Here is a 115,343-nt window from a genome sequence, read left to right on the forward strand (position 1 = left end):
CCCCCGCGCACCATCACCACCATGGCCGAAGGTCGTATCAAGCCTTTAAAACCCACAAACCAACCGCACCCAGCCACCCAACCTGCTCCCACCGCTCACAGCACATGCGCGCCCGCCGCCGGGCCCAGCGCCCGCCGCACCGCCCGCACCGAAGGGGCGGCCGCCAGGGCTTCCGCGACTGCGGCGGCGCCGGCCGCGTCGGCGGCGAGGAAGGCGCACGTGGGGCCGGAGCCCGACAGCAGGGTGCCCAGCGCGCCCGCTTCCCGTCCGGCCTGGAGGGTGGCCCGAAGGTCGGGGCGGAGCGAGGTGGCCGGGCGGGTGAGGTCGTTGCGCAGAGCCGCGCCGAGCAGCCGGGAGTCGCCGGCCCGCAGTGCGCGCAGCAGTTCCTCGTCCACACCGGGGGACGGCGCCTGCTCCCCGGCCGCCTCGCGCAGCCGGTCCAACTCCCGGAAGACCGCGGGGGTGGACAGGCCCTCATGGGCGAAGGCGAAGACCCAGTGGAACTCGCCGCGGGCCAGGACCGGTGCGATCTGCTCGCCGCGGCCGGTGCCCATGGCGGTGCCGCCGTAGAGCGCGAAGGGGACGTCGCTGCCCAGGCGCGCGGCCAGGGCGTGCAGGTCGTCGCGGGACAGGCCGGTGCCCCACAGGGCGTCGCAGGCCACGAGCGCACCGGCGGCGTCGGCGGAACCGCCCGCCATCCCCCCGGCGACCGGGATGCCCTTGGTGAGGTGCAGGCGCACCGCGGGCGTGCGGCCCACGGTCTCGGCGAGGAGGACGGCGGCGCGCCAGGCGAGGTTGGCCGCGTCCAGCGGCACGTCTGCCGCGCCCTCCCCCTCGCAGGTCAGCGTGAGCGTGTCCGACTCGGCGGCGGTGACCTCGTCGAAGAGGCCGACGGCGTGGAAGACGGTCGCCAGGTCGTGGTACCCGTCCGGGCGGAGTGGGCCGACCGAGAGGGCGAGGTTCACCTTGGCCGGGACGCGGACCGTGACCGCTTCGGCGGCCCGCGGGCGGGGCTCGTCGCCCGGGGTGAGGGCGGCGGCGGTCATGCGGACTCCGCCTTCGGCCGCTTCTCGGCCAGCCGCGCGAACTCCTCGACGGTCAGCGTCTCCCCGCGCGCGCTGGGATCGATCCCCGCGGCCACCAGCGCCTGTTCGGCGGCGGCCGGCGACCCGGCCCAGCCGCTCAGCGCCGACCGCAGGGTCTTGCGGCGCTGGGCGAAGGCCGCGTCCACGGCGGCGAACACGGCGCGGCGGTCGACGAGCGTGGTCGGCGGGGCGTCCCGGCGGTCCAGGCGCACCAGGCCCGAGTCGACGTTCGGGGCGGGCCAGAACACGTTGCGGCCGATGGCCCCGGCGCGCTTCACGTCCGCGAACCAGCGCGCCTTGACCGACGGCACGCCGTACACCCGCGACCCGGGCTCGGCGGCCAGCCGGTCGGCGACCTCGGCCTGCACCATGATCAGGGTGCGCTCGATGCTGGGGAAGCGCTCCAGCATGTGCAGCAGGACCGGGACGGCGACGTTGTAGGGCAGGTTCGCCACGAGGGCGGTCGGCGGCGGGCCGGGCAGGTCCGTCACCCGCAGCGCGTCGGAGTGCACGAGCTCGAACTCCACCTGGCCGGCGGCGATCCCGGGCGCGTGCTCGGCCAGGGTCCGCGGCAGGGCGGCGGCCAGCGTCGGGTCGATCTCGACCGCGACCACCCGGCGGGCCACGTCCAGGAGCCCCAGGGTCAGCGAGCCGAGTCCGGGGCCGACCTCGACCACCACGTCGTCCGCGGTGACGTCGCCCGCGCGCACGATGCGGCGGATGGTGTTGGGGTCGATGACGAAGTTCTGGCCGAGCTTCTTCGTCGGCGACACGCCGAGCCGCTCGGCGAGCTTGCGCACTTCGGCCGGGCCCAGGAGCCGGGCCGGGAGGCGTTCGGGCTGCTCGGCGGCCGAAGCGGGTTCGGAGGGCAGCGGTGCGGGAGGCGGCGTGTCGGACATCGCGAGCCATCGTATGCCGCGCGGCTCAGTACCGCGGTACCGCGCCGCGCGGCGGGCGGGCCCGCGTCACGGTGCCGGCGTCGTGCCGGCCCGCTCACGAGCCCATCCCGGCGACGGTCAGGTGAACAGGTTCCGCCCGCACACCGGCCACTGCCCGGCGCCGGAGCGCACGTACAGGAGCTTGGCGCGGTAGGTCTGCTCCTCCGGCGTGGCGTTCGACGGGAGGCCGGAGCCGCCCATCGCGGCCCAGGTCGAGGGCGAGAACTGGTAGAGGCCGAAGTACAGGCCGCCGCCGCCCACGGACTTGGGGTTGCCGCCGGACTCGCACTTGGCCAGGCCCGCCCAGTTCAGGTTGTCGGCACCGGCCACGGTGTTCGGGACCGGCTTGGTGCCGACCTTCACCACGGCGTTGACCGGCTGCTTGGTGACGTTCTTGCTGACCACCTTCGGCGGCTGCTTCACGCCGTTGACGGTCTGGTACGCGTACACGACCTCCTGCACGCCCGGCACGCCCTGCGTGACGGTCTTGCGCGATCCGACGTAGGCGGTCGGGTCCTGCTGCTCGGTCGTGCTGAAGGCGATGGCCTCCTGCTTGGTCTCCTGCGTCCCGGTGATGCGCTCGACGGTGATGTTCTGGCCGTCGCCCGGGAAGGAGGCGGGGTCCGGGTTCGCGGTGTCCTGCCCGGCCAGCGTCACGCCCGCCTCGGACAGGGCCTGGGCGACGGTGGGGGCGGTGGTGTCCATCGGGATCGACTTGCCGTCGACGAGTATGTTCACGTGGCGGCGGGTGCGGATCTCGAAGGCCAGTCCCTGGCGCCCGATCGGCTGGTCGCGGTTCACCGAGACGTACGGGTTCGCACCGTGCAGTCCCAGGCCGTCCATCGCCTCGGCCACGGTGTTGCCCGTGGTCCAGATCTTCGAGTCCTTGCCGTCGACGGTGACGTCCAGCTGGCGGCCGTAGTTGACGGCGATGTGCTCGCCGTCGACCAGGTGCTCACTCGGCGCCGGGGCCACGGAGTCGTGCTCCCCGGGGGTGATGCCCTGGGCCTTCAGGACGTCGGACACCTTGCTGTCGAAGGTGTGGATGGTGCGTTCCTGGCCGTCCACCGTGATGTGGACCGTCTTCTCGAAGCCGACGTAGGCGCCGACGCCTCCGACGAGCCCCAGCAGGACCGTGCCCTGGACGGCGCGGACCTTCGCCTTGGAACCCTCACTGTGCCGACTAGCGGAACGTCTACTGCTCACGCTGATCCAGACCTCGTGGTGTCCGGTTACGACGCTGGGTCCTGGCGGGCCCGAGCGGGTGCGTCGATCCGGCTGCCGAGCAGACAGTAGCGGGCAACCCGCGGCCGCCGCTAGCGCGTGTCCGCTGGATGTCCTGCGACGTCCCTTTGACTCCAGGTCGGCTGTCGGTCGACTGATATGACCAAGTTATGCCTGAACCTGGAAGGCATTCCGCAGATTGGCGTCGAGAGCGTGACAGAGTTCGGCCAGGCCGTCCTCGCTGTCCATGCCGCGCAGCGCGGCCATTGCGCGGACCGTGTACGGCACCAGGTAGGGGGCGTTCGGGCGTCCTCTATAAGGGAGCGGAGTGAGGAACGGAGCATCCGTCTCCACAAGGATCCGGTCCAGCGGGGCCACCTGGAGCGCTTCCTGCAATGCCTGGTTCGCCTTGTAGGTGACGTTCCCTGCGAAGGACATGTAGTAGCCCCGCTCAGCGCACACTTCGGCCATCGCGGCGTCACCCGAATAGCAGTGGAAGACCACTGTTTCGGGCGAACCCTCCTCAAGAAGGATGCGGAGGACGTCGTCGTGCGCGTCGCGGTCGTGGATCACCAGGGCCTTGCCATGGCGCTTGGCGATGGCGATGTGCGCTCGGAAGCTCTGCTGCTGCGCCGCCACGCCGTCCGGGCCGGTGCGGAAGTAGTCGAGGCCGGTCTCGCCGATGCCCCGGACGTGCTCCTCGGCCGCGAGCTCGTCGATCTCGGCGAGGGCGGCTTCCAGCGCCTCGGTGCCACCGGGGCCGCGGCGCTGGCCGGACCAGCCGTCGGGGTCGCCGAGGACCAGGCGCGGGGCCTCGTTGGGGTGCAGGGCGACGGCGGCGTGCACGCGCTCGTACTCGGCGGCCAGGGCGGCCGCGGTGTGCGAGGAGGGGACGTCGATGCCGACCTGGACCAGGGTGCGGACGTTCACCCGGTCGGCGGCCGCGATGATGTCCGCGGCCGCCGGCTCCTGGAGGTCCATATGGGTGTGGCTGTCGCCGACCGGCGCCGGAAGGGGCTCCGGCGCCGGGGGCGGGGTCTCGTCGCGGTCCTTGGACTTCTTGCGCTTGCGCTTGGCCTCGCCGTCGGAGTCGCCTGGGCGGCCCGGGCCGCCGGAGCTGTTCGCCACGCGCCTACGCCGCCTCGCCGCCGAGCCGGGCCAGCTCCTCGTCGACGATGGACGGGTCCAGCTTCTTGAAGATCGGCGTCGGCGGGTCGAGCTTGCGGCCGACCGCGATCGGCGTGGACTCCCAGCGGGCCAGCGCGGCGTCGTAGTCGCCGGTCAGGACCGGGTAGGCGGGGCCGCCGTCCAGGTCCTCGACCTCGCGCAGCTCCGGCATCGCCGACCAGGTGCCCTCGCCGCCGAGCAGGTGGAAGACCTTCTCGGAGGAGAACGGCAGGAAGGGCGTGAGCAGGGTCTTGGCGTCGTCGACGACCTGCAGGGTGACGTGCAGGACGGTGGCCATGCGCGCCGGGTCGGTCTTCGCCAGCTTCCACGGCTCGTGGTCGGAGACGTACTTGTTGGCCTCGGCCACCACGCGCATCGCCTCGGCCAGCGCGGCCTTGAAGCGGCAGCGGTCCAGCAGGTCGCCGACGGTCTGGAAGGCGCCGCGGGAGGCGGCCAGCAGGGCCTCGTCCTCGGCGGTGAGGTCGCCCGGAGCCGGGATCTCCCCGAGGTTCTTGGCGGCCATCGAGATGGCGCGGTTCACCAGGTTGCCCCACCCGGCGACCAGCTCGTCGTTGTTGCGGCGCAGGAACTCCGCCCAGGTGAAGTCGGTGTCCTGGGTCTCCGGCCCGGCGGCGGTGATGTAGTAGCGCAGCGCGTCGGCGTCGTACCGGGACAGGAAGTCGCGGACGTAGATGACGACGGCCCGCGAGGACGAGAACTTGCGGCCCTCCATGGTCAGGAACTCGGAGCTGACCACCTCGTGCGGGAGCGAGAGCTCGCCGAGGGATCCCGGGTCGCCGCCCTTGTCGCCCTTGCCGTCGTAGCCGAGCAGCATCGCCGGCCAGATCTCGGCGTGGAAGACGATGTTGTCCTTGCCCATGAAGTAGTAGGCGTCGGGTGCCTCACCGTTCGGGCCGACCTGCCAGAAGGTCCGCCACGCGTCCGGGTCCCCGGTGCGGCGCGCCCACTCGACGCTCGCCGACAGGTAGCCCACGACCGCGTCGAACCAGACGTACAGCTTCTTGTCGGGCCGGTCGATCCACCCCTCCAGCGGAACCGGGACACCCCAGTCCAGGTCGCGGGAGATGGCGCGGGGCTGGAGGTCGTCGAGCAGGTTCAGCGAGAACTTCAGGACGTTGGGACGCCAGGTCTTCTGCTCCTGCAGCCAGCTGCCGAGCACCCCGGCGAAGGCGGGCAGGTCCAGGAAGAACTGCTCCGTCTCGATGAACTTCGGCGTCTCGCCGTTGATCCGCGACCGCGGGTTGATCAGCCGGTCCGGGTCCAGCTGGTTGCCGCAGTTGTCGCACTGGTCGCCGCGCGCGCCGTCGTACCCGCAGATGGGACAGGTGCCCTCGATGTAGCGGTCGGGCAGCGTGCGGCCGGTGGACGGCGAGATCGCGCCCTGGGTGGTCTTGGCGAAGATGTAGCCGTTGTCGTACAGACCCTTGAACATCTCCTGCACGACCGCGTAGTGGTTCCGCGTCGTGGTCCGGGTGAACAGGTCGTAGGCGAGCCCCAGCGACCGCAGGTCCTCGGCGATGACGCGGTTGTAGCGGTCGGCGAGCTCCCGCGCGCTGACCCCCTCCTTGTCGGCCTGCACCAGGATCGGCGTCCCGTGCTCGTCCGTCCCGCTGACCATCAGCACCCGGTTCCCCGCCATCCGCTGGTAGCGGCTGAAGACGTCGGACGGGACCCCGAAGCCGGAGACGTGCCCGATGTGGCGGGGGCCGTTGGCGTACGGCCAGGCCACGGCGGTGAGAATGGTGCGCTGGGTGGACGGCATGCCGTCTAGGGTATCCGGCGCGGGGGCAGGTTCAGGTGCGCTTCCGACGGGGTCCAGATAGTGGACGATCGGATGGGACGGTCCGGAGCACGGCCATCACTCGAACGAGTTCTCCTTCGCCGCCACGACCGCGTCGAAAACCTCCCGCTTCGGCAGCCCGACCTCGGCGGCGACCTCCGCGATCGCCTCCTTCCGCCGCAGCCCGCCGGCCTCCTCCCGGGCGAACACCAGCTCGGCCAGCTCCGCCGCGCTCAGGTCCTTCCCCGCGCCGGGCACCGCACCGCCGACCACCACGGTGATCTCGCCACGCACCTCGCCCTCCCCGGCCCAGGCGGCCAGGTCGCCGAGGCCGCCACGCTTGATCTCCTCGTACGTCTTCGTCAGCTCGCGACACACCGCCGCCGGCCGCTCGGCCCCGAACGCCGTCGCCATGTCGGCCAGCGACGCGGCCAGCCGATGCGGCGCCTCGAAGAACACCATCGTGCGCGGCTCGGCGGCGAGCTCCGCCAGCCGCGACGACCGTCCGCCGCCCTTGCGCGGCAGGAACCCCTCGAAGCAGAACCGGTCCACGGGCAGCCCGGAGACGGCCAGCGCGGTCAGCACGGCCGACGGCCCGGGCACCGCCGTCACCCGGACACCGGCCCCGACCGCGGCGGCGACCAGCCGATAGCCAGGATCGGAGACCGACGGCATACCGGCGTCCGTGACCACGACGACCCGCGCCCCGGCCACCAGCTCACGCAGCAGCTCAGGCGTCCGCGCGCTCTCGTTGGCCTCGAAGTACGACACGATCCGGCCGCCCGGCGTGACGCTCAGCGCCCCCAGCAGCCGCTTGAGCCGCCGTGTGTCCTCCGTGGCGATGACGTCGGCCGACGCCAGCTCGGCGGCCAGGCGCGGGGAGGCGTCCCCGTCCTGGCCGATCGGAGTGCCGGCCAGGACGAGCAGGCCGGTGGGGGCGGGGGTGGCGGGTTCGGTCACGTGACCATCCTGGCCCAAAAACACTGATCCCCTGTCCGAACGACCGACACGCTCCCTACGATGTCGGGGTGACCAGCCTTGCCACCACCCGATCCACGCTGCCGGATGACGACAGCGAGGAGGATTACGGCGGCCGCCGGCGCCGCGGCGGCTCGCACCGTGAGCGCGGACGCGTCTGGTGGCGTCCCAACCTGCGGCCGCGGGACGACGAGCAGGGCGAGCTCACGTTGCGGGAGCGGCTGGTGCCGCCGTTCGGGGCCGAGCCGTGGTGGGTGGGCTGGGGCTTCCCGGTGCTCATCACGCTGATCGGCGGGGTCATGCGGTTCTGGCACCTGGGGCTGCCCAAGTGGGTCATCTTCGATGAGACCTACTACGCCAAGGACGCCTGGGCCACCATCCACTTCGGGCACGAGATCGGCTGGCACGACGACGGGCCGAACGTCGGCATGGCCAACGACGACCACGCGATCATCGCCAACCCGCACATCTGGCGGACGCTGATCCAGGACCATCACGGCAACGCCGTGCACCCGCCGGTCGGGAAGTGGATGATCGGCGCCGGTGAGTGGCTGTTCGGTTTCACGCCCTACGGCTGGCGGTTCGTCCCCGCGCTGTGCGGGACGCTGGCGATTCTGATGACCGCGCGCATCGCCCGCCGGCTGTTCCGTTCCACGCTGGTCGGGTCGCTGGCCGGGCTGCTGCTGGCCGTGGACGGCATGGAATTCGTCATGAGCCGCACCGCGCTGCTCGACATCTTCGTCATGTTCTGGACGCTGGCCGCGTTCGGCTGTCTGCTCGTCGACCGCGACAAGATGCGCTCCCGGCTCGTCGACTGGCGGGAGACGTTCCCACCGGGCCCGCTGCCGGACGACGTGACGCCGCCCAAGTTGGGCTGGCGCCCGTGGCGCATCGCCGCGGCGATCTGCCTGGGCCTGACCATGGGCACCAAGTGGAGCGGGATCGCGATGATCTTCGTCTTCATCCCGATGTCGATGCTCTGGGACCACGCGGCGCTGCGGGCCGTGGGCATCCGGCGGCACTGGGTCGCCTTCATCCGGCGCGACCTCTGGCAGAACGTCTGCATGGGCTTGCTGGCGCTGGCCACCTACACCGCGTCCTGGACCGGCTGGTTCATCACCAAGGACGGCAACTACCGGCAGTGGGCCACCGAGCACAACGCGATCCACGTCCAGGGCCTGTCGGCGCTGCGCAGCTGGTGGGAGTACCACTGGCAGACCATGATCTTCCACACCAACCTGGACTCGCCGCACGCGTACATGTCGAACCCGTGGAGCTGGCTGGTGATGGGCCGCCCCACCGACTACTACTACTGCTCCAAGGGCAACGAGGGCTGTCCCCCGCTGAACGACAACCAGCACCAGCAGGTGCTGGCCCTGGGCACCCCGCCGCTGTGGTGGTTCGCGACCCTGGCCCTGATCTGGTGCCTGTGGCGGTGGCTGGCGCGGCGGGACTGGCGGGCCGGGGCGATCCTGGGCGGGATGCTCGCCGCGTGGGCGTTCTGGCTCCAGTACCAGCACCGCACGATCTTCACCTTCTACGCGGTCGCCTTCGTGCCCTTCATGGTCATGGCCGCGGCTTATCTCCTGGGCGTGATCGTCGGGAGATCCGACGCGCTCCAGTACCGAAGGGTCTGGGGCGCGGTCGTGGCCGGGGCCATCACCGTCTACATCGTGGGGATGTTCATCTACTTCTTCCCGATCTACACCGCGCAGACGATCACATGGAACCAGTGGATAGACCGCATGTGGTGGCCGAGCTGGATCTAGGGAGAGATGCGGGTGATCCGGGCGATCCGCCCGTGTCACACCTTCCGTCCCGCGCCACGAAGGGCTACCGTCCAGTAACGTGGAACTCTCCTTCGCGCGCCGGGGCTCGGGCGAGCCGCTCCTGCTGATCCACGGCATCGGCCACCGCTGGCAGGCCTGGGAGCCGGTCCTGGACCGGCTCGCCGCGCACCACGACGTCATCGCGATCGACATCCCCGGCTTCGGCAAGTCCGCGCCCCTCAAGCTCGACCCGGGCCAGCGGCCCACCATCGAGCTGGCGATGGAACGGATCGCCGGCGCGTTCCCCGGCTTCGGGATCGAGCGCCCGCACGTGGCGGGCAACTCGCTCGGCGGCGCCCTGGCGCTGGAACTGGCCAAACACGGGCACGCGGCGTCGGCGACCGCCTTCTCCCCCGCCGGGTTCTGGACCACGTGGCGGGAGAAGGCGTGGGCGGTCGGGAGCCTGAGCGCGCTGCGCGCCACCACCTTCGCGCCCAAACCGATCCTCCGGTACGTCGCGAACCATCCGACGGCGCGGGTCGTGGCCTTCGGCATGATCGACGGACAGCCGCGCCGCCTGGACCCGGAGCTCGCCTACGGCGACACCCTCGGGCTGCGCGAGTGCAAGGCGTTCCGGACGGTCGCCAAGGGGGCCAGGCACTACCACTTCTCAGGCGACACCAACGTGCCGACCACCGTGGCCTGGGGCGCGAAGGACCGGATCCTGCTGCGCCGGCAGTTCGAGCAGGCGAAGCGGGTCCTGCCCGGAGCGCGGTTCGAGGATCTGCCGGGGTGCGGGCACGTGCCGATGAACGACGACCCGGAGACGGTGACCCGCTTGATCTTGGAGACCACGGGGGCGGTGTCCGGTAAAGCCGAGAGGTAGTCGTCAGGATGGATATGTAGACTCCCACAGGGTCCCTACGCATACCTCGGTCAGCACCTTCGCAGGAGCGTGGCCGGGGGACGGGGACGTAGCCACCAGGGGGAGGACCGCAGCTCATGACGGAGAACTGGCAGGCCGAACCCTCGCCTTGGCTGATGGGCGGAGGAGAGCCGGAAGCCGGATCGGGACCGCAGGCAGCCGATCCGACGGCGCCGCAGGGGTTGTCCCCGATGCGGTTGCACGTGAACGGCGACGTGGTGTCGGTCGGGCCGCCGATGGTGGATCCGCCACGGCTGAGCCCGGCGACGAGTCCGTCGGGGATCAGCGTGCCGCAGATCGCCACCCCTCTCGATGACCCGCAGTTCTCGGCTTCGCAGTTCTCGGCTTCGCAGTTCTCGCCTCCGCAGTTCAGTGCTCCGATCTCTCCGCCGATCGACCTGCCGGCGCCGCCTCCGCCGCCTCCCTTCTTGGAGGCTTCGTACGGAGCGACCGCCTATGCACAGTCGCCGTACTCCGACGCTTCTCCCTACGCGGACAAGCCGCTCGACAACGAGCCGCACGTCGAGACGCCCGCGCCGCCGCCCTACTCGCCGCCGGTGTACGCAGAGCCGGCGCGGCCGGAGCCTGTGTACACACCCGAGTACGTGCCCGAGCAGGTTTATACGCCGGAGCCCGTCTATAAGCCCGAACCCGCGTACGCACCCGAACCGATACGGCCGGAGCCGATACGGCCGGACTCGCTACGCCCGGAACCGGTCCGTCCCCAACCGGAACCGGTCCGTCCCCAACCGGAACCGGTCCGTCCCCGACCAGAACCGGTCCGTCCCCAACCAGAACCGATCCGACCCCAATCGGTCGAGGTTCGCTACGTCGCGCCCACCCACATCGACTCCCCCACCGCGCCGCTCCCGGTCGCGTACGCCGAGCCGGCGCAGTACAGCCCGGGCTCCCAGCTGACTCCGGTACCGCATCCCTCGTACCAGCAGCACCCCGCCGCCTCGCCGCAGTCGCATGCCCAGGCCCAGCCCCAGGCCCAGGTGCAACCCCCGACCGCCACGCCGGTCGTCGGAGGCGACGACAACATGTCGACGATGATGGTCGCGGTCGGCACCGTCCAGCAGCGCGCGCCGGAGCCCGTGGCCACGGTCGAGGACGCCGAGCGCGTTCTCGGCGCCGCCGTCGACTCGCTCGACGCCGATCCGGACCTGTACTCCATCGGCACGGTCACCGACGGCGCCGTGTGTCTGGTCCCCGACTCCGGGCGGTGGGCGGTGTTCCTCGCCGACGCCGGGCAACGGCGCTTCGCGGGGTCCTTCGACGATCCGATGATGGCGGCCGTGCACTTCGCCGGCGTGCTGCTGCTGGCCGCCGCCGAGCGAGGCGCGATCCCGAAGCCGGCGCCGGCGTCCGAGCAGGCCGCGCTGCCCGGGCCGGACGCCGATCCGCTGGCGCGGTTCCTCGCCGGGCCGCCCATCGCGCCGCTGGCCGGGGACCCGCCGACGACGCTCTACACCGACCACCGGCTGACGGTGCTGACGCCGGGCACCGAGGTCGACCGGTTCGGCGACCAGCTCGGCAACACCGTGTACGCCGCGCGTACGCGCTACCCGCACCGCTCGCTGCCGCCGGACTACGTCGAGCGGGAGTACCGCGTGTACCGCGTACGGGAACCGCTGCGGGCGCTGGCCGGGACGGCGATCCCGTGGTTCGGGCAGCCGGGTGGCGGCACCGCCTATCTGCTGCCGCGGTCGATCGCGGATCTGCTGCGGGAGGGTGTGCTGGTGGAGATCCCTGAGGCCACTGTGGCGCCGTCGTAGCCGTTCGGGCGTTCTCCCGGGTGGCGTTTCGGCGCCACCCGTCGGCACCGGGCACCGGTACGTCACCTGGCCTGGTTACCCTGGAGCCGCATCGGGTCAAAGGCGACCGCGGGGAGGACGACGTGAGAGATCCGTTGAACGATGTGAGGATTCCGGCGCGCGAGGCGTCGGGCGCGGTGCTGGTGGGTGTCGGGTCGTATCGGAGTCTGCCGCAGTTTCCGTGCGCGCTGAACGGGATCTCCGACCTGGCCGCGGCGGTCGGTGGTCCGGGCGGACTGTTCGCCCCGGAGTCCGTGCACACCGTGGCGGACCCGGAATCGGCCACCGAGGTCCTGGACCGCGTGGCGTCGGCCGTGGATCAGTACACGGATACGTTGCTGTTCTACTTCGCCGGGCACGGCATGCGGGACGGTGACGGGCAGCTGTGTCTGGCGCTGCCCTGGAGCCTGGACAAGAAGTCCGAGGCCGAGCGCACCGCGCTGCCGGTCGAGCGGGTCATGGCCCTGATGAGACGCGCCAAGGCCGAGAACCGGATCGTGATCCTGGACTGCCGGTACTCGGGCCGCGCCATGCGGGCGCCGTCGGCCTTCAACGTGCACCTGTTGACCGCGACCGGCCAGAACGAGAAGGTGCGGACGCCCGCCGAGCAGCGGAACACACCGTTCACCGGGGCGCTGGTGGACTTGCTCAGAAACGGTGTGCCGGGCGCGGGGCGATGGCTGACGCTGGGCGACCTGTATCGCTGGATCGGCGGTGCGGCGGACGATCCGACGCCGCATCAGCGGGCGGTCGACGGGAGCGCGGAGATCGCGCTGGGACCGAACCGGGCCGACCGGCTGGACTTCGCACGGCGTGCCGAACTGGCGATGCGGGTCGGCTGGAAGGATCCGGGGCGGGCGGCGCGGCTGTTCGCCGAGCTGGTCGTCGACGCCGCGACCCGGGCCGAGGTCCAGGAGGAGCTGCTGTACCGGATGTCGGCGGCGTCGTGGCTCGGTGCCGCCGGGGACCCGCGCGGCGCCCTGGCACGGTGGGAGGCGCTGCGGCACGACCCGGACGCCGACGCCGTCGAAGTCGAGGCCAACATCGCCTACTGGCGCGAGCGCGTAGGAGTGTGAACCCCACTGGGGTATTCGGCGTAATCCTGTAATCGTTTCTCGACAGCCCGTCGGGAACGCGCAAGACTGGTTTGGCGTTCCCATTTAAGAGAAGCATCGAGGTGACGCCGTGTCCTCTTCACTTTCCGACCGTCGGGCGGACGCCCGTTTCCGGAGTGATCGCAATCTGAGCGCTCGCATGCTGTCGGTCATGGGGCTGCTGGCCGCCGTGTACGCCGGAGCCATGGTGGCGCTGGTCCTGATGCTGGGCCGTGCCTGGCCGATCGGGGTGGCGGTGGTCGTCGCGTTCGCGGCCTTCCAGTTCCTCACGTCCGGCAAGGTCGTGCTGCGGACCATGGGGGCGCAGGTCGTGACGGCCGACCAGGAGCCGGAGCTGCACGCGCTGGTGGACCGGCTCTGCGCGATGGCGGGGATGGACAAGCCCGCGATCGCCGTGTCCGAGTCGAGGGTGCCCAACGCCTGTGCGGTAGGCCGTTCGAAGGACTCCACGACGCTGTGCGTCACCCGGGGGCTGCTGGACACGCTGGAGCCGAGTGAGCTGGAAGGCGTGGTCGCCCACGAGCTGTCGCACGTGGCGCACGGCGACGCTGCGGTGATGACCGTCGCGGCGTTCGTCGGCGTGCTGGCCGGCCTCGTGGCGCGGGTCGGGCTGCGGCTCGTGTACATCGGCGGGCGGGCCCGCGGTCTGTGGCACATCATCGTCGTCGCCCTCGGCTTCATCGCCCTGAGCGCCGCCACGTGGTTCATCTCGCTGGTGCTGACGCGCTCGCTCTCCCGCTACCGCGAGTTCGCGGCGGACCGGTCGGCCGCGCAGCTGACGGGCAACCCGTCGGCGCTGGCGTCGGCGCTCACCAAGGTGTCCGCGAAGGTCAGCGGGGGCGGCGGGATTCCTCAAGTCGACTTGCGGAAGGCGGGCGCTCTGAACGCCTTCTACTTCGCGCCCGTGTCCGCCGCCAAGACGACCGCCCATCACCTGCTGTCCACTCATCCGACGACTCAGGCGCGCCTTGACAGGCTCCTGAGGATGTCGTCGCAGTTGTAGATCTCACAAAGGCGATCATCGAGGCCCGATATGGGCTGTCAGGGTACGACGCTGATCAGCTACGTATGTTCGAGCCTTTTGATGGATGCCTGCTATGCTTCGCGGGTTTTCCGAGCCGCACCGATCCCTGAGCAATGCCCCGCATCGGAAGGACCCGCAAGCATGAGCGAGACCCAGATCCAGTCCCAGTGGGAGCGCGTCGGCGGGGAGGCGGCCGTCAAGGCCGTGCTCGACCGCTTCTACGAGGGCGTCCTCGACGAGCCGCAGCTGGCCGGCTTCTTCGAGAACGTCGCCGTCGACGACATCAAGCCGCACCTGGCCGAGGTGCTGAAAGTCGTGCTCGGCGGCCCCGGCGCGCGGACCGACATAGACCTGGCCGGCTACCTCACCAACGCGCACTCCGGGCTCGGCGTCTCCGAGTCCGACTACGCGCTGACCGGCAAGGTGCTGGTCGACACCCTGAACGAGTTCGAGGTGCCCGCCGACATCATCGAGACCATCGAGGGCGCCCTGGCCACTGTGCAGCCGTTCGTGGTGGCCGCGTAGTCGTGGTGGATCCGCACCTCCTGCGCACCTCCTGGGCCCGTGTCGCCCAGTACGGGGAGCAGGTGCCGCTGTACTTCTACAGCCACCTGTTCCTGAGCCATCCCGAGGTGCGCCCGATGTTCCCGCCGTCGATGGCGGCGCAGCGGGACCGGCTGGTCGCCGCCCTCGGGGCGGTCGTGGCCAACGTCGACGACCTCGGCGCGGCCGTGCCCTTCCTGCAGGGCCTGGGCCGGGACCACCGCAAGTTCGCGGTGGAGCCCGGCCACTACCCGGCCGTGGGCGCCAGTCTGCTGGCGACTCTGGAGCACTTCCTGGGCCCGGACTGGACGCCGCCGGTGGCCGAGTCGTGGACCGAGGCGTACGGCATCGTCTCCCAGGTGATGATCGACGCCGCGGACGAGGCCCGGCTCACGACGCCCCCGTGGTGGGACGCCGAGATCGTGGCGCACGAGGTGGTCGGCGGACGGCGGGACATCGCCCGCGTCACCATCGCCACCCGGCAGCAGTACCCGTACACGGCCGGGCAGTCCTTCACCCTGGAGACGGCCATGGCGCCGGCGCGCTGGCGGTTCTACACGCCAGCCCACCCGCCGCGCAACGACGGGCTGATCGAGCTGCACGTCAAGCTGGTCGGCGCCGTGTCCTGGCAGCTGGTGAACGTCATGGGCGTGGGCGACCGGCTGCGGCTCGGACCGCCGGTCGGCCACCAGCTCACCCTGGCCTCCACCGCACCCGGCTCGGACCTGCTGCTCATCGGCGGCAGCACCGGCGTCGCCCCGCTGCGCGCGATCGTCGAGGAGCTGGCGGTCACGCCCGACCACGGACGCCGCGTCACGCTCTACTACGGCGCCCGCATCGCCGGCGACCTCTACGACCTGCCCCGGCTGCGCGACCTGGCCGAGCGGAACCAGGGGTGGCTCAACGTCGTCCCGGTGGTGTCCGACGACTACGCCTGGGAGGGCGAGCGCGGCAACGTCGGGGACGTGGCGGCGGCTCGCGGAGCCTGGCCGGGCCATGAAGTGTTCATCGTCGGATCGGCCGGGATGTGCGACCACGCCGCGGCCAGATTGAAGGAAGCGGGAGTGGTCCCGGGGGCCATCCACCTGGAGGAGAGTCAGCCGTGAGCTTGCACGAGTACGACGGGGGCGGCGCCGCGGCCCGGCGGCCGGAGCGGCTGACCGCCGAACAGGTCGACGCCTGGGAGTTCTCCCGCGCCGGAATCACCCATCGTGGCTACGACGAGGAAAGCGTGCTGCGCTTCAAGCGGCGCGTCCTCGCCGAGATGCAGGCCGCCGGACAGGTCGAGGCCGAACTGCGCCAGCGCAACGACGACCTGGCCGCCCAGCTGCGGGCGACGTACACCGGCAAGGAGGGCCCCGCCGGCGCCGGGGCCGCCGGAGCCGCCGCCGCGGCCGCCGCCTTCGCCGCCCCGGAGCAGCGGGTCACCGCGGCCGCGGTGAACGCCATCTCGATGGCCCAGCGCCAGGCCGAGGAACAGATCCGCGCGGCCGAGGAGTACGTCCGCAACGTGACCGAGTACGCGCGGAACCAGTATCAGGTGACGGTCAACGAGGGCCACCGCCAGGGGCTGCTCGCCGCCGAGTCGGCGTTCCAACGCCGCAGCGAGCAGCTGTCCTCGAGCCTGAAGCAGCTGGAGTCACAGCTGGAGTTCCTGAAGGCGTTCGGGGTCGCCTTCGGCGTCCAGGTCGAGGGCGCCCTGGAGAAGGCGCGAGAGGAGGTCCACGGGATGATCGGGAGCATCCACGCGGCCTTCGACGCGCTGACCCGGCCGACCGCCCCGCCGCCCCAGGGGGTGCCGGTCGGCGCACCCGGCACAGCCCTGCCGCGGATGGCCTGAAGCCGTCCCGGCCTGGCACCGGAGCCTGGTTGGCCTACTACCAGGCACCGCGCGCCCAGGCACCGCCCCGAGCCCTCACCTAGGCTGGCGCCCATGACGACACGGGTAGCTTTCCTGGGGCTCGGGGCGATGGGCGCCCCGATGGCGGCGCGACTGATCGGCGCCGGATACGACGTGACGGTGTGGAACCGGACGGCGGCACGGGCCGAACCGCTGGCCGCCCTCGGCGCCACCGTGGCGGGAACGCCGGCCGAGGCGGTCGCCGACGCCGCGTTCGTGGTGACGATGCTGTCCGATCCCTCCGCGGTCACCACGGTGGTCGAGGCGTTCGCCGGCAGCCTGCGCGCGGACGCGGTCCTGGTCGAGATGTCCACGGTCGGCCCGGACGCCACCCGCCGCATCAGGGACCTGATCCCCAGCACCGCGGGCATGGTGGACGCCCCGGTCATGGGCAGCGTCGACCGCGCCGAGAGCGGCGGACTCGCGGTCCTGGCCGGTGGCACGCCGGCCGACCTGGAGCGCGCGGCCGACCTGCTGAAGGTCTTCGGCACCGTCACCGAGTGCGGCGACCTCGGCACCGGCTCGGCCCGCAAACTGGTGCTGATCAACGGCGTCGTGGCCGGGGTCGCCCTGGTCGGCGAGGCACTGGCGCTGGCCGAGCGGCTCGGGCTCGCCGACCCCCGCGCGGCCCTGGAGGCCAGCCCGCTGGCCCCGCTGGTCGGCCGGGCGTTCGCCACCACCGCGGACTTCTCGGTGGAGATGGCCGTCAAGGACCTGCGACTGGGCGGCGGACTGCTGGACCTGCCCATCATGGCGGCGGCCCGGCGGGCGCTGGAGTCGGCCCCGGACCAGAACGCCGACCTCGGTGTCGCAGTGCTCCAGCTCGCCAAGAAGCACTGAACGACGATGACGATCGGGCCGCGCCTCTCCTAGGTGCGGCCCGCCTGCTCAGGCCTTCACGGTCCCGACCGCGAGCAGCGCCCGGGACGGCAACCGCATCGTGCCGTCCTCGTCGCTCATCTCAGCGGCGACCTCCAGATAGTTGCGATGAAACGCAGCCCGCACCTCAGGCTTCTGCGCCATGTACGCGCGCCCCGACCCGGCGACCCCCGAAGCGATCCCGATCCACCAGTCTTCTGCGGTCGTCAGGTGGTCCCAGTCGATGACGCTGGTGGCGACGTCCTCCAGCCCCGACTCACGGAACAGCTCGGCGAGGCCCTCCTCCGTACGCGGGTAGTCGTCACTCTCCTCGATCTTCGGCAGGTCCATCGGCACCCACCCCTCAGTGACACTCCACGCCCGCGGGAAGAGGGTCCGCCCCGCGGTCGGCTCAGCCGGCCACAGCGTGAACGCCACCCGGCCCCCCGGCTTGGCCACCGAGCACAGCGCCGCCATCGCCGCCCGCGGCTTCCCGAAATGGTTGAGCACGAAGTTGCCGACCACCGCGTCGAACGTCCCCGGCTCGAACGGCAGGTCCGGCACCGTCGCCATCTCGAACCGGGCCTCCGGCACCTTGGCCCGCGCCAGATCGAGCATCGTCGGCTCGGCGTCTATGGCGGTGACCTCCGCCCCCCGCGCGACAGCCGCCCGCGCCGCGTTGCCGGTACCGGTGCCGACGTCCAGCAAAGCCGTGCCGGCCGTAACGCCGACGGCGTCGAGCAGGGCCGGGATCGTATGCGCGCACAAGCCGGCGTAGACAGCCTCGTACGCGGTACCGGCATCGGCCCACATGACTCGCTCGACCTCGTCGAACGTCGGTGCATCTTCGTAGCTGGACACGCCGGTAGCCTAGCCGGATGCACGGATGGCAACGGGTCGGTTCGAGGAACGCACGGTTCCAGCAGTGGCAGACACTGTTGACGAACCGCACGAAGCGCCAACGGGCAGGCCGCTTCCTGGTCCAGGGCGTCCGCCCCATCACCCTCGCCGCCGACCAGGGCTGGCCGATCCACGAAATCCTCGTCGACGCCGACCGTCGCCTGTCCCGCTGGGCCGAGGAAATGCTCCGCGTCACCGCCGCTGAGGTGGTAGCCCTGCCGACCGAGCTGATCGCCGAGCTCGGCGAGAAGGAGCAGGAGGCGGCGCCGGAACTGCTGGCGGTGGTGGGGATGCCACCGGACGATCTGGACCGCATCAGCCTTCGCACCGGCGCCCCCTTCCTCGGCGTCGCCTTCGACCGCCCCACCCAACCCGGCAACATCGGCACCCTGATCCGCTCGGCGGACGCCTTCGGCGCGAACGGAGTGATCGTGACCGGCCACGCCGCCGACGTCTACGACCCCCGCGCGGTACGAGCGAGCACCGGCTCGCTGTTCGGGGTCCCGACCGTACGAACCCCGTCCCAGCGCGAGGTCGTGGACTGGCTCGCCGATTCCGGGGTGACGATCGTCGGCACCGACGAGGACGGCGACACGGACATCGAGGACTACGACTTCGGCGCGCCGACGCTGATCGTGGTGGGCAACGAGACGGTCGGGATGAGCACGGGATGGCGCGACGCCTGTGACCGGATCCTGAGCATCCCGATGGGCGGCATCGCGAGCTCGCTGAACGCCGCCAACGCTGCGACGGTGGTGCTGTATGAGGCTGCGCGGCAGCGTCGACGACGTTAGAGAGTCAGAACCATGCGTCACGTGGTGCCTGAACGCACGAGCGTGAAAGGTCGCTACACGCCCGCCGAATACTCCGCCACGATCTCAATCCGCCCGACGATCGCAGCATTGAACGCCTCAAGCTCCTCCGCCGGCACCCACAACTCCAAATGCCCCGCACCACCCGCCACCTGTGTCGGATAACGACGCGCCGTCGCCGTCTCCACCCGGAACCGCGTGACGTACCCCGTCCCGGACGCGGCCACGTTCCAATCCCGCGCGATAGTCGTGGCGTACTCCTCATTCAGCACCGGGTAGAAGATCGGCTGCTCCGCCAGCCTCGGCGGCCACGCCCGGAAACCATCGAGACGCAGCAAGGCAAGCTCACTCGGCCCGATCGGCCGCCACAACGTCGTCGTCCCGTCCTCATTCTCCTGCCGCCCGCGACGAATCTCAGCCAGCAGGCCGGCGACCTGCTCGTCCTCCGGATCCCCGACGAGATCCTCCTCCGCCACGAACACCACCACCGCGCCGTCACCGAGCAAGCGCAGCGCAGCGATGTTCGGATGCTCCACCTCGGTGCAGGCCTCGGCCGGCTCAGCCAGGGCAACGGCATGAGCGATCTGCTCAGCCGTCAGCGCGTACGCCCCGCTCCCAGCCCGATGCCCCACCACGCTGGCCAGCACCACGCCCGGCAGATAGCCCCCGCGCACGTTCGCCCGCACCACAGCACCATCCGGTGTCGACAAGCCCCACGCCGCGGGCCGCTCCCACCCCAGCGCCGCCTCCATGGCGGCCCGAGCCGCGTTGATCGCGTCGATCGTCTCCCAGCGCTCCGTCACGTATTCCACGCTAGGCGACAGACACGCCCCGACCCAATCTCGTCGCCGGAGTGCGCGGCCTGCCGCGTCCACGCCATTAGAGGCGGTAGACCCCCGTCGCGGTTCCCTCGAATATTTCTTCGCGTTCTCCCACCGTGAGGTGCTCCGTCAGTTCCCGCGCGGTCTCCACGACCCGCGCGTAGTCCGCCGCCAGCGTGCTCACCGGCCAGTCGCTGCCGAACATCACGCGACCGGCGCCGAAGGCCTCCAGCACGACCTCGGCGTAGGGACGCAGATCCGCCACGGTCCACCGCTCCAGGTCCGCCTCCGTCACCATCCCCGACAGTTTGCAGCTGACGTTCGGCAACACCGCCAGGGTCCTGATATCCGACGCCCACGGCTCGACCTCGCCGGCCGCGATCCTCGGTTTGCCGGCGTGGTCCAGGACGAAGCGCAGCTCCGGCACCTCCCGTGCCGCCGCGACACACGCCGGGAGCTGGTCCGCGCGCACGATCAGATCGAACGCCAGCCCGGCCGCCGCGAGCCGGCGCAAGCCCTTGAGCGTCGCCGGCTCCGTCAGCCAGGACCCGTCCGGCAGGTCCTGCACCTGATGCCGGATCCCGACCAGCCACCGCCCGCCGACACCCTCCCGCAACGCACTCAGCCGGTCCCCGAAGTCCGGCGCCGCGACGTCCGTCCAGCCGACCACGCCCACGATCAGATCCGATGAATCGGCGATCGCCAGCATCTCCGGCGTCTCCCCCGCGGCATGGATGGTCTGCACCAGGACCGTCCCGGAAACCCCGGCGGCCGCCGCGATCGGCTCCAGTTCACCGAGGGGGAAACTCCGGCGCAACGCGGGCAGGCCGGCAGTCCACGGCTGGTCCCGGACCTCGAGGTCCCACAGGTGGTGATGGGCGTCGATGATGCGCATCTCACCCCTCCGGCAACGTGAAGATGAGCGGCATCGGAGCATCCCCGCCGGCCAGGGAGAAGTCCCGGAAGACGCCGACCCGCTCCTGCCAGGCCTGATCCGCTTCCTGGTCCGCCATGAACGCCCTCAGCGCCTCCCAGTCCTCGCACTCGACGAGGTGGAACAGATCGACGCCGTTGCGCCAGATGGTCCACTCCGTGCAGCCTCCGGCCCGCAGCAGCTCCGGGATGGCGGGCGGGATGTGGTCGTGCGCCTGTTCGTAGCCTGCTATGCCCTCCGGCTTGAGGCGAGTGTGGATCGCGACCCGCATGACGACGCTCCCTTGGATTCATCGGATCTCTGCCGCTCGGCGCGAGTGTAGCCGGTGGGTGCGCCGGGCGGCAGCGGGCCGCGCCGCCGGAATGGGTCGTGGACACGCCGCTCGGCTGCGTGGTCGGGTTGGGCGCGGGTTGCCTGCCGTGGCGGATGTGGTCAACCAGACACCGTAAGAGCACAGGTGAACCTAACTTCGGGGAATACGATCTTCCCACGCGCGGTTGAAGGGTTTGTTCAACTTTCAACTTCAGGAGGGTTCCGTGAGCCAGATGCAGTTCGGCGTCTTCACCGTCGGAGACGTGACGCCCGACCCGACCACCGGTCAGGCGCCGTCCGAGCGTGAGCGCATCAAGGCCATGGTCGCCATCGCCGAGCACGCCGAGCAGGCCGGGCTGGACGTCTTCGCGACCGGGGAGCACCACAATCCGCCGTTCGTCCCGTCCTCGCCGACCACGATGCTCGGCTGGATCGCCGGCCGGACCTCGAAGCTGCTGCTCAGCACCGCCACCACGCTGATCACCACCAACGACCCGGTGAAGATCGCCGAGGACTACGCGATGCTGCAGCACCTGGCCGACGGCCGCGTGGACCTGATCCTGGGCCGCGGCAACACCGGCCCGGTCTACCCGTGGTTCGGCAAGGACATCCGTGACGGCATCGACCTCGCGCTGGAGAACTACGCGCTGCTGCGCCGGCTGTGGGACGAGGACGTCGTCGACTGGAACGGCCGGTTCCGCACCCCGCTGCAGGGCTTCACCGCCACCCCGCGGCCGATGGACGGCGTCGCGCCGTTCGTCTGGCACGGTTCGATCCGCTCCCCGGAGATCGCCGAGCAGGCCGCGTACTACGGCGACGGCTTCTTCCACAACAACATCTTCTGGCCGAAGGAACACACGCAGCGCATGGTGGCGCTGTACCGGAGGCGCTTCGCGCACTACGGCCACGGCACTGAACAGCAGGCGATCGTGGGCCTGGGCGGCCAGGTGTTCATGCGGAGGAACTCGCAGGACGCGGTGCGCGAGTTCCGGCCGTACTTCGACAACGCCCCGGTGTACGGTCACGGCCCGTCGCTGGAGGAGTTCATGACCGAGACCCCGCTCACCGTGGGTACCCCCGAGCAGGTGGTGGAGCGCACCCTGGCGTTCCGCGACTACGTCGGCGACTACCAGCGTCAGCTGTTCCTGCTGGACCACGCCGGGCTGCCGCTGAAGACGGTGCTGGAGCAGATCGACCTGCTCGGCGAGGAGGTCGTACCGGTGCTGCGCAAGGAGTTCGCGATCGGCCGGCCGGCCGACGTGCCGGACGCCCCGACGCACGCCTCGCGGGTCGCGAAGGTCACCGGGGGCGGCGCCGCGGCGAACGACGGGGCGCGGGATGATGAGCGGCTGGCACTGTTCGACACGAAGGAGGCCATCGCACCGTGAGTGCTTACGAGGCGGCGGAGGCCGGCTACCGGGACGAGAGCCTGGAAGTCGGGTCGGGCGGCAGTGCCTGGTTCACCCAGCGGCCGGCTCCGGCCGGTCCGCCTGCCCCGGCCGGTCCGCCGGCGCCGGCGTCCGCACCGGCTCCGCTGCCGACCGCGTCCGCGCTGGGCGGTGACATCGGCGGCCTCGGCGGCCTCGCCCCCGGCGGCGACCTCGGCAACGTCTTCGGGGACCCGGCTTACGACGGCCCCGGGGAGCTGTTCATCGACTCGGTCTTCGGCGACGACCCCGGCATGTCCGCCCTCGACCGCTCGAAGCCGCGCGCCGAGGCCGGCGCCGCCGCCCTGCGCCTGGTGATCGTGAGCGCCGGCCTCGGCCAGCCCTCGACGGCGCGGATCCTGGCCGACCGCCTGGCCGACGCCACGCGGGCCCGGCTGACCGGCCGCCCGGTCGAGGTCGAGGTCCTGGAGCTGCGCGACCTGGCGCTGGACATCGCCGGCGCGATGGTCGCCGGCTTCCCCGGCGCCAAACTGCGCGCCGCGCTGGACGCGGTCGAGGCCGCCGACGGCCTGATCGCCGTCAGCCCGATCTACACCGCCAGCTACAGCGGCCTGTTCAAGTCGTTCTTCGACGTGCTCGACAAGGACGCGCTCACCGGAAAGCCGACCCTGATAGCCGCGACCGGCGGGACCGCGCGCCACTCGCTGGCCCTGGACCACTCGCTGCGCCCGATGTTCGCCTACCTGCGCGCCTTCGTCGTCCCGACCGCGGTGTTCGCCGCGTCCGAAGACTGGGCGTCCTCCGGCGGCGACAGCCTGAACGAGCGGGTCGAGCGGGCCGGCGGCGAGCTGGCGGGCCTGATGGCCGGCGCGCCGGCGACCGCGCGCCGGCCGCGCGACGAGTTCGAGGACGTCATCCCCTTCGAGCAGCGGATGGCCGCGCTCCGGGCCGGGATCTGACCCGGCCGGCTACCGGAGCCGGGCCTTGCCGTCCAGCTCCGGCCAGGTGAACACCGCCGACCCCCACGCCAGCCCGGCCCCGATCGACGTCACCAGCACCCGCTGTCCGGCACCGAGCAGCCCGCCGTCGTGCGCGTCGGCCAGGGCCAGCGGGATCGAGGCCGCGACGGTGTTGCCGACGTGCTCGATGTTGGCCGTCACCCGGTCCCCGGCGATCCCCAGCTCCTCCGCCACCGCGCGGATGATCCGGATGTTGGCCTGGTGCGGGACGAAGCGGTCGACCGCCGCGGCACCCCACCCGGCCCGCGCCAGCACCCGGCGGGAGGAGCCGGTCATCTCCCGCACCGCGCGCTGGAACACCGCCGGGCCGTCCATCACCAGGTAGGGCCGCCGGTTGGCGACCGGCAGGCCGAGCCGGTCGCGGGCGCCGCCGCCGGGCACCTCGACCGTGGCCACCTGGGTGCCGTCGCTGCCGAGGTCGAAAGACCGCAGCGCGCCGGCCTCGTCCGGGGAGCCGGCGCGCAGCACCACGGCCCCGGCGCCGTCACCGAAGATCGACGCGGTCAGCCGGTCGTCCGGGTCCACCAGGGTGGTGAAGACGTCCGCGCCGATCACCAGCACCCGGTCCGCCATATGGCCGCGGATCAGGGCGTTGCCGGTCGCCAGTGCGTGCACGAACCCGGCGCAGACCGCGTTGACGTCGAACGCTGCGATACCGGTGTACCCGAGGCGGGCCGCCACCTCCGGCGCGGAGGCCGGGCACAGCCGGTCCGGGGTGGACGTGGCCAGGACGACGGCGTCCAGGGCGCCGTAGCCGGCCATCTCCAGGGCCCGGCCCCCGGCCTCGGTCGCCAGGTCGACGGTCGAGACGCCGGCGGCGACGTGCCGCGCCGCGATGCCGAGCCGGTCGCGGATCCACGCGTCCGACGTGTCCAGCCGGGCGGCCAGTTCGATGTTGGGGACGCGGCGCGGGGGCACAGCCCCGCCCACGCCTTGGACGACGGCCGCGCGAGGGTTCACACGCTGGATTCTCCGGGGTCCGCAGAGGACTCACATAGGACTTTCGCTGAGAATTCACCCGTAAGGTGTAGTTACGGCTTGTTTCCGCCAGCTCCGCCATCCCATGGTGCTGATCATGGATTCCCCTTGGCACTACTCCGCGTTCCTGGCCCCGGACGGCCCCGGCGCGGAGTCCGGGCGGCTGCCGGAGATCAGGAGGCTGCGCGCCCGCATCCTGTTCGACCAGGGCCGCCGCCCGGCCTTCCGCGAGCACGACGAGCAGGTGCAGGACCTGGGCGCCTGGCACTTCACCGCGCGCCGGGCCGGCGACGGCGTCCACGGCCCGCCGCTGGGCTATGTCCGGCTCCTGACACCCGCGACCGCGGCCCGCTACCAGTCGCGGGAGTTCCTCGGCGGCCCCCACTACGACGAGGTCCTGCGCAGCGAGGGCCTGACCGACCGGACCGTCTTCGAGCACAGCCGCCTGGTCGTCGAGCACCGCGCCCGCAAGCTGGGCCTCGGACTGCACCTGAACGCCCTGGCCGTGGCCGCGGCCCACGAGCTCGGCGCGGCCGCCATGATCGGCACCTCCGGCACCGCCGACGGACAGGACCGGTTCCACGCCCGCTTCGGCTTCCACCCGGTCCCCGGCACCCGGCGCTACGTCGAGAAGTACACCGAGGACGTGGTCATCCTGCTGCACCGCGCCGCCGACGGCGCCGGGGAGTACACCGCCCTGGTGGACGACTACCGGCTGGTGTTCCGGGAGCTGATGGCGGAGGCCGAGGAGAGTGTGCGGGCCCTCTCGGCCGTCCAGCTCGCCCAGCCTGTCCCCGCTGCCCCCGCTGCCACCACCGCCACCGCTGCCATCACGGTCGCCGCGCGCGCCCCTCTCGCCCCGCTCGGTCCCGTGGGCCCGCCCGGCACGACCGGCCCCGGTGATCCGGTCCGTCCGGCCCCTTCGCTCGGCCACGTCAGCGCGGCCCGCCTCGCCGGCTCGGCATCAGAGCCCGCATTCACCCTCCCGCAGCGCCGCACGCCGGCCGCCGCCCCGCCCCGGCACCTCACCGCGATCGGCCCGGCCGACCCGCACCGCTGGAAGCCGGTCCTGTTCCGGCCGGACCGGCACGACGACCGGGTCGCGCTCGCCGCGCTGCTCAACACCGGGGCCGTCCGCGAGGTCGCGGACACCATCGAGGGCCAGCTGGAGGAGCTGATCCGGGCCCGGGAGCCCGGCCGCGCCCCGGACGCCGACGCCCTCGCCGAGGCCCGCCGCGACCAGCTGCAGGGCGCCCAGCCCTGGGACTACGGCAGCTGGGCCTGGTACCCGTGGTCCGGGCGCCTGGTCCACGTGCTGCCGCGCGAGGAGTACCGGCTGGTCCGCACCGACCGCAACCGCGGCAAGATCGACCGCCCCGACCAGCGGCGGCTGCTGGGCAAGCGGGTCGGCGTCATCGGCCTGTCGGTGGGCAACAGCGCCGCGGTCACCCTGGCCCAGGAGGGCGTGGCCGGGGCCTTCAAACTCGCCGATTTCGACTGCCTCAGCGTCTCCAACCTCAATCGGCTGCGCGCCGGGCTGCACCAGATCGGCGTGAACAAGGCGGTGCTGGCCGCCCGGCAGATGTTCGAGATCGATCCCTACCTGGACATCGAGATCTTCCCGGCCGGGCTCACCGAGGAGAACATCAAGGAGTTCTTCCTCGGCGGGCACGGGCCGATCGACCTGCTGGTCGAGGAATGCGACACCCCGTGGGTGAAGCTCGCCGCCCGCGAGGCCGCGCGCGACCTGGGGGTACCGGTGGTCATGGACGCCAACGACCGCGGGCTGCTGGACGTCGAGCGCTTCGACCACGAGCCGCGCCGGCCGCTGCTGCACGGCCGGCTCGGGCCGCTGACCGCCGAGGACTGCCGCGACCTGAGCCCGGCCGAGCGGGTCCGGCTGGTGCTGGACATGGTCGACCCCGACCGGATCTCGCCCGCCCTGTCCGCGAGCTTCCCGGAGATCGGCCGGACCCTGAGCAGCTGGCCGCAGCTGGCCTCCGGCGTCGCCCTGGGCGGCGCGCTGGTGACCGAGGCCGCCCGGCGGATCCTGCTGGGCGGCCCCTGCGGCTCCGGCCGGTTCTACGTCGACCTGGAGGAGCTGATCGCGCCGGATCGTGATGTGGCCGGCGCCGGGGTGGCCGGTGCCGGGACGGCCGACGTGGCCGGCGCCGGTCAGGCCGGCGCGGCCAGCCTGCCGAGCGCCCCGTAGAACCAGACGTGCTCCGCGCCCTCGGCGTCCTCGGGCCGGTCCGGCCGCCAGGCCGGCAGGTTCACGATGCCCGGCTCCAGGATCTCGAAGCCCTCGAAGAACCCTGCGATCTGGTCCCGGGTGCGCGGAGACGGGTTCTTCATCACCGCCTGGTACTGGCTCTGCACGTTCCGGACGATGTCGCCGGTGGCGCCGTCGATGGTCGCGTGGGTGAGCGCCAGATAGCTGCCCGGCGCCAGCGTCCGCCGGTAGGCCGCCAGCACCCCCGCCGGGTCGTCCTTGTCGTCCACGAAGTGCCAGGCGGCCAGCGCGGTGATCCCGACCGGCTGGTCGAAGTCGATCAGGCTCTTGACGGTCGGGTCGCCCAGCACCCGCTCGGCGTCGATCATGTCGGCCTGCACCGCGCCGGCGTTGGCGCCGTCCCGGAGGATGTAGTTGCTGTGGCTGACGGCCGGCGGGTCGTTGTCGATGTAGACCACCTTCGCCGCCGGGTCCACCGCGTGCGCGAGTTCGTGCACGTAGCCCTGCGTCGGGATCCCGCTGCCGAGGTCCAGGAACTGGCGGACGCCGTCGGCGAGCATCACCCTCATCGCCCGGGCCAGCCACAGCCGGTTCTGCTGGAGGATCATGCGGCCGTTGGGCTCGATGGCCAGCAGCCGCCGTCCGAAGTCCCGGTCGGGGGCGAAGTTGTGCTTGCCGCCGAGCAGGAAGTCGTAGAGGCGCGCCACGCTGAACACGTCGGTGTCGATGTTCGACGGCAGGTCGTCGAACAGGGCGTCGGCGTCGTTCCCGGGCGCTCCGGTCTGGTCGGTCATCGTGTCGTGCTCCTCGGGGAAGAAAGGTGTGCACTGGTCCGGCAGCGGTCCGGCCCGCTCAGGCCTCCCGGTCCGCACCGGGGGCGGCGCCCCCGAGGTCGGCCGCTCCGCGCTGCCGTCGGTAGCGGTCCATGCGGACGTCCAGGGCCTGCACGACCGGCTCGCTCGCGTACGGCGCGAGCTGCTCGCGGGCCCGGGCCATCTCGGTGCCCAGGCGCTGCGACCCGGCCAGCGTGGCCATCCGCGCCGCCTCGGCCAGCGCCTGGCAGGCCGCCGGCACGTCGCCGAACTGCACCTGGGCCTGCGCCCGGCGGGCCAGGGCCATCGCGTTGTTGTGCAGGTACGCCGGGTTGAAGCGCTGCTGCGCCAGCACCCCGGCGTCGGCGGCTTCCACCGGGTGCCCGAGAAGGAGGTGGCATTCACTCTCCCGGGCCCAGTAGAAAGCCGGACCGTAGAAGCCCCAGCGCTCGGCGGCGGGCTCGGCCCAGTCGATGCGCTGCATCTGCTTGCGCTCCCGCTCCAGCGCGGCCAGGCTGCGGGCGCCCTGGCCGGCCGAGGCGTAGACGCGGGCGGTCATGTCGGCGGTGTAGGCCCGGGCGTGGCGGCTGGCGCTGCGCCGGGCCGCCTCCTCGGCGGCCTGGGCGTGGTCGATGGCGGACTGGTGGTCGCCGCCGGACATGCTCAGGTGCGCCTGGGCGGCCAGGACGTTCGCGGCCAGCTCGTAGTCGTCGGCCTGGTAGGCGGCCTTGCGGGCGTCCTCGTAGTAGAAGTGCGCCAGCTCGTCCTGCCCCATGTTGAACATCATCCAGCCGAGCAGGTGCGCCAGGTCGCCGTACACGACCCAGGCCCGGCCGATGAGCCCCGCGGGGGCGTCCTTCACCACGGACTCCATCATGGCGCGCATCGCGAGCCCTGTCTGCACTGTCGCGGACGGTCCCAGGGCGGCGTTCTGCTGGCGCAGGCCGCCGACGATCAGTCCGGTGTTGTCCACCATGCCCTCGTCGACGCGGCCGGCCGGGGACGGGACCGCCTTGTCCGCGGCCAGCGGCGCGGCCGCGGCCACCGCGAACAGGCTGCTGAGGTTCAGCAGCGCCGAGCGGCGGGACAGGCTGTTGCCGCCGTCCGGCAGCGTCATCAAGGAGCTGATCTCAGGGACCGATGACACACTGGACAGCAGGTCGTCCGCGTCGCCCGGACCGCCCGAGACACCCGGACCGCCCGAAACACCCGGACCGGCGCCGAACGGGCTGCCCGCACCGGGCGCCGCCAACGGGATCAGCGCGGGCATCAGCGGGTAGGGCTGCACATCGGGGCGTTGCGGTGGCACGATGGAACCGCCACCCGGCGCGGGTTCCCGCACCTGACTCAGCGCCGGGCGCCTCTTGGCGCCGTAGTCGTGCAGGTCGGACAACAGGTCCGCCACGCTGCACTCGTAGAGCTGCGCCATCCGGTCCAGGACTTCCAACGACGGCGCGTAGCCGGTGGAGCTGGGCCAGGCCTCCCAGTAGGAGAAGTTCTTGAACGTCTTGGGATCATCCGGCCAGCGCCGGTTCCACCGCTCGGCGGCCTCCGGCTGCGTCCAGCCGTGCGCCTGCCGCAGCGCCACCCGCGCGTTGACGTGGAATCGGCGCTGGAACTCCCGGCCGATGTCGGCCCAGGAGTGGTCGGCGGCCCGCAGCTGGTCGGCGAGCTGGGCCTGGATCTGCTTCAGGCTCCGAGGTTTCCTGCTCATGGTTCGGCATCCCTGGCTCGGCGGCCGACCCCCGCGCCGACCGGACCGTCACTCCCCCGTGCCCTTCGACTGTGCCGTGCGGCGGGGGCGGGGGCGGGATCGGCTCCGGTTCCTCCCCGGCGCGCCGGGAGAAACCGTCGCATCCCGCATTGTGACAGCGCGAAGCATGATGATGTGGGTCAGTCAGCGAATCCGAAGCGGACTTCAGGAGGACTCGCCGTGTTGACGACACCGCAGTCGGAGAACTGGGCCGTCGAGTTCATCCGGGCCGACGGGGATGAACGGTCGGTCCAGGACGGCTTCGCGACCCGCGGCGACGCGGAGTACTTCGGCCAGTGCACCTGGGCCGGCCCCGGGGGGCGGGGTATCGAGCAGGTGCACGTGCGGCAGCTGCCGCACGGGCCGTGGCAGGCGGTGGCACCGGCTTCGGTGTGCGGGGGCATCCGCTTGTAACCGCACGTTGTCTCGAGGGGGCATCGGGCCCGTCCGCGCCGCCGCCCGCCACACCGGGCGGACGGGCCGGGCGGGCCCGGCGGCGTTGATCGGCGCGGGGTTATCCTCCGCATATGGCACCGGCAGCGCCTGCGTGGCTCCCCCCGGACATCCCCGATTTCACCGGCCGGGCCGAGGACGTGGCCGCGCTGACCGAGGCTCTGACCCGGCCGGCCGGTCTGGCCCCGCCGATCGTGCTGCTGACCGGAATGGCCGGGATCGGCAAGTCGGCGCTGGCCCTGCACGTCGCGCACCGGGTCGCCGCGCGTTATCCGGACGGTCGGCTGTATGTGGACCTGCGCGGATCCGGCGGCTCAGCCGACTCAGCCGACTCAGCCGACTCAGCCGACTCAGCCGACCCGGGCCCGGTCCTGGGCGCGTTCCTCAGGGCGCTGGGCGTCGATCCGGCCCGGATCCCGGCCGAGGCGGCCGAACGCGCGGCGCTGTTCCGGTCCTCGATCGCTGATTCCCGGGTCCTGATGGTCCTGGACGACGCCGTCGACGCCGAGCACGTGCGGCCGCTCCTGCCCGGCACCGGCGGCTGCGCGGCCCTGATCACCAGCCGCAACCGGGCCTTCGGCCTGGCCGGCGCGGATGTCCGGCTCCTGGACTGCCTGCGCCCCGAGGAGTCGGCCCTGCTGCTCGGCGGCCTGATCGGCCCGGAGCGGGCGTCGGCCGAACCGGAAGCGCTGGCCGAGCTCGCCCGCGAGTGCGGGCACCTGCCGCTGGCACTGCGGATCGCGGGCTCGCGCCTGGTGGCCCGGCCCGCGTGGACGGTGGCGACGATGGTGGAGCGGCTGGCCGACGCCCGGCGCTCACTGCGGATGCTGCGCTCCGACGGGGAGTCGGTCGAGGCGGCGTTCGAGGTGAGCCACCGGCACCTGGACGCGGGACAGCGGCGGGCGTTCCGGGCCTGCGCGGTCCCCGACGTGCCGGACTTCGGACCGGGACTGGCGGCCGCCGTACTGCGGTGTTCGGCGGTCGAGGCCGAAGATCTGCTGGAAGGCCTGGTCGACCTCGGGTTGCTGGCCTCGCCGCAGCCGGGCCGGTATGCGTATCACGACTTGGTACGGCGCTACGCGCGAGGCACGACGGGAGATTCCGACGACGTCCCCGTCGGGCGGGCGATGACGGCGGCGGTCGAGTATCTGCGGGGCGGGGCGGTCGCGGCGTATGAGCGGCTGATGCCGGGCGACATGCTGACCGGGAAGCTCCCCCGCTCCTCCACGTTCGGCGGGGACTTCGCGCATCCCTCGGACGCGTTCGACTGGTTCGCCGCCGAGTACGCCGGGATCGCCGCCGTGCTTCGTCAGGCTGCCGACTTCCCCGGCACCCTGGTGCGGGCGGCGCAGTTGGCGGTGGCGTCATCGGCCTATCTGGCGCCGACAGTGCGGTGGCTGGAGGCCGAGCCATCACTCAGGGCGCTGTTATCGAGGGCCGATCGGGTCGACGACCAGGTGGCACGCGCGTGGCTGTGCTACGCCCTGACCCAGACTCTGAATTTCACACAGCGGTACGAGGAATCAGCACGTTACGGAGCCCTGGGCGAAGGAGCGTGCGCCGCCGCGGGCGCCGAATGCGCCGGGTTGCTGAGCTGCATCCTGTTGCAGGCCGCCGACTCGGCCGTGTCGGTCCGCGAGTACGACCGCGCCGTGACCGTCGCGGGCCGCGTCGCCGAGCTCGCCGCCGCCACCGGCGACCGCCCCATGGCCGCCTGGAGCCGCATGCTCCTCGCCGAGGCCCACCGCGGTCTGGAGCACTGGACGGAAGCCGAGTCGGAACTCCGCGCCGCGGTCACCGGCATGATCGAGATCGGCGAACGCCGCGGCCTGGCGACGGCCCGCTCGGCCCTCGGCGACCTCCTTTACGCCCGGGGCCGCTTCGCAGAAGCCGAGCTCGAACAACAGGAATGCCTCGCCGACGCCGCGGGCGACCCCTCCCTCGCCGACGGCGAGCCCGTCTTCCGCTACCGCCTCGCGCAGGCCCAGCTGGCCGCCGGGGCACCCGCCCGCGCCCGCGAGTCCGCCCTCCTGGCGATAGCAGCCGCCGAGGCGGTCGGCGAGGACCTGGCCCGCGCCCGAGCCCACGAAGTCCTGGCCGGCGCCTCGCGGGCGCTCGGGGATGTTTCCTCAACCGCACCTGAGGTCCGTTAAGGAAGAACTTGCAAACGGACGACCCCACATCAGCACCTGTTGTCCTTGTCCTGGATGGTGTCAGTTCGCGAAGATGCCCAACACTGTGCCTTTGGCTCCGGCCGGTACCACCCAGAACCCTGACGAGGAGAATCCGTGTCCAGGACTCGTGCACTGACCGCTGCGGCGGTATCCGCCAGCACGGTCGCCGCGCTGCTCGCGCTTCCGTCCGCGCAGGCGACGGTGTCCACCGACGTCGTCGTGAACGAGGTCTACGGTGGCGGCGGCAACTCCGGCGCCACCCTGAAGAACGACTTCATCGAGCTGCGGAACAACGGCACCACGCCGGTTTCGCTGGCTTCCTGGTCGGTCCAGTACATCTCGGCCTCGCCGGGGGCCGGCACCACGTGGCAGGTCACCAACCTGTCCGGGACGATCGCCCCGGGCGCGACCTACCTGATCGGTGAGGCGGCCGGCACCGGCGGCACCGCCGACCTGCCGACGCCCGACGCGACCGGCGCCATCAACCTCAGCGGCACCGCCGGGACCGTCGCGCTGGTCACCTCCCAGACCGCGCTCACCTGCAAGACCGCCGCGGACTGCGCGGCCGACGCCGGCATCAAGGACCTGGTCGGCTATGGCACCGCCGTGATCCACGAGGGCACCGCCGACGCCCCGGCCGCGACCAACAGCACCTCGGTCGCCCGCAACGCCTCCGGGACCGACACCGACCAGAACGGCGCCGACTTCACCGCCGGCAGCCCGACGCCCACCCCCGGCGGTTCCGGCACCGGCGGCACCCCCGAGCCCGGCCCCCTGCGCATCCACGACATCCAGGGCGCCGGCTGGGTCTCACCCGTGAACGGCCAGGCGGTGACCAACGTCCCCGGCGTCGTGACCGCGGTCCGCACCAGCGGCTCGAAGGGCTTCTGGATCCAGGACCCGACGCCGGACGCCAACCCGGCGACCAGCGAGGGCCTGTTCGTCTTCACCGGCTCCGCCCCGACCGTCGCGGTCGGCGACTCGGTGCTGGTTTCCGGCAAGGCACAGGCCTACTACCCGCTCGCCGGCGGCGACACCGTGGCCACCACCTCGAACCTGTCGGTGACCGAGATCGGCTCCGCGACCGTCACCAAGGTCAGCAGCGGCAACCCGCTGCCCGCGCCGATCGTGCTGTCCGCGGCCGACGTCCCCGCCGTCTACGCACCGGACCTCGGCGGCGCGAACATCGAGGGCACCCCGGTCACGCCGACCCGCTCCGCCCTCGACTTCTACCGCTCGATCCAGGGCATGCGGGTCGAGGCGGACGACGCCCGCGTGGTCGGCCCGTCGGACAAGTACGGTGAGCAGTACGTGACCGTCAAGCCGACCGAGGCCGCCACCTACCGCGGCGGCACCGAACTGCTCGGCGAGAACAAGACCCCGTCCGGTCGCCTCGAAGTGGTCGCCGCCGACGGCACCAACCCGCACGTGAACGTCGGCGACGTCCTCACCGGCGCCACCGTCGGCCCGCTGGACTACTCCCAGTACGGCGGCTTCCTGATCGCGGCCTCCACCCTCGGCACGGTCCAGAACAACCACCTGGCTCCCGTGGTCGCCGACGCGGACCCGGCCAAGGAACTGTCGGTCGCCACCTACAACGTCGAGAACCTGGCCCCGTCGGACTCCGACGCCAAGTACCAGCGCCTCGGCTCCGGCATCGTAACCAACCTCGCCACCCCGGACGTCGTGTCCCTGGAAGAGGTCCAGGACAACAGCGGCGCCACCGACGACGGCACCGTCGCCGCCGACCAGACCCTGACCAAGCTCACCGCCGCCATCGTCGCGGCGGGCGGCCCCCAGTACGCCTGGCGCGAGATCGACCCGGCCAACGACAAGGACGGCGGCCAGCCCGGCGGCAACATCCGCACGGTGTTCCTCTACAACCCGGCCCGGGTGTCCTTCGTCGACGCCGGCGCCGCGGACGCCGACCGCACCACCACCGGCACCCAGGTCGTGACCAAGCACGGCGACCCGGCCCTCACCCTCTCCCCCGGCCGCATCGACCCGGGCAACCCGGTCTGGACCTCCAGCCGCAAGCCCCTGGTCGGCGAGTTCTCCTTCCGCGGCCACGACGTCTTCGTCATCGCCAACCACTTCGACGCCAAGCTCGGCGACCAGAACCAGGACGGCCGCTTCCAGTACCCGGCCCAGTCCTCGGCCCTCCAGCGCTCCGGCCAGGCCCAGGTCGAACACGACTTCGTCCAGAAGCTCCTCGACGCCGACAAGAAGGCCGACATCGTCGTCCTCGGCGACCTCAACGACTACCAGTTCAGCCCGGCCCTGAACTCCCTCCGTACCGGCACCTCCGACGGCACCGGCCCCGCGATCTTGACCGACCTGATCAGCACTCTCCCCACCGACCAGCAGTACACGTACGTGTACGACGGTGTCTCCCAGGTCCTGGACCACATCCTGGTCACCAAGGGCATCAAGGACCTGAGCTACCAGGTCGTCCACGTCAACTCCGAGTTCTCCGACCAGGCCAGCGACCACGACCCGCAAGTGGTGCGGTTCAAGGTCTGAGCCTCTTCCCGGCAAGGCGGCCGCGCGGTGCTCCGGCACCGCGCGGCCGCGCCGTTACCGGCACCGCGCCGTTCCTTGACAGCCAGGTACTTGCACATGCAAGATCTTACGCGAGAAGAACTTGCACGTACATGCAACGATGTCGAGGAGCCACCCATGGCCTGGACCTACCTGCTCATAGCCTCCGTCTTCGAGGTCGTGTTCGCCCTCGCGATGAACGCCACCCACGGCTTCACCGAACTCGGCCCCTCGCTCCTGACCGCCGGCGCCGCCGCGGGCGGCATCTTCTTCCTGAGCCTGGCCCTGAAATCCCTCGACGTCGGCGTCGGCTACACGGTCTGGACCGGCATCGGTTCGGTCGGCACCGTGACGTTCGGTTCAGTGGTGTTCCACGAGGCGGTCACGCCCGCCAAGGCGGCGGCCTTCGTCCTCATCATCGGCGGAGTCCTGGGCCTGAAGATCGCCGACAAGCTGTCCGCCGCGCGCGCCTAGGCGCTGCCAACAGCTCTCAGCTCGCATACACATACACACCAGCACCACCGAGGAGCACCCATGCCCTGGCTCTACCTGATGATCGCCGCCGTCTTCGAAGTGGCCTTCGCCCTAGGCACCAACGCCACCAACGGCTTCACGCGCCTCTGGCCCTCAGTCCTCACCCTGCTCGCCGCGGCGGGCGGCATCTACACACTGAGCTTGGCGCTCCGCACCCTCGACGTCGGAGTCGGCTACACCATCTGGACCGGCATCGGCTCGATCGGCACCGTGACGTTCAGCGCCCTGATCTACAAGGAGAGGATCACACTCCCGAAGCTGATCTCCTTCGCCGCGATCATCGCCGGAGCACTCCTGCTGCGCCTGGCCAGTAGCGCATAACGGATAGCGGACCGACAGGCCGTCGCCCCCGGCCTAGGCGTCCTCGTCCCAGTCCTCGTCGTCCTCGGAGTAGTCGCCGTTCAAGACATCGTCCATTGACCCGCCGCCTCAGCGAGGTCCGGGCCGAGGCGATCGGCCCGGACCTCCAGTCATTCAGACTCGGAGCCCGCTTCCTCGTCGGTTTCGGCCTCTTCGACGGCCGGGCTGTCAGCGGCAGCCGGACCGTCAGTCCCAGGCGGACCATCCGCCGCAGCCGGAACCGCAGCAGCACCACCCCGCCGCCACACCAGCACCGCGCCGGCCAGAAGGCCCAGCGCGACCACCGCCAACGCCCCCGGGGCGACGTCGCCTTCCCACAGCATCCGCGACTGGTTGTCCTTCGACTGCTTCACCGAGTCCGCAACGCCCTGCGGCGAGTACTTCGTGTGCACATCCAGCACCGCGGTAAGCGGCACCTCGCCGAGCGGAGACTTCAGCTGCGCCGTCACCGTCTGCTGGTTGTCGGCGTCGAGCGTTGTGCCGTCGAACTTGTCGACCCACATCGTGCCCTTGGTCGTCGACGAGTAGGTCAGCGGCACATCCCCGCCGTCCTTGGGCAGCAGCAGTGACAGCGCCCCGGCCTGGTCCGGCGCCAGGGTCGCGGCCAGGCTCTTCAGCACCTCGGACGGCACCGACTGCGGAACCTTCGCCTGGATGCCCTTGTCGGCCAAGGCGCCTGTGACGTCGACCGTGTACACGTAGGCCGTACGTCCGGCGTGCTGCTCGGTGCGCACGTACTTCGCCGTGGCCTGCTTCCCGGTCCCCCCATCCCAATACGGGTAGTCACGGGCCTTCGGCGCGAACGGGAAGCCGACCGAGAGACCCTTGTGCTCCACCGCCGTCGTTCCCGACGGCGCGGCGGCTGGCATCAGAGTCTTGCGATCCACCGCCCAGGTCACGGTCGAGTCGCCCAGAGCCGGCGCGGCCGGACCGGCGGTCGTGGTCGCGTCGGTGAGCACCGCAGTGCCGCCGTGCAGCGACGCCGTCCTGAAGTCCTCGACCGCGGTGAACGGCACGTCCTTCGAGAAGACGTGCGCCAGGTCGCCGGACGCCAGCGCCTTCGGGTCCAGGAAGCTCGCGGTGCCGGTGTAGTGGTTCACGGTGTGGGTGTCGGACTGCACCTGTTCGGCGTCCGGAACCATGACGAAGCGGATGTAGGCGGCCGCGGCCGCGCAGACGACGGCGCCCGCCGTGAGGGCGATGGCTGCTTTGCGCATCAAGCGCCACCTGCACTGTCGGTTCGCATCATGCGCAGACTCAAGCGCCACCCACCGCAGCTGTCAACGGTTATGAGAAGGTCTCGTGTTTTCCGCGGGGGCGAAGGCTACACAAAGCGGTGGGAAACGCTGCGCGACAGCGGAATCACCACCCGGAGAGCCTCATGGTCCTGAAGCTCTCCCCGCTCCCCCGCTCTCCCCGTCCCCCGGCCTTCGCAGCCTTCGCGACCTTCGCGGTCTTCGCCGCCGCCCGTCTCTCTCCCGCGCACCCGTCGCGGAAGATCAGGCACATGCCCGAGCACCTGGTCGCCATCGCCTCGCGCCTACCCGAAGCGGCCGTTCACGTAGTCCGACGTCCGCTGGTCCTGCGGGTTCTCGAACATCGCGCCGGTCGGCCCGTACTCCACGATCCGGCCCGGCGTCCCCTGCTCGGCCAGGAAGAACGCGCACTGGTCGGAGACGCGCGCGGCCTGCTGCATGTTGTGCGTGACGATCACGATCGTCACGTCGTCCGCGAGCTCGCCGATGGTCTCCTCGATGCGGCGCGTCGAGGTGGGGTCCAGGGCCGAACAGGGCTCGTCCATCAGCAGCACGCGCGGACGCACCGCCAGGGAGCGCGCGATGCACAGCCGCTGCTGCTGACCGCCGGACAGCGCGCCGCCGGGCTGGTCCAGCCGGCCGCTGACCTCGCGCCACAGGCCGGCCCGGGTCAGCGACTCCTCGACCAGCTGGTCCTTCTCCGCCCGGCCGGCGCGGCGGCCGGTGAGCTTCAGGCCGGCCACCACGTTGTCGTAGATCGACATGGCCGGGAACGGGTTCGGCTTCTGGAACACCATGCCGATCGCGGCGCGGGCCTCGGTCAGCCGGCGCTGCGGGTCGTAGACGTCGGTGCCGTCGAGCAGCACGCGGCCGGCCAGGGTCGCCTTCGGCACCAGCTCGTGCATGCGGTTCAGGATCCGCAGGAACGTGGACTTGCCGCAGCCGGACGGGCCGATCAGGGCGGTCACCGCGCCCGGCGGCATGTCCAGCGACACACGGTCCAGCACCTTGCGCTCGCCGAACCACGCCGAGATCGCCTCGGCGTGCAGGTGGCCGCCGGCCGGCGGGCTCGACCGGGGCGCGCGCGCCGATCGGGGCACCGGCGGGTGCGGGTGCGGCGGCTCGGCCGCGGGCTCGAGCCGCATGGTGTCGTCCAGCTGCGACGCCGGCGCCATCGGGGACAGGATCTGCTCGGGCATGTTCGTTCCCTACATCACGTTGGGCAGGAGGCGGGCGGCGGTGTCGGCGACGGCCAGGCCCAGGGCCAGCAGGAGCGGGCTGCCGACCAGCCAGGCCTGGCGCCCGCCCCACCGTCCGCGCAGCCAGGTCACGGCGATCGCGGCCAGTACGAGCGCCTGGCCCCACAGCACCAGCGGCACCCACGCCGAGCGGTCGGTGGACAGCGCCTCGTCACCGGGCTGCGGCTTGCTCACCGAACCGGTCGGCAGCACGTTCGCGTCGTCGACCAGCACGGCGTCCACGCGCAGCAGGTCCTCCGGCAGATACGGGTTCCCGGAGGTGGTGACCAGCACCAGCCGCGACGGGGCGGCCAGGAACTGCGGCGGGATCGGGTCACCGGGCCGCCGGACGTCCACCACCTTGAACGTGCTCTCGCCCTGGCCGGTGGTCACCTTGAACTGGATCCCGGTCTGCAACTGGTCGAGGTACTGGAACGGGCCGCCGTAGAGCGCGCGCCGGGCCATGATGACGCTGCCGCCGGCCTGGCCGGGCAGCACCGTGTCGCGGCGCAGGCCGGGCCCGCTCATCAGGTCCCCGGGCGTGGTGCCGTACCGGACCACCTCGCGCAGGCCGATGCTGGGGATCTCCAGCAGCGCCATCGGCGTGCCCTCCCGCACCGGCTTGCCGTCGATGTCGTAGGCGCCGGTCGGGGTGGTGCCGTTGGCCAGGTTGTAGCGCAGCGAGGCGTACGCGGTCTGCCGGTCGCGGTCGTGGCGCAGCCGTCCGACCACCGTGGCGTCGGCGAGGAAGCCGACCATCAGGGCGCCGAGGATGGTCAAGGCTGTGCCGACGCCGAGCAGCGAGGAACGGCGCTTGGAGTCGCGCAGCGTGATGTACAGCCGCTTGAGGGAGAGGTAGCCGGCCAGGCCGATCAGCCCGCCGGACTCCAACGCCGCGACCCGGCGTACGGTCTCGTTGCCGTTCGCCTGTTTCCAGACGCGCCACAGGCGGCGGCCCGGAGGCGGGGGCGGGTCCTCGGGGGCGGCCCAGGGGTCGGCCTCGACCGGCGTCTCGGTGGTCGGAGCGCTCACGCCTTCGCAGCCTTCTCCGCCACCGGCTCGGCCTCGGTCGCGTCAGAATTCTCGGAGTCGCCGGCGTCGGCGCCGTCCTTCGCGGCGGCCTCCTCGGCGGCGGCTTCCTTCGCGGCGGCCTCCTTCGCGGCCTTCTGCGCCCGCGCGGCGGCGGACTTCGCAGCGGCCTTGTTCACCGGCGGCGTCACGCCGGCCGCCACGAGCCGGGCCCGCCGCCGGCTTCGGAACCGCAGGGCCACGAGCCCCGCGACCATCAGGAGCAGCCCGAGCTGGGACCACGGGATCGGGGTCATGCCGGCCGTCCCCGAGGTCCCGATCGCCTTCGGGTCCAGGTCGCCGGGCAGCGCCTTGGGGTCCACGTCGATGTGCGCGGTGGCGCTGAACGCCGGGAAGACGCCGGAGACCTTGGTGGTCACCCGCACCGAGTTGCCGGGGAGGAGCTGCTCGAAGTCCTTCAGCCCGGTGGCGCGCACGGTGCCGCCGAACGGCGTGGTGACGTGCACCGACTGCGCGGCGCCGAGCCGCACGTTGCCGGTGTTCGTGATCAGGTACGTGATGTCGGCCGACCCGGACCCGATCGGGTTCCAGGTGCCGTGGTAGGTCGCGACCGGGTGCGTCACGGACAGCTGCGCCTTCAGGTCGCCGGCCACCCGCAGGTAGATGCGGCTGCCGACGCGCTGCTCGACGGTGACCCGCTGGCCCTTGGCGTCGGTGCTGGGCATGGTCAGCGAGGCCACGATGCCCGCGGCGTGGTCGCCGGGCGTGGCATTGGCCGGCACCGAGAGCGTGAACGGCAACTCCAGCTTGGACTTCGGCGGCACCACCTGGAACGCCTTGGTGTCGTCGAACTTCACCCAGCCGCCGGCGTCCTTCGGGCCCTCGGCGCCGGGGCGCAGGTCGAACCCGCCGTCGCTGGTGTTGATCGCGTCGTTGGCGTACACGTGCAGGGTCAGCGGCTGGTCGCCGAAGTTGGACACCACGACGGTGTCGCGCACGCTCGCGCCGGCGTTGGCGTTGTAGCTGAACGCCGCGCGCTCGCCCGGGTTGGGCTTGGGCTGGATCCCGAAGGTGGCGGTGCCGGCGTGCGCGGCGGCGGACAACGGTGCGACGGCCGGTGCCGGAGCCCGGGTCGCCGGAGCCGCCGAGGCCGGAGCCGCGGACGCGGTGCTGAGCGGGACCAGGACGGCCAGGCCCGCCGCCGTGAGAAGAGTGGTGATCCGGGAAGCCACTTCGCCCTCCTGTTCCTAAGGTGTTTCTCGGGTTGGTGTTTGTATGGTGAGGAGGGGTCAGCCGAGCAATAGCAGTGCCCGGCTGACCTTCTCTCTCCTTGCGCGACGGCCTGTCGGCGTCCGCGATTCAGCGAACCGCGTTGACAGCGCACGCTCCGGCCGTCAGGAGACCGCGATCCTGGAAGGTCAGATCGCGGTCAGGGTGAGGGTCGCCACGTAGGTGCCGGCGACGGTGGTGGTGGGGACGTTCAGCGCGAGGCCCGCGGCGAGGTGCGCGGTGCCCAGGCCGGCGCCGGCCGCGGCCGAGGCCAGGGCCTGCGAGCCCTTGAGGCCGTTGGCGTTGACGTCGGACATCGGGACGCCGTTCGCCGGGTTCACGACCTGGCCCAGGGTCAGGGTCTGCGCGGTGGAGTGGTCCACCACGTTCGGCGACCAGCCCAGGTTCTCGCCGTTGATGCCGTGGGTGGCACCGTCGGAGAAGTCCGAGACCTGGCCGGACAGGGTCCAGCCCGGGTTGCCCGCGCGGTTGTCGGTGATGGTCACCGGCTTCAGCGCGCCCGAGGTGGTGAACATGTCACCGTTGTTGTTCAGCACCGGCGACGGCAGGGTCACCTGGCTGTCCGGGACGCTGATGGTCAGCGAACCCGGGGTGACGGTGGTGGAGATGGTCTCCGAACCGGTCGCCTGCGAGGCGGGCGCGGTCACCTGGTACGCCAGCGGCGTGGCGGTGGCCGAGTCGCCGAAGGCCGTCGGGTCCGTGGCGGTGAACGCCGCGGCGAAGGAGTGCGCGCCGACCGTGAAGGTGCTGCTGGTCAGCACGGCGGAGCCGTTGACGACGGTCACCGGGGCGCCGACCGGCAGGCCGTTGTCGGTGAACTGGACCTTGCCCGCGGCGGTGTTCGGCAGGACGGTCGCGGTCAGGGTGACCGGCGTGTTCTGCGTGGCGGTGCCGGAGGGGCTGACGGCCAGGGCGGTCGTCGTGTTCTGCTTGACGCCCTGGATCACGTAGGACAGCGCGGACGAGTTCGAACCCTGGTCGCCCGAGGACGCGGCGTCCGGGGTGTAGCGGGCGGTGATGGCGTGCGTGCCGACGGTCAGCGCGTTGGTGGTGAACGGCGCGCTGCCGTTGACCAGCGTGACCGGCGAGCCGATCGCGGTGCCGTTGTCGGAGAACTGCACCGAGCCGGTGGCGGTGGTGCCGTTGTCCACGGTCACGGCCGCGGTGAAGGTCACCGAGGTGCCCACGTTCTGCGGCGAGGCCGGGGTGGCGGTCACGGCGGTGGTGGTGGCGTGGCCGACCGGGGCGGCGGACCAGGCGACCGGGCTCACCGAGGTGACGTTGATCGTGCTCTGGAAGTCGCTGAAGACCGTCGCGCCGAAGGCGTTCTTGCAGATCGCGTCGAACGTGTAGGTGCCGACGGTGAGCTGGACGCCCGCGTTCTGGGCCAGGGTGGCCAGGTTGCCGGCGATGTTGTTCAGCACCAGGCCGCCGGAGGCCGGGTCGGTCTGGAACTGCGACTGCGGGGTGTTCGGCGAGATGCCGGTCATCGCGGCGAAGTTGCCGCCGCTGATGTACTCCTGGATGTTGGTGCCGCCGGCGCAGGCCGCGGACGTGGTGACGTTGAAGAGCGTCTGGTCGTTGCCCGAGCTGGGCGTGAACGTCAGCGAGCCGGTCGCGGCGGCGTTGGCGGCCGGGGCCGCCAGCAGCGCGGCGCCCAGGGCGACGGCACTCATGGTGCCGAACGTCGCCATGCGCTTCAGGACGGTGTTCACTGGGGTTTCGGTTCCCTTCGGAATCGGTCGGCGGATCAGGTGTGGCTGGCGGTGCTGCCGCAGTTCGGGTCGGTGGCGAACCCGTACTGGTTGAGGATCGTGACGTTGGTGCAGACCTTGCTGCTCGGGCCGACGAAGACCGACGCGTACTGCGGGTCGCCGACCTTCGAGGTCGGGATCACGTTGTAGACCTCGCGGGTCACGCCGAAGTTGCCGTTCTCGACCGTCGGCGTCAGGCCGTCGATCGTGCCCAGCACGGCCTGGCCGCGGTGGTCGGTGATGGTGTTCGAGGACTGCGCGATGTACTGCGCGATCGAGAACGGGGCGATCGAGTTGTTGTCCAGGACCCGGCCGTCGTGCTCCTCGATCGGCTGGCCGTTGAACTTGTCGGAGATGCAGGCGTACTTGCCGGCGACCACGTCGGCGTCGGTGATGCCGACGGTGGACTCCCAGAAGCTGCGGGTCCCGGAGCCGGCCTGCGGCAGCAGGACCTTGAGGGAGTAGTTCGGCGCGGTGCCGACGTAGTTCGGGTCGCAGTGGTAGATCGCCTTGACGTCGGTCAGGGCGAGCTGCCGCGGGACGTTGCTCCCCGAGGTGACCGCGTAGGTCACCGCGTCGATCGCGAACGGCACGTAGGTCAGCGGGACCGGCGCCGCGGAGGTCAGGTTCAGGCTGGAGGAGCGGGCGTACTGCAGGCAGCCGTCGTTCGCCTGCAGCGAGTTCTCCAGGGCGTTGCGGCCGGCGTTGGAGCCGTTCGGCCGGGTGATGGTGCACGCGGCGTTGCCGGGCACCGTGGTGATCGTCGCCGAGCCGGTGGCGTCCCAGGAGCCGAGCAGCTTGGTGCCGCTGCCGTCGGTGATGGCGTTGGCCAGGGCGTTCTCCACACCCTGAACGGTGTCCGAACCCACGCCGTTGAGCGCGCGGGGCGTCGGGGCGCCCGACGGGTCGGCGGTCGCCGCGGACACACTGATCGCGGCGGTAGCCAGACCCAGGGCCACCGCGGCGATGAGGTAGCGCTTCCTCGTCACGGTACTCATTTCCCTCTCATTCGAGATGCACGCCGGACGGGATCGCCCGGCGTGGGATCTTGGTGGCCCAGGACCGCAGCGCGGGCCCGGCCAGGATCAGCGCGCCCCCGGCGACCAGCAGGACCAGCAAGGTCATGCGGACCGCTCCGAGCTTGTTCGCCGGCGTGAGGCTCGGCGGCACGGGCGTGCTGGAGGGCTTCGGCTTGGGCGTGATGACGCCCCCGGTGGCCTGCGCGGGCCCGGTGCCGGCCGGCGTGCCGGGCGGGTTGCCGCCCGGGGCACCGCCGGCCGACCCGCCGGCCGGCTCGGACGACCCGGTGCCGCTCGTGCCGGTCGCGCGCGAGCCGGTGCTGCCCGGGATCACGATGTTGATCACCTGGCCCGGCCCGCTCGCCGAGGCGCCGCCGGTGCTGGACCCGGCGGGCCCGGGGACGCCGGTCCCGGCCTGCGCCCGGATGGCGTCGATCGCGACGTTCGCGGCGTGGCCCAGGGAGGGCGGCAGCGTGACATAGCCGGGCGCGAGCTTGCCGACCGAGGCGCCGGGGACCTGCCCCGCGGAGACCGCGTAGAAGAGGAAGTCGGCGTACGCCGCGCCCTCCTCCTTGGTCAGGCGGGAGGGCACAGTGGCCGCGTAGGTCAGGTGCGCCAGCGGGTAGGCGGCGGGGTTCTTCGACCTCTGGTCCGGGAGCGGGATGCTGTCGACGGTCGTCATGTCGGTCGTCGCCGCGGTCAGCCCGGCCTCGTCCGGAGCGACGAACGCGCCGGAGGCGTTCTGCAGCAGCGCCGTCTGCAGGCCGAAGCGCTGGGCGGACGCGGTGTCGACGACACCCATCAGGGAGTGCTGGCCGGTGTTCTGGAGGTTTCCCTCCCAGCCGGGCGGGTTGCTGGTCGCGTTCCAGTTGATCTTCGCCAGGTTGTTGCCGCGGGCGATGCCGCGGGCCGCGGCCAGCATCGACGGGGCCCACGGGTGCTGGTCCGGCGCGCACAGCTCGGGCGACGGCGGTTTGGTGTCCGGCGACGGGACGTAGCAGTACGGGTCCTGCTTAGGGAACTGCGAGATCGGCAGCGCGATGCCCTTGTAGGCCGGGTTCACCACCATGCCGGGCTTGCCGTCCGCGCCCTTGTCCCGCACGCCGTCCAGGAAGGCCCGGGCGTCCTTGTCCCGGTTGATCCACGACCACAGCTCGGCGACGGCGTCGGCGCCACTGGTCGGGGTGATGACGCTGTCGCTGATCCACAGGCTGAACGTCAGGCCCTTGAACTGCGGGTTGAGCGCCTGGAACTCGGGGTCGAAGGTCAGGTCGACCGGGTTGTCCGCCATCACGCCGCCGGTCTGCATCTCCGGGGCGTGGACGCTGACGCCGTTCTGGTACGACTGGGTCAGCAGCTTGGCGACCAGTTTGGGCGTCAGCTTCATCCCGGTCAGCGGCGTGCCGTCGTGCACCCGGACCGAGGGGTCGGCGTTGAAGTCGGCGAACTGGTCGAGCTCGTAGGAGATGGTGAGCCCGGACAACGCCACCGGGGCGTAGACCACCGGTGCGCCCGGCGGGGTGTCGCCGGCGGACAGCGCGCGGCCGACGAACGACAGCCCGGGGTCCGGTGCGGTCAGCACCGACCGCGCCTGGTCGTCGGAGAGCCGGATCAGGTTGTAGTCGGCGCCGGTGACGTGGCAGGCCTGCGGCGCCCACAGCCGCATGGCCTCGGCCATCTGCTCGCTGCCGGCGATCGCGTAGGTCTTCTGCCCCGGCGGGCAGGCGTCGGTCTGCGGCTGGAAGGTGAGCGGCACGGTGATGTGGTTCGCCCAGTTCGAGGCCGCCAGCGGCGAGCTGACCAGTTCCTTCTCCGGGTGGTCCGGGAACTTGTCGAAGGGCTTGCCGTCGATCTCCGTGCTGCCGCGCGGGACGATGACCAGGAAGCAGGCGTAGGGCCGGCCCTGGGCGTCCACCATCGACGCGTTGCCGCACCCCAGATGCGGGGCCTCCTGGGCGGACTCGGTCTCGAAGTCGAGCTGGCCGGTCCCGTCGCTGGCCGACTGCACGTAGGCGACCTCGTTCGTGGACTGCCGGTCGAAGAGCTGGGTGAACGACGTGGTCGAGTCCGGGGCGCCCGCCGGCACGTTGTAGACCGTCGCGACCGTGCCGTCCGCCCCGAGGAACGGGACGTTGTCGGCCTTGATCGGATCCGGCGTGACCGGCGCGTACTGGCCGTCCAGGCGCCGGGTGTCCGGCACCAGGGAGGCGTTCCGGTTGTCGTTGAGCACGCCGAACTGGCACTGGGTCCGGTCCGGCCCCTTCACCGGGTCGCCCCAGCACTGCATGACCTGCAGGAAGTCGGCGGCGAAGTCCGAGCCCTTGAACAGCGTCGGCTTCGCACCGGTCCAGCTCACATGGATCCGCTGGTCGACCAGGTCCCGGGTCTGGCCGACGGTGATCGTCAGGTCCGCGAACTCGCCGGTGCCGTGCACGGTCACCGCCGACCCCGCGTCCTCGGCGTGCACCGGGCCGCTCATCATCGGCGCGGCCAGCCCGGTCAGGCCGACCAGCATGCACGCGGCGCCGACCACGATCCGGAGCCGGGTGCCGATGGTGCGCGCGGCGCCGCGGCGGGTGGCCGCGCGGGCGCGGGCCGGCGGCGCGGACACAGTCCCGGCCGGCGCGGCCTCGGCCGACACAGTCCCGGCCGGCGCGGCCTCGGCCGACACAGTCCCGGCCGGAACTCCCCGTTGGCGCTGCTTCACGAATCGCTCCGATCCGAAGCCGGGTGCGATTGCGAGTCCGCGCCGGGATCCGTGCCGGGGTCCGTGATCGTGACCGTTTCCGCCTTCGGGTCCTCGGCTGTTTCGGTGGCGGTGGCGGTGTCGGTGGCGGTGGCGGTGTCCTTCTTCGTGTCGATGTCAGCGCCGGAAGCCGGAGCCGATACCGGACTCGACGCCGGACTCGGTGCCGGACTAGGAATCGAGCCCCCACCGCCGCCCGCAGCCGCAGCGGTCCGCGCGAGCCGTCGCGACATGATCGGCGGCACGGCGATCATCAGGAGCAGCAGCACGACGGCGAGCACCATCAGCACCGTCTGGAACCCGCCGCTGATCCCGGCGCCGAGCACCAACGGATCGGCGACGGGCTGCGAGCCGGACCCGCCGTTGCTCCCACCGCTGGAGCCGTTGTTCGCCCCGGTGTCCGGGTCGGCACCGCTGCCGCCGGTCGTGCCGCCGGTGAGGTCGCTCGCGGTCGCGGTCGGGCTGAGCCCGCCGGCGGTGCCGCCCGCGGCGCCGCCGGTCGTCCCGCCGTTGGCACCGCCGGAACTGCCTCCTGTGGTTCCGGTGCCCCCGCTGGTGGTGCCGCTCTTGCCGCCGGTGGTGCCGCCGCTCGTGCTCTTGCCGCCGGTCGTCCCGCCGGAAGTGCCGCCGGACGAGCCGCCGCTGGAGCCGCCGCTGGAGCCGCCGCTCGTCCCGCCGCCGGGCACCGCGGTCTTCCCGTCCGGGCCGCACTGGCTCGGGCCCGCCTTGTCACAGGACGCCGGCTGCGGGGCGATCTCCGCGAGCTTGTTGCCGCCGTCGGAGGACACCGTCGGGTTGTTGCAGGAGCTGGCGGTCGTGGTCACGTTCGCGCCCGGGATCGCCTTCACCACGTCCAGTCCGGCGTTCACCAGGTTGACCGGCAGGGGCGAGTAGCCGAGCAGGTCCACCTTCTGCTGGCCCTGGCACAGGAAGTACTGGATGAAGTCCCCGAGCGCACGCCCCTTCTGCACGGTCATCGGGGACGCCGTCGTCGTCGGCACGATCATGTAGCTGTAGCTGGACAGCGGGTAGGCGCGGGCGTCCGTCGAGTTGTAGACGCCGTCCAGCTTCTGGAGCAGGGTGGTCTTGTCGATGGTCACGCTGGTCAGCGCCACGGCCACGTTCAGCGCGCTCGGCGCGATGTAGTACCCGGACTTGTTGAGCACCTTGGCGACCGGGAAGCCCTTGTTCTGGGCGTAGGAGTACTCGACGTAGGTGATCGCGCCCTCGCCGGGGTCCGAGGCCACGTAGCCCGAGACGCCGATGGAACCGTTGAGGGCCAGGAACTTGTTGCCGGGGACCGGGTACGTCGACGTCGTCCCGCACCGGCCGTTCTCCAGCACGCGGCCGTTGGCCTGGCAGTACGCCGCCCAAGTCCCCCGCAGGTTCTCCTGGGTGTCGAACCACGTCGTCAGCTGCGCGGTGGTGCCGGAGCCGTCCGAGCGGACCACCGGGACGATCTCCCGGTGCGGCAGCGCGATGCCCGGGTTCTCGTTCTTGATCTCCTTGTCGTCCCAGAACGTCAGGTTGCCGGTGAAGATCTTGGCGATCGTGGTGTCGTCCAGCCGCAGGTTGGTGATGCGCTTGCCGCCGGAGTCCAGGTGGTACATGAACGCGGTGCCGCCGGCCACGATCGGCAGGTACTTCAGCGGCCGGCCGGCCGGTGGGTAGTCGATCGCGCCGTTGTCCTTGACGCCGTACGGGATCTCCGAGACCGCGAAGTCGACGCTGCCGGCCGCGAACGCGGTCCGGCCGGCGCTGGAGCCGTTGCCGGGGTAGTTCACCGTCATGTTCTTGTTGGCGGCCACGTCGGCCTGCCACTGCGACATCGCGTTCCCGCTCCAGCTGGAGCCGTCGCCGCTGATCGGGACGTAGGAGTCGGCGTGCGCCGGGCTCGGGGCCGCCGCCGGCAGCACGGCGGCCGCGGCGGCCATCAGGACCGCGGCCAAGCGGCGGGTCAGCGGGCTTCTCATGAAGTCAGGCTCCTGTTCCGGCGAGCCAGCAGGCGTGCGGTGGTGAAGAGGACGAGGACGATGACGAGCAGGACCGCGGCCGCGCCGTACCCGCGCGCGATCATCCCCGGTTCCGGCGAGCGGACCGCGTTGAACACGAACAGGGGCAGCGAGGTCATCGGGTCGTGGGTGGGGTCCCAGTTGGTGTTCCTGGCCAGTCCGGCGCAGAGCAGGACCGGGGAGGTCTCGCCCAGGCCGCGGGCGGTGCCGAGGATGACCGCGGTGGTCAGGCCGGAGCGCGCGGTGGGCAGCGTGACCCGCCAGACCGTGGACCACTGGCCGGCGCCCAGGGCGTAGGACGCCTCCTTGAGCGAGCCGGGGGTCAGGCGCAGCACCACGTCGGAGGCCCGGATGATGATCGGGAGCATCATCACGCTGATCGCGATGGCCGCGGCCAGGCCGCCGGGGTGCAGCACGCCGGACGTCCGGTGGCCGAACGGCACCAGCAGCGTGGCGTAGATGAACAGGCCGGCCACGATCGAGGGCAGCGCGGTCGCCGCCTCGGTGATGGTCCGCACCAGGCGGGAGACCCGGCCCGGGATCTCGTTCAGCATCACCGCGGTGAGCACGCCGAGCGGCACCGTGATCGCCAGCGCGATGCTGATCTCGATCAGGGTGCCGACGACGGCGTGCTCGATGCCGCCCTTGGTCAGCGGGTCCTGCGGCGCGGTCAGGTGGATGTCCTGCGAGTAGAAGTTCCAGTGCGGCAGCGCGCGCCGGCCGTTGACCAGCGCGAAGCCGACGACGTGCGCCATCGTGCCGAGCAGCACGAGGGCCAGGCTGGCCACCACCGCGGCGACCATCCGGTCGCGCACCGCCGGCCGGTCGTGGTCCTGGCTGAGCGTGATCCGGTAGATGAGCAGGAACAGGACGTACGCGCACAGGACGAACCCGACCGGGTTGTCGAACGGCGCGAGCCAGACGAAGATGACGGCGGTCGTGGCGACCGCGGCGATCAGCGAGCCGACCAGGGCGAAGACGTCCTCCCGGAGGATGGCGTGGACGCGGCGGCGAGGCTCGGGCGTGGCGGCCAGGGCGGGTTCGACCGGCGCGACCACGGTGGTGGCCGCCGGGGTGGCGGCCGGGGCGGTCGCGGTGGTGGCCGGGGCGGTCGCGGTGGTGGCCGGGGCGGTCACGACGGTGCTCGGAGCGGCGGACATCTCAGGCCTCGCTCTCGGCGCCGGACCGGCTGCGCGCCACGATCATGCTGGCCCCGAAGTTCACGGCCAGCGTCATCAGGAACAGCGCCAGCCCGGCGGCCATCAGCGCGGAGATGGCGAAGTGCGAGGAGGACCCGTAGCGCTGAGCGATCACCGACGACACCGAACTGGCGCCCTTGCCGAGGATGTGGCCCTGGATCCGGAAGGTCAGCGAGATCACCATGTAGACCGCGATGGTCTCGCCGAGCGCGCGCCCCAGGCCGAGCATCGTGCCGCCGATGACGCCGCCGCGGCCGAACGGCAGGACGACGTTGCGCACCATGCCCCAGCGGGTGGCGCCCAGGGCGTAGGCGCCCTCGCGCTCGCCGAGCGGCGCCTGGGAGAACGCCTCCCGCATCACCGAGCAGGCGATCGGCGTCACCATCAGCGCCACCACCACGCCGGCGATGAACGTCGACCCGGTGTAGTACGAGTTCGAGGCCAGCGGGTTGCCGGCGTCGGCCTCCCCGGTGTCCACCCGCAGGTGCAGCAGCGGGATCCAGCCGAGGTAGTCGGACATCCAGTGCGTGGCGCCGACCGAGGCGTGCTCGAAGAAGAAGAACCCCCACAGGCCGAACACCACGCTGGGGATGGCGGCCATGAGGTCGATGAGGGCGATCAGCGCCTTCTTCAGCCGCGGCGGCGCGTACTCGGAGATGAACAGCGCGGTGCCCAGCGCCAGCGGCAGCGCGAAGAAGATCGCGGTCAGCGCGATCAGCACCGAGCCGGTCAGGATGCCGGCGATACCGAAGTTGTGCGACTCCGGCTCCCAGGCCTGGGTGGTGACGAACTTCCAGCCGTCGACGCGCAGCGCGTCCTGGGCCCGCAGGCTCAGGAACACTCCGACCATGGTCATCAGCGCGAGCACCACGTAGCCGCTGCCGCGCGCCATGCCGCGGAACAGCTTGTCGGCCGGCGGCCGCACCTGGGCCGGGCGCACCCGGTTCTCGGGTACGGCGGCCGTCTCGGGGACCACGACGGTCGCGACCGCCGATCCCACCGTCACGCCGCTCACCGGTCCGCCCGCGCGGCGGGGCCGACGAGAGAACAGACTTCTGCCATCACCGCAATACCCTTCGCCCGATTCAGCCGGATCGCATCTCCCACCACTCCGGCCATGAGAAAACTCGCGGCCCGGCGCGTCCAACCGCCCCTTCCCGCGTTAAGGCCGGACATGGTGCGTATGAACGGAGGGCGCCGAGGGCGCCAAATCAGCTTTCTGACGTCGATGTATCACTCACCGTGAAGTGAGCGGGGATCTCCTGCCGGTTTCTCGCCACGTTCTTTATAAGGAGCTTTAAAATTGCGGTGACACGCGCCCCGGAAATCGCAGTTCAGAACGCCGGAATCACTGGGCGCACAAGTGCGGACCGGAATGCTCCGCGGAGGCGGCGACGGTGGCGACGGCCGCGGCGGCGAGGAACTGCCACAGGCTGTACTGGCACTCGCGCTGCCGCAGGTACGCGCGGCCGGAGACGGCGAGCAACTCGCCGTCGCACTCCACGGTCCAGCTCCAGGTGTTGGCCGTCCCGGCCAGCTTCACCCGCCCGGAGGCGTCCGGCAGCTTCGCCTGCAGCGCCAGCACCGCCTCGCAGCAGGTCCCTTCGCCCGCGACCGCCTCGGGGGCGCGCCCCAGCTCGCGGTTGTTCGCTCCGACGAGGCGCCACAGCGGCGCCCCGGTCCGCGCCGGCCCCGGACGGGACGACCGGCAGATGTAGCGTGCACGTGCCATACCCGACCGCTCCTTCACACTCCCCAAGCGGTACTGCCGCGCGAGCCCGATGTCACCCGGAAGAGTGACATCTAGGAACTTCGGGGGACGGCGCGTCCGAGCGGCCCTGGTTGCGTTAACGCCGGACATGACACCGGTGAACGGCGCGCGTGCCGGACCCTGATTCGCGGCGTTTTCGCCCCATCCGGGCACTCCCGTCACCCCTGTCGGCGACCGTCGCTACAGTCACGTCCTACCAACGGACGTCCCGCGAGGAGTGATCGATGACCGGCGCCACCCCCGTGACCGCCTCACCGCCGGAAGACGTCTGCGAGCTCCCCACCCCGCTGCGGCTCCTCGTCATCCCGCGCCGCGGCGGGAGCGTCGACGAACCGCTTCTGGACCCGCGCGCGGCCGCGCGCCACGAGAGCTGGTTGACCGAGAACGGCCCGCGCGTCACGACGATCCTCGACGACGTGGACAGCCAAGCCGACCTCGTCGAGGCCTACCGGACGTCGCCCGACGGACTCGCCGAGGCGACCCCGATCGCCGCCGCCATCGAGGCCGCAGTGGCGATCTCGCCGGCCACCGGTGAGTACACCGACCCCACGAACATCGTCGACGTCTGGGTCAGCGCCCGCGGCATCGCGTTCGCCACGGCGGCGGCGGTGGAGCTGTTCGGGGTCGGAGTATGTGCCAGTTTCGCGACCGGCCGGCGCGGTGACCGGTGCCTGCGCCGCCGGAGCGGCGTCTACGGCTTCCTTCAGGACTCGGCGATCCGCTTCGCCCTCGCCGCCCGGCTACGGCAGCATCTCGCGGCGGCGTCCGACGCGGACTACGCGCAGGCCACCGAGATCCTCACGGACTATCGGGCATCCCTTCCGGCACGGGACCTCGCAACGGGGCACCAGTACGGGCTCACCTCGTTCCTCATGCCGGAGCACGCCGACTGGGTGGACGCGGAACTCGCCGCCTTCGTCTGGAACCACAAGGACGCGCTGACGCCGTGGCTGCTGCTCTGCGCACTCACCACTGACGCCCACGTGGCCGCCTTCCCCGCGAGCAGTGTCAGCGTGTGGTCGGTCCTGCAAGAGCCCCGGGCCCTGGCGACGGCTGTCGACAGCCTGGGCGCCGGGCTCCTGCCGATCCTGGTCAGCTGGTCCCTCTCCTCGGGCCCCGACGTCGGCCAGCAGCTGCTGGCCATCGTCGTCTGCCTGCCGAGCACGGAGGCCTTCGAGTTCCTCGTCGACAACATCGACAAGAAGAACTTCACGGCCGCGGTCCTGTCCGCCTCCAAGAACTTCCCGCGCCGCGCGCTGCGGGTGCTCGCCGACGCCGCACGCCACGAAACACCCCGCGGGCTGGCCGCCGCCGCCATGCTGCGCCACCACGTCCTGGCCGACGAAGACCTGGTCCGGGATGAACTGCCGAACCTCGCTCCGACCGCACGCGCTCTGGTCGAGGGAGTGCTCGCCGCCAACGTGCGTGTCCCGGATGCCGATCCGCGGTCGCTGCCGGCATTGTTCGTAGACCCACCGTGGGCGGCCGGCGCCAAGCCGGCCAAGCCGGTGGTGATCAGTGGTCTGACAGCGCCGACGGAGACGGTCATGGCCTGGCGCGAAGGCGAGAAGGAGGAGTGGGCGTCCCGGCGGATCGAGGAGAGGGCCGGCCTTCAGCGGGACAGCTGGGAGGTGATCGCCAAAAAGATCGCCACGGGCACCTCGGCGCGATGGTACGAGGACGCGATGTTCGCCGTCGACGCGCCGGAGGAGCTGGTCCGCCCGGTGCTGGCCCTCTGGCAGCCCGACTCGTGGCAGTCCGAGACCTGGGTCCGCGGCCTCGTGGCCCGCTTCGGCGCCGACGCGTTGCCGCCGGTGCTGTACCTCGCGCAGCGCCAGCCCAAGACGTGTTCGGACCTGCTCGCCCCGTTCGCCGCGCCCGAGGCCGCGCTGCTGGCCGCCGAGTGGCTGAGCCGGGTGAAGTCGGCGCGGCCGAGGGCGATGGCCTGGCTCGCTCGCCACTCCGGCGTGGCAGCCAGGACCCTGATACCAGTCGCCCTGGGCAAGACCGGCAAGGCGCGCAACGCCGCCGAGCTGACGCTGCGCACCCTGGCCGCGCGCGGCTACGCGCCCGACATCGCCGAGGCGGCCGCCGAGTACGGCGAGGCGGCGGCGAAGGCGATCGCGGCGATCGTCGCCGACGACGGCACCCTGACCCTGCCCCGCACGATGCCGGCGCTGCCGGACTGGGCCGACACCCGTGTGCTGCCGCAGGTCCTGCTCAAGGGTCGCCAGCGCGCACTACCCGCGCAGGCCGTGGGCTACTTGACCCTCATGCTCGCGGTCTCCAAACCGGCCGAGCCCTACGCCGGCGTCCTGGTGGCGAAGGAGATCTGCGACCCCGCATCGCTCACCGGCTTCGCCTGGGCGCTGTTCGAGAACTGGCGCGGCGCCGACTACCCGCCGAAGGAGAACTGGGCCTTCGAGGCCCTGCGCTGGTTCGGGGACGACAGCACTGTGCGGCAACTGGCCCCGATGATCCGGCTGTGGCCCGGAGAGAGCGGACACCAGCGCGCCGTCGCGGGGCTGGACATCCTGGCGGGTATCGGCGGCAACACGGCGCTGCTGCACCTGTACGGCATCTCGCAGAAGGTCGCGTTCAAGGGCCTCCGCGAGCAGGCGGCGCAGCGCATCACCGAGATCGCCGACAACCTCGGTCTCACCAGCGAACAGCTCGGCGACCGGCTCGTCCCCGACCTCGGTCTGGACTCGTCCGGAACGCTGCTGCTGGACTACGGCCCGCGACGGTTCACGGTCGGTTTCGACGAGGTGCTCAAGCCCTGCGTCGCCGACGAGAGCGGTAAGCGGCTCAAGGCACTGCCGAAGCCCGGGACCAAGGACGACGCGGAACTGGCCCCGGCGGCGTACCAGCGCTTCTCGGGCCTGAAGAAGGACGTCCGGACCCTCGCCGCGGACCAGATCGCCCGCTTCGAGACCGCGATGGTCACCCAGCGGCGCTGGACGACACAGGAGTTCACCGAGTACTTCACCGGACACCCACTGCTGCGCCACATCGTCCGCCGGCTGGTCTGGGCCACGTTCGAAGACGAGCGCCCCGTCACCGCCTTCCGCATCGCGGAGGACCTGAGCTCGGCCGACGTCTCCGACGACGAATACCACCTCCCCGACGACGCCACGGTCGGCATCGCCCATCCCCTGCACCTCGGCGAGGACCTGCCCGCGTGGGCCGACATGTTCGCCGACTACGAGATCCTGCAACCGTTCGCGCAACTCGGCCGCAGCGTCCACACCCTCACCGACGAGGAGAAGGCGTCCAGCGACCTGACCCGCTTCCACGGCATCGAGGTCCCGATCGGCAAGGTCCTGGGCATGGAGCGCCGCGGCTGGCACCGAGGCATGCCCCTGGACGCCGGAGTCCAGCGCTGGATATACCGGATGCTGCCGAACGGCGGTTCCGTCACCGTAGACCTCGACCCCGGCATCGCCGCCGGCTACGTCAGCGAGTTCGGCCAGATCCAGAAGTTCGAAGCGGTCTTCATCGATCAGAGTCCCACCGGCAACGACTACTCCCCGGGCCGGACGAACTACCGAACTTTCGCAACACTCGCTGACATCACCGCCTCCGAGCTGCTGCGCGACCTGACCGAGGTGACAGCCAGGTAGTTCGACCGCCCGGTGTCAGCGAGCGCCGAGGCACTCGCGTTGCTGGGGACGCTCGACATCGACATCGACCGATGACAACCACCCCACCCCAGCAAAACCTCACTCAGAGCACGGCAGGCGCCCAGTCCAGCCACGCTCCGTGCGGCCCAGCCGTGCCAAGAACGAAACACCGCTCGCGACCCGCCTGATACAAGACCGCCCCCAACGACTCGACACGCGGCGCCGACGGATCCGCCGCCGGCCGCCGAGTGAACAGTCCCAGGCCCACGGAGTCGGGTTCCTTCAGGATCAGCACCAGATCCTGCCGCGATCCCAGACCCCTGATGAGCTCGACGAAGCCGGCACGGGCGTCGTCGCTGAAGTGCGCCAAGGCGTTGGAGACGAAGACACACGGCACGGCAGGCGCCGACACCATGCCGACCGCCGTCGGCAGAATGTCGAGCGCATCGCCCTTACGCAGCCGCGCCGGATACCGAGCGGCCAGAACCAGCGCCGCGTCCAGGCGCGACCGGCGGTCGGCCTCCTCGGGCCAGACCTGTGCGCGGAGCCAGGCCCGCGTCTCGGCGTCAGCCGGATTCAGCGGGTTCAGGTCGAGACCGACCCGCGACGAGATACGGAGGTCCTTGGTGACAAGCGGCGCGAGCGTCTTCGCAGTCGCGGACCCCCGCACCGGGCACCGCAGCACCGGCGCCTGGACGGTGTCACGAGGATCGCTGCCCGCCGCGGGCGGCTGCTCCAACACCGACCCATCCCCGAACGCGTATTCATACCCGTAGCGGTCCGGGTACAGCAGCAGACCCGCGCTGGTCCCGACCTCGATCAGGCCCAGCGACCGCCCCAGCCCGGCCTGCGCCCAGCCGAACGCAGGCCGCAGCTGTGCGGCCCGCAGCGGCTCGTTGCTTTGGGTGTCCCGGGTCGCCAGCAGCTCCTGAATCCGGTCGCGATGGCCGAGCACGAACGCCTCGAAGACCTTCGGGAGCTCCGCGTCCGGCGCACGATCGCCGCCCAACGACGCGTAGTACGCCGCCAGCGGGTCGTCCACATGGTCGGCGAGCACGCGGTGCACGACGGCGAAGACCAGCGCCACGTGCCGATCGCCCGCCGCCTCGAACACGTCCCGCAGCCGCTCATCGCCGGCGATCTGCTCGGCCAACGCCGCATAGAGCGGCGAGGACACCGCCGCCTCCATCGTCGCGAACCTGCGGAAACTGTCGGCGCCCATGCCTGACACTGTAGATCGAGAACCGCCGCCGACAGCGAAGAATGCGCCGTCAGCGTGCCGAAGGCTACGAGGCGACGGTGAGGATGCCGTGCATCTGCGAGTGGAAGGTGCAGATATAGCGGTAGGTGCCCGGCGTGGTCGGCGCGGTGAACGTCCCGGAGGCGTTCGCGTTGACGGTCCCGGTGTCGAACGCGATGCTGCCCGAGGTGGGCTCGGCGGTGACGGTGTGGGCGACGGCGTCCTGGTTGATGACTGTGACCTTCGCGCCGGGCTTCACCTGCAGGTTCACCGGGGAGTAGAGGAACTTGCTGATGACGATCTGGGTGCCCGCGACCGGGGCGGCGGTCGGGCTCCCCGTCGCGGTGGGGCTCCCCGTCGCCGTCGGGGAGATGGCGGGGGACGTCACCCCGTCGAGCGGCGCGCTCGTCCCCGGGGTGGGACCCGACTTGCTGGAGCAGGCCGGCACGGTCAGCAGAACCAGGGCCGCCAGGACGGTGAGCTTGCGGGCGAGGCGGGGCACGGCGATTCCTCACTGGTGGATCGAGTTGCAGGCCAGACGAGGTTCCCAGCCGGACACGGCCGGACCGTGACAGAAACGTCCTTCACGCCGACTTGCCCGAGATTTTCCACCCGTCTGGGTCAATCAGGCTGGGCGCACGGACGGCCGTGCCCGTACAGGCGTTCCAGGGGCCTTCGCCGCTCCCCCTCGCTCCTTGCTCAGCCTGGGAGCCCAGCAGCCTGCGCCTTCTTCACCGCCGCAGCGATCAGCGCCGGATCGATGGACGATGCGGGGGCCTCGATGGCACTGAGCTTGATGGTGACCAACGTCCCTCCGACGCGGGCGACCGCGGTCAGGTCGTAGCCCGGCTTACCGTCGCCGTCGAAGTCGTACTCGACGCAGTCGACCCCTGACAGCACCGGGGCCGTGATCGGCTTGACCACGTATGAGGGATCGTTTCCGGCGTCCTTGGCCGAGAACGGGCTCTGGCACTTGGTCGCGAGGTCGTGGAAGCCGCTCATGAGGGCTGTGGCTTCCTCGGTCCCGTAATACTCGATGCTCTCGCCGATGAACGACGATGCCTTCCCGGGAGACTGCCCGGCGATGTCGATCGTGGCCGACGCCCTGGGCTGGGAGATGTCGCGGTCACCGTCGAACTTCGCAGCCAACTGGTCCATCGGGGCGCAAGAACCCTGGGTCTTGTACATGTACATCCCGACGCTGTAGTCGAGGACGTTCTTGTCCTGTGTGTAGCCCGACAGGTCGCCGTCGGCGATCAGGGCCTTCTTGAGCTGGTCCTCTGTCGGGACGCCAGCGGCGGAACCGGTGGAGCTGCTGTGTGCGCCCGCAGCCGGCGCGCCGCCGGTCGCGCCGCCGGTCGATCCGGACGTCCTACCGAGCGTTCTACCGGCGTCACCTTGAGACAGCGTGGTATCGGTACCGCTCTTTCCGCTGCCCGATCCGCTCGCCCACCACGCGATACCGCCAGCCACGAGCACGACCGCCACGGCGCCGGCGAGGATGCCGTTGCGCGCGCTGGAGTTCCCGATTCCCGAGGTGATCGCGGGTCCGTTGCCTACGGGAGAGGAAGTCGCCGCAGTGCCCACGAGGGCACCGCTCTCCAGCGCTTCCGCCATCGCCAGCGCCTGCACGGCCGTCGGCCGCGCTCCGGGCTCCTTCGCCAGCAACGCCCCGAGCAGCGGCTCGAGCGCCCCCGCAGACCGCGGCGCCGGCGGCTGCTCGAACAACACGGCGGTCAGCGACCCGGTCGGAGTGTCGCGGTGGAACGGCGAGAACCCCTCGATCGCCTCGTACAGCGTCGCTCCCAGCGAGAACAGGTCGGAGGCCGCCAAGCCGTCGTCGCCGCGGGCCCGTTCCGGGGCCACGTACTCGATCGAGCCGAGGAACGCGCCGGTGGCGGTCAGCGCCGTGTCGGCCTGGTGCACGGCGATGCCGAAGTCGCCGAGCAGCACGTGGCCCTCGTCGGTCAGCAGCACGTTCGCCGGTTTGACGTCGCGGTGCACGATCCCCGCGGCGTGCGCGGCGGCCAGCGCCTTGAGGACGCCGCCGCCGATCCGCGCGACCTCGGCCGGTGGCAGCGGGCCCTCCGCCTTGAGCCGTTCGTGGAGCGACCGGCCCGTGACCAGCCGCATGACGATCCACGGGGCGCCGTCCATCACCACATCGTGGATCGCGACGATGTTCGGGTGGTCGCGCAGCCGGGCGGCGTTGCGGGCCTCGCGCTCGGCGCGGGCCAGCCGCTCGGCGCGCTCCGCGTCCTCCATCGCCGGCGGCAGCCACACCTCCTTGACGGCGACGTCCACGCCCAGGACCTCGTCGCGGGCCGACCACACCCGCCCGAACCCGCCGGAGCCGAGCTTGCCGATCAGCCGGTACCGGCCGCCGATGGTCCGCCCCGCCCTCGTTTCCCCCGGTTCGCCTGTCACGGCTATGTCATATCATCCCGCGATCAACCGGAAGGTGACGGCGGGGCGGTGATCAGGTGCTCGCACAGCCCGTGCGATTCAAGACCCTCACTGTCGCCAGGCCGTCGCCCCGGTGACCGCTTCCGATTCTTTGCCAACGCTTTACAACCGGCTCGCGGTCCCGGTCGTCTCTCCGCGTGATTCGCCACCAGCGAATCCCCGACGGATCGATCGAATGGAGCGCCCATATGCGTACTCGAAGGTTGCTCACCACTCTGGCCTGCAGCGTGGTGTTGGCCGGGGCCGGAGCGGAGACGGCGTTCGCCGACAGCACCCCCACGACGCAGCCCACCACCACGTCCCCCACCACGGCCCCGCCCCCGCCCCCGAGCGCGCCCACAAGCAGTTCCACCGCTCCCAGCGCTGTACCGAGCCCCGTCGCCTCCCGACCCACGACGCCGAGCGCCCCGGGCGCCATGCCTCCTCCGCCGTCCTTGGCGGGCGGCCGCCAGATCCCCGCCGTGCCGTCGGGCGCGCCGAACACCGGCGTGCCGACGGTCAGGTCGGACCACCAGAATGAGACCGCAGTGGTCGGAGGCTCTCTGGTGCTACTCGTCGGCGGCACGGGCACCTTGGTGCTCCGCCGCAGGCGCAAGGCCCAGGGCTGATCTTGCGGTCAACCTGGACACGTGGGTGGCCGGCTCTGCTGGCCGCCCTCATGCTGGCCTCCGGCTGCGACGCCGCTTCGCAAACGTCCGCTCCGCCGTCGGCGGCCTCCTCCACGACGGCTACGACAGTGGGCAGTCCGTCAGGCGGCCTGACAAGCACCCCGGCGGCAGGCTCGAAGACCACCGGCGGGATCGCGCGTTCGGTGCCCGTACGTCTCCAGATCCCTGACATAGGTGTCGACACCCCGGTGATGTCGCTCGGCCTGGCCGCCGACGGCACAGTCGAGGTGCCGCCGATCAAGTCGGACAGCCCCGCCGGCTGGTACCGCGGTTCGCCCACTCCCGGGCAGACCGGCCCGTCGGTGATCCTCGGTCATGTGACAGTCGGCCAGTACGGGGACGGCGTCTTCCGGCAGTTGGCACAGCTGCACCCGGGCGCCCGGGTGCTGGTCCGGCTGGAGGACGGCGCCTCGGCGAACTTCGTCGTGGACTCCGTGCGGACAGTCGCCAAGGACCAGTTCCCCACCGAAGAGGTCTACGGGAACGTCGACCGGCCTGAACTGCGTCTGATCACGTGCGGGGGACCGAAGACCGGCGATGGTTACCGCGACAACGTGCTGGTCTTCGCGTCCCTGTCCGGCACCGCGGGATAGGGACGGGGTTCGCCGGTGGGTTCCATCACGTTCCGAGCATCTGGAGAGAGTTGAGCCGGTTCAAGGAATCCGGAGAGAAGAGTCGGGCGGCGTCCGACCTGTTCACCGATCTCTACCCCAGCCTCGCCGGGTGGTGCCGCCGTCTGGTCGACGACGACGGCACAGCGCACGAGATCGCCTCCGAGGCGTTCACGCGCCTGTGGGGGCACTGGACCGCCGTGCGCGAACCCCGCGGTTTCCTTTACGTGACGGCGGCGAACCTGGTCCGTGACCATTGGCGCCGACTGGATCGCGAGCGCCGCGCGCTGCGGCAGGTCACGACTGAGGCGGAATTGGCTCGACAAGGGGAGGGCGACGACGCGTCCGTACCGGTGCGCCTGCTGGTGCGGTCGCTTCCGGAGCGGCTCCGCACGCCGGTTCTGCTGTATTACTACGCCGACCTTCCCATCCGGGAGATCGCTCAGATGACCAGGCGCAAAGAAGGAACGGTCAAATCCGATCTACACGCGGCACGGGAACTCCTGCGCGCCGGACTCGGAGGACATCTTGATCACACTCATTGAGCCCGCTGACGACGACGGCGACAGCGATGGCGACGGCGACGGCGAACTCGCCGCGCTCCTGCGTCCTGGTGCCTTCGTACTCGCGCCGCCGCCGGGAGCGTTCCAGCAGATTCGCCGCCGCGCCGCCCGTCGCCGTCTGATGCGCGCCGTGGCCACGGCCGGCACAGGCGCGACCCTGGCTGCCGTGGCGATCGCCGTCGTCCTGTGGCCTACAGGGACGGCGTCTGCGCCGGTGCCGATATCGCCGCTTGCACCGCCGGCTCAGACGGCTGACCAGACGACCGGCCAGACGACCGGCCAGACAAACGGCCAGGCGACCGGCCCGGCAACCGGCTCTTCCACCGCCCCTGCGGCTGCGTCACCGTCAATACCGGCGCCCAACGTCCCTATAACCCAGCATTCCAGCCCCGGCAAGGTGCACGACGGCCCCCCTTCGACCCCGATGGCTCCGCCGCCGCCGATCAGCGAGCCTACGAGAGCTACTACCACCCGCCCCCTCGTCGGCCCGACTCCGACGGCTCCCACGACTCCGACCGCCCCCACGCCTTCAACGATGCGCCGATGAAGTCTTCATGCGCGGAACCATCAGGTCACAGCGGCGTCCCGTCGACGAGAACGACTCTCCCGTTGAAGTCGACAGTGTAGAGAGCGATTCCCAGTTTGCTCCGCACCTCGGAGGTGACTCGCTGTGCGAACCGGACGACGGTCCCGGCTACCACGAGCGCGTACGTGGTGGCCGGATCGTCCGTGATCCTGCGGAGGAGCCGCCCGTAGCCGCTGTCGAGGTCAGCGCTCGAATCGCGAGTGAACCCCTTCGCCTCGACGATCAGCCGGCGGCCGTCGGGGTGCCGGGCGTCGACGGCTGGGTAGTCTCCGTGCGAGGGGAGGTCCTTGCATTCCCAGCCCTGCTCGACGAGCCACGCCGAAAAGACCTCGACGACAGTGGCTTCGGAGCCGGGCCCGCTGATGGGGCTCCACAGATTCGAACTCGACACGCCCGAAGGATATGCCGCTGTGCTCACCCTCGACCTGCACCCGATCTTCCGGAACACGCGCGCCGTCGACCTGGCCTTGCGCGAGATCGTGTTCAGGGCCGCCGCGACGGGCGAGGACGTCGTCGAGATCATCCCCGGCAAGGGATCCGGCCAGTTGAAAAGACGGGTCCTCGCCTTCCTGAACCAGCCGCAGATCAGGAAGCTCTACGCCAGGGTCGAGACGGATGCGGGCAACGCTGGCAGGGTCCTGGTCTACTTCAAGTAGTGGCGGGCCCGCCCGATGGCCCGCGCTGTCACCCGAGAACCGTCAGGCGGCCGGGTGCGGTCATCATCATCGGCGTCCGGTACTCCATGGCGACGGACTGACCCTCGCCGACGTCGACCGTCGCCCCCGCCTCGCAGCAGCGCGCCTTGGTGATGTACTTGAAGTAGATCTTCACCTCATGCCGGCCCGGCGCGACGGAAATGGTGCGCTCGCCCCACGAGCCTTGTTGAGGCGTCCCATCGACCTCGATGGTGAGCTTGGTCATGTAGAGCAGCCACGCCATCGGACTGTGCCGTCCGTTGACCCGGATAGTGGCCTCTTCCGCCATCTTGACTCCATGAATATCGACTCGGTGGGTGTCCCGTCAGCGAGCGCGAGAGACCTCCCCGAGTCTCGCGTCTGCCCGGCAGCCCCAAAACGGCGAAACCACGTAGTGGACCACGCAGATCGCGGTCGCCGTCGAGCGTGACCACCCCGCTCTACAGGACCAGCATGAGCGTCCCGTCGGGCCCGGTCTCGATCCGCGTCTTGAAGCGCCCGCTCGTCTCCCCCAGCATCCGCTCCAGCCACAGAACGTCCTCCGGCAGGGCGTTTTCGAGCCGCATCCGCCGGGCCCGCACGGCCCGCATGGTGAGTCCGGCCAACTCACCGCCGGACTGGTGCACCGTCGGGAAGTACAGCAGGCGCAGCTCACTGCGGAACTCCTCCTGCCCCGGAATGCCCTCGTAGTCGTTGACCAGGTCTCCGCAGCCGTACAGGATGAGCCGCCGCCGGTAGACCTCGATCGGCCGGGGGTGATGCGACGAATGCCCGTAGACGACGTCCACGCCGCCGTCGACGAGCCTGTGGGCGAAGCGGACCTGGTCATGGGACATCTCGAATCCCCAGTTCGAGCCCCAGTGCAGGGAGACCACGCAGATGTCGCCGGGGCGGCGCACAGCTCCCAGGCGTTCGACGATGTCATCGGCCACGGCGTCCGCCAGGCTCGGCGCGAACCAGACCCCGGAGCGGTCCCGTTTCGCGGCCCAACCGTCCGGAACCCCGGCTGAGGCCATCGCGCAGGCCGCCACGATGACCCGCCCGCTCGTGCCCGGCACGGGCACCACCGCCGGCCGCCGGGCCTCCTCCAGGTCTTCCCCGGCCCCGACCGTCGCCAGCCCGGCCCCGGCCAGGGCGCTGAGCGTGTCGCTCAATCCGGTGCGGTCGAAATCCAGCACGTGGTTGTTCGCCAGCACGCACACGTCAGGCCGGGCGACGACGATAGCCGGCAGGTTCCGCGGGTTCATCCGGTAGTGGATGCCCTTGCCCTGCACGAAGTCGTCCGCGCCGGTCACGGCGGTCTCCAGGTTGATCACCGAGACGGCCGGTGCGACCTGTGCCAGCGTGACGAGCGCGTCGCCCCAGATCCACTCGAACCCCACCGGGAGCGGGATCGGCCCGTTGACCGCTTCGGCCAGTTCCACATAACGGCGTGCGTCCCGGACCCAGTTCTCCCGCAGCAGCGGATCGCCCGGGTGCGGCAGGATCTGGTCGATCCCGCGCCCGGTCATCACGTCGCCGGCCAGGAACAGCCTCACCGTGCCGTCGGCACGGCCCGCGGTCGCCGGACGCAGTCCATCGATCACCGTTCAGGGGCCTTTCGCCTGCTTCCCAGTCTACGGCCGAAGGTCGTCGACGCCTCTCGGCTGTTCGGGCGACGTGCCGCTGCGGCGGCCGCCCACGGCCGCTGAAAGGTCGAACGGTCAGATCGTCGAGGTCGGATTCGGCTCAGCCGCCGCGAGCAGCCGCTGTCCGAGCTGCCGCACACACGCGCGGATTTCGGGGCCGCCGATGATGCGGAAGCCCGCCGGCAGCCCTGCGAGCTGTTCGGCATACCAGTACGGGTTGCCGGTACTGCCCACCAGCCGACACCGGTCTGGGCCGTTCGGCTCGACGCGGCCGAGCATCCTCGAAACACGCGGGGCCAGCTCCTCGGCGGCGCAGTCGACCTCGATCTCGACCGCGTACTCCCACCCGACCGACAGATGCTCCTCCAAGGTCCGGACTGGATCGAGATCGACCGGCGGCTCAAAGGGATCATCGAGGACCAGGACGTTCCGCATGCGGTCGATCCGATACGCTCGGCGGCCGTTCGACGTGCGCGACCAGCACAACAGGTACCAGCAGCCGTGCCGGACGACGATCGACCACGGATCGACCTCCGCCTGCCACTCCCGGCCCGCCTCGGACCGGTAGTCCAGCCGCACCCGGCGACGCTCCACGCTGGCCCGCACCAACGTCGCCGCGCACTCCGGGTCCGGACGCACCGCGGCACGATCCGGCGCCGCCGCCGCGGCCCGCCGCACCGCCTGCGCCTGCGCGGCCACCGGCTCCGGCAACGCGCGCACGATCTTGCCCAGGGCCCCGCCGACCAGTCCGGCCGGATCACCGGCGTCGTGATGGCCGTCGAGCACCGCCATCACCAGAGCCAGCGCCTCCGCGGCGGTGAACGTCAACGGCGGCAGCCGCAAACCCCGCCCGACCCGGTACCCCCCGTACCGGCCGCGCTCGGACTCGATCGGGATGCCCGCCCCGCGCAACGTCGCCACCGCCCGCCGGGCCGCCCGCTCCGAAACGCCCAGCTTCTCGGCGAGCCGCTCAGCCGTGATCCCCGGCCGGCCCTGGATCACCTCCAGCGCCACCAGCGCCCGCACGGCCGGGCTCGCGTTCTCATCCGCAGACACCGGGCACACTCCCTTTTCGGCGTCGAACCCGGACGCAGAACGTCCGGAAACGATCCTACGGTGCTCAGCATGACCCACCACGACCCGGCCACACCACACATCACCCGGCTCGACCTGGACTTCCCCCTGACCGACCCCGCCGTCGACGCCGGCGAAGCCGAGATGCTGCAGTTCGCCCTCGACCGCTCCCGCACCCTGATCGCCTGGAAATGCGGCGGCCTCGACGCCGCCGCCCTCCACCGCCCCCACCTCCCGTCGGCCATGACGCTCGGAAAGATCCTCAAACACCTGGCCGTCGTCGAAGCCCGCTACACCATCGACTTCGACGGCGACCGGCCCGGCGCGCCCCTGGACACCCCCGAAGCCCAGAGCGACCCCACCTGGGCCTGGCGCACCGCCCCCGACGACACACCCGAGCACCTCCAGACCCTCTGGACCGACGCCGTCCGACGCTCCCGCACAGCCCTGCGGACCGCCCTCGCCAACGGCGGCCTGGACCAGCCGGCCAAATACACGGCCACCGACGACGGCGCCTCCCCCAACCTCCGCCGCATCGTGGTCGACCTGATCGACGAATACGCCCGCCACCTCGGCCACGTCGACCTCTTCCGCGAGGCGACCGACGGCCTGGTCGGCGAGAACCCGCCATCGCCCCTCAGTCCCCCGGCATGACCGGACGACAGGGGCGGGGGAAACCCTCGAAACCGATGGTGGCAGCCCTGCGCCACCAGCCGCTAGCGTCGACGACATGGAGTCCGACAGCATCAGCACCGAGCAGCGGCTGGCCGCGATCGAGGCCAAACTCGATCTTCTCCTGGCCCGCCTCGGCATCGACGAGGGCGCCGCCTACGGCTTCACCACGCTTCCGCCCACCGACCACCTCCCCGCACCCATGACGGACCCCGTCCTCGATCTGGTCCGCGGCGACATGCCGATCCAGGCCATCAAGCTCTACCGCGAACGAACCGGCGCGAGTCTGCGTGAGGCGAAGGCCGCGATCGACGCCCTCAAGGCGAGGGTGAGAGCCGAGCGCGGGTGACCGAAACCGTGGCGGCTCAAGGCGGATCCAGCTGCCCGCACCGCGCAGGGCCGAGCGTTCGTCCGTTTCGGCCCAGCGGACGGTGGCAGTCCTGCGCACCTACGAGTGCGACATGGCGCTGGCCGGCGGGGTAGCGCTGCCGTGCATCAGGTCAGCCTGCATCGCTGAGTGAGTACGAGGTCTCACAACCCGTGCCTCACACCAGTCGGTCAGCGGTGGCCGCCGCTTGTGCGCGTACTGCGGCCAGGAACCTGGGCGATGCCAGCTCCGGCCAATCAGGCTCCTCACCGTTCTCGTCTTCATCCTCGTCCTCGTTCTCGTCGCCGGCGGCGGCGGCGGAGTCTTCCTCCGCCAGCACGGCACCGACGACATCGTCGACCTCGGCCAGATCGAACGCCTGGATGGTCTCCTCGTCGTCGAGCTCCGACTCGTACTCCCGGTACAGCAGCATGCAGGCGTAGATCCCGGTCAGCAGGTCCTCCAGCAGATCCGGTGCCGGCCGGGAGGTGTCCAGCGGCGTGGTGCGGATCTCGGACAGCAGCGTCCGCAGCAGCTCCTCGTCGTCATCGCCCTGTTGTTCGGCGTTCTCGGTGGCTTCGGTGAGCGCGTCCAGCAGCCCGGGCAGGTTCGGGATCTTGCCTTCGGCGATGTCCACGGCCTCGCCGATCAGCGCGGTGACCGCATCATGCGGGCTCGCCCCGGCCTGCATCATCGCCAGCACCATCGACGGCGTCGCGACCGGCACCTCCTCGATGTCATCGGCCGCGACCACCACCTGCGTCACCTCATAGCCGGAAGCCGCGGCCGCCACGGTGGCCGCCGCGTGCAGCCAGTGCGCGGCGGCCACCGCGGCCGAAGTCGGATCCACAGCCGTGAACAACTGCGCCCCGCCGAGCAGCTCCTCACGCAGCAGGGCATCGGCGGCGGCGACCTGCACCGGCGAGGCCGAAGTCCTCGACAGCATCACCGCCTGCACCGCCCGGCCCGACAGGTCCCCCAGCTCGGCCTGCTCCACCGCCGCGAGCTCCGCAGCCGCCTGCGCCCGCACCGCGGCGGCGAACGCCTGGTCACCGATCGCGTGCACCGCCCGGCCCAGCCGGTGCGCGCTCTCGGCGACGACGCTGTACTCCACGATGATGCCGCCGCCCGCATCCGGCAGGTTCGGCTTCTCCACGGCCTCCAGGACCCGGTCGAACTCCTCGCGCTCGCTCTGGCGCCGCCAGCCCTCGGAGTCGTCGGTCATATCGTCGCCGGCCGCGGCTGCCGGATGCGTGTAGCAACGCCACAGCGCCCGCGACAACGCGTCCAGGCGCGCCGCCACCGACAGCGCCGCGTCCACCGACACCCCGGCGGGCAGTGCGGCCACCGTGAACCCCACATCGCCCGCGCCCGTCGAGTACGCACCGACCAACACCGAACGCTCGACATCCACCGCGTACCTGGTCAAAGCAGCCTCCACCGGTGCGACCCGCGACCCGACCCGTTCGCCGGGATCGTGCCACCCAGTGGTAACAGCCATGTCCGGAATCCGAAAAGTCGTATCGGTCGACACCCGAACCGGTGATCGGCGCCGACGGCCCCGTCGACCGCCCGGCAACCGCACCGTTTCGCGACGGCATGCCCTGTCGGTGACGCATGTTATGAATATCAGAGTACGCCGATACTCGTGGGAGATGACCGCAACACCCGTCTTGGCTCCGATGTCCCGATCCAAGAAGGGCCACCGTCGCAGCGAGGAGGACCGCGTGATACCGGACGTGACGAGCAGCTACCGCGGGGATCCGAAGCGAGCCGACCTCGGCGGCCTCGTGAACCCGCACGGCGAGACGGAGAGCGAGAGCGAGTCCGTGAGCGTCATCCGTGCGAGTGACGGACTGCGCATCAATCTGTCGTCGCCGCACCTCGGGCATCCCGACAAGCCCGGGCTGTGGGAGGAGATCCATCTCGGCAACACCCGCAACGGCGAACTGGTCTGCGGGAAGGGGCACCCCAAGTCCGTGCGGCAACGCGCCGACGGCAGTCGCTGGGCCTACCATCTGAACAAAGGCGACAGCGCCGCCCACGGCCCGAGCCCGGAGCACGAAGCGATGGCCGAATGGGTCGCCGCGAGCGCGACTCGCCGCGGGCTCCGGGCCGACCTGGAACACAGCTCCGCCGCCGGAAGGATCCGCAGCGACGTCTACATAGACGGCGGCGCCCATGGAATCCGGCTCGGTGTGGAGATCCAGTACTCCCCGGCAGGCGCCAGCCCGTTCAATCCCCGCTCCGCCGTCAGTCGCACCACGAGAATCATGAAGGCCGGCGTCAGCCCTCTGTGGGTCGCCCCCTCTCGCAACCGGACCGGCATCGCCGAACGGCTTCCGAGCGCCATCACCAACGATCTCCCCATCGAGGTGATCCGTTCCACCGGAACGATCGAGGTGGTGTCCGGCCCCGGCCAGTGCGACCTTCAAGAACACCGCACCAGCCCCGACGCCTGCCCGAAACGCCGAGGCCGCCGCTGCACCGGATGGCATCCGCGGATCGTCCCCATGCAGCACGAGCTCGGCAGCATGATCGAGAAGGCCGCGGGCGGTGAGCTGATCATCATCCGGCGCCGGGCCCGGCTCCTCGGCGGCGGCACGGAATCCAGGCTCCACTATGTCCCGCCGGCCGAGCGGGACAAATATCTGGAGCACGGTGGGCTCCTTGAGGAACCGCTGCCCACGGAGCACACGGTGCGGTCGCGGCCCTCGGCACAGCCCGCCCGTGATTTCACCGACAAATGTTCTTGGGGCCCGGTGACCGAACCCGTCGGGACCGCGATTCAGGACTACAGCGACCGGCGCACCCTGGAAAAGATTTGCGCCTTCACCGCCCGCGGCGGCTGCCAGGGAGAGGTCCACTTGTACATCAACGGAACGTGGTGCCTCGGCCATCGGCCTTGAGCGATCTGCGGCTGTACTACCAGGATATCAATCGCAATCCAGGTTCACCCATTCGCTACATGACAGCCACGAATGCGGCAACTACGCTGACTTGCATAACTTTATCAAACGCACCGGCTTATCCCCCGTGTTCGTTCCCGACCTCAGACTGAGCGCGATGTTGGCAACACGGAGAATCGCGTGCTCTCGCACGTTTTCAGAGTTGTCAATCCAGAGGCAGGTACCATCCCATGCGCGTTTCGGTGATCGGATGCGGTCACTTGGGGGCTCCCCACGCTGTTGCGATGGCAGAGCTCGGCCACGAAGTGATCGGGGTCGAGCTCGACGCGGACAAGTGCCGAGCCCTCAGCACAGGCGCCGCACCCTTCTATGAGGCCGAGTTCCCCGAACTGCTGGCCAAGCACGTCGGCTCCGGAAGGCTGCGATTCACCACGGATCTCGCCAGGGCGGCGGAATTCGCCGAGCTGCACTTCCTCGCCGTGGGCACACCGCTTCGGGAAGACGGCCGAACGTATGACACCCGCTACCTCACAGGCGTGCTGGAGTCGCTGGTGCCCATGCTGCGCGAGCCGTGCACCATCGTCGGCAAGAGCACCATCACGATCGGCACGGTGGCCGCACTCCAACAGATCATCGACGCCCGCGCGGAGACCGATGGCATCGATCTGGTCTGGAACCCGGAGTTCCTGCGCGAGGGCCATGCCATACAGGACAGTCTGAGCCCCGATCGCATCGTGGTGGGCTTGAGCTCCACCGCCGCACAGAAGGCGATGGAGGAGGTGTACGCGCCCATCCTCGCCCGCGGCGTGGAGATGATCGTCACCACCCCGGCCACGGCCGAGATGATCAAATCGGCGGCGAACTCCTTCCTGTGCGTCAAGATCTCCTATATCAACGCCTTGGCTGAGGCCTGCGGTCTGATCGACGCCGATGTGAACGCCGTCGCCCACGCGATCGGCATCGACGAGCGGATCGGGCACGCCGGGATGCGGCCCGGCATCGGCTACGGCGGCGGCTGTCTGCCCAAGGACATCGCCGCTTTCTCCCATCGCCTCGGGCAGTTGGGCGCCGGCCGTGCCCAGGCGCTGCTGGAGTCGGTCCAGGACATCAACTCCGCGCGCGTCGCCGGTGCGGTCGACCTGATCGAGCAGGCGTACGGCGGTCTCCTGGCGGGTGTGCCGGTCGCCTTCCTCGGAGCCAGCTTCAAGGCCGGGACGAGCGACCTGCGCTACTCGCCCGCGCTGGCGCTGGCCGATCGGCTCACGGCCCACGGCGCGCGGCCCGTGATCTACGATCCCCAGGCCGTGGCGGGCGTCCGACAGCTGCGCCCCGACCTGATCTGTGCTGACGTGGTCGAAGGCGCCCTCACCGGCGCCGAGGTGGTGGTGATCGCGACCGAGTGGCCGCAGTTCACCAGGGATGCCAAGCTGCCGGCGAAGGCCGGGGCATTGGCCCGGGGGCGGGTTCTCGTGGACGTGCGCAATGCGGTCGAGGCCGACCCCTGGCTGGCGAACGGGTGGCACGTGTGGCAACTCGGTCGCCCCGCGCAGCACCCGGAGTGCGATCCGGTGCCCGCCTCGGCTTGCCGCTGAGCCCGGGATCGTGTGCCGCGTCATCGCAGGCAGGCAGGCCTGATGTCGAAATCGCTCTGTTGAGCCGGACGGCGCGCCTCACGTGATTCAGGTGGCTAAATCTCTGTATAACGGTACTCGTCGTCCGAACTTCATCTCCGTCCTGAGTCATCGGTTCGGTAGTAGACCGATCGGCGAACACTCGCCGCTGGAGGCTGGCATGCGAATCGTCGTGACTGGCGGCGCGGGTTTTCTCGGGTCTCACCTGTGTGAAGCCCTTGTCCGGCGCGGCGATACCGTGCTCTGTCTCGACGATCTGTCGACGGGACGGCTGGAGAACATCGAACACCTCCGCCATCTGGGGTGCGAGTTCGTCCGGGCGGACGTCACGCGACCGATCGACGTGACCGGCGACGTCGACGCGGTCGCCCATCTGGCCAGCCCGGCTTCACCGCCGGACTATCTGCGCCTGCCCCTGGAGACGCTCGCGGTCGGCAGTCGTGGAACCGAGAACGCACTGCGCCTGGCAAGGCAGCACGGGGCGCGTTTCATCCTGGCCTCGACCAGCGAGGTGTACGGCGACCCCCTGGTGCATCCGCAGCAGGAGGACTACTGGGGCAACGTCAATCCGATCGGTCCGCGCAGCGTGTACGACGAGGCGAAGCGGTTCGCGGAAGCGGTCACCACGGCGTACCGGGGCCTGTCGGTGAACACCGGGATCCTGCGGATCTTCAACACGTACGGCCCGCGGATGCGTCCCTGCGACGGGCGCGTGGTCTCCAGCTTCATCGTCCAGGCCCTGTCCGGAGAGCCGATCACCATCTACGGAAGCGGCGACCAGACGCGGAGCTTCTGCTACGTCGACGATCTGGTCCGCGGCCTGGTGGCGATGATCGACTCCACCGAGGCCGGGCCGCTCAACATCGGCAACCCGCAGGAACGGACGGTCCGGGAACTCGCCGAACTCGTCCTGTCGATCACCGGGTCGTCCTCGGCCATCGAGTACTTCCCCCTTCCGCAGGACGATCCGACGCGTCGACAGCCGGCCATCGCCCGGGTGCAGGGTGCCCTCGGCTGGGCCCCTGAGGTTCCGATCGAGGAGGGCCTGCGGCGCACCGTGCAGTGGTTCGCCGCACGTCCGGATGCCGTCGCGGCGGCCGCTCGCTCATTGCGCGGCGCCCAGTCGGACCCGGAACGCGACCGCGCGGCGACCGATCCGTCGCCCGCCCAGGCTCACCTCGTGTCGGCCGACGAGCGAGCCGTTCCTTCGCGGGCCTGAGCGGAAGTCGTGATCGTGCCCGGCGCGGCGAGCGCATCGGCCCCGCGTACCGGGACGTGATCGCGAACCGGCTCACCCCTGGCCGCCGGTGCGGCCGTACCACTGTCCCCACCGGCCCGCGACGGGTGTGGCCGCAGTCGCAGGGAGCGTGACGTCATGACGCTACTGGAGCCGGTCCGCGAATCCGGCCCCGAAGAGGACATCCTGGCCGTCTCACGCGGCAACGTGGTCCAGGTCCGGCCCGGAGGTCCGGTGTTCGGACCGCCGAAGCCGGAGCGGGCCCTCCGCGAGTCGCTCTTCGTGTCGACGCTCGGGTCCAGGGACCGCACGCTCGTGGCGCTGCTGTCCGTAGGCTGGCTGATCTGCTTCATCGCGTTCTGGCTCTGGTGGCTGGAACCGGGTCACCGGGTCGGAACCTTCGGATTCATCGTCAACAGCGTGATCCTGCTCTATTTCACGAGCGTCCCCGTCTACTTCATCGTGGCGGTGACGTATCTGCGCCAGATCGACCCGGCCATCGAGGTACCGGCGCTGCGCATCGCCTTCGTCGTGACCAAGGCACCATCAGAGTCCTGGTTCACCGCCCGGAACACCCTCACGGCCATGCTGACCCAGGATTGCGTCGTCCCCTACGACGTCTGGCTGTGCGACGAAGCGCCCGACGACGAGGTGCGCACCTGGTGCGCGGCCAACGGCGTGCGGCTGTCCACCCGCTTCGGAGTCGCCGAGTACCACCGCGACACCTGGCCGCGGCGCACGAAGTGCAAGGAGGGGAACCTGGCGTACTTCTACGACCACTGGGGCTACCAGGACTACGACGTCGTCGCTCAACTCGACTGCGACCACGTGCCCGCCCCGACCTACCTCTCCGCGATGGTCCGCCCGTTCACCGATCCGGCTGTCGGCTACGTCGCCGCTCCCAGCGTCTGCGACCTTAACGCCGCGAACTCCTGGGCGGCCCGAGGACGCCTGTACCGCGAAGCGACCTGGCACGGGCCGATCCAGTTGGGCCACAACGTGGGCCTGGCGCCCATGTGCATCGGATCGCACTACGCCGTGCGCACCGAGGCGTTGAGGGACATCGGGGGCCTCGGTCCGGAACTGGCCGAGGACTTCTCCACCACCTTCCTGCTCAACTCGGCCGGCTGGCAGGGCTGCTTCGCGATCGACGCGCCCGCCCGCGGCGAAGGGCCGCTCACCTTCGCCGACATGCTCACCCAGGAGTTCCAGTGGTCACGCAGCCTGACCACGCTTCTATTCGCCCTCTTCCCGCCGCATCTGCGACGATTGAACCTTGGACTGAAGCTCCGCTTCGTCTTCGCGCTTTGCTACTACCCGTTGCTGACGGGATCCACGGCCGCGGGGCTCGCCTTGCCCGTGATCGCCGCTGTCGGTGGCGTCCCCTGGGTCAAGGTCAACTACCTGGCGTTCCTCGCCCATATGGGCAGCCTTTCGATCTGGCTGATCCTCCTGGCGCTGCTGTTCCGCCGGCGCGGACTGCTGCGTCCGCAGTCCGTCCCCCTGGTCAGCTGGGAGAACTGGCTGTTCACCTTCACTCGCTGGCCGTACGTCGGCCTGGGAATCGTGTGCGCCGTGATCCAGCAGGTCCGGCCCCGCCAGCTGACGTTCCGAGTGACGCCCAAAGGCGGCGCTGGTGTCCAGCACCTTCCCACCAGGCTGACCGCGCCGTACACGGTCATCTCCTTGGTGCTGTCGCTGGCGGCGCTGACGGGAGAGCGGTTGTCGCCTACCGTGGGCTACGTCTTGCTGTGCATCCTGGGGGCGACGTGCTACTGCATCGTCGGGCTCGCCGTGCCACTGCTGCATGCCAAGGAAGCCGGACGGGCCTTCGGACTGCCGGTCACGGCGGCCCTGCGAACCGCGCGGGGCTCGATCTGGATCGGGATGATCGCGATCGTCCCCCTCGCGCTGGCCATCGCAGGCTACCCCGCCTACGCGATCAGAATTCTGGGTTGGTGACTCATGACCACGTCCGCGACTGTTCTGGTGACGGGAGGCGCCGGCTTCATCGGGAGCCACACCTGCGTCGAACTGCTGGAGCACGGCTACGAAGTGATCGTCGTCGACGACCACTCCAACAGCTCTCCCGCGGCCCTGCGCCGTGTGGAGAAGATCGGCGCACGCCCTCTGCTCGCGGCCTACCCGCTCGACATCCGCGACGCGGAGTCGCTGGACCGCCTCTTCCGCGACCACCGCATCGACGCCGTCGTGCACTTCGCAGCGAAGAAGGCCGTCGGGGAGTCCGTGCAGATTCCGCTCGACTACTACGACATCAACGTCGGCGGACTGGTGACCCTGCTGCGCGCCATGCATCGGCACGACGTGCACCGGCTCGTGTTCTCCTCCTCGTGCTCGATCTACGGCGACGCACGCCCCGTCCCGCTGGACGAACACGAGCCGCCGCGCCCCACCAATCCCTACGCCCGTTCGAAATCAATGTGCGAGGAGATCCTCGCCGACGCCTGCGGGGCCTGGCCCGATCTGACGGTGTTCGCCCTGCGCTACTTCAATCCGGTCGGCGCCCACCCCAGCGGTCTGCTCGGCGAGGTCCCCACAGGGGTGCCCAACAACGTCATGCCCTACGCGATGCAGGTCGCCATCGGCCGACGCGACACCCTCCACATTTTCGGCGACGACTACAACACGCCGGACGGAACGGCGGTGCGCGACTACATCCATGTCATGGACGTCGCCGACGGCCACCGCGTGGCGATTGAACATCTGTGCTCTGAGCAACCCTCGTCACAGCCCGGGCGGCACATCCTGAACCTCGGCACGGGTGTCGGGACATCCGTCCTGGAGCTGGTGGCCGCCATGAGCAGAGCCTGCGGGCGCGACATCCCTTACGAGATCGTCGGCCGCAGGCAGGGAGACGTCGCTCATCTGGTGGCCGATCCCGGGGCCGTGCAGCGCGCATGGGGTTGGCGCACGACCCGGGACCTCGCCGCCATGTGCGCCGACGCCTGGCTGTTCCAGCAGCTCAACCCGGACGGGTACTCAGCCTGACCGGTCGAGCCGGCTCGTCGCACTGACTCGTCGCACTGACTCTTCGAACCGACTCTTCGGACTGACTCTTCGGACTGCCGAGGCTCAGCCGGTCACGGCAACCGGCTGAGCAGCGCCCGCGGTGGTGAAAGCGCCCAGTGGCGTGCCGAAGTAGTCCACCAGCCCTTCGTCGACCGCGAACCGCGTCCGCAAGTCCGGACTGCGTCCCGCGATCGGCGAAGTGGCGCGGGGAGTCGGCACCGGCGTTCCGGTCGGATCCCATCCCGGCGCCGGAACCAGCACCAGATCAGGATTGAGATCAAGACCCACGGGCTGGGGCCCGGCCATCTCCTGTCCGGTCCGTGCGCTCCAGGCCTGCAGCGACCCGAAGGACTTGGTTCCCCAGGCCACCACCCACCGCGCCCGCCCCGGAACGTAGTAGTCGTTGCCCTGGAGAGTGACCTGCTTCGCCGAGAACGTGTCGGAAGAGGCGATCATCCTGCCGCCCTCGGACTCGAAGATGTTGTCGCGAAGCGTCACGCCTTGCAGGCCGGTCTCGAACCGCACCACGGGCGCCTGCTTGCCGACGCCTTGGAGCACCACGGTGTTGTGATAGACGCTGATGTCCGTGAGTCGGCCCGCCAGCACGAGGCTCGCGTAGTTGAGCGGCCTCCGAACATCGTTACGGCTGATGTTGAAACGAACCACGTTGCGCGCGAACGCACCATTGTCCTTGCCGGTGTAGAGCAGGTAGCCGGGGCCGTCGTTGTCGTGCGAATAGTTGTACTGAACGACCGAGTCGGACACGTTCTGGTCCAGATCGAAGCCGCCGCCGTCGGTGAGACCGCCCGTATGGTTGTCGTAGGCCACGTTGTGCTGGAGAACGACACCGGTGGAGTCGTACGCCCAGATGCCGACCGGCCCTTCGCGCGAGTCGCAGTTCGCACCGTTGCCGTACGCGACCGAATGTTCCACGACCGCACCACGGACACTGCCGAGATCGATGCCGCTCCCGGTGTTGTGCAGGTGGTCGAGAGCGTTGCCCAGGTTGGCGAAGGCCCGGACATTGGAGATGAACAGGTTCTCGTTGGCGTAGCGCGGCTCGGCCGCATCGAACGGCGGACCGTAACTCCTCAGCCCGCTGTCGCCGTTGTCGTGCAGCAGGCTGTCGGTCACCCGTACGTCTCGAAACCCTGCACCGACGACGCCGCCTCCCACTGAGACGCCGACCCGGAAGCCGGACACGTCGACATCGGACACGGACACATGCTCGAGTTTGGGGCCGTTCGGCAGGTCGCTGAAGAGCGCGATACCGCTCGCGGCGCCGCTCGACGGGCCTCCGCCGATCACAATCAGGTCTCTGATATCGATACCGGCGGTGTCGTAGACGCTCACCCCCGGATCCCCGGAACCGACGATGGCCGCCCGGCCGCTGCCATAGGACCCCACGATCACCGGTTTGGCCGGATCGCCGGCTTCACCGCGATGGAAGGTGAGACTACCGCTGAAGCTCGCACCGCCCTGCAGGAGCAGCCGTTCCCCCGGCTGGAACACATGATGGTCGGCCTGCGAGAGCGAGTGCCACGCCTTCTTCGGCGAGGTGCCCTCGTTGGAGTCCTTCCCGTCGGCGGCGACATAGAAGGTTCGAGGACCAGAGACGTTCATACCACTCAGATATGGCCAGGCCACATGGAAGGTACCCGCGATCAGAAGAGCCACGACGAACACCGTCGCCAGCGCGCGCCGCCGAGTGGCGTCCCATCGAGGGCCACCCGCGGAATTCTTCGGCGCAGGGTCCGCCGACTGTGGCTGCTCCGCCTCGCCCAGGGAAGCCGCCTCCGAATCCCGCTCGGCCAGCGTCTCGCTCACCAAGCCTCCTCGCGGTCCATGGCGGTGCTCCTGCCAGCGGATCAGGAAGTTCCACCCCTGGGCACCGACCGTTTCACAGTCCTAATCTCCCAGGATGTTCGCATTCAGGAGTTATGAGACACGCGGTGGAAGGGGCATTATTTTGTCAGTCTTCGCGCGGGGTGACAGGGAAGCTGCCGCACACCCCGTCTTCGGCCGTCATCACACCGCCCGTTTCGAGGCGCTTGGTCGCCAGATGGGCCCGGGACTGCCAGCGGGCGATGCCGCGCGGCCAAGAGCGGCCGGCGCACCGTGGCTCCTCCGGGAATCCTCGTTCTGCGACCCGACGGCCACCTGTTCTTCGAAAACGCCAGCCGAGTCTGCGGCGCCGTCAAACGTCCGCCCTCGGCCGTAGCGGTACTGACAACAGACTTGATCCGCTGATCCATACGCAGGATTTCCACGCGCGTCGCGCCGGGGAAGCCCAGCGGCGCGGGATGGCCTGGTTAGCGTGGAGCGGCATACGGCGTGAGAGCGTGGGAGGTGGTGATGTGCAGGCAGCGGGGACGCCCACCACCGCGTCACGTCTGCCGATCATCGTCGGACTCGCCATCGCTTTCACGATCACCGTCCTCGACCCTTTGATCTTCAACCTGAACATGCCACGGGTGATCCGTGACCTCCAGGTGCCGCCGCAGGCCATCGGGTTGCTGAGCGGCGCCGCCACCCTGGTCATGGCCTCCGCTGTGCTGGCCGCGGGCAACCTCGGGGACACCGTGGGGCTGAAGCGGCTGCTGATGCTGGGACTCGGAGTCGTCACGGTCGTCGACCTGCTCTCCGCGGTTTCCCCCGGCTACGGCTTCCTGCTGGCCATGCGCTTCCTGGACGGGCTGGGGATGGCCCCGATGCTGGGTGTGCCGCTGGCTCTGCTGAATGTGTCGGTGCCGCCGGAGAAGCGGCCGGCGGCCATCGGCCTCCTGATGGCCTTCGTCGTCTTCCTGAGCGGCACCGTCCCCGCCGTCACGGGCTGGGCGGTCGCGGCCGGCAGCTGGCGCTACCTTTTCCTGATCACCCCGCTGTTGTCGCTGGTCTCCCTCGGGCTCACGGCCCGGTATGCCGAAGAATCGCCCCTCCAAAAGGGCCGTCGCGTCGATGTGGTCGGCGTCGTCCTGATCGGGGTGGCTCTGCTGGGCCTGGTCATCGGCCTCGCCGCGGCGCAGAACGGAGTCCTCCGCTTCGTGACCTGGGTACCGCTGCTGATCAGCGCGGTCGCCTCCGTGGTTTACGTGCGTCACTCACACCGCGCCGCGGAACCCGCCCTGGACCTGACCCTGTTGCGCAGAGGACCGTTCAGCGTGGCCCTGGCGGCGACTCTCACCCTGAATTTCCTCATGGCAGGCCTCGGCATCGTCCTGGGGCAGTTCGGCGGCGTGGTGCTGTCGCTGTCCCCCGAGGCCATCGGCCTGCTGTATCTTCCCGGCACGTTGCTGGTCGCCGGTGGCGTGACCCTGGCCGGCCGACTGGTCAAGAAGCACACCCCCCGCCCCGTGATGATCACCGGTCTGCTGATCCTGGCGGCCGGCGGGCTGCTGCTGGCGGCCACCGCCGGTCCTGCGATGGCGGTGTGGCTGCTGGTCATGGCCACATGGCTGTCCAACCTCGGGTCGATGGTCACTTCCACAGCCGTCTCCGAGACGGTCCTCTCCCAGGCCCCGCCCGGACGTTCCGGCACGGTGGCCTCCGTCCAGATGGCGTTCGCGGTGACCGGCGCCGCGTTCGGGCCCACCGTCTACTTGCTGCTCTTCAACGCCTTCTTCCGCCGACACTGGCAGGCGGACGCCAAATCACGCGGCATGTCGGTAGCCGAGGCCACGCAGACCGTGGACGCGGTGCGCAGCGGGATGGAACAGAACCCGGGTGGCACGGGATACGACCCGAACCTGCTCCGGCAGGCTTCGGGACTGGACCTGGGACTGGACTTCACCGATGGACTGCGGCTCACCATGCTGATCGTCAGCATGCTGCCGCTCGGCGTGGCGCTGGTGGCCTATTTTCGGATGCCCCGCCACAAGGAGCCTCAGGAATAGGTGTGGCTTATCATGATTTAATAGAAGATTTCGGAATACTCGGGCGAAAGGGAAGGGTCGTCAAGGGGCTGATTGCGATGACGACGCACGCGACACCCGTGCCGGTGACGAATGGCATCGGGATACCGGACACAGTTCAGACGAGGGTGGGGCCACTCCGGTTCTTCGACGGATTCCCCGACGACCCGACCACCCGAACTCTGTTCGACAACCTGGACTTCCAGCGTGCGGTCCAGGCCTACCTCCTGGGCCTCGCGCCCGTCGACATGGCCGCGATGCGTAAAGCGCTGCTCCACTGGGGCCCGCCCAACACCACCATGGCGATCTGGGAGGACCTGGTCCGCCCTCGGTTCATCGGCCTCATCTACAACACGAGCACCTCGTACTGCTATTCGTGGATCGACCTCCACGACGGGCCGGTCGTCCTCGAGGTCCCAGCCCGGGTTTACGGCGGTATCGACGACAACTGGTGCCGCTGGGTCATCGACGTCGGTCAAACCGGGCCCGACCGCGGTGAGGGCGGTAAGTACGTGCTCGTGCCGCCAGGCTACGACGGCGACCTCCCAGACGGCTGCACGGTCGTCCGTCCGCGTACCTACGGAAACTGGCTGGCGTATCGCGGTTTCCTCGACGAGCACGGCGATCCCCACCCCGAGGTGGAGAGAATCAAGGCAGAGAGCCGCCAATACCTGCTCTCGCAATCCGCCGACCCGCCGCCGATGCGATTCGTCAACGCCTCGCCCGAACCCGCCGTAGCGGTCCCACCCGCCGACTTCCGGTTCTGGAACATGCTCAGCGAGGTAGTGCAGTCGGAGCCGCCCGAGTCAGCCGACCCTCTCACCCTGGGGATGTTCGCCTCGCTCGGTATCGAGCACGGCAAGCCCTTCGAGCCGGACGCCCGAATGCGGGCGATCCTGACGGAGGCGGTGACAGTCGGGGACGCGACCGTTCGTGCGCTCTCCTTCCGCTTCCGCCAGAAAGAGGCATACTACTACCCGGACAGCGCCTGGCGCACCGGCTACCTGGGCGGCTACCAGTTCCAGGAAGACGGAGCCAGCCTGCTCGACTCCGCCGCGCAGATCTATTTCCTGGGCGGCGCCACCAACCCGGGCATGGCGGCGAACCTCGTCGGACGCGGCTCGAAGTACGCCCTCGCCTTCGTCGACGCCGACGGCGCGCAGTTCGACGGCGCCCGCAGCTATTCGCTGCATGTTCCGCCGAACGTACCGGCCAACAACTTCTGGTCGGTCCTCGTCTACGACACCCAGACCCGGTCGATGCTGCAGACCGATCAGGAGTGGCCATCCGTCACCAGCCAGGAGGACAGCCTGGTCGTGAACACGGACGGTTCTGTCGACGTGCACTTCGGCCCCGAGCCGCCCGCGAAGCCGGGCAACTGGATTCAGACTGTGGCAGGAAAGAGCTGGTTCACGATCTTCCGGCTCTACGGTCCTCTCGAAGCCTGGTTCGACAAGACCTGGAGGCTCCCGGACATCGAGCCTGCCGGGCGCTGACATCCCAGGTCAGGGTATTGCGGCCACCTAATTCCCCACCTTGGCGCTCTTTGTCCCCACCACCGTGCCCAGCGCGCCAAGCATGTTCCCAACGGGGGTCGACCTTGGCCGGGGCGACCTCGAGCACTCCGGCCTGGCAGGTGCCGACCTCCGCTGTTCCGACCTGTCTGGCGCGTTCCTCGGCGAAGCAGACCTGACGCGCGCTGATCTGACAGGGGCCTGGTTCGCGAGAGCAGTACTGATCAACGCACGTTTGTACCAAGCCGATCTGCGGAGCGCTGTCTTCTGGCAGACGCGCCTGGAGGGAGCGGACCTCCGGGCCACGGACCTTACGGCAGCCGATTTCACCAACGCTCGCCTGGATGCGGCCAAGCTCGATCTCGCCGATCTCCGGGGGGCGGACTTCACGGACACCGACCTGGCGGGCGTCAGTCCGAGGCGGTGTTGTAGGTGTAGCTGGTCGTCTGGTCCGCGGGACCGCCGGCGAGCGCGAGCACCGTCTGTGCCTGCCGGTTGCCCGAGGTGTCGAACGTCCAGGTCTGCCAGTAGGGGTTGGGACCGCCGACGACCGCGTTCCCGAGCACGGCCGGGTCCTTGCCGCAGTCGCCCGTGCCGGCCGCGGACCCGGACGTCCAGACCCGACTCAGGTGTCCGAGCGCGTCGTAGCCGAAGCACTGCAGGTCCACCGGCGAGACGCCCTGTGGCCCCTGGGTGTCCGTGATCGCCGTGAGCTGGCCGGCGGGGTTGTACGCGTACTGGGTGTCGTCCAGCTGCGGGTACAGCGACCCCATCCCGGTCTCCGCCTTCGGCGGGCCCGGCGACCTGACGATCAGCCTCTACCTGGCCTCCGGCGCGACCGCCGCACCGCGGGCCCCGCAGCAGGCCGCGATCGCCTTCTCCGCGACCGGCGACCAGACCGCCGAGACCGCGGGCGGGCGGGCGGGTCGGCCTGGCAGCCGATCCCGGCCGCGCTGAAGGGCTGGTTCTTCGTTTCCGGCGTGGACTTCACCAGCACCGACACCACCCGGGGCACGGTGGCGGTGCTCGGCGACCAGTCCTGGGCCGAGGACCACAAGGCGGTCCACCAGCGGGACCTGCCGAAGAATGACTTCGTGTATGCGTGTCGGAGCCCGGTGACTCGTGGGCGAACCTGCAAGCGACAGCGAAGGTTCCGAACGGGGACAGCCAAGCGCCGAGTCGCAGTACGCGGATGGCGGTACTACGAGTGACCTTGTCGATCGCCACTCGTTCCGCATGTCATGATCAAGAAGCTCGTAGCCACCGCTACCACGAGTGCACTAGTCACAGCCACGGCCATCACACTCGCCGCCCCCGCTCGGGCCGCCGCGGTGCAACTCCACAACGAGGGGTGCTCGCTACGTACCCTGCAGGGTGCCTATAGCGGAAACATCAGCGGCATCTCCAGCGACGGACCGTTCAACTTTCAGGCCACCAACGTCTTCAACGGCGATGGCACCGGCACCGGCATCAAGGTCACCCGGGTGGACGAGTCAGGGGTGAGCACGTATACGGCCGAGCTCACCTACACACTGGACGAGGACTGCACCGGAACCCTCACCGCAGTGCGAAGCACCGGGGTGACCACGCACTATGTCATCGTGGTCACGGACGACGGCAAGAAGGTAGCCATGCTGCAGACCGATCCGGGGTTCGTCGCGGATGGCACCACCGACCTCGTGTCGGGACACGGCCGGGTCTCGCGAAAGTGAACACGTGAGGGTAGAGGCTCAGTCCTAGCCTGCGCGGACGGCGTTGATCAGGGCCTGGAGGTCCGGCGACGGGGCTCAGGCGACCATGCCCGCCACCAGTGTTGAAGCGCGATCGATGGGGCCGGCAGGGCCGGACCACGCAGATCGCCTTCGGCCAGGCTGGCGGCGAGGGCTGACGCGGGGTCTCGGGGCCCCCTCTCTCCGGCGGCGGCCTCGGCCATCGCCGGAGCTCCCGGCAAGGCTGGTTTCGCGAACCAGGCGTCCCAGCAGAACGAGGAAAGACACGCATTTCACAAGGATCTGGTGGCGGCGGACCGCAGTGTCATTGCTCGTCGAACTCGTCGAGTCTGGTCTGGACCCGCTTGATGTCTGGATCCATGCCCAGGCGTCGGTAGATCTCCAACGCCTGGTTCAGATATGCCATGCCCTGGGCGGGATCGCCGGTGGAAAAGTGATGGTCGGCGACTCCTTCCAAGGAGATCGCCTCGTCGTCGGGTTTGTGCAACGCCCGGTTCATCGCCAGCGCCTGCTGGTACAGGGTGAAGGCGTGAGGACGGTCGCCGAGCGCGGCAATCGTGGCCGCGTAGAAGTTCAGCGCCCAAGCCTCGTTACTAGGGTTGCCGATCTGCCGGTGGATCTCCAAGGCCCGCGTGTGAGCCTCTGCCGCGCCGGGATAGTCCCCGCTTTGATGTCGTACCCGGCCCAGGTTGGTCAGTGCGTGGGCTTCGCCGGGGCGATTGCCGATCTGCCGGTAGATCTCCAGGGCCCGCATGTGGTCCTGTGCCGCCCCCGAACAGTCACCGATCAGATGCTGTACCCGGCCCAGGTTGGTCAGCGCGTTGGCTTCGCTGAGGCGGTTGCCGATCTGCCGGTAGAACTCCAGGGCCTGTGTGTGGAACTGCACCGCCCCCGGATAGTCACCGACCTGATGCCGTACCCGCCCCAGTGCGGTCAGCGCGTTGGCTTCGCCGAGGTGGTTGCCGATCCGCCGGTGGATCTCCAGGGCCTGCGCCAAGACGTCTGTCGCCCCCGGGTAGTCCCCGATCAGATACTGCACGTGTCCCAGGGCGGTCAACGCGTTGGCTTCGCCGAGGAGGCTACCGATCTGCCGGTAGATCTCCAGGGCTCGTGCATGGGTTTCTGCGGCACTCGGGTAGTTCCCGATCTGTTGGTGGATCTGTCCCAGGCCGTTCAGTGTGTTGGCTTCGCCGAGGTGGTTGCCGATCTGCCGGTGGATCTCCAGGGCCTGTGCCAAAACGTCTGTCGCACCCGGGTAGTCCCCCATCAGTTGCTGCACCTGCCCTAGGTCGGTCAAGGCGGCGGCATGGGCGGCAGAGTGGTCGCGACGGGCGGCCGCCTCGGCGGCGCTTCGGTGGACTTCCAAGGCGCGGATCCAGGCGCCGTCGGAGAGCAGGATCTCGGCCATGCCGGCGGCCAAGGCGATGGTGTGGTGATCGAGATCGCGGGCGTAGTTGTACGCGGCATCCAGGTTGGGGTGCTCGGCGCGCAGCCAGGCCCGAGCGGTCTCAGGGTCGGACACGTCAGGGATGTGGGCGGGGGCGGGGCCGTTGGGTGCGGGGCGTGGCCAGCGGGCGATCGGTGTGGAGGCAGTTTGTGCTGTATAGGCGTAGTAGTGCAGGAGGCGGTCCAGAGCAGTCTTCCGCCGCTCGGTGGAATCATGGGATGCGGCAAGGGTACGGGCGTACTTACGCAGCAGATCGTGCAGCCGGTAGCGGCCGGGGGCGGTCTCGGTGAGCAGGCTGCGGTCGGTGAGCTCTTGGAGCAGCATGTCGGCTTCGTTCAGGCCGGAGTCCAGAAGCGCGGCGGCCGCGTAGACGTCACCATCCGGACCCGGGATCAGTCCTAAGTAGCGGAAGGCGGCCTGCTGGTCGGGGGTGAGGTTGCTATAGGACAGGTCGAAAGCTGCGCGCACTTGACGGTCGCCGTCGTCGAAGGCGGCCAGGTCGGCCAAACCGGCGCGCAGCCGGACCTCCAGGTGGTCGGTGGTCCAGGTGGGGCGGTGGGCCAGGTTGGCGGCGGCGATGCGCAGCGCCAGCGGCAGGTATCCGCACAACGCGGCGATGCGGCCGAGCGCCGGGTCGTCGGCGGCGATGCGGTCGGGTCCGGCGTAGGCGCGGAACAGGGCGATCGCGTCGGCCGGGTCCAGGACGTCCAGCGGTAGCGGGTGGGCGTGGTCCAGGGCTTTGAGGCGGTTGCGGCTGGTGATCAGGACCATGCAGCCGGGAGCGGCGGGAAGCAGAGGGCGGACTTGCCGTTCGCTGGCGGCGTCATCCAGCAGGATCAGGGTGCGGCTGCCGGCCAGGCGGTTCCGAAAGGCTTTGGCTCTCTCCTCCAGCTCCGCCGGGATGGCCCGGGGGTCCAGGCCGAGGGCTTGCAGCATCTGGCCCAGGGCTCCGTTCGGGTCGCGGGGGCCGGTGCCGGCGGTGTGGGCGTGCAGGTCGACGAACAGTTGCCCGTCGGGGAACTTCTCGGCCAACAGGTGACCCGCACGCACGGCCAGGGCGGTCTTGCCGATCCCCGCCATGCCGTCGATCGCTGAGACCACCACCGTGGCCGACTCGCTGTCGACGGCGGCCGCGATATCCAGGATTCGTTGAAGTTCGACATCGCGTCCGGTGAGGGTGGCCAGGTCCGCGGGCAGCTGCCGGAGTGGTCCGACCGAGGCGCCGGCCTTGGCCGCGACATGCACCCGGACGCAGGCCTGCCGCCAGAGAGTCACCTGCGACTCGTCCACACCGAGCGCCCGGACGATGGTCGTCACGAAATCGATGTCCAACCGGCGGCGCTGCGGCTGGAAAACGCTGGCGACAGTGGTGTGCGCGACGGTCTGCGGCGGGCGCGACAGCGGGCCGACGCGCTTGGCCAAGACCCGATAGGACGGAGCGCCGGCCCACTGCCGCAGCTCTCCGAGCATCGTGATGAATTCTGCCAGGTCACGGACCTGGGAGGGATCTGGTGCCCCGTTCGCAGCCATCTTGCGCGTCCCCCCGACGATCTCACACACCGTTGCCGCGTACTGATTGAGCGTACAGATTCGGACAGGCTACGGATTCCTTCGACGGCGTCCGGGACGAGGCTTGGGCATGCGGTTGCAGCACCGTCTCGAACAGCCGCGTCTCGAACAGCGGTGGCAGTCGCCGCGGTTTCAGCCTCGGGATGGCGACAGCCCCGGGTGCTGGTCGGGCGTTTCCCCCCGGGGGGCCGAACGACGCCGTCAGCACACCGTAGAAGCGGAAGCCGCTGGCCGGGGCCGGTCGTGATCACCCAGACTCTGGTCGGCCTCGTCGAACTCGCGGAGTGTCTCCTGCGGCGGGTCGAGCCATCCGAGCTCGCTGGCGCGGACACCCATCTGGAACCGGCTGCGGGTGCCGAGGCGGCGCATGAGTTCGGAGGCCTTGCGGCCGACCGTGCGAGTGGACACACCCAGGCGGCGGGCTATCTGCTCGTCCGTCTCGCCGTTGGCGAGCATGCGCAGCACTTCCCGTTCTTCGGGGCCGAGGCCCTGAGCGTCCTGGGAGTGAGGGAAGCCCAGGGGCGTCGCGGTGACCCAGATCTGCTCGAAGAGGGCGCACATCGCAGACACGGCGCCGGTCCCGGTCAGGACGCTGGCGCCGGCCGAGCTGTCCTCGGGGTCGATGGGGATCAGGGCGGTCGTCCGGTCGACGATGATCAGGCGCAGCGGGAGAGTGGGGGCGGTGCGGACGCGGCCGCCGAGGCCGGAGAACCAGTCGATGTAGGCGACGCTCGCCGGGTCGTTGCGGATGCTGTTCTGGTAGACCGTGCACATCCGGACACCCCGCTCCAGCAGCGCGGCGTCCAGGGGCTTGCTCGCCTCCAGGGTGTCGGGGCGTTGGGCCGGGTCCGGGACGAGTTCGAGGACCTCCGAGCGGACCTGGGACGCCAGTGTCTTCAGCCGGTCACGCACTTGCGCCACCCCGACGAGTTCTTCGACCGTGGTGCGTTCATCGCGGGTTTGGAGCTCGACGTACTCGGTGATCAGCGTGGCCAGCGCGGCACGGCCGCTTTCCAGCTGGTTCTGGCGGGCCACCAGTTCGGCCTGCATGCGGGCCAGGAGCGTGGCCAGGCCCGCGTCCGGGGCCACCGGGAGCAGGGTCCGCGGATGAGCCGGGGAAGGGCGGAGCAGAGCCAGGCGCGACAGCTCGCCGACGGCGGCCCGCACCTCGTGCGCGGGCCAGCCCAGTTGCTCGCCGACCGCGTCGAGCCGTGGGGCCGGCTCACGCAGCAAGTGCAGGTAGAGCTGCTCTGCGGCCGGTGACACTCCGAAGACTTCCAGCATCCGGTCCCCAGGTGGCATGGGTGAACTCTGCGAACGCCAGTATGGGATGACCGGCCCGGGGCAGGCAAGGAGTCCGGTCACGGAAATATCAGAAGCCTGTGATATGCGACAACGCCGAGGCCGCCCGCGACGGCCCGTCTTCCGGCACCAGGCGCATAAGTGAGCTGACATTCCGTGACCACTGTCCGAAGTCTGACAGTGCCCGCTTCCGGACAGCGCTCGGGCCTTCCGGTGAGCGCCCCCTGTGGCCCAAGGTCGTTCTCAGATCGCCACCAGAGCACATCTCGTCATGAGGAGGAACTCCAGTGCGAACCACAGCGACCACTCCGGCCCTGCGCCGCCCGCTCATCGGCGGAGCGGCCGTCCTGATCAGCATGGCAGCCGGAATCGGCACAGCCGCCGCGGCTACGCCGACGAACACGGACACGAGCACCACCGCAGCCTCCCCCGCCGGAGGGCCCGTGACGCACGGATCCGGCTCGGCCCACCTCACGCCGTCGCAGCAAGGCGAAGCGCGCAACTACTGGTGCGGCCCGGCGGCATTGGTCTCGACGCTCAAGGAGGGCGGCCACGGGTCCCGGACCCAGTCCTGGGCGGCCGGCGTGCTGCACACCACCACGAACGGCACCGACATGGACAGCATGCTCAACGGCCTGAACGCCTACTCCGGGGGCTTCAAGTACGACGAGGTCTTCGAATCGGGTTCCTGGTCCAGCTACGTCAGCGCCTACGAGAGCCACCTGAAGTCCGACATCAACGCCGGCGAAGGCCTGGTGGGCAACGCCTACGAGGTCCCGGGCGGCCCGCACCTGCCCGGCCACCCCGACCACCTGATCTACCACTACATCGCCATCGACGGGTACTCCAACAACGGGGCGACCACGCACTACGCCGATCCCGCCACCACCGTCTGGAGCACCGTCCCGGCCTACTCCAACATCAGCTCCTCACTGCTGGTACGGATCATGGGCGGCCGCGGCTACTACTGGTAGACGAACGAGCCCGCGGTGGCGGCTGGGATCAGCCGCCACCGCGGACAGCGACACGGAGGTCGACAGTGGCAGTCCTCAAGATCGGCCGCCGCCCGCTTGCCGCGGCGGTGGGGGTGCTGATGGCCGGCACCATGGCATGCGGCGCGACGCACAGCACGCCCCATGCCGAGGCCGACAGGCCCTCCTCATTCAGCGGTTCGACAGCCGCTCCCCCGACCGTCCCGTCCGGCGCTGCGGCGCGGTCGTTCTGCCCGGTCGCCAACCCGGCGGCCCTGACCCGGGCCGAGACCGCCGGCGCCATCTCCCACGCCGCGGGCGAGACCTTGGTCCCGGCGGCGGTCGCCCCGGACGCGTCCTCGTTCTTCGCCCTGGACGGTGCCGGTGTCCGCAACTTGAAGAACCTCGTCTGGGTCCGCGGCGGGAAGCAGCAAACGGTCTTCACCCTGGCCGCCCCGTACGCGGGCTACGGCGTGGTGGGCTTCGACGGCCGCTGGCTCGTCTTCATGGCCGACCGCTCGCAGGAGATCACAGGGGCCTGGGACCTCTACGCCTGGGATTCCCGGGGAACCGCCAAGCCGCGCGTGATCGCGAGCGATCCCGGCACCGAGGCGGACAGCCCGGTCGAGTGGCCCCGCGTCCACGGCGGCGAAGCGACCTGGATCCAGGGAACCGCCGACGGCACGCAGCAGGTCCACCTGTACGACCTCGCGACCGGCCACGACCACGTCGTCCACACCGGCCACCTCGGCGCCTCGCTGTTCGCCGGCGACCTCCTGGTGTGGACCGAGGCGGTCAAGCCTGACGGCCCGGTCACCCTGGCCGCCGTCTCGGTCGCGACCGGCGCCCCGGCTCCCCTGCCCGCCCCGCTGGCTCAGGCGCAGACCACCCCGGCGACAGTCGCCAGCGATGGCACCACCTGGGCCTGGACCAGCGCCGACTACCGGACTCTGTACGCATGGCGCGCGGGCTCACCGGCCGCCGTCACGGTCCGCACCGCGGACGACGGCGACGCGATGGACTCACTCGGCGTGTCCGGCGACCTCCTCACATGGACGAGCTCGAAGGCCACCTTCGCGGCGAACCTGAAGACCGGCTCCTTCACCCAGGTCACCAAGGAGTTCGGCAGCGCCCTGACGAACGGGAACGCCGTCGCGGTCTACTATCCGCTCGGGGATCTGAAGTCTCCGGACCTGACCTACGACGGGTACGTGGTCAAGACCTCGGATATCTCCGAGCTGCCCAGATGCTGATGTGAGCTCCGCATCTCCCAGGCTGAGCTTAATGAGCGTGCTGTCATGCTTGACTCTGCCGCCCCGGGACTTCACCGCCGACCTCGAAGCCGCAGGAGGCCGCTCAACGCATCCCGTCCGGGACCGCGACGCCAAGTTCAGCGGCTGCGGGCCCGGTCTTGGGTTCGGGATGTGTGACCCCGCGTTCGGTTACGGTCGAGCGCGGGCGACCATCCTGCTGATGAGGGCCTCAGCCTGCGGAGGTCCCTCAGGAGGCCGTTCTCGACGGACCTCAGGGCACGAATTCCAGTTCCCGCCAGAGCTGTGCCTGCTACGCATCACGCTGCCGACCCTCGTTCTGACCTTCTTGTTCTGACGCTCTCAGCTGTCGGCGGCCCTATGATTCGGGATCGAAGGGGAGGTGGCCGTGCAGCGGGGAGAGCTGTTCGCCGGGCGTTACGAGATCGTTGCCAGGCTCGGCCGCGGCGGTATGGGGGAGGTGTGGTCCGCGCGCGATCGGAATCTGCGTCGTGACGTGGCCGTGAAGCTCCTGTATCTGGACGATGCCGGGGCCGGCGACGCGGCGCGGCGGTTCGAGCGCGAAGCGGTGGCCGCCGCCCAGATCAGCCATCCGAACGTGGCGGTGGTGCATGATCGCGGGGTTCAGGAAGGCGTTCTGTTCCTGGTCATGGAACGGATCGACGGCACGACGCTGTCCCAGGCGCTGCGGGGCGGTATCGCGCTGCCGGTGTCGGAAGCCGTGCGGATCGCGACCCGGATCTGCGACGCTCTGCTGGCTGCTCACAGGGCCGGGGTGATCCATTACGACATCAAGCCGCACAACGTCATGCTCACGGTGGACGGCACGGTGAAGGTCGTCGACTTCGGTATCGCGGGGTTCGTGCATTCACAGTTCACGGTCGCGCGGACATCACAGCTGGCGCCGGCCGGGACCCCGGAGTTCGGTGCGCCGGAGCAGTTCCTCGAGGAGCGCGGCGACGAGCGATCGGACCTTTACGCGCTCGGCGGAGTGCTCTTCTGCATGCTCACCGGGAGGCCGCCGTTCCAAGGGCAGAACGGCATCGCGGTGATGCTGCGCAAGCGGGACGAGGTGGCTCCGCGGGTCGACGAGCTGACTCCGGGCATACCGCCGGCACTGACGGAATTGGTCGCCGAACTGCTGGAGCGGGAAGCGGCGCGGCGGCCGCAGACCGCATCCGAAGTGTTGGCGCGGTTGGTGCGGATAGAAAAGGACATCGCGGCTCCGGCGAGCGTGGATCCCGGCGTCGCGGAAACCGTGCAGGCGGTGGCGGCCGTAGCGCCGGCACTGTGGGTCGAGGCTGGGGAGACACCGCCGTCGCCCCCTCGGACGTCGCACCCACCGACATTGCCCGCCATCGGCGCGGATCGGCAGACCTCGCTGCGACAGCGTGCCCTGACATCGTCGTGGGCGTCCTGGTCCGCGTTGGTGTTCCTCGTCGGGGTCGGCGCGACGACGCAACTGGCCGGGATCGGGGCCCGGATGGTCGCGACCGAGGCCGGCACCGGCAGGCGCTGGACCGACGAGGTGTGGCAGTCCACGCAGTCGTGGACGGGTTGGACCGGCCAGCTCTTCACGAGCTGGTCGCACGGCGCCGCGGTGCAGATCGTCCTGCTGGGCGTATTCGCGGTGACCATGGCGTTGCTGCGGACGACCACCGGTCGGGGGCTCAGGCTCGTCGGGTACGTCAGCGGTGGCGTCTCGGCAGTGTGGCTGACGATCGCGACCCTCGCGCTCGCCGAGGAGGATCAGCGCGAGTCGACACTGCACCTGGCCGCTCGAGTGGGGAAGATCGCCCCGCCAACCGCGGAGGTGTGGTGGCAGACCTACATCATGCCCGGCCCGATCGTCCTCACTGCGCTGGTCTGGATCGCCCTGGCCGTCTACGCGTGGTTGGAGACCCGGTCCCGGCCCGGACGCTCGGCGCCGCTCACGGTACGGTGACGGCCTTCTGATACGCCGCCGGGCGCACCGCGACCGACAGGACCAGCGCGAGCAGTGCGGCCAGGGACGGCAGCTGATATCCGGTGCCCGCCGCGAAGTGGTCGACCATCCAGCCACCACACGCACTGCCCATCGAGATGCCGAGCACGAGGCCGGTGGTGGTCCAGGTGAAGCCCTCGGTCATCCGGGACTCGGGCACCAGTTGCCCCACCAGGCCGATGCTCGTGGAGATGACCGGCGCCGTCGCGAACCCGGCGACGAACAGCACGGCGGCTACCGTCGGCAACGTGTGTGCGACCATCAGCGGAGCCAGCGTCAGGGCCATCGCCGCCAGGGCCCAACGGACCCGCACCACGGCCGACCCGCGCGGCCGCCACAGCCCGAAAGCGAGGCCGGACAACAAGGAGCCCAGCGCATAGCAGGACACAACGGCGCCGGCACTGCCTTTGTCGCCGTGGGATGCCGCGAAGCCCATGGTGGTGATCTCGGTCGTGCCGAAGACCACACCGGTCGCGCAGAGCATGAGGATCAGCGGTCCCAGGGCACGGATGCGGAGGCTGTCGTCCGCGGTCCGGGCGACCGTGGGACCGGCCGCCGGCGGTTCGGTGTCGCGTCGCGTCGCGAGCAGGAGGATGCCGCCGAGTTGGAGCAGGGCGGCGGTGACGAAGGCGACGGTCGCCGACGACGCCGCGATCAGACCCATCGCGATGACCGGTCCGAGCACGAAGCCGAGCTCATCGACCACGCCCTCGTAGGCGTACGCGGTGTGCAGCGCCGCCTCGTCGCCCTTGTGCAGGTACGCCCAGCGCGCTCGGGCGAGTGAACCGGTGTTGGGGCCGAGCGCGGACCCCGCGCAGGCGACCAGATACAGCCACGACGGGCCGTCGGTGTACAGCACCGTCAACAGTCCGGCGGCACCGACCGCGGCCAGCAGGGCGGCCGGCACCGCGACCTTGGCCTGTCCGTACCGGTCTACCAGGCGTGCCTGCCGTGGCCCGCCGGCTGCGATGGTGATCCAGGCCATCGCGCCGCCCAAGCCGACGAGGGCGTAGGAGCGGTGCAGTCCGGTCGCCAGGACGGCCGTCGACAAAGGAAACATGCCCATGGGCAGACGAGCCAGCGCTACGGATGTCGCGAACGCGACGGCCCCCTGGGGTGCGAACAAGGCACGATAGCCACGGAACACGGGACTCCTTCGGAAACTCGAGATCATCGGGTTTCCCAGGCTGAAGCCCCGGGCTGGCGGAGGTCCAACACCGGATCTGCCGGATTGACGCCTTCTTGTTGTCAATCTCCATCGTTGCTAGTCTCCGTCGGTGCCCGCCCCCCTCGACATCCACCCGCGCCTTCTGCGCAGCTTCATCGCGGTGGCCGAGGAGTTGCACTTCGGCCGGGCCGCCACTCGCATGTTCGTCGCCCAGCAGGCGCTCAGCCGCGACGTCAGAAAGCTGGAGGACTTGCTGGGCCTGGCGCTGTTCGACCGTGACACGCGCCACGTCGAGCTGACGGCCGACGGCCGGCGGCTGCTTCCGAAAGCGCGCCGGATCGTGGACCTGCACCAGAGCCTCGTCGAGGACGTCGAGGTCAGGCCGTTCCTCGTCGACCTCAATTCCCCCGGCCTGACCGGACCTGATCTGACCGCCGACCGCCTGCTGGCCGAGGCACGCCGAGCCCAGCCGGACGTTGATGTCCTCGCCCGGTTCCACGGCGGCCTGACCGCCGGCGCTCAGGCGCTCCTCGACCGCAGGCTGGACGTGTCCTTCGGACGATTCGCCGGGCTTGCCCCCGAAGTCCGACGCCGCCTGTGGCACCAGCTGATCCGCCTGGAACCCATGGCGGTCATCGTGCCCCGGGACCATCCCCTCGCCGGCCTGCGCCAGGTCCCCGTCGCGGCCCTCGGGCCCTACCAGGTCGACATCTGTGCTGGGAGCCCGGCGACAGTGGAATGGGCCGACCTGGGATACCGGTTTCTCACCGACCACGGGCTGCGGCCGGCGCCGCCGCACGCGCCCGCCGTCGGCCCCCAGGAGTTCGCCCGCTATCTGGCCCGCCACGGCGATCCGGTGCTGACGACGCTCGGCGCCGACGAGGTACCCGGCGCGGCGACCCGCCCCCTGGTCGACCCGGTGCCTTTGAGCCCGGTGAGCCTGGTGTCACGTCCGAACCTCCGCCACCCGACGCTCGCGGCATTGCTCGCTGCGGCGGCTCAGCTCGGCTCCGTCGAGGGCTGGCTGCAACGTCCGGCGGGAAGTTGGCTTCCGGCCGAGGACCTGGAACTGGATCCGAAGGCGGGATGACGCGCCTGCATCGGACGCGGCGGCGTCGCGCGGGCACCCCTGTCCTGGCCGAATACCCGGATGCTTTGGCCTGGGCAATCGGCACATACGATCGGCGGTTCGGCCGTGCACGCCTTCGAGGCTGAACATGGCATCCCAGCCCCCTTCTTTCAGCGATGTTTGGCGGCATACATCGACAGGTCTGCGACCCGCAGCAGAGCCTCCCCGCTGTCCGTCTCCCCTTCAGCGATCCCGATGCTGACGCGGACGGAAAGCGCCTGTCCCTCGACGGCGATCGGAGCGGCGAACCGGGCCGCGATCCGGGCGGCGATCTCCTCGGCATCGGCGCGGCCGACGCCCGGCAGCAGGATGGCGAACTCGTCGCCGCCGAGGCGGGCGACGGTGTCCCCGGGGCGGACCGCCTCGGTGAGGCGGTCCGCCGTGGCCACGAGGACCCCGTCTCCGACGTGATGGCCGTACGTGTCGTTGATGTCTTTGAAGTGGTCGATGTCGATCATGAGGATCGACAGCCGGTCGACGTCCGGCGCATCGGCCATGGCCCGCAACGTCTCGTTGAACAGCAGCCGGTTCGGCAGGCTCGTCAGGGCGTCGTGCGCGGCGATGTGCCGTAGTTGGTCGTGGAGGTTCTTCGCCTGGGTGACGTCGTGCATGTTGCAGACGACCGCGTGCACGCCCGGCTTGTCGAGCAGGTTGGTCAGGGTGACGTCGAGCCACCGCCAGGAGCCGTCGGCATGTTTCCCGCGGGCCTGACAAGTCACCACTGCTTGTGGTGTGGAAACGCAGCGCTGGAACGCGTCCTGGACGATGTCCGTGTCGCTCTCGCGGAACATGGAGAACAACGACCTCCCCAGCGCGCTCTCCGGCCCGTGACCCAGAACGGCTTCGATCGCCGGCGACACGTAGGTGGTGACCGCGTCGGATTCCGCGACGATCGTGATGTCGGAAGCGTGCTGCACCAGGGCCCGGAACCGTTGCTCGCGATCGCGCAGCTCAGCGAGCGTCACGTCGAGGACGCCGAGCAGCCGCGTGTTGTCGGAGAACGCCATCACTTGCCGTACCGCCACCAGCGCGGTGGTGGTCAAGGATCCCACCAGGATCCCCCACACGCGGATGGAGTCTCCGCCGGCCACCGCGGCGACCAGCAGTGCGTTGGTGGCTGCGATCGTCACGTACGGAACGCGACTGTAGGGGCGGACGGGGCGTTTGGGATACGGCGCCGGTTCGGCCAGCCGCATCGCCTGAATGGCGGGGGTGCAGACGATCAGGGCTGACGGCACCAGGCGCACCGCCAGCTGCACGTTGACCGAGCCGTGGGTACGCAGTATCGGCGTGACTGCCGTGATCACATAGACGCCGAGCGCGGCGACGATGGCGGTGATCGCCGCGCCAGACGTCATCGGCGAGGAACCGGTGAGGGCGAGCTTGATGCCGGCGAAGGCCGCCACCACCAAGATGCCCGCTTCGAGCAGGATGCTCACCAGATCGGCACGGGAGCGCACGCCCGGGATCAAGGCGAAGTACCAGGCGAACGAAGCCGCGCCGACCAGGGCCGTCACGGCGTCCAGCCAGAAACGCTTGCGCTCGGCGTCGGTGATGGCCGGAGTCGGGTAAGTGAGCAGCGCCCACACCACCGCCGTCACGCCGAGGATCGCGCACGTGCTCTGTGCGGCGCCGGAGAACGAGGCGGCCGCGCCGGGCCGGCGGAACGCGATCACCGTCTGGGCGACGTCGCCCACCGTGAAGAGGGCCCCGGCCAGGGCGAACGCCGTCCAGAACCGGCGCGCCGGCGACGTTGGACCGATCAGGTGGAGCACACGGAGGGACAGCAACACCTGCAGGACGTCCAGAAGCGGCTGGACAAGCCAGAAGACCTGGACCTGCCGGTTCGTGCCGCCCTTGTCCAGAAGGAACCAGGTGCACAACGCGACGGTACCGAGCACGATCACCAGCAGAACGTGTTCGGGACGCGGAACGTGGCCGTTAGTATCCGGGCGGCTGGCGGGGCGGGCGGTAGAGCGGTCCATCTACCCCTCCCCGCGATACCGTTCTGGGAAGAGAAAACTGCGGCCCGGGCCCTGGACCAGCATGCTTCTCCAACATCCTATACGTCAGCCGCAGATCGGCATCTTCATAGGGTGCGGTCGGCGGCCGAGGATGGAGCCGGTGCTGGCGACGCCGTTGGACACGGAGAACGCCGCGCTCCGACGCAAGGTCCGTGCGCTGGAGGAAGAACGGGACATCCCGCGGCGGACGGCCGAATATTTCGCGAACGAGACGAACTGATCGCGGCCGAACACACGCGTGGCAGCCTGTCCGGAGCGATACTCCCTCCGACCACGGCACGCAGTACACGCCCAGGGCCTTCGCAGTGGTCTGTGACGCGGCAGGCGTGACCCGAAGCATGAGCGCGGCCGGCTTCCAACGGGACTCGACCACAACCGGCGTCGAAGATCCACGAATAAAAGTGCTCTTATAAAAGTGCTTGACTCCGCACGGGCGCTGCCGTTTACTCGGCGGTAACCGAGGCAGACCCGGCGCAGAACCCGTTGTTCCGTCGCACAGGAGGTCACCCATGCACAGACGTTCCGCCGCTATATCCGCGATGTGTGTTGTCACGGCGCTGTCCATCGGCGCTTGCACGGGATCCAAGGCCGGGGTCGGCGACGCCGCGAGCACCGGGTCCACCGCCGGCGATGCCAAGCTCGGAGGCACGCTCACCGTGGCGATGCAGGCTCCTGCCGTCGGGGTGAACCCCGCGACGGTCAACGGCGCGTTCGGCAACTACACCGCGCTCGACTACGACACCCTGCTGCGCGCCGACTACCAGGGGAAGATCTCCGCCGGGCTCGCGTCGGCGTGGGCGATGTCCGACAACAACCAGACGCTCACGCTCACCCTGCGGTCCGGGGTGACGTTCAGCGACGGCTCAGCCGTCGATGCCGCCGCCGTGAAGAAGTCGCTCGACTACATGCGGGCGAATTCGTCCGTCGCCTCGCTCTACACCGACATCACGTCGGTCGACGTCGTCGACGCAAGCCATGTGACCGTCAAGACGTCCCAGCCGGACTCGCAGCTGCCGACCGCGATGGCGGGGCTGCTCGGCGAGGTGATCAGCCCCAAAGGGGTGGATGGCATCAAGGGTCTGACAGTCGACGCGCCGAGCGCGGGTGCCGGCGCGTACGTGCTGGACCCGAAGGCGTCGCTGTCCGGGGACCACTACACGTACACGCTGAACCCCTCGTACTACGACAAGAGCCGACAGCACTGGAAGAAGATCGTGCTGAAGGTCGTCACCGATCCGCAGGCCGCGGTGAACGCGCTGTCCACCGGGCAGGTGCAGCAGGCCACCGGCGACTTCACGACCGCCAAGCAGGCGGCCGGGGCCGGGCTGCAGATCGCCTACAAGCCGACGATCTGGTTCGGCTTCAACCTGATCGACCGGGGCGGCGAGGTCAGCAAGCCGCTCGGGGACGCGCGCGTCCGGCAGGCGATCAACTACGCCATCGACCGCGCCACACTGGAGAAGGCCACGCTCGGCGACTACGGTGCCGTCACCGACCAGCCGTCCGCCAAGGGCGACAACGGCTACTCCGAGGCCGCCGCCACGCGCTACCCGTACGATCCGGCGAAGGCCAAGGCGCTGCTCGCCCAGGCCGGGTACGCCGACGGCTTCGACCTGCCGGTGCTCTCGGTGCACTTCGAGGGCCTCGACCAGCTGACCGAGGCGGTCAAGGCGATGCTCGACCCGATCGGCATCCACCTCAAGCCGAACTACGTCTCGGACGAGCAGTCGTACGCCGGCGGCTCGACGGACAGGAAGTGGCCGGTGGTCGCCGTCGGCTACGGCTCGCAGCCCATGGACCAGATGGCCAAGGGACTGTTCCTGCCGACCGCGAAGGCCTTCAACGGCTTCGGCACGGTCTCGCCCGAGCTCCAGCGATACTTCGACGCGTCGCTCACCGCCACCACGGACGCCGACCGGAACGCGCAGTACGTGAAGATGGAGGACTGGGTCGTCGAGAACGCCTGGTTCGCGCCGGTGATGGACGTCCCCGTCTTCAGCTACGCGGCCAAGAACCTCGGCGGGGTCGAGAACCCCGACGGCTCGCCCGACGGCAACGCCCTCGACTGGTACCAGACGACGGCGTCATGAGCGCGGATCACCGAGAGCGCTGAGATGAGAAGCCTGATAAGCAGGTGGCTGGCCACGTCGGTGCCGCTGGTGTTCGGCGTGTCCATGCTCACCTTCTTCCTCGGCAGCCTGGTGCCGGGCGACGCGGCCCGGGCGATCCTCGGGCTGAACGCCGACCCCGACGCGGTCGCCACGCTGCACCACCAGCTCGGCTTGGACCGGCCGCTGTGGGACCAGTACTGGTCCTGGCTGATCCGGGCCCTGCACGGCGACCTCGGCACCTCCGTCGCCTCGGGGTCGGAGATCTGGTCCGACCTCGGGGCGCGGCTCCCGGTCACGCTGTGGCTGATCGGCGGCTCGGTGCTGGTGGCCGCGATCGTCGGCGTGACGCTCGGCGTGACGGCCGCCCTCCGGGCCGGGTTCGTCGGCCGCCTCGTCGACGTGGTCGCGCTGCTCGGCGCGTCGGTGCCGGTGTTCTGGTTCGCGCTGCTCCTGGTGACGGTGTTCGCGGTCGAGCTGCGGGTCTTCCCGGCCATCGGCTACGTGCCCCTCTCGCAGTCGCCGGGCCAGTGGGCGTCGTCGCTGGCGCTGCCGGTGCTGACACTCGGCCTGACCAGCAGCGCCGCGATCGCCAAGCAGACCCGCGACGGCGTCAGGACCCAGATGCAGCGCGACTACGTCCTCATGCTGCGGGCGCGCGGCGTGCCGGAGCGGACCATCGTCTTCAAGCACGTCCTGCGCAACGCCGGCGCCCCGGTCGTCACGCTGCTCGGCCTGCTGGTCGTCGGCATGCTCGGCGGGACGGTACTGGTCGAGCAGGTCTTCGTCCTGCCGGGGCTCGGCGGCCTGGCCGTCGACGCCACGCGCGCCCACGACATCCCGGAGGTGCAGGGCGTGACCGTCCTGTTCACAATGATCATCGTCACGGTGAACTTGGCCGTGGAACTGATCCACCGCGGCCTGGACCCGAAGGCGCGGGCGTGAGCGCGGCCGGGACGGCACCGGGCGGCGCCCGGCGCGTCGCGGGGAGCTTCGTTCGCAAGCCGCTGTCGACGGCCGCGCTCGCGTACATCGTCGTGGTCGCCCTCTGCTCGGTCTTCGCCGGCATCCTCGCGCCCTACGCGCCGGACGCCGAGGACCTGCCGGCCGCGCTGACCGGGCCGTCGTGGGCGCATCCGCTGGGCGCGGGCGCGCTGGGCCGGGACGTCCTCAGCCGCCTGATGTACGGCGGTCGCGTCTCGCTGCTCAGCGTCCTCATCAGCCTCGGCGTCTACCTGGCGGTCGGCGTCCCGGCCGGGATGATCGCGGGCTACCGCGGCGGCCGGATCGACCGGCTGGTGCTGCGCGTCTCGGAGATCGGCTACTGCGTCCCGGCGGCGATCCTGGTGCTGGTGGTGGTCACGGTCATGCCGGCCGACGAGTCCGCCGCGATGGTCGTCCTCGGCCTGAGCGGCGCGTCCGCCCTCGCGCGCGTCGTCCGTTCGGCGACGGTCGGCGTGCGCGGCGAGTTGTACGTCCGGGCCGCCGTCGCGAACGGGATCGGCGACGCGGTGATCCTGCGGCGCCACATCCTGCCACGCGTCATCGGCACGGTGATCGTCCAGGCGTCGCTGTTCGGCGCCGCGGCCGTCGGCCTGGAGGTCGGCCTCGGCTTCCTCGGCCTCGGCGCGACCGGCGTGTCCTGGGGCACGCTCATCGGCGAGGCCTCGAAGAACATCGGCAACCAGCCGTGGCTGCTCGTTCCGTCCGGCGTGCTCGTGGCGCTCTACACGCTTTCGCTCGGCCTGATCGGCGACGGCGTCCGCGACTCCATCGCCGAGCTCGCCACCGGCCCGGTGCCGCGGAACCGGCGTCAGGGCGAGCGTGCGGACGCGTCGGACCGCCCGGACGCTGAAGCGCCGCCGAAAGCGACGCAGCCGGACACCGAAGCGGCCCGCTCCAGCCGCATCACAGGAGCGCTGCTGACGGTCGAAGGCCTCCACGTCGCCTTCCCGATCGACGGTGTCGAAACCGAGGTCGTCACGGACGTCGCCTTCGCGGTCCGACGCGGTGAGGCGCTGGGCATCGTCGGCGAATCGGGCTGCGGCAAAAGCGTCGCCGCGGCCGCGATCGTCGGCCTGCTGCGCGGCGGAGGCCGCGTGACAGCCGGACGCGTCCTGTTCGACGGCGACGTCGTCTTCGACGCGGCCGACGACCGCGCCGGCCGGTCCCGCAAGCCGGATCACAAGCAGCGCGCGCTGCGCGGAGGCCGCATAGGTCTGATAGCCCAGGACCCGATCTCCGGCCTCGACCCGTCGTTCACGATCGGCTCGCAGATCGCCGATGTCGTCCGCGCGCACCGCGACGTCGGGCGCCGCGCCGCCCGCGAGCGCGCGCTGGAGCTGATCGCCATGGTCCAGCTGCCGGATCCGGCACGGATCTACCGCTCCTACCCGCACCAACTCTCCGGTGGCATGGCCCAGCGCGCCGGGATCGCCGCCGCGCTGGCCGGCGACCCGGACCTGATCATCGCCGACGAGCCGACCACGGCCCTCGACGTCACCGTCCAGGCCGAGATCCTCGATCTGCTGCGCGGTCTCCGCGACAGCGGCACGGCCGTCCTGCTCATCACGCACGATTGGGGCGTCCTGGCGGACTTCTGCGACCGCGCCGTCGTCATGTACGCGGGCCAGGTCGTCGAGACGGCCTCGGTGCGCGGCCTGCTCGGCCGTCCGCAGCATCCTTACACGGCCGGGCTGCTGGCCTCGAATCCGCACAACGCCGTCCCCGGCGAGCCGCTCCCGGCCATCGAGGGCGCGGTCCCCGCGCCAGGCGACTGGCCGCGCGGCTGCCGTTTCGCCGACCGCTGCGCGCTCGTCACCGACGAGTGCCGTACACGCCCGGTCCCGCTCCGGACCTCGAAGGCGGCCGTACCCGGCGATGGCGCGCCGTACCTGACCCGCTGTGTCCACGCCGACCAGGTCGCCGCGCCACTGACGTCGCCGCTCCCGACGATCGAGGGGAGACCCCGTGTCGACGCCGTCTGACCTGGCCGAGGCGACCGCCGCCGAGTTCGCCGGCGCCACGGGGACGCCCCTCGTCGACGTCAGCCATCTGACCGTCCGCTACCCCGGGGCACGCCGCCGGACGCCGGTCACGGCGGTGGACGACGTGTCGTTCAGCGTCGGATACGGCCGGACGGTCGGCGTCGTGGGGGAATCGGGCTCCGGCAAGTCGTCGATCGGCGCCGCCCTGCTCGGCCTCGTGCCCGTCGCCGACGGCACGATCCGGTATGACGGCGAGGACATCACGCACGCGACCCGCCGTGACCGTCGACGCCTCGCGCGCGGCATGCAGATCGTCTTCCAGGACCCGTTCGGCTCGATGAACCCCGCGCGCACCGTCGGCGCGACGCTCGGCGAGGCGCTGCGCTTCAACCTCGGTCTCGGCGAGGCCGAGACGCGGGCGCGCCTGGTCGAGGCGGTGCGCGAGGTCGGTCTGCCCGAGGCGGCGCTCGACCGCTACCCCGGCCAGTTCTCCGGCGGTCAGCGGCAGCGGCTGGCGATCGCGCGAGCACTGGCGGTCAAGCCGGCGTTCATCGTCTGCGACGAGCCGGTCAGCGCGCTCGACCTCTCGGTCCAGGCGCAGGTCGTCAACCTGCTGATGCGCCTCAAGCAGACGCACGGCCTGGGCTACCTCTTCATCTCGCACGACCTGACGATCGTCCGCCACCTCAGCGACGAGATCGTCGTCCTGTTCGCCGGACGCGTGGTCGAGCAGGGTCCGGCCGCGATCGTCGGTGAACGCCCCACGCATCCGTACACGCGGGCGCTGCTGGCCGCCGCACCGGTCCCGGACCCGGACCGGCAGGCCGAGCGCCGTCTCCGGCGCACCGCCGGCCCCCGCCCCGCGACCGGCATCGCGGTGGACGGCTGCGCGTTCTCCGAGCGCTGTCCCCTTGTCGTGGACCGGTGCCGCGCCGAGCGCCCGGAGCTCCTTCCGGCGCCGGGCGGCGTCGCAGTGGCCTGCCACCGCTCGGACCGGTCCGGGATGCTGGGGGCGAACGGCGACGTGACGCCGGGACCGGATGACGACGCGGGGCAGGAAAGAACGGAGCAGGGATGACTGACAAGCGCGAGCCGCGGGACGGTGCGGGCCAGCCGGAGCCGGCCGACAAGGCCGACCGGACCGACCGGACCGACCGGACCGACCGGACTGACCGGACTGACCGGACTGACCGGACTGACCGGACCGACCGGACCGACCGCGCCGACCGGGAGCAGCAGCCCCGGCCCCGGCGCGTCCTCGGCGGACCGCGGACGGCGGCGGACCGCGTCACGATCTACGAGGTGGCGGCCCGGGCCGGCGTCTCGATCGCCACGGTCTCCCACGCCCTGAACCGCCCGGAGAAGGTGAACCCGGCGACTCGCGAACGCATCCTCGCGGCCGTCGACGAACTCGACTTCACCCCGAAGGCCGAGGCGGTGTCGAAGGCGCGCAAGGGCGTCGGCCGGATCGGCGTGCTCGCCCCGTTCACCGCCTACCCCTCCTACCTGACCCGGCTCACCGGGGTCCTGGAGTCGGTGCGGGCGCAGAACCTCGACGTCGTCGTCTTCGACGGCGACCCGCGCTCGGACAGCGCCGATCCGTGGCTCGGCGCGCTCACCACCAGCGGCCGCCTCGACGGCCTGCTGCTGATGGGCACCGGCCTCGACGACCAGGCCGCCGCGCGCATACGGCGCCGCACCATGCCGACCGTCCTGGTCGACGCCTTCCACCCCGAGTTCTCCAGCGTCAACGTCGACGACGAACTCGGCGGGTACCTGCTCGGCCGCCACCTGCTCGGCCGCGGCCACCGCTCGTTCGTGTACGCGGCGGCCGCGCCGCCGCCCGGCGGCCGGAACTCGGCCGGGGCGAGCCGGGCGGACGGGCTGCTGCGCGCGGTCCGCGAGACCGACGACCCCGGCGCGATCGAGACCACCTGGCTCATCACCGAGGACGACCTGCAGGGCGGCTGGGACGCCGCCGCCGACGTGCTGCGCCTGCCGAAGCTGCCGGACGCGGTGGTCGCCAGCCACGACGCCATCGCCGTCGGCGTGCTCGGCGGGCTGCGCGAGGCCGGCGTCTCGGTCCCCGAGCAGGTCGCCGTCTCCGGCTACGACGGCCTCGACCTGGCGCGCGTCGTCAACCTGACGACGGTCCGCCAGCCGTTCGCCGAGACCGGCCGCATCGGCGCGCAGCTGCTGCTGGACGAACTGTCCCGCGGCCGGGAGCAGGTCCAGCACGTCAAGCTCACACCCGAGTTCGTCCGGGGTCAGACCACCTGACTCCGTCCGCCGATCCACTCCCGTCGTCCGGCCCGCACGCCGGATTCGCAGAAGGAGCACCGACTTGCCATCCGCGGACCCCAAGACCGAACAGCTCGCCGCCCTCTGGGAGCTCGTCGCCCTCGCCGAGGGCGCCACCGTGCTGCCAGACCTGCCGACCACCCGGCCCGCCGAGGGCGAGACCCGGGAGCGATGGATCGAAGAGGTCGTGCGCCGGCGCAGCCAGCACGAGGCCAACGCCTTGGAGAGCTACCGCCGCAGCGGCGCGTCCGGACGCATCGCGCATCCGGTCGCGTCGGCGACGTACCACGCGGTACCGGTGAAAGACGGCGTCATCACGGTGCGCGTGTACAAGCCCGAGGGCGACGGCCCGCACCCCGCCCTCGCGCTGCTGCACGGCGGCGCGTGGTGGCTCGGCGCCGGCCCGACGAACTTCGAACTCAATGACCTGATGTGCCGGTACCTGTGCGCCGAGGCCGGAACGGTCATCGCCAACGTCGACTACCGGCTGGCGCCCGAGCACCCGTGGCCGACGCAGGTCGAGGACTCGGCGGCAGCCGTCGCCTGGCTGGCCGCCGACCCGGACGGCATCGGCATCGCCGCCGACCGCCTCGGCATCCTCGGCATCAGCTCCGGCGGCAACGTGGCCGCCTGCGTCACGCGGCTGCTGCGTGCCACCGGGCCGACGCTGAAGATGCAGGTGCTGCTCGCGCCCAGCCTCGACATGACCGGCTCGTCGGAGTCGCTGGCGCAGGACGGCTTCATGCCGCAGATCGCGGCGGTGCTGCGCGACCAGTACCTGCAGGGCCAGGTGGAGCCTGGTGACCCGCGCGTCTCGCCGGTGCTCGCCGACGACCTCGACGACCTGCCGCCGGCTGTGATCGTCGTCGGCAGCGAGGACCCGCTGCGCGACGACGGCAAGCGCTACCACGCGCGGCTCCAGGCCTTCGGCGGATCGTCGGAGCTGCACGAGTTCGTCATGACGCACACCGTCGCGACCGACGACGTCGTCGACGCGCTCTACTCGATGCTGGCCAAGGCGATCCGGAGCCACCTGGCGGGCTGAGCGGGTCGTCGCCGCATCTGTCAGTTCCCTGCTATCAGCATGCCTCCATGCACTACGCACAGTGCTCGTTCCGTCACTCAGAACGAAAGGGAAGACCATGCACACGACCGAACAGCGTCGACGCTGGAGCGTCGCCGCCGCCTCGGTGGCGCTCGCCGTGGCGTTCCAGGCCGGACCCGCGTCCCTCGCCCGCGCCGACGCGGGCGACCCCGCACCGGTGATCACGTACGGGTTCGGGCTGACCGAGCAGTCGCCGGCCACGTGGGACCCGACGACGAACACCTTGGTGGCCGACGTCCACACCGACGCCGTGAAGGACGACGCCGGCCAGGCGCACACGATCCGCGTCATTCTGCCGACCGGCTACTTCCAGAACCCGCAGCGCCGCTATCCGGTGTTCTACCTGCTGCACGAGAACCTGGGCGACACGGCGACCGACGCGCAGTACATTCCGAAGGCCTACAGCGACATGATCATCGTCCTCCCGGACGGCGGCCCGCGCGGCTGGTACACGAACTGGGCGAACCAGAACACCGTGGCCGGGGCACAGAACTGGGAGACCTTCCACATCGACCAGGTCATCCCGTTCATCGACGCGAACTTCCGCACCGTCGCGACGAAGCAGGGTCGCGCCATCGGCGGCATGTCGATGGGTGGCCTCGGCGCGTTCCACTACGCCCAGTACCACCCGGAGCTGTTCAGCCACCTCGCGTCGTTCTCCGGGGCGCTCGACCTCACGCAGCTGAGCGCTCAGACGATAATCATCAACAGTGAGACGAGTGCGAGCCAGACGATCCTCCCGATCGGTCCGGCCGAGCCCTCGGTCCCGGTGGGCTCGATCTTCGGCGAAGGGCTGGACCCGTGGGTGCTGCCCGGCACCCCCTGGTACGCGGCGAGCCCGACGGACAACATGAACCGGCTCGCCGGACAGCACATCAGCGTCGACATGTACGTCGGAAAGGGCGCGCTCACCCTCGACGTGAGCAAGTACGACCTGATGTTCGAGTGGAACGTCCACGGCTACAACATGAACGCGGCGAGCGCGCTGGCCGCAGCAGGCGTTCCGTACACGCTGACCGACTACGACGCCGGCCAGTGGGGCCCGACCTGCGACGGCGGCCACAACCTGACGTGCACCGAGCAGGACATGGTCGATTACCTCCCGAAGCTCGAAGCGGCCTTCGCCGCCGACGGCGTCTGAGTGCCGGAAGGACTCCCGATGCGAACCACGCGAACCCGACGCGCCACCCGCAGCCTGCGAAGAAGACGCGCGACCGCGGTGACCGGAGCCACGACCGCGCTCCTGCTCGGCCTGCTTCCGGCAGCCACCGCCACCTCGAACACCACCACCGACGACACTGCGGGCATGCAGCGCATGCACTGGGTCGTGAACGTCGGCCCGGGCCGCGCCACACAGTGCACCATCGACGGCGCCATGTACGTCCCCGCCGATGCCAGCCCGAGCCACCCGGTTCCGGCGATCATCGTCGCTCACGGCTTCGGCCTGAACTACACCTTCAGCGAGGGGATGGCCGAGTACTTCTACCAGCACGACTACGCCGTCCTCGTCTACTCGCATCTCGGCTCCGGTGATTCCACCTGCGGGACGAACTTCGCCGATCCGCAGTGGGACGGCGCCGCGGCCAGCCAACTCATCGACTACCTCGGCGGCGACCCGGTCACCGCCTCGTCGATCGACAGCAGCGGCAACGCGACCCCGGCGCCACCGCGCACCGACATCGTCCACGACGCCGTGGACCACGACGGGATCGCGCGGAGGGACGACCCGCGCGTCGGCATGTTCGGCGAGTCGCTCGGCGCCGGAGTGCAGCTCTCCGTCGCGTCGTTCGACCACCGCCTCGACGCGCTCGTGCCGAGCGGCTCCTGGAACACGATCCAATACTCGATCGCGCCGAACGACGCCGACCTCGCGTCCGACTCCGACACGGTGTCGAAGACGCCCGGCACGTTCAAGGAATCGTGGGCGAGCGCCTTCGGGCTCCTCTCCTTCCTGAACTCCGTCGGAAACCAGCAGGTCCCCAGCCTCCCGTGTCTAATCAAGACAGCGGTGCCCGCCATGTGCCAGGACCTGTTCGACAGCGCCGTACAGGGCTACCTCACGCCGGGCGCGCAGCAGATCGCCGACAACTCGGCCATCGGCACGTACGGCTCGAAGATCATCACGCCGAGCCTCCTGCTCTACGGAGAGCAGGACGACCTGATGACATTGAAGGACGGGATCGCCGACTACCGCCAACTCAAGGCGAACGGGACGCCTGTCAAGATGATCTGGAACGGAGGCGACCACCTCAGCGGACTGGACGGTGACGCCTCGTTCACCGCTCCGGACCAGCGCATGTACGAGATCGGGCAGATCACCGACTGGTTCGACCACTATCTGAAGGACAGCAGCGTCGACACCGGTCCGTCGTTCGCCTACGTGAAGCAGTGGGCCATCGACAAGAACAACCCCGACAAGATCGCGGCCGTCAACGCCGCCTACCAGGCCGGCGACACGATCGACCTGCCGACCGTCAAGCACGAGTGGTACCTCTCGGCCGGCGGCACGCTCGTCGACGACCCGAAGGCGCTCGCGCCCGACATCCAGGCATTCGTGAGCGGCTGGGGCGACATCGCGGCTGCGGCGGTCGCTTCGGTGGTCTGGCAGGGCCACGGGCCCTACCCCGACACCCCGAACCTCGGCGGGATCGCCACGCAGTGGCAGACGCCCGCGCTGACCGCACCAGTCACGGTCGTCGGCGAACCGACAGTTGACGTGAACCTGATCTCGCCGTCGGCGGCCGGGAACATCGCCGCCGACGGCGTGGCCGGCATGGACACCGGTGTCGCGAAGATCTACGACATCGACGCTCACGGCAACGCGACGCTGGTCAACCAGCAGACCGCGCCGTTCCGCGTCTCCGACGTCACGAAGCCCGTGCACATCGTCTTCTCTCCGCTGACGTGGCAGTTCAAGGCCGGGGACAAGATCCAGATCGTGATCTCCGGATTCGACCTGAAGTACGCAGGGAGCAAAGACGTCAACACCAACGTCATCATCAGTGGAAGCACCCTGCAGGGGCTGACGCTGCCGACGATCTCGGGGTGAGATAGCCCGGGGCGGGACGACGCGAACGCGCGTGCGGTGGGCAATGTCACACAGTCCACCGCACGCGCCTCGACGTTCTGATCAGGTATCTGCTCCGTGACAGTGACGGAGAGTTCTGTGCCATTTCGAGGGTCGGGACAAGCGTGTCCGACATCAGCAGCAGGCGCACGTGAGTCTTCTGTTCGCCACTCGTCAGGTCGGGTCCGACTCCGTCTGGACGACTCTGGCACAGGCCAGCACTGCGGCGCTGATCAGCGCCACGAACACGATCATCGCGGTCTGGGCCGAGACGTGCTGGGTGGCGATGCCGAGGCCGACGACCGGCACCGACAGGCCGAGGTACGCGCCGAGGAAGAAGCCGGCGAGCACTTCGGCGCGGGATTCCGGCGCGGCGGTGGAGGCGGCGGCGGTGATCGCGGCGCGGAAGGAGATGCCGGCGCCTGCTCCGGCCAGCGCGCCGCCGAGCACGAAGGTGGCGAGGTCGGTCAGCCACATCCCGGTCGTCATCAGAGCCAGGCCGGGCAGGAGCAGCGCCGGTCCGATGCGCAGCGTGGCGCGCAGGCTGCTCCGGCTCAAGGCGATCTGGGCGAGCGCTCCGGAGGCGAAGGCGGTGAACGCCACAGCCCCGGCCACCGCGTGCGAGGTCTGGTGCAAAGCGCCAGCGAGGAATGACGGGGCCAGGGAGGTGAAGACCCCATACACCGCGAACGCGGACAGGCCGGTCGCGGTGGCGGCGAAGAACAGCCGGCGGGCGTCGCCGGGCACTGTGACGCGCTGCGGCCGGTAACGCGGCGCGGGGTCAGGCCGGTCGGCCGTCTCCGGTGCGACCGCGATGAGCACGGCCAGGACCACCAGCACCGTGCCGAACACGATGTACGGCAGGCGTAGCGGCTGCGGCGCGAACTGCGCGAGCAGGCCGGCGGCCAGCGGCCCGACGCCGATGCCGCCGAGGTTCACGGCGGTGGCCACGATCTGTGCCCGGCGCGGCGACCGTGACGGGTCCACGAGCGTCTCCAGATGCAGCTCGCCGATGTAGGCGGTGGCCGTCGCGGTGGTCAGTCCGACCGAGACCCCGGAGACGATCCGGGCCACGAGCAGCCCCGGCAGGCTTGGCGCGAAGATGAAGATCAGGCCGCTGAGCACGTTGACCAGTAGTGCCGGCACCAGCACCCGCTTGCGGCCCACCCAGTCCGACAAGTGGCCGCCGAAGAACAAGCTGGCGATCACGCCGAGCGCATAGGCGGCGAACACCACCGTGAGGGTGATCACCGAGAAATGGTCGCGCCGCTGGTAGAGCACGTACAGCGGGGTCGGGACGGCCGAGAACCCCATGTTCACCAGGAACGCGGCCGCGACGGCCCAGAAACCGAACGAGTGGCGCCGGCGCCAGCGCACGCCCAAGGCGTGAACGGCATCGGCCGCAAGCGCAGGAGCCGGAGCCGGAGCCGGGCTGCGGGAGATCGTCGTCATGGCTTCAGCATTCGCTGCAGCATTTATGATGTCCAACGAAAAGAAATCATAACGCTCATGAATGGTGTGCATGAATGGAGCTGCGGCAGCTGGAGCACTTCGTCGCCGTCGCCGAGGAGCAGAGCTTCACCCGCGCAGCGGCCCGGCTGCACCTGGTCCAGTCGACGCTGTCGGTCTCGATCCGCAGCCTGGAACGCGAATTCGGCGGCCAGCTGTTCGACCGCACCACGCACCGGGTAGAGCTCACCGACGCCGGCCAGGCCCTGCTCACCGAGGCCCGCACCGCCCTGGCCGCAGCTGACGCGGCCCGGGACGCCGTGGCCGCGGCGCACGGCGGGCTACGCGGTACCGTCCGCATCGGCATCATGCACTCGCTGACCCTGATCGACCTTGCCGCCCTGCTGACCCGCTACCACCGGGAACGCCCCCAGGTACAGATCATTCCGAGCACCGCCCAGCGCGGCTCGGCCGAATTGGCTGAACGCGTCGCCGACGGCAGCCTCGACGTCGCCTTCGCCGCGCTTCCCGGCGACTACCCGCCGGGCGTGAAGGCGCACCCACTGGCGTCCGAACCGCTCCTGCTGGCCTGCGCCGAGGACCATCCGCTGGCCGGCCGCGAGGCCGTCGAACTGGCCGAGCTCGACGGCCTGCCCTTCGTCGACCTGCCCGTCGGGTGGGGCATCCGGAACAGCGTCGACCGGCTGTTCCTCGCCTCCGGCCTGCGCCGGGAGATCGCCGTCGAGGTGAGCGACATCCCGACCGCGGTCGACCTGGTCAGGGCCGGCTTCGGCCAGATGTTCCTGAGCCGCTCGCTGACCGTGGGATCACGCCCGGTTCCGATGCGACCGGTCCGAGGGGCCCCGAATTTCGAGGTCTCACTCCTCACCCCGTCCGAACGCCGCCTGTCCGCCGCCGCCCGCGCCTTCGTCGACCTCGTCCTCGCCGGTCGAGAAGGCACGGGCAGCTGACGGCGGAATCCTAGGTGGCGCCGTATTCAGAATCTTGCGGATGGTGGCTGCGGCAACACGGCGGCGCCGACGCAAGCACACGAATGGCGGCGCTGAAGGTGACCCTGTCGGCAGCCGCGCGTTTCTCACATCGTGATCAACAAACTCGCCGCCACCGCCGCCACCGGCGCTGTAATGGCCGCCTCCCTGACCATCACCTCCCCTGCCACCGCCGCCCAGGTGCACCGACACGACAGGGCGTGCTCGGTAGCCACCCTGCGCGGCGCCTACAGCGGCAACATCCGCGGCATCTCGAACACCGGGCCGTTCAACCTTCAGTCCACGACGGTCTTCCACGGCGACGGCACCGCCACCGGCACCAAGGTCACCCTGGCAGACGAGTCAGGAGTGAGCACGTTCACCGCCGACGACACCTACACACTGAACGACGACTGCACCGGCACCCTGACAGCTGTGCGAAGCACCGGAGTGACCGTCAACTACGTCATCGTGCTCGTCGACGGGGGCGCAAAGGTCGCACTGCTTCAAACGGACCCTGGTTACGTCGCGAGTGGTGCATTCGACCGCGTAGCGGGGATGAGACCCTGAATGTGGAGCCCTGCCCGCACGTACCCACCGCGGTGATCCAGGCGCCGACGCGGGTGTAGCACCTCCGAAACTCATCCGCCTGGGCTGCGGTGTTCCCGGCCAGTCCGGCGACGCTGCCGGCCTGACGCCGTCGGCCTGACGCCGCCGGCTGGTCGCCCGCAAGTGCGGCATGGCCATGACGACCTGCACGGACGAATATTCGGCAGGCGCGATGTCGCAGCGAAGCCCTGCCACATGAGCCAGTGAATGGGATGGCCATATCAGGTGGCCAATGCCTGCGTCAGTCGTGGCGCGGGCGCGGGCCCCCGGTGATCCCCCACGTCTCGGCAAGCCGGCCGTCGTCGATGCGGAAGATCTCGATCAGCTCTGGTCGCGCTTCGCCCTCCGGAGCCCCGATGCCCTCGACGGACGAGCGGATGGCGACCTTGTCGCCGTCAACCAGGATGTCTTCGGCGACGACCTGCATACCGGGGAACTGGGAAACGACCGCGCGCCAGGCGTCCTTGCCCGCCTCGATTCCAGTGGTGCCGAGCGGATGGCTGTAGAACCCGGTGGTGAACAGGTCGTCGGCTTGGTCGAACCGCCGGGTGTTGAAGCACTCCTGCATCTTCAGCACCAGGGCGATTGCGTCGTCGCGTGGGGTCATCGTCATCACCTCGTGGTTGGTGGGTCGGATCGTGGCCAGCACCGCCGCGCCCATAACCGGTGCGTCGCCCCGGTTAGCCCGCAGTATACGGGGCACCGCCCCGGTTATGCTGGATGCTGAGATGAGAAGTCAATCTGAGCCTGCTCGCTCGCAGTCGTCGGCTGTTCACGTGAGCGACCGCGAACTGCGAGCCGACGCACGCCGCAATCGCGAGCGCGTCCTGCACACCGCGCAACGGCTGTTCGCGCGTGAGGGCCTTGGCGTCTCGCTCGACGAGATCGCACGCCGTGCGGGTGTCGGCCCCGGCACGGTCCACCGGCACTTCCCCACCAAGGAGGCGCTCTATCTCGCCGTCGCGATCGATGAGCTGGAGCAACTAGTGGCGCAAGCGGAGGCGCTGGCCACCACCGCAGACCCCGGGGCCCTGTTCATCCTGCTGTCGCGGATGATGGCCTCGGGCGCAGAGAACGTCGCGGTCAAGAGCGCGCTGGTCGCTGCCGAGTTCGACTTGCGCACCGCCGCCCCTACGGTCGCGGCAGATCTCAGACGCCATGTCGCGGACCTGCTCGACCGCGCGCACGCAGCCGGCGCAGCGCGCGGCGACCTCACGGTCGATGAGGTGATGGCACTGGTCGCCGGCGCCTTCGCCGCAATCCGCCACGCCGGCGCGGAAAGCAGCCGCGAAGCCTCAGCCCACATCTCCCAGCTCATCCTCGACGGGCTACGACCCCCACCGACGGCAGGCAATGCACGCGCCCGAACACCCGAAGACCCAGCCGCCGAAGAAGCCGACGCCCGCGACGCCGCACTCTGATTACCGTCACCGCGCCCACATTGCTCACGTACAGGTAGGCGGACCCAGCGAGCACGTCTCAACTACTGCAAAAACCCTGTTCGCGCCGCTCAACTACGTCCGCTCCCTACACACCAGACCGGTCTCGGCGATGAAGCCGTCAAGCCGATTGAAAGTCGGCGTGTAGGCGATCGTTGTCACGCTGTAGCCCGGCGTGAGCAGCTCACATCCAGATTCGAATGGAACAGATAGGTTTCGTAGGTGTTCCAGTCCGAGCCGCAGAAGAACAGCGACGTACCAGATGACTGCGGATGAATCTCTGGAGCGTAGATCCCGTAAGGCTGCTGCGCACTGTCCGGGAAGATATTGAGCTTCGCCGACCACGGACCGGTAGGCGACGGCGCATATTGGAACACCGTGTACCCGGCGTCGTCATCGTGATACATCACGTACCACACGTTCAGCAGATAATCGTACCGAGCCGACATCTCACCGGCCGGACCGGGAATCAGAATCCCCACCTCGGTCTCGTCCGATGTCCACGCCGAACCAGTCCAATACTGGTAGGTGGACTTGTTAGCGACACCCGTCGTCGGGCAGCGCAGAAGATGAATGTCACCGGCTCGCGACGACTGAGTGGTGAACCGGTACACGTACTGTCCGCCGTTCACCCAGTCGTAGGCGAACGCTGACTGCTGGAACGGATCAGTCAGCTGCGCGTTCTGACTCCAGAAGCAGTTGAAGTTCCGTTGCCACGTCTTCCCGCCGTCTGTGGACTGCGCTGTACCGCCTGCGTTCGTCTGTGACTGGTCGGTGTGACCGGCAGAGAACACCACATACGCCAGGTAGTCCGTGCCGTTCACGTGGATCCCCCCAGTCGGCACACACCCGTCCTCACCGGGCAGCAGCGGCAGGATCGGCGCCCGGTCGCCTTTCGAGTCCACATTGAAGTCGTTCCAGGTGACGCCACCACGGAAGTCCACGAACGTCGATCGCCCCAGCGCGTTCGGCTTCCAGCCCGAACCAACCGGCCCGGAGAACGGGCTGGGTTCCTGAACGGTCTTGAAGTTGTCGCCGAACACATGGAACGTGACGTTCGTGTCAGGGTTACACCACATTACCCCGAGATCGGCGCCGCCCATCTGCCAACGCCCTGTCTGGCCCGGACCGTTGCCGGTGATCTGCGCGACCCGTACAGCCTGCTGGGGTGAAATCGTTAGAGCCATTGCTCTACCCTCTCTCCACTTTTGACGTTCTGGCAGGGTTGCGGGTGTCGCTATTCAGAGCGATTTACCGTAAAGAGGTGTCAACACCGCCTCCGGGAAGGGCTATGGGTGCCGGGAATGCCTGTCCTGGTCAGGATACCCGGATATAGGTATTAATCTGGGTGATCGGCGCACAAGATCGGTGGTCGTGGCTGTGCGACTGCTGTACAGGACTCTTGTTCATGCGTTCTCTTGGCTGGCGTTGTTGGCCTGTCCCTCGGCGTCGCAGCACGTCGAGATACTCGCCCTGCGCCAGGAGGTCGCGGTGCCGCGTCGGGCGAACCCGACGCCGCGGATTGGCTGGACGGACCGGGCGGTGCTCGCAGCGCAGACCCGTGAAGCGACCGCCGCTACAGCGCCCGGCCCGGGTTGAGGATGTTCCCGGGGTCGAAAGCCGCTTTGATCCGCGCCATCAGCGCCCTCTCAGTAGGGCCCAGCATGTCCGCGAGGTGTGGCGTCTTCAACGACCCGATCCCGTGCTCGCCGGTGATCGTGCCCCCGAGGCTCAGCGCCGCGGCCAGGATCTCGTCGAACGCGGCGCGCGCGGTGTCTGCGGCCTCCCGGTCGAAAACGATCGTGGGGTGCAGGTTGCCGTCCCCGGCGTGCCCGAACGTGCCGATGACCAGACCGTACCGGTCGGCGATCGCCTGCACTCGGTCCATCATGTCGGCGATGAGCGGCGGCGGGACGGCGACGTCGTCAAGCAGCGTCAGCCCCTTGCGCTCCAGGGCGGGAAGGGCCAGGCGGCGGGCGGCGAGGAACTGCTCGCCTTCCTCGGGGTCGTCGGTCTGGGCGACGAAGCCGGCCCCGCGGCAGGCATCGGCGTAGGCGTCGAGCGACTCGTCCTGCACGATCAGCAGCGCCCCGGCCGTGAGGTCCAGCCCCATCCGGGTGTGCTCCTCCACCGCGGCGATCGTCGTCCGGTCCATCAGCTCCAGCAGTGATGGCGTTCCAGCCTGTTCGATCGCGACGACCGCGTCCCCGGCCTTCCGCAAGCTGTCGAAAAAGGCGACGAGGGTGGCTTGGGGCGGCGGCGGCACCCGCAGCCGCAGCACAGCTTCGACGATCACCGCCAGCGTCCCCTCCGAACCGACCAGAAGCCGGGTCAGGTCCAGTCCCGCGACGTTCTTCCGGGTTGCCGTCCCGGTGCGCAGGACTTCGCCGGACGCCAGGACGGCGGTGAGCGCCAGCACGTGGTCCCCGGTGACGCCGTAGCGGAGGCAGCAGCCGCCGCCCGCGTTCGTGGCGATGTTGCCGCCGATGGTGGAGACGGCCTTGCTCGCCGGATCGGGGGCGTACCACAGGCCCTGGTCGGCGGCGGCGGCCGACAGCGTCCCGTTCAGGACGCCGCACTGGACGGTCGCGGTCCTGGCCACCTTGTCGATCGAGATGATCCCGTCCATGGCCGCGGTGCTCAGCACCACGCACCCGTCGATGGCGTTGGCCCCGCCGGCCAGGCCGGTCCCGGCTCCCCGGGTGACCACCGGGACACCGTGGGCCGAGGCCGTCCGCAATGTCGCGGCCACGTCGTCGACCGAGCGCGCGCGGACCAGCGCCAGCGGGGTCCCCGCTTCGGCCAGGGCGGCCTGGTCCCGCTGGTACGCCATCAGGACATGGGGATCGAGCACCACCGGGACGGCGCTGGCCAGCTCGGCCAGGAACGCTGCAGGATCCACGGCTGTCAGAGGCTCGGTCACGCCAGGGACTCCGCGTAGAAGTCCCAGATGTGGGCGCGTACAAGTTCTGCGGCACGGTCCGGGGTGGCGGCCTCGACTGCGGCGAGGATGCCGGCATGCTCAGCCGCCAGTCGAGGGAGCATGGACGCCAGGTCGGGGACCGCACGCAGCGCGTCGAGCAGGTAGCCCGCGATGGCCTCCCGGAGTGAGGTCGCGACCAGGCTGAAGGCGGTGTTGCCGCCGGCACCGGCCAAGCACAGGTGGAACCGCACGTCAGCCTCGTGGAAGGTCACGACGTCGACACCCGGCGCCTGCATCACGGCCAGCGCCTCGTAGGCGTCCGAGAGCCGTCCGGGGTCGGCCACCGCCACGGCCGCTCCCTCGATCAGGCGGCGCAGCTCCACCAAGTCGGCCAGCGGCACCCGGCCCAACCGCAACGCGCTGGTCAGCGCCTCGGCCACATCCGGTGCGGCCAAGACCCGGGGCCGCGCGGTGGAGACCGTGTCACCGCCGCTGAGCAGGCCCTTGGCCTGCAGAACCCGTACCGCTTCACGAATGGTGGAACGGCTGACGCCATAGTGGCCGGCCAGGTCCTTCTCGGAGGGAAGCTCGGCCCCGACCGGTAGCGCCCCGCTGAGGATCGCCTCCCGGATCTGCTCGGACACCAGCAGACTCAGCGGCGCGCGGCTCACCGCGCCGAAGACGATCGACATGCCGTCACCCTAGCTCTTGCCCGCTTGTCTGATAAGTGGTTGAGTGGCGGCAATCACATGGCAGCCACCTGCCAGCCACAGCGGGACCACCGGGAGGCGTCCATGGCCATCGATCCGAAGAGCACAGCCCTCGTCCTCATCGAGTACCAGAACGACTTCACCTCCGAAGGCGGCGCGTTCCACGACGCGGTCCGGGGCGTGATGGAGACGACCTCGATGCTCACGAACACCCAGGACCTCGTGCGGAAAGCCCGCGACCTGGGCGTCACCGTCGTGCACGCGCCGATCAGCTTCGCCCCGGGCTACAACGAGATCACGTCGCACCCCTACGGCATCCTCAAGGGGGTCGTCGACGGCAACGCCTTCGTCAAGGGCGGCTGGGGCGCCGAGATCACGGACGCACTGGCACCGCAGCCGGGCGACATCGTCGTGGAGGGCAAGCGCGGGCTCGACACCTTCGCCAGCACGAACCTGGACTTCATCCTGCGCAGCAAGGGGATCAAGACGATCGCCCTCGGCGGCTTCCTGACGAACTGCTGCGTCGAGTCGACGATGCGGAGCGGCTACGAGAACGGCTACCAGGTGATCACGCTCCAGGACTGCGTCGCGGCGACGTCGCAGGAAGAGCACGACAACGCGATCAAGTACGACTTCCCCATGTTCTCCACACCGAAGAACGCATCGGAGTTCCTCGCAGATCTCCAGGGGTGATCACAGAACGCCCTGCGAGGTTCAACAACACCGCCGCGGCGGTCGGCTCGCTGCGTGAGGCGCTGCTCTTCGCATCGCTCGGCCGGGGGTGGGTGGTGGTCGCCGAGCACGTCTACCGTCGAGTGGTCTGTTCCTACCGTCGAGTGGTCTGCCCCGACCTCGTCCGCGTCCGATCTCCGACGCACCCGCGTTGCAGTGGGGTCTGGTGTGGCGCGAGGCCGGAGCGACCGCGCGGGTCCGGGCGTTCGTCGAGACGGTGCGTCGCAGTTCTCTCAACCGCACCGCGTAGAAGCATTGGTTCGTCAGACGGTCCCGGTCCCACCGGCCGACACCAGGCCGTGCTCGTAGGCGATGATGACCAGCTGTACCCGGTCGCGGGCGCCGAGCTTGGACAACAGCCGCGTCACGTAGGCCTTCACGGTGGCGCCGCTGATCACCATCGTCTCGGCGATCTCCGCGTTCGACCGTCCCTGGCCGATGAGTGTCAGGACCTCCAGTTCGCGGTCCGTGATGCCCTCGATCGGCCGGGGCTCCGCCGCCGGTGCGGAGTTCCGGGGCCGGCCGGCGAACTCCTCGATCAGGCGCCGCGTCACCTTCGGCGCGATCAGCGCCTCGCCGGCCGCCACGACGCGCACCGCCGTGATGATGTCGTCGAGCGCCATGTCCTTCACCAAGAAGCCGGAGGCGCCGGCCCGCAGGGCGTCGTAGACGTTGTCGTCGTCGTCGAAGGTGGTCAGGACGACGACCCGGGTGCCGCCGCCGTCGGCGGTGATGATCCGGGTCGCCTCGATGCCGTCCATGCCGGGCATGCGGATGTCCATCACGACGACGTCGGGCTCAAGCTCGCGGACCAGCTGCACGGCCTCCAGTCCGGTCCCGGCCTCGCCGACGACCTCGATGTCCGTCCGGACGGCGGTCACCATGACCAGTCCGGCGCGGATCAGGGGCTGGTCGTCTGCCAGCACGACGCGGATCGTCATCGCACTCCCTCGGGGTTGGGGAGGCGGGCCGCGACGCGGAACCCGCCTTCGGGACGGGGGCCGGCTTCGAAATCGCCCTTCAGGAGCCTCACCCGGTCGCGCATGCCGGTGAGGCCGTAGCCGCCGCCCGCTCCGGATCCGTGCCCGGCGCCGCTGTCGACGATGACGACCGAGACGTCCTCCGGACGGTAGGTGACGGACACCCGGCACTGCCGGACGCCGGAATGCTTGACGACGTTGGTCACCGCTTCCTGGATTATGCGGAACGCCGACAGGTCCACCTCCGGAGGCAGCGCACGGCGGTCGCCGCGCCAGTTCACGTCGACCCGGACGCCGGCGGTCCGGATGTTCTCCACCAGCTTGTCGACGTCGTCCAGCCCGGCGAGCGGCTTCTCGTCGCCGGAGTCCTCAGCGGTCTGGAGCGCTCCGAGCACGCGGCGCAGCCCGGCGAGCGTTTCCCGGCTGGAGTCCTCGATCACCC

95 protein-coding genes and 1 pseudogene (1 of these 96 running past the window's edge) are annotated in these 115,343 nt (G+C 70.3%); 51 read left to right on the forward strand and 45 right to left on the reverse strand.

The window, feature by feature from the left end; genetic code table 11:
• Positions 1 to 95: 95 nt before the first annotated feature.
• The 6 genes from ABD466_RS00005 to rsmI form a co-directional block, all read right to left on the reverse strand.
• Entirely contained in the window at positions 96 to 1,046 is a 951-nt protein-coding gene (locus tag ABD466_RS00005) for a 4-(cytidine 5'-diphospho)-2-C-methyl-D-erythritol kinase (RefSeq protein ID WP_344654764.1), read from the reverse strand.
• Positions 1,043 to 1,984, reverse strand: a complete 942-nt coding sequence (gene rsmA / locus ABD466_RS00010; protein WP_344654765.1) for a 16S rRNA (adenine(1518)-N(6)/adenine(1519)-N(6))-dimethyltransferase RsmA — start codon at positions 1,982 to 1,984, stop codon at positions 1,043 to 1,045. Before rsmA ends, ABD466_RS00005 begins: the two co-directional genes overlap by 4 nt.
• A 117-nt stretch (positions 1,985 to 2,101) precedes the next feature.
• Positions 2,102 to 3,229, reverse strand: coding sequence for a resuscitation-promoting factor (locus tag ABD466_RS00015; RefSeq protein WP_344654766.1), 1,128 nt, complete (start codon positions 3,227 to 3,229; stop codon positions 2,102 to 2,104).
• A 186-nt stretch (positions 3,230 to 3,415) separates the two neighbouring features.
• On the reverse strand, positions 3,416 to 4,375 hold the full coding sequence (locus ABD466_RS00020) for a TatD family hydrolase (RefSeq protein ID WP_344654767.1): 960 nt from the start codon (positions 4,373 to 4,375) through the stop codon (positions 3,416 to 3,418).
• 4 nt (positions 4,376 to 4,379) lie between these two features.
• A complete protein-coding gene (gene metG, locus ABD466_RS00025) occupies positions 4,380 to 6,197 on the reverse strand; it encodes a methionine--tRNA ligase (RefSeq protein ID WP_344654768.1) in 1,818 nt (605 codons plus the stop codon).
• 96 nt (positions 6,198 to 6,293) lie between these two features.
• Positions 6,294 to 7,175, reverse strand: a complete 882-nt coding sequence (rsmI, locus tag ABD466_RS00030) for a 16S rRNA (cytidine(1402)-2'-O)-methyltransferase (RefSeq protein WP_344654769.1) — start codon at positions 7,173 to 7,175, stop codon at positions 6,294 to 6,296.
• 68 nt (positions 7,176 to 7,243) lie between these two features.
• On the opposite strand from rsmI, the gene ABD466_RS00035 reads away from it, so the two are divergent.
• From ABD466_RS00035 to ABD466_RS00075, 9 genes are all read left to right on the forward strand, one after another.
• On the forward strand, positions 7,244 to 8,962 hold the full coding sequence (locus tag ABD466_RS00035) for a dolichyl-phosphate-mannose--protein mannosyltransferase (RefSeq protein WP_344654770.1): 1,719 nt from the start codon (positions 7,244 to 7,246) through the stop codon (positions 8,960 to 8,962).
• Between the two features lie 79 nt (positions 8,963 to 9,041).
• Positions 9,042 to 9,848 carry an alpha/beta fold hydrolase gene (locus tag ABD466_RS00040; RefSeq protein ID WP_344654771.1) on the forward strand — a complete coding sequence of 269 codons (807 nt, stop codon included), beginning with the start codon at positions 9,042 to 9,044 and terminating at the stop codon, positions 9,846 to 9,848.
• Between the two features lie 116 nt (positions 9,849 to 9,964).
• Positions 9,965 to 11,665 (forward strand): TNT domain-containing protein, encoded by a 1,701-nt coding sequence (locus ABD466_RS00045; protein WP_344654772.1) that lies wholly within the window; start codon positions 9,965 to 9,967, stop codon positions 11,663 to 11,665.
• A gap of 122 nt (positions 11,666 to 11,787) precedes the next feature.
• Positions 11,788 to 12,780, forward strand: coding sequence for a caspase family protein (locus tag ABD466_RS00050; protein WP_344654773.1), 993 nt, complete (start codon positions 11,788 to 11,790; stop codon positions 12,778 to 12,780).
• 178 nt (positions 12,781 to 12,958) lie between these two features.
• A complete protein-coding gene (locus tag ABD466_RS00055; protein WP_344654774.1) occupies positions 12,959 to 13,822 on the forward strand; it encodes a M48 family metalloprotease in 864 nt (287 codons plus the stop codon).
• 162 nt (positions 13,823 to 13,984) lie between these two features.
• Positions 13,985 to 14,368, forward strand: coding sequence for a group I truncated hemoglobin (locus tag ABD466_RS00060; RefSeq protein ID WP_344654775.1), 384 nt, complete (start codon positions 13,985 to 13,987; stop codon positions 14,366 to 14,368).
• 5 nt (positions 14,369 to 14,373) lie between these two features.
• Positions 14,374 to 15,492 carry a globin domain-containing protein gene (locus ABD466_RS00065; RefSeq protein ID WP_344654776.1) on the forward strand — a complete coding sequence of 373 codons (1,119 nt, stop codon included), beginning with the start codon at positions 14,374 to 14,376 and terminating at the stop codon, positions 15,490 to 15,492.
• Positions 15,489 to 16,226, forward strand: a complete 738-nt coding sequence (locus tag ABD466_RS00070; protein ID WP_344654777.1) for a hypothetical protein — start codon at positions 15,489 to 15,491, stop codon at positions 16,224 to 16,226. Before ABD466_RS00065 ends, ABD466_RS00070 begins: the two co-directional genes overlap by 4 nt.
• 93 nt (positions 16,227 to 16,319) lie before the next feature.
• Positions 16,320 to 17,126 (forward strand): NAD(P)-dependent oxidoreductase, encoded by an 807-nt coding sequence (locus tag ABD466_RS00075; protein ID WP_344654778.1) that lies wholly within the window; start codon positions 16,320 to 16,322, stop codon positions 17,124 to 17,126.
• Between the two features lie 48 nt (positions 17,127 to 17,174).
• On the opposite strand, the gene ABD466_RS00080 is transcribed toward ABD466_RS00075, so the two are convergent.
• Complete coding sequence (locus ABD466_RS00080; RefSeq protein ID WP_344654779.1) at positions 17,175 to 18,005, reverse strand: class I SAM-dependent methyltransferase; 831 nt, start codon at positions 18,003 to 18,005, stop codon at positions 17,175 to 17,177.
• 17 nt (positions 18,006 to 18,022) lie between these two features.
• Between ABD466_RS00080 and ABD466_RS00085 the strand changes: the two genes are divergently transcribed.
• Complete coding sequence (locus ABD466_RS00085) at positions 18,023 to 18,838, forward strand: TrmH family RNA methyltransferase (protein ID WP_344654780.1); 816 nt, start codon at positions 18,023 to 18,025, stop codon at positions 18,836 to 18,838.
• A 53-nt stretch (positions 18,839 to 18,891) separates the two neighbouring features.
• Here ABD466_RS00085 and ABD466_RS00090 read toward each other — a convergent pair whose 3' ends face one another.
• From ABD466_RS00090 to ABD466_RS00100, 3 genes are all read right to left on the reverse strand, one after another.
• The gene (locus ABD466_RS00090; protein ID WP_344655152.1) at positions 18,892 to 19,269 is read right to left on the reverse strand and encodes an ADP-ribosylation/crystallin J1; all 378 of its coding nucleotides are present in this window, start codon (positions 19,267 to 19,269) and stop codon (positions 18,892 to 18,894) included.
• A gap of 466 nt (positions 19,270 to 19,735) precedes the next feature.
• Positions 19,736 to 20,572, reverse strand: a complete 837-nt coding sequence (locus ABD466_RS00095) for an amidohydrolase family protein (RefSeq protein ID WP_344654781.1) — start codon at positions 20,570 to 20,572, stop codon at positions 19,736 to 19,738.
• 1 nt (position 20,573) lies between these two features.
• Positions 20,574 to 20,882 carry an L-rhamnose mutarotase gene (locus ABD466_RS00100; RefSeq protein ID WP_344654782.1) on the reverse strand — a complete coding sequence of 103 codons (309 nt, stop codon included), beginning with the start codon at positions 20,880 to 20,882 and terminating at the stop codon, positions 20,574 to 20,576.
• Between the two features lie 274 nt (positions 20,883 to 21,156).
• Between ABD466_RS00100 and ABD466_RS00105 the strand changes: the two genes are divergently transcribed.
• Both ABD466_RS00105 and ABD466_RS00110 read left to right on the forward strand, forming a co-directional pair.
• Positions 21,157 to 22,311, forward strand: a complete 1,155-nt coding sequence (locus ABD466_RS00105) for an LLM class flavin-dependent oxidoreductase (RefSeq protein ID WP_344655153.1) — start codon at positions 21,157 to 21,159, stop codon at positions 22,309 to 22,311.
• Between the two features lie 293 nt (positions 22,312 to 22,604).
• A complete protein-coding gene (locus ABD466_RS00110; protein WP_344655154.1) occupies positions 22,605 to 23,270 on the forward strand; it encodes an FMN reductase in 666 nt (221 codons plus the stop codon).
• 9 nt (positions 23,271 to 23,279) lie between these two features.
• On the opposite strand, the gene ABD466_RS00115 is transcribed toward ABD466_RS00110, so the two are convergent.
• Positions 23,280 to 24,290 (reverse strand): beta-ketoacyl-ACP synthase III, encoded by a 1,011-nt coding sequence (locus ABD466_RS00115; RefSeq protein ID WP_344654783.1) that lies wholly within the window; start codon positions 24,288 to 24,290, stop codon positions 23,280 to 23,282.
• Positions 24,291 to 24,405: 115 nt separating this feature from the next.
• Here ABD466_RS00115 and ABD466_RS00120 point away from each other — a divergent pair, with 115 nt between their 5' ends.
• Positions 24,406 to 26,520 (forward strand): ThiF family adenylyltransferase, encoded by a 2,115-nt coding sequence (locus ABD466_RS00120; protein ID WP_344654784.1) that lies wholly within the window; start codon positions 24,406 to 24,408, stop codon positions 26,518 to 26,520.
• Here ABD466_RS00120 and ABD466_RS00125 read toward each other — a convergent pair.
• Both ABD466_RS00125 and ABD466_RS00130 read right to left on the reverse strand, forming a co-directional pair.
• Positions 26,484 to 27,335 (reverse strand): SAM-dependent methyltransferase, encoded by an 852-nt coding sequence (locus tag ABD466_RS00125; RefSeq protein ID WP_344654785.1) that lies wholly within the window; start codon positions 27,333 to 27,335, stop codon positions 26,484 to 26,486. The two genes, ABD466_RS00120 and ABD466_RS00125, sit on opposite strands and share 37 nt — an antisense overlap.
• A gap of 58 nt (positions 27,336 to 27,393) precedes the next feature.
• Positions 27,394 to 29,067 (reverse strand): NsdA family TPR-like regulatory protein, encoded by a 1,674-nt coding sequence (locus ABD466_RS00130; RefSeq protein WP_344654786.1) that lies wholly within the window; start codon positions 29,065 to 29,067, stop codon positions 27,394 to 27,396.
• Between the two features lie 219 nt (positions 29,068 to 29,286).
• Between ABD466_RS00130 and ABD466_RS00135 the strand changes: the two genes are divergently transcribed.
• The 5 genes from ABD466_RS00135 to ABD466_RS00155 all read left to right on the forward strand — a co-directional run bounded on the left by ABD466_RS00135 (position 29,287) and on the right by ABD466_RS00155 (position 35,129).
• Entirely contained in the window at positions 29,287 to 29,520 is a 234-nt protein-coding gene (locus tag ABD466_RS00135; RefSeq protein ID WP_344654787.1) for a hypothetical protein, read from the forward strand.
• Positions 29,521 to 29,633: 113 nt separating this feature from the next.
• Positions 29,634 to 31,712, forward strand: coding sequence for an AAA family ATPase (locus ABD466_RS00140; protein ID WP_344654788.1), 2,079 nt, complete (start codon positions 29,634 to 29,636; stop codon positions 31,710 to 31,712).
• A gap of 135 nt (positions 31,713 to 31,847) precedes the next feature.
• The gene (locus tag ABD466_RS00145; protein ID WP_344654789.1) at positions 31,848 to 34,256 is read left to right on the forward strand and encodes a lamin tail domain-containing protein; all 2,409 of its coding nucleotides are present in this window, start codon (positions 31,848 to 31,850) and stop codon (positions 34,254 to 34,256) included.
• 156 nt (positions 34,257 to 34,412) lie between these two features.
• Entirely contained in the window at positions 34,413 to 34,748 is a 336-nt protein-coding gene (locus ABD466_RS00150; RefSeq protein WP_344654790.1) for a DMT family transporter, read from the forward strand.
• A 60-nt stretch (positions 34,749 to 34,808) separates the two neighbouring features.
• Positions 34,809 to 35,129 carry a DMT family transporter gene (locus ABD466_RS00155; RefSeq protein ID WP_344654791.1) on the forward strand — a complete coding sequence of 107 codons (321 nt, stop codon included), beginning with the start codon at positions 34,809 to 34,811 and terminating at the stop codon, positions 35,127 to 35,129.
• A 149-nt stretch (positions 35,130 to 35,278) separates the two neighbouring features.
• Here the strand turns inward: ABD466_RS00155 and ABD466_RS00160 are convergent, their stop codons facing one another.
• The 11 genes from ABD466_RS00160 to ABD466_RS00210 all read right to left on the reverse strand — a co-directional run bounded on the left by ABD466_RS00160 (position 35,279) and on the right by ABD466_RS00210 (position 50,443).
• Positions 35,279 to 36,385, reverse strand: coding sequence for a porin PorA family protein (locus tag ABD466_RS00160; protein ID WP_344654792.1), 1,107 nt, complete (start codon positions 36,383 to 36,385; stop codon positions 35,279 to 35,281).
• Between the two features lie 323 nt (positions 36,386 to 36,708).
• Complete coding sequence (locus ABD466_RS00165; RefSeq protein ID WP_344654793.1) at positions 36,709 to 37,623, reverse strand: phosphate ABC transporter ATP-binding protein; 915 nt, start codon at positions 37,621 to 37,623, stop codon at positions 36,709 to 36,711.
• A gap of 9 nt (positions 37,624 to 37,632) precedes the next feature.
• Positions 37,633 to 38,694, reverse strand: coding sequence for a sortase (locus tag ABD466_RS00170; protein WP_344654794.1), 1,062 nt, complete (start codon positions 38,692 to 38,694; stop codon positions 37,633 to 37,635).
• Complete coding sequence (locus ABD466_RS00175; protein WP_344654795.1) at positions 38,691 to 39,923, reverse strand: WxL protein peptidoglycan domain-containing protein; 1,233 nt, start codon at positions 39,921 to 39,923, stop codon at positions 38,691 to 38,693. The genes ABD466_RS00170 and ABD466_RS00175 overlap by 4 nt, the downstream gene beginning before the upstream one ends.
• 186 nt (positions 39,924 to 40,109) lie before the next feature.
• Positions 40,110 to 41,696 (reverse strand): Ig-like domain repeat protein, encoded by a 1,587-nt coding sequence (locus tag ABD466_RS00180; protein WP_344654796.1) that lies wholly within the window; start codon positions 41,694 to 41,696, stop codon positions 40,110 to 40,112.
• A 35-nt stretch (positions 41,697 to 41,731) separates the two neighbouring features.
• A complete protein-coding gene (locus ABD466_RS00185; protein WP_344654797.1) occupies positions 41,732 to 42,733 on the reverse strand; it encodes a hypothetical protein in 1,002 nt (333 codons plus the stop codon).
• A 7-nt stretch (positions 42,734 to 42,740) separates the two neighbouring features.
• Positions 42,741 to 45,461, reverse strand: coding sequence for a hypothetical protein (locus ABD466_RS00190; RefSeq protein ID WP_344654798.1), 2,721 nt, complete (start codon positions 45,459 to 45,461; stop codon positions 42,741 to 42,743).
• Positions 45,458 to 47,473: a substrate-binding domain-containing protein gene (locus ABD466_RS00195; RefSeq protein ID WP_344654799.1), complete on the reverse strand. Its 2,016-nt coding sequence runs from the start codon at positions 47,471 to 47,473 to the stop codon at positions 45,458 to 45,460. Before ABD466_RS00195 ends, ABD466_RS00190 begins: the two co-directional genes overlap by 4 nt.
• Positions 47,470 to 48,672 carry a PstA family ABC transporter permease gene (locus ABD466_RS00200; protein WP_344654800.1) on the reverse strand — a complete coding sequence of 401 codons (1,203 nt, stop codon included), beginning with the start codon at positions 48,670 to 48,672 and terminating at the stop codon, positions 47,470 to 47,472. Before ABD466_RS00200 ends, ABD466_RS00195 begins: the two co-directional genes overlap by 4 nt.
• 1 nt (position 48,673) lies before the next feature.
• Positions 48,674 to 49,711: a phosphate ABC transporter permease subunit PstC gene (gene pstC, locus ABD466_RS00205; protein WP_425558509.1), complete on the reverse strand. Its 1,038-nt coding sequence runs from the start codon at positions 49,709 to 49,711 to the stop codon at positions 48,674 to 48,676.
• Positions 49,712 to 50,059: 348 nt separating this feature from the next.
• Positions 50,060 to 50,443: a hypothetical protein gene (locus tag ABD466_RS00210; RefSeq protein WP_344654801.1), complete on the reverse strand. Its 384-nt coding sequence runs from the start codon at positions 50,441 to 50,443 to the stop codon at positions 50,060 to 50,062.
• A 263-nt stretch (positions 50,444 to 50,706) separates the two neighbouring features.
• On the opposite strand from ABD466_RS00210, the gene ABD466_RS00215 reads away from it, so the two are divergent.
• Complete coding sequence (locus tag ABD466_RS00215) at positions 50,707 to 54,105, forward strand: DUF4132 domain-containing protein (protein WP_344654802.1); 3,399 nt, start codon at positions 50,707 to 50,709, stop codon at positions 54,103 to 54,105.
• Positions 54,106 to 54,208: 103 nt separating this feature from the next.
• Here ABD466_RS00215 and ABD466_RS00220 read toward each other — a convergent pair whose 3' ends face one another.
• The 3 genes from ABD466_RS00220 to ABD466_RS00230 all read right to left on the reverse strand — a co-directional run bounded on the left by ABD466_RS00220 (position 54,209) and on the right by ABD466_RS00230 (position 57,772).
• Entirely contained in the window at positions 54,209 to 55,327 is a 1,119-nt protein-coding gene (locus ABD466_RS00220) for a DUF2332 domain-containing protein (RefSeq protein ID WP_344654803.1), read from the reverse strand.
• A 64-nt stretch (positions 55,328 to 55,391) separates the two neighbouring features.
• Positions 55,392 to 55,847 (reverse strand): cupredoxin domain-containing protein, encoded by a 456-nt coding sequence (locus ABD466_RS00225; protein WP_344654804.1) that lies wholly within the window; start codon positions 55,845 to 55,847, stop codon positions 55,392 to 55,394.
• Positions 55,848 to 56,044: 197 nt separating this feature from the next.
• Positions 56,045 to 57,772, reverse strand: a complete 1,728-nt coding sequence (locus ABD466_RS00230; RefSeq protein WP_344654805.1) for a serine/threonine-protein kinase — start codon at positions 57,770 to 57,772, stop codon at positions 56,045 to 56,047.
• A gap of 227 nt (positions 57,773 to 57,999) precedes the next feature.
• On the opposite strand from ABD466_RS00230, the gene ABD466_RS00235 reads away from it, so the two are divergent.
• Genes ABD466_RS00235 through ABD466_RS00245 form a run of 3 tightly spaced genes read left to right on the forward strand, consistent with a single transcriptional unit; the run spans position 58,000 to position 59,635 of the window.
• Entirely contained in the window at positions 58,000 to 58,419 is a 420-nt protein-coding gene (locus ABD466_RS00235) for a sortase-dependent protein (protein ID WP_344654806.1), read from the forward strand.
• 2 nt (positions 58,420 to 58,421) lie between these two features.
• Positions 58,422 to 59,072: a class F sortase gene (locus ABD466_RS00240; protein WP_425558494.1), complete on the forward strand. Its 651-nt coding sequence runs from the start codon at positions 58,422 to 58,424 to the stop codon at positions 59,070 to 59,072.
• Positions 59,073 to 59,122: 50 nt separating this feature from the next.
• Positions 59,123 to 59,635, forward strand: a complete 513-nt coding sequence (locus ABD466_RS00245; protein ID WP_344654808.1) for an RNA polymerase sigma factor — start codon at positions 59,123 to 59,125, stop codon at positions 59,633 to 59,635.
• Positions 59,636 to 60,225: 590 nt separating this feature from the next.
• Here ABD466_RS00245 and ABD466_RS00250 read toward each other — a convergent pair.
• Positions 60,226 to 60,630 carry a hypothetical protein gene (locus ABD466_RS00250; RefSeq protein ID WP_344654809.1) on the reverse strand — a complete coding sequence of 135 codons (405 nt, stop codon included), beginning with the start codon at positions 60,628 to 60,630 and terminating at the stop codon, positions 60,226 to 60,228.
• A 19-nt stretch (positions 60,631 to 60,649) separates the two neighbouring features.
• Here ABD466_RS00250 and ABD466_RS00255 point away from each other — a divergent pair, with 19 nt between their 5' ends.
• Complete coding sequence (locus ABD466_RS00255) at positions 60,650 to 60,895, forward strand: Smr/MutS family protein (protein WP_344654810.1); 246 nt, start codon at positions 60,650 to 60,652, stop codon at positions 60,893 to 60,895.
• A 28-nt stretch (positions 60,896 to 60,923) separates the two neighbouring features.
• Here ABD466_RS00255 and ABD466_RS00260 read toward each other — a convergent pair whose 3' ends face one another.
• The 3 genes from ABD466_RS00260 to ABD466_RS00270 form a co-directional block, all read right to left on the reverse strand.
• Positions 60,924 to 61,223, reverse strand: coding sequence for a hypothetical protein (locus tag ABD466_RS00260; protein ID WP_344654811.1), 300 nt, complete (start codon positions 61,221 to 61,223; stop codon positions 60,924 to 60,926).
• 151 nt (positions 61,224 to 61,374) lie between these two features.
• Positions 61,375 to 62,520, reverse strand: coding sequence for a CapA family protein (locus ABD466_RS00265; RefSeq protein ID WP_344654812.1), 1,146 nt, complete (start codon positions 62,518 to 62,520; stop codon positions 61,375 to 61,377).
• 117 nt (positions 62,521 to 62,637) lie between these two features.
• Entirely contained in the window at positions 62,638 to 63,618 is a 981-nt protein-coding gene (locus ABD466_RS00270) for a helix-turn-helix transcriptional regulator (protein WP_344654813.1), read from the reverse strand.
• A 69-nt stretch (positions 63,619 to 63,687) separates the two neighbouring features.
• Between ABD466_RS00270 and ABD466_RS00275 the strand changes: the two genes are divergently transcribed.
• The gene (locus tag ABD466_RS00275; RefSeq protein ID WP_344654814.1) at positions 63,688 to 64,290 is read left to right on the forward strand and encodes a mycothiol transferase; all 603 of its coding nucleotides are present in this window, start codon (positions 63,688 to 63,690) and stop codon (positions 64,288 to 64,290) included.
• Between the two features lie 76 nt (positions 64,291 to 64,366).
• Positions 64,367 to 64,657: a hypothetical protein gene (locus ABD466_RS00280; protein ID WP_344654815.1), complete on the forward strand. Its 291-nt coding sequence runs from the start codon at positions 64,367 to 64,369 to the stop codon at positions 64,655 to 64,657.
• A 196-nt stretch (positions 64,658 to 64,853) separates the two neighbouring features.
• Here ABD466_RS00280 and ABD466_RS00285 read toward each other — a convergent pair whose 3' ends face one another.
• Positions 64,854 to 66,176, reverse strand: coding sequence for a hypothetical protein (locus ABD466_RS00285; RefSeq protein ID WP_344654816.1), 1,323 nt, complete (start codon positions 66,174 to 66,176; stop codon positions 64,854 to 64,856).
• A gap of 181 nt (positions 66,177 to 66,357) precedes the next feature.
• Between ABD466_RS00285 and ABD466_RS00290 the strand changes: the two genes are divergently transcribed.
• The 5 genes from ABD466_RS00290 to galE all read left to right on the forward strand — a co-directional run bounded on the left by ABD466_RS00290 (position 66,358) and on the right by galE (position 73,461).
• A complete protein-coding gene (locus tag ABD466_RS00290; protein ID WP_344654817.1) occupies positions 66,358 to 67,584 on the forward strand; it encodes a competence protein CoiA family protein in 1,227 nt (408 codons plus the stop codon).
• Between the two features lie 230 nt (positions 67,585 to 67,814).
• Positions 67,815 to 69,176 carry a UDP-glucose dehydrogenase family protein gene (locus ABD466_RS00295; RefSeq protein ID WP_344654818.1) on the forward strand — a complete coding sequence of 454 codons (1,362 nt, stop codon included), beginning with the start codon at positions 67,815 to 67,817 and terminating at the stop codon, positions 69,174 to 69,176.
• A gap of 199 nt (positions 69,177 to 69,375) precedes the next feature.
• Positions 69,376 to 70,434, forward strand: coding sequence for a UDP-glucuronic acid decarboxylase family protein (locus ABD466_RS00300; RefSeq protein ID WP_344654819.1), 1,059 nt, complete (start codon positions 69,376 to 69,378; stop codon positions 70,432 to 70,434).
• Between the two features lie 156 nt (positions 70,435 to 70,590).
• Positions 70,591 to 72,414 carry a glycosyltransferase family 2 protein gene (locus ABD466_RS00305; RefSeq protein ID WP_344654820.1) on the forward strand — a complete coding sequence of 608 codons (1,824 nt, stop codon included), beginning with the start codon at positions 70,591 to 70,593 and terminating at the stop codon, positions 72,412 to 72,414.
• 3 nt (positions 72,415 to 72,417) lie between these two features.
• Positions 72,418 to 73,461 (forward strand): UDP-glucose 4-epimerase GalE, encoded by a 1,044-nt coding sequence (gene galE, locus ABD466_RS00310; RefSeq protein ID WP_344654821.1) that lies wholly within the window; start codon positions 72,418 to 72,420, stop codon positions 73,459 to 73,461.
• 84 nt (positions 73,462 to 73,545) lie between these two features.
• Here galE and ABD466_RS00315 read toward each other — a convergent pair whose 3' ends face one another.
• Positions 73,546 to 75,309 carry a right-handed parallel beta-helix repeat-containing protein gene (locus ABD466_RS00315; RefSeq protein ID WP_344654822.1) on the reverse strand — a complete coding sequence of 588 codons (1,764 nt, stop codon included), beginning with the start codon at positions 75,307 to 75,309 and terminating at the stop codon, positions 73,546 to 73,548.
• 530 nt (positions 75,310 to 75,839) lie between these two features.
• Here ABD466_RS00315 and ABD466_RS00320 point away from each other — a divergent pair.
• The 3 genes and pseudogenes from ABD466_RS00320 to ABD466_RS44355 form a co-directional block, all read left to right on the forward strand.
• Positions 75,840 to 77,375 carry an MFS transporter gene (locus tag ABD466_RS00320; protein ID WP_344654823.1) on the forward strand — a complete coding sequence of 512 codons (1,536 nt, stop codon included), beginning with the start codon at positions 75,840 to 75,842 and terminating at the stop codon, positions 77,373 to 77,375.
• Between the two features lie 77 nt (positions 77,376 to 77,452).
• Positions 77,453 to 78,889 carry a DUF1254 domain-containing protein gene (locus ABD466_RS00325; protein ID WP_344654824.1) on the forward strand — a complete coding sequence of 479 codons (1,437 nt, stop codon included), beginning with the start codon at positions 77,453 to 77,455 and terminating at the stop codon, positions 78,887 to 78,889.
• Positions 78,890 to 78,971: 82 nt separating this feature from the next.
• A pseudogene (locus ABD466_RS44355) lies at positions 78,972 to 79,307 on the forward strand (pentapeptide repeat-containing protein); the annotation flags it as partial.
• A gap of 10 nt (positions 79,308 to 79,317) precedes the next feature.
• Here ABD466_RS44355 and ABD466_RS00330 read toward each other — a convergent pair.
• Complete coding sequence (locus ABD466_RS00330; protein ID WP_344654825.1) at positions 79,318 to 79,680, reverse strand: hypothetical protein; 363 nt, start codon at positions 79,678 to 79,680, stop codon at positions 79,318 to 79,320.
• Here ABD466_RS00330 and ABD466_RS00335 point away from each other — a divergent pair.
• Complete coding sequence (locus tag ABD466_RS00335; protein WP_425558498.1) at positions 79,616 to 79,864, forward strand: hypothetical protein; 249 nt, start codon at positions 79,616 to 79,618, stop codon at positions 79,862 to 79,864. The two genes, ABD466_RS00330 and ABD466_RS00335, sit on opposite strands and share 65 nt — an antisense overlap.
• A gap of 284 nt (positions 79,865 to 80,148) precedes the next feature.
• Complete coding sequence (locus tag ABD466_RS00340) at positions 80,149 to 80,619, forward strand: hypothetical protein (protein WP_344654827.1); 471 nt, start codon at positions 80,149 to 80,151, stop codon at positions 80,617 to 80,619.
• A 322-nt stretch (positions 80,620 to 80,941) separates the two neighbouring features.
• On the opposite strand, the gene ABD466_RS00345 is transcribed toward ABD466_RS00340, so the two are convergent.
• On the reverse strand, positions 80,942 to 83,554 hold the full coding sequence (locus ABD466_RS00345; RefSeq protein ID WP_344654828.1) for an ATP-binding protein: 2,613 nt from the start codon (positions 83,552 to 83,554) through the stop codon (positions 80,942 to 80,944).
• Between the two features lie 300 nt (positions 83,555 to 83,854).
• Complete coding sequence (locus ABD466_RS00350; RefSeq protein ID WP_344654829.1) at positions 83,855 to 84,955, reverse strand: LuxR C-terminal-related transcriptional regulator; 1,101 nt, start codon at positions 84,953 to 84,955, stop codon at positions 83,855 to 83,857.
• A gap of 287 nt (positions 84,956 to 85,242) precedes the next feature.
• Here ABD466_RS00350 and ABD466_RS00355 point away from each other — a divergent pair, with 287 nt between their 5' ends.
• The 3 genes from ABD466_RS00355 to ABD466_RS00365 all read left to right on the forward strand — a co-directional run bounded on the left by ABD466_RS00355 (position 85,243) and on the right by ABD466_RS00365 (position 89,142).
• On the forward strand, positions 85,243 to 85,929 hold the full coding sequence (locus ABD466_RS00355; RefSeq protein WP_344654830.1) for a C39 family peptidase: 687 nt from the start codon (positions 85,243 to 85,245) through the stop codon (positions 85,927 to 85,929).
• 65 nt (positions 85,930 to 85,994) lie between these two features.
• Entirely contained in the window at positions 85,995 to 87,179 is a 1,185-nt protein-coding gene (locus tag ABD466_RS00360) for a TolB-like translocation protein (RefSeq protein ID WP_344654831.1), read from the forward strand.
• Between the two features lie 406 nt (positions 87,180 to 87,585).
• On the forward strand, positions 87,586 to 89,142 hold the full coding sequence (locus ABD466_RS00365) for a serine/threonine-protein kinase (protein ID WP_344654832.1): 1,557 nt from the start codon (positions 87,586 to 87,588) through the stop codon (positions 89,140 to 89,142).
• Here the strand turns inward: ABD466_RS00365 and ABD466_RS00370 are convergent.
• A complete protein-coding gene (locus tag ABD466_RS00370; RefSeq protein ID WP_344654833.1) occupies positions 89,129 to 90,247 on the reverse strand; it encodes an MFS transporter in 1,119 nt (372 codons plus the stop codon). The genes ABD466_RS00365 and ABD466_RS00370 overlap by 14 nt on opposite strands.
• 211 nt (positions 90,248 to 90,458) lie before the next feature.
• On the opposite strand from ABD466_RS00370, the gene ABD466_RS00375 reads away from it, so the two are divergent.
• Entirely contained in the window at positions 90,459 to 91,439 is a 981-nt protein-coding gene (locus ABD466_RS00375; RefSeq protein ID WP_344654834.1) for a LysR family transcriptional regulator, read from the forward strand.
• Positions 91,440 to 91,588: 149 nt separating this feature from the next.
• Here ABD466_RS00375 and ABD466_RS00380 read toward each other — a convergent pair whose 3' ends face one another.
• On the reverse strand, positions 91,589 to 93,463 hold the full coding sequence (locus ABD466_RS00380; RefSeq protein ID WP_344654835.1) for a diguanylate cyclase domain-containing protein: 1,875 nt from the start codon (positions 93,461 to 93,463) through the stop codon (positions 91,589 to 91,591).
• A 548-nt stretch (positions 93,464 to 94,011) separates the two neighbouring features.
• Between ABD466_RS00380 and ABD466_RS00385 the strand changes: the two genes are divergently transcribed.
• From ABD466_RS00385 to ABD466_RS00420, 8 genes are all read left to right on the forward strand, one after another.
• On the forward strand, positions 94,012 to 95,592 hold the full coding sequence (locus ABD466_RS00385; protein WP_344654836.1) for an ABC transporter substrate-binding protein: 1,581 nt from the start codon (positions 94,012 to 94,014) through the stop codon (positions 95,590 to 95,592).
• Positions 95,593 to 95,616: 24 nt separating this feature from the next.
• Entirely contained in the window at positions 95,617 to 96,555 is a 939-nt protein-coding gene (locus ABD466_RS00390) for an ABC transporter permease (RefSeq protein WP_344654837.1), read from the forward strand.
• The gene (locus ABD466_RS00395) at positions 96,552 to 98,597 is read left to right on the forward strand and encodes a dipeptide/oligopeptide/nickel ABC transporter permease/ATP-binding protein (protein ID WP_344654838.1); all 2,046 of its coding nucleotides are present in this window, start codon (positions 96,552 to 96,554) and stop codon (positions 98,595 to 98,597) included. The genes ABD466_RS00390 and ABD466_RS00395 overlap by 4 nt, the downstream gene beginning before the upstream one ends.
• Positions 98,581 to 99,675, forward strand: a complete 1,095-nt coding sequence (locus ABD466_RS00400; RefSeq protein ID WP_344654839.1) for an oligopeptide/dipeptide ABC transporter ATP-binding protein — start codon at positions 98,581 to 98,583, stop codon at positions 99,673 to 99,675. Before ABD466_RS00395 ends, ABD466_RS00400 begins: the two co-directional genes overlap by 17 nt.
• Positions 99,672 to 100,877 (forward strand): LacI family DNA-binding transcriptional regulator, encoded by a 1,206-nt coding sequence (locus ABD466_RS00405; protein WP_344654840.1) that lies wholly within the window; start codon positions 99,672 to 99,674, stop codon positions 100,875 to 100,877. Before ABD466_RS00400 ends, ABD466_RS00405 begins: the two co-directional genes overlap by 4 nt.
• A gap of 64 nt (positions 100,878 to 100,941) precedes the next feature.
• Positions 100,942 to 101,943, forward strand: coding sequence for an alpha/beta hydrolase (locus ABD466_RS00410; RefSeq protein ID WP_344654841.1), 1,002 nt, complete (start codon positions 100,942 to 100,944; stop codon positions 101,941 to 101,943).
• A 97-nt stretch (positions 101,944 to 102,040) separates the two neighbouring features.
• Complete coding sequence (locus tag ABD466_RS00415; RefSeq protein WP_344654842.1) at positions 102,041 to 103,144, forward strand: alpha/beta hydrolase; 1,104 nt, start codon at positions 102,041 to 102,043, stop codon at positions 103,142 to 103,144.
• An 18-nt stretch (positions 103,145 to 103,162) separates the two neighbouring features.
• Positions 103,163 to 105,052 (forward strand): alpha/beta fold hydrolase, encoded by a 1,890-nt coding sequence (locus tag ABD466_RS00420; protein WP_344654843.1) that lies wholly within the window; start codon positions 103,163 to 103,165, stop codon positions 105,050 to 105,052.
• A gap of 192 nt (positions 105,053 to 105,244) precedes the next feature.
• Here the strand turns inward: ABD466_RS00420 and ABD466_RS00425 are convergent, their stop codons facing one another.
• The gene (locus ABD466_RS00425) at positions 105,245 to 106,522 is read right to left on the reverse strand and encodes an MFS transporter (protein WP_344654844.1); all 1,278 of its coding nucleotides are present in this window, start codon (positions 106,520 to 106,522) and stop codon (positions 105,245 to 105,247) included.
• A gap of 74 nt (positions 106,523 to 106,596) precedes the next feature.
• Here ABD466_RS00425 and ABD466_RS00430 point away from each other — a divergent pair, with 74 nt between their 5' ends.
• Together ABD466_RS00430 and ABD466_RS00435 are read left to right on the forward strand one after the other, a co-directional pair.
• On the forward strand, positions 106,597 to 107,490 hold the full coding sequence (locus ABD466_RS00430; protein ID WP_344654845.1) for a LysR family transcriptional regulator: 894 nt from the start codon (positions 106,597 to 106,599) through the stop codon (positions 107,488 to 107,490).
• A 132-nt stretch (positions 107,491 to 107,622) separates the two neighbouring features.
• Positions 107,623 to 108,078, forward strand: a complete 456-nt coding sequence (locus tag ABD466_RS00435) for a hypothetical protein (protein WP_344654846.1) — start codon at positions 107,623 to 107,625, stop codon at positions 108,076 to 108,078.
• A gap of 280 nt (positions 108,079 to 108,358) precedes the next feature.
• Here the strand turns inward: ABD466_RS00435 and ABD466_RS00440 are convergent, their stop codons facing one another.
• Positions 108,359 to 108,778, reverse strand: coding sequence for an ester cyclase (locus tag ABD466_RS00440; protein WP_344654847.1), 420 nt, complete (start codon positions 108,776 to 108,778; stop codon positions 108,359 to 108,361).
• 115 nt (positions 108,779 to 108,893) lie between these two features.
• Between ABD466_RS00440 and ABD466_RS00445 the strand changes: the two genes are divergently transcribed.
• Positions 108,894 to 109,538: a TetR/AcrR family transcriptional regulator gene (locus ABD466_RS00445; protein ID WP_344654848.1), complete on the forward strand. Its 645-nt coding sequence runs from the start codon at positions 108,894 to 108,896 to the stop codon at positions 109,536 to 109,538.
• Between the two features lie 176 nt (positions 109,539 to 109,714).
• Here ABD466_RS00445 and ABD466_RS00450 read toward each other — a convergent pair whose 3' ends face one another.
• The 3 genes from ABD466_RS00450 to ABD466_RS00460 all read right to left on the reverse strand — a co-directional run bounded on the left by ABD466_RS00450 (position 109,715) and on the right by ABD466_RS00460 (position 113,171).
• Positions 109,715 to 110,743, reverse strand: coding sequence for a glycoside hydrolase family 183 protein (locus ABD466_RS00450; RefSeq protein WP_344654849.1), 1,029 nt, complete (start codon positions 110,741 to 110,743; stop codon positions 109,715 to 109,717).
• 389 nt (positions 110,744 to 111,132) lie between these two features.
• A complete protein-coding gene (locus ABD466_RS00455; RefSeq protein ID WP_425558499.1) occupies positions 111,133 to 112,479 on the reverse strand; it encodes an FAD-binding oxidoreductase in 1,347 nt (448 codons plus the stop codon).
• Entirely contained in the window at positions 112,476 to 113,171 is a 696-nt protein-coding gene (locus tag ABD466_RS00460; RefSeq protein ID WP_344654850.1) for a FadR/GntR family transcriptional regulator, read from the reverse strand. Before ABD466_RS00460 ends, ABD466_RS00455 begins: the two co-directional genes overlap by 4 nt.
• A 102-nt stretch (positions 113,172 to 113,273) precedes the next feature.
• Here ABD466_RS00460 and ABD466_RS00465 point away from each other — a divergent pair, with 102 nt between their 5' ends.
• Positions 113,274 to 113,882, forward strand: a complete 609-nt coding sequence (locus ABD466_RS00465; RefSeq protein WP_344654851.1) for a cysteine hydrolase family protein — start codon at positions 113,274 to 113,276, stop codon at positions 113,880 to 113,882.
• Positions 113,883 to 114,184: 302 nt separating this feature from the next.
• On the opposite strand, the gene ABD466_RS00470 is transcribed toward ABD466_RS00465, so the two are convergent.
• The gene (locus ABD466_RS00470) at positions 114,185 to 114,862 is read right to left on the reverse strand and encodes a response regulator (protein ID WP_344654852.1); all 678 of its coding nucleotides are present in this window, start codon (positions 114,860 to 114,862) and stop codon (positions 114,185 to 114,187) included.
• Positions 114,859 to 115,343, reverse strand: partial view of a sensor histidine kinase gene (locus ABD466_RS00475; RefSeq protein WP_344654853.1) — the final stretch only. Its footprint extends 724 nt past the window's final position; only the last 485 of its 1,209 coding nucleotides appear in the window; the start codon falls outside the window, past its right edge — the gene reads right to left on this strand; it ends in the stop codon at positions 114,859 to 114,861. Before ABD466_RS00475 ends, ABD466_RS00470 begins: the two co-directional genes overlap by 4 nt.

It is taken from the genome of Catenulispora subtropica, from assembly GCF_039531675.1.
GTDB classification, from domain to species: Bacteria; Actinomycetota; Actinomycetes; order Streptomycetales; family Catenulisporaceae; genus Catenulispora; species Catenulispora subtropica.

Coding starts and splice junctions, on each gene's coding strand:
- ABD466_RS00005 (WP_344654764.1), bottom strand. CDS start 1,046: ATGACCGCCGCCGCCCTCACCCCGGGCGACGAGCCCCGCCCGCGGGCC.
- rsmA (WP_344654765.1), bottom strand. CDS start 1,984: ATGTCCGACACGCCGCCTCCCGCACCGCTGCCCTCCGAACCCGCTTCG.
- metG (WP_344654768.1), bottom strand. CDS start 6,197: ATGCCGTCCACCCAGCGCACCATTCTCACCGCCGTGGCCTGGCCGTAC.
- ABD466_RS00045 (WP_344654772.1), top strand. CDS start 9,965: ATGACGGAGAACTGGCAGGCCGAACCCTCGCCTTGGCTGATGGGCGGA.
- ABD466_RS00055 (WP_344654774.1), top strand. CDS start 12,959: ATGCTGTCGGTCATGGGGCTGCTGGCCGCCGTGTACGCCGGAGCCATG.
- ABD466_RS00060 (WP_344654775.1), top strand. CDS start 13,985: ATGAGCGAGACCCAGATCCAGTCCCAGTGGGAGCGCGTCGGCGGGGAG.
- ABD466_RS00075 (WP_344654778.1), top strand. CDS start 16,320: ATGACGACACGGGTAGCTTTCCTGGGGCTCGGGGCGATGGGCGCCCCG.
- ABD466_RS00085 (WP_344654780.1), top strand. CDS start 18,023: ATGCACGGATGGCAACGGGTCGGTTCGAGGAACGCACGGTTCCAGCAG.
- ABD466_RS00095 (WP_344654781.1), bottom strand. CDS start 20,572: ATGCGCATCATCGACGCCCATCACCACCTGTGGGACCTCGAGGTCCGG.
- ABD466_RS00100 (WP_344654782.1), bottom strand. CDS start 20,882: ATGCGGGTCGCGATCCACACTCGCCTCAAGCCGGAGGGCATAGCAGGC.
- ABD466_RS00105 (WP_344655153.1), top strand. CDS start 21,157: ATGCAGTTCGGCGTCTTCACCGTCGGAGACGTGACGCCCGACCCGACC.
- ABD466_RS00110 (WP_344655154.1), top strand. CDS start 22,605: ATGTCCGCCCTCGACCGCTCGAAGCCGCGCGCCGAGGCCGGCGCCGCC.
- ABD466_RS00120 (WP_344654784.1), top strand. CDS start 24,406: ATGGATTCCCCTTGGCACTACTCCGCGTTCCTGGCCCCGGACGGCCCC.
- ABD466_RS00125 (WP_344654785.1), bottom strand. CDS start 27,335: ATGACCGACCAGACCGGAGCGCCCGGGAACGACGCCGACGCCCTGTTC.
- ABD466_RS00130 (WP_344654786.1), bottom strand. CDS start 29,067: ATGAGCAGGAAACCTCGGAGCCTGAAGCAGATCCAGGCCCAGCTCGCC.
- ABD466_RS00140 (WP_344654788.1), top strand. CDS start 29,634: ATGGCACCGGCAGCGCCTGCGTGGCTCCCCCCGGACATCCCCGATTTC.
- ABD466_RS00150 (WP_344654790.1), top strand. CDS start 34,413: ATGGCCTGGACCTACCTGCTCATAGCCTCCGTCTTCGAGGTCGTGTTC.
- ABD466_RS00155 (WP_344654791.1), top strand. CDS start 34,809: ATGCCCTGGCTCTACCTGATGATCGCCGCCGTCTTCGAAGTGGCCTTC.
- ABD466_RS00160 (WP_344654792.1), bottom strand. CDS start 36,385: ATGCGCAAAGCAGCCATCGCCCTCACGGCGGGCGCCGTCGTCTGCGCG.
- ABD466_RS00165 (WP_344654793.1), bottom strand. CDS start 37,623: ATGCCCGAGCAGATCCTGTCCCCGATGGCGCCGGCGTCGCAGCTGGAC.
- ABD466_RS00185 (WP_344654797.1), bottom strand. CDS start 42,733: ATGAGTACCGTGACGAGGAAGCGCTACCTCATCGCCGCGGTGGCCCTG.
- ABD466_RS00195 (WP_344654799.1), bottom strand. CDS start 47,473: ATGAGAAGCCCGCTGACCCGCCGCTTGGCCGCGGTCCTGATGGCCGCC.
- ABD466_RS00200 (WP_344654800.1), bottom strand. CDS start 48,672: ATGTCCGCCGCTCCGAGCACCGTCGTGACCGCCCCGGCCACCACCGCG.
- ABD466_RS00210 (WP_344654801.1), bottom strand. CDS start 50,443: ATGGCACGTGCACGCTACATCTGCCGGTCGTCCCGTCCGGGGCCGGCG.
- ABD466_RS00215 (WP_344654802.1), top strand. CDS start 50,707: ATGACCGGCGCCACCCCCGTGACCGCCTCACCGCCGGAAGACGTCTGC.
- ABD466_RS00220 (WP_344654803.1), bottom strand. CDS start 55,327: ATGGGCGCCGACAGTTTCCGCAGGTTCGCGACGATGGAGGCGGCGGTG.
- ABD466_RS00235 (WP_344654806.1), top strand. CDS start 58,000: ATGCGTACTCGAAGGTTGCTCACCACTCTGGCCTGCAGCGTGGTGTTG.
- ABD466_RS00260 (WP_344654811.1), bottom strand. CDS start 61,223: ATGGCGGAAGAGGCCACTATCCGGGTCAACGGACGGCACAGTCCGATG.
- ABD466_RS00275 (WP_344654814.1), top strand. CDS start 63,688: ATGACCCACCACGACCCGGCCACACCACACATCACCCGGCTCGACCTG.
- ABD466_RS00280 (WP_344654815.1), top strand. CDS start 64,367: ATGGAGTCCGACAGCATCAGCACCGAGCAGCGGCTGGCCGCGATCGAG.
- ABD466_RS00285 (WP_344654816.1), bottom strand. CDS start 66,176: ATGGCTGTTACCACTGGGTGGCACGATCCCGGCGAACGGGTCGGGTCG.
- ABD466_RS00290 (WP_344654817.1), top strand. CDS start 66,358: ATGTCCCGATCCAAGAAGGGCCACCGTCGCAGCGAGGAGGACCGCGTG.
- ABD466_RS00295 (WP_344654818.1), top strand. CDS start 67,815: ATGCGCGTTTCGGTGATCGGATGCGGTCACTTGGGGGCTCCCCACGCT.
- ABD466_RS00300 (WP_344654819.1), top strand. CDS start 69,376: ATGCGAATCGTCGTGACTGGCGGCGCGGGTTTTCTCGGGTCTCACCTG.
- ABD466_RS00305 (WP_344654820.1), top strand. CDS start 70,591: ATGACGCTACTGGAGCCGGTCCGCGAATCCGGCCCCGAAGAGGACATC.
- galE (WP_344654821.1), top strand. CDS start 72,418: ATGACCACGTCCGCGACTGTTCTGGTGACGGGAGGCGCCGGCTTCATC.
- ABD466_RS00325 (WP_344654824.1), top strand. CDS start 77,453: ATGACGACGCACGCGACACCCGTGCCGGTGACGAATGGCATCGGGATA.
- ABD466_RS00330 (WP_344654825.1), bottom strand. CDS start 79,680: ATGGGGTCGCTGTACCCGCAGCTGGACGACACCCAGTACGCGTACAAC.
- ABD466_RS00340 (WP_344654827.1), top strand. CDS start 80,149: ATGATCAAGAAGCTCGTAGCCACCGCTACCACGAGTGCACTAGTCACA.
- ABD466_RS00345 (WP_344654828.1), bottom strand. CDS start 83,554: ATGCTCGGAGAGCTGCGGCAGTGGGCCGGCGCTCCGTCCTATCGGGTC.
- ABD466_RS00350 (WP_344654829.1), bottom strand. CDS start 84,955: ATGCCACCTGGGGACCGGATGCTGGAAGTCTTCGGAGTGTCACCGGCC.
- ABD466_RS00370 (WP_344654833.1), bottom strand. CDS start 90,247: ATGGGCATGTTTCCTTTGTCGACGGCCGTCCTGGCGACCGGACTGCAC.
- ABD466_RS00380 (WP_344654835.1), bottom strand. CDS start 93,463: ATGGACCGCTCTACCGCCCGCCCCGCCAGCCGCCCGGATACTAACGGC.
- ABD466_RS00385 (WP_344654836.1), top strand. CDS start 94,012: ATGCACAGACGTTCCGCCGCTATATCCGCGATGTGTGTTGTCACGGCG.
- ABD466_RS00390 (WP_344654837.1), top strand. CDS start 95,617: ATGAGAAGCCTGATAAGCAGGTGGCTGGCCACGTCGGTGCCGCTGGTG.
- ABD466_RS00405 (WP_344654840.1), top strand. CDS start 99,672: ATGACTGACAAGCGCGAGCCGCGGGACGGTGCGGGCCAGCCGGAGCCG.
- ABD466_RS00415 (WP_344654842.1), top strand. CDS start 102,041: ATGCACACGACCGAACAGCGTCGACGCTGGAGCGTCGCCGCCGCCTCG.
- ABD466_RS00420 (WP_344654843.1), top strand. CDS start 103,163: ATGCGAACCACGCGAACCCGACGCGCCACCCGCAGCCTGCGAAGAAGA.
- ABD466_RS00425 (WP_344654844.1), bottom strand. CDS start 106,522: ATGACGACGATCTCCCGCAGCCCGGCTCCGGCTCCGGCTCCTGCGCTT.
- ABD466_RS00430 (WP_344654845.1), top strand. CDS start 106,597: ATGGAGCTGCGGCAGCTGGAGCACTTCGTCGCCGTCGCCGAGGAGCAG.
- ABD466_RS00440 (WP_344654847.1), bottom strand. CDS start 108,778: ATGGGCGCGGCGGTGCTGGCCACGATCCGACCCACCAACCACGAGGTG.
- ABD466_RS00450 (WP_344654849.1), bottom strand. CDS start 110,743: ATGGCTCTAACGATTTCACCCCAGCAGGCTGTACGGGTCGCGCAGATC.
- ABD466_RS00460 (WP_344654850.1), bottom strand. CDS start 113,171: ATGTCGATCGTCTTCGGCGCGGTGAGCCGCGCGCCGCTGAGTCTGCTG.
- ABD466_RS00465 (WP_344654851.1), top strand. CDS start 113,274: ATGGCCATCGATCCGAAGAGCACAGCCCTCGTCCTCATCGAGTACCAG.
- ABD466_RS00470 (WP_344654852.1), bottom strand. CDS start 114,862: ATGACGATCCGCGTCGTGCTGGCAGACGACCAGCCCCTGATCCGCGCC.